Origin of the sequence: Streptomyces yokosukanensis (assembly GCF_001514035.1) — a bacterium.
GTDB classification, from domain to species: domain Bacteria; phylum Actinomycetota; class Actinomycetes; order Streptomycetales; family Streptomycetaceae; genus Streptomyces; species Streptomyces yokosukanensis.
This window is the reverse complement of the sequence record NZ_KQ948224.1, coordinates 65,546-175,455: the sequence shown is the minus strand read 5'-3', so window position 1 is coordinate 175,455 and position 109,910 is coordinate 65,546. Positions and strand designations below refer to the sequence as shown.

The window sequence follows — 109,910 nt, the reverse complement described above, 5'->3', positions numbered from 1 at the left end:
GGTCGGCTCGCTGCCGCACGCCCGCGGTTCATCGCCGGTCGGGCCGGCCCGCGCGTCGCGGACGCCGATTCCGCGCACGCGGTGCCGGTCTCACAGCCCCAGGCTGCCACCGTCTCCTGAAGGAATCAGCCATGTCGAACTTCACCCCGTACCTGGAGAGCAACCAGGCTTTCGCGGTCTCCGGCGCCCAGGCCGACGTCCCCGAGATCCCGTTCGTCCCCTTCAAGCAGCTGTACCTGATCACCTGCATCGACCCGCGCGTGGAGCCCGCGGCTGTGCTGGGCGTCCGGCTCGGCGAAGCGATCGTCGCGCGTAACGTCGGCGGCCGTGTGACGCCGGCGCTCATCAAGGACCTCGCCTGGATCGTGCACCTGCATGAGAACAAGACTCCTGACGTGGGCTGGTTCGAGATCGCCGTCATCCACCACACCGACTGCGGCTCGGGACTGCTCGCCGACGACGATCTGCGCGCCGGCTACGCCGCCCGCGGCGGCTGGGACGAACAGACCTCCCTGGAGATGGCCGTCCTGGAGCCGTCCAAGACGGTCCCGCTGGACATCGCCAAGCTCCGCTCGGCACCCGAGCTCGCGCCGGGCATCGGCGACATCAAGATCGGCGGCTACGTCTACGACCTCGGGACGGGGAAGATCACCACCGTCGTGCAGCCCGGCTGAGCGGGACGCGGTCGGCATCGACGGCCCAGCCGATCAGCCGCCTGCGGGCGGTCTTGCAGGGGGCGCCATCAGCCGCCGACCAGGCCGAAGGCCTCCTGGACCGAACAACTCAAACGAGTGCTTGACAAGGTCTCCAGGCGTCGGCATATTTCTAATCAAGCATTTGATTACTTTCGTGGAAGTTGGGCGTCCAACCGGACTTCACCTCCGCCGTCACGGAAGGCGCGCACCCTACTCGTCCCGCCCCTCACTCAGCAGCCCGCGGTGCGGACGGACACGCCCCACGGGCTGTCCGAGCCGGCGGTTTCCGGCGAACCCAACCCCACCTCGACTCGGAAGGACGGACGCATGGGCACCACACCCGCTCCGCTCATCGATGTCCACCGGTCCGACGACCGGTCGGAGACCAACCTGACATGGCTTCGCGGCAGGCATTCATTCTGGGTCGGCGGCAGGCCCTACGATCCGGGCAACACCCACCACGGCCTGCTGCTGGTCCACAACGAGGACACCATCCGACCGGGCACCGGCTTCGACACCCATCCCCACCAGGACATGGAGATCGTCACGTGGGTCCTGGAGGGAGCACTGGTACATCAGGATTCGGCCGGCAACTCCGGAGTCATCTATCCGGGACTTGCCCAGAGGATGAGCGCCGGCACCGGGATCCTGCACTCGGAGAAGAACGACTCCCGGCGTCTCGGCCGAGAGCGCCCCACGATCCCGGTGCGCCTGATCCAGATGTGGGTGGTGCCCGACGAGCCGGGCGTGACGCCTGGCTATGAACAGCTGGAAATCCACAACGACCTGTTGTCCGGCGGCCTGGTGACAGTCGCCTCCGGTATGACCCGGCACGGCGGCGAAGCCGCCATCCGCATCCAAAACCGCCACGCGGCACTGCACGCGGCCCGGCTGATGCCCGGTCGTCCGGTGGAGCTGCCCGCGGCTCCCTACCTGCACCTGTTCGTCACCTGCGGATCGGTCGAACTCGAAGGCACCGGCGCGCTGTCCGAGGGGGACGCGGTCCGCCTCACCTCGAGCGGCGGCCAGCGGATCAGTGCCTCCGCGCCCGCTGAAGTCCTCGTCTGGGAGATGCACGCGAATCTCGCGAACTGACCCCGCCAAGGCATGGCGGCGCCGGGCACCGGCCCCGCACGGACGCGGCAGGGCGCCGCGAGCCGCAGGCTGCGGGGTACCCAGCCCCGGTCAGCCAGGTCCCCGGCCGCGTGTCCTCGCGGGGAGTTCTGCGGCCGCCCACCAGGCCGGGGCGCATGCCAGAGTGGCGGCGACCAGATCGTCCTTGGTGGTGGACGGATCACTGAGCCAGGCCTTGATCGCTCCGGCGAAGCCGTGGGCGAGGAACTGGGCGATCACCCGGTGGTCGGCGTCGGGGATGTCGGCACTGGTGGCGCGGGTGAGGTGGTCGAGGGCGTAGCCGTCGAAATGGCGGATCAGCGCGTCGTAGACACCACGGTCCGCCGGGTCGTCGAGGGCGTGCCGGTAGACGCCTGCGAACCGTTCGACGTGGTCAGCGACCTCCGTGACGGCCAGCCGCAGCAGCTCCGGGCCCGGGCATCCCTCGGCGCGGCGCCGGTCCTCCAGCCGGTGTCCCGTCTCCAAGCCCGCGTGGAGGGCCGCGATGAGCGGATCGAGAGGGGTGCTGTAGCGGTTGCAGAAGGTCGCCCGCGTGACCCCGGCACGTTCGGCCAGCTCGGCGACGGTGATCCGGGAGACCGGTTGCCGCGAGGCGAGTTCCACGACGGCCCGTTGCCGGGCAGCGACCGTACAGGTGACGCGGGGATCGGCGCTCTCGCTCGCAGAGTCCACAGGGGACACCTCCGGCCCTCCGCCCGGTTGCAGACCGTCACGAACCAGTGCTCTTATGCATATGTCAGACAGTCCAAGGGAGTCGACATGTCCTCCCGGGTTGCTCTCGCACCGCCGACGTTTCCCACACAGGTCAGGCATCGGCCGTGGTCACCGCCCCGTGCGCACGGCGGGCCAGGGCGCGACCGCCGTGCCACCGGCGCCTCGCAGGTCTCCGGCCCCGCATCGGATCGATGGTCGGGGTGGAGGCGATCAGACGTCTGCCGTCCCGACGACGCCCGCCGCCTCATCCGACAGCAAGAAGGGCCGGTAGCAGCCATGTCTGAGCGAACCACCGTCCGCAGCGTGACCTACGACCTGCTGCGCACGCTCGAACTCACCACCGTCTTCGGCAACCCCGGCTCCACCGAGCAGCCGTTCCTCCAGGACTTCCCCGAAGACTTCACCTATGTCCTGGCACTGCAGGAGGCGTCCGTCATCGCGATGGCCGACTCCTTCGCCCAGGTCACCGGCCGCCCCGCTCTGGTCAACCTGCACTCGTCGGCCGGGATGGGCAACGCGGTGGGCAACCTGGTGGCGGCCTACCACGGAAACACGCCGCTGATCGTCACCTCCGGACAGCAGCACCGGGAGCTGGTGATCGGGGAACCCTATCTCGGCAACCGTGAGGCCACCGAGCTGCCGAAGCCCTGGGTGAAATGGTCCTACGAGCCGGCCCGCGCCGAGGACGTCCCCGAGGCCTTCATGCGCGCCTACGCGATGGCCCTGCAGCCGCCGGCCGGTCCGGTCTACCTCTCCGTCCCCATGGACGACTGGAAGCGGCCCCTGGCAGGCTTCACCCGAGTGCGCACGGTGAGCGACCGCGTGGCCCCCGACGAGGGACGGCTGCGCGCCTTCGCCGACCGCATCTCCGCCAGCAGCTGTCCCGCACTGGTCTTCGGGCCCGAGGTCGACCGCGCCGGCGGCTGGGACGGAGCCGTCGCCCTCGCGGAAGGCTGCGGGCGGCCGTCTACGGTGCCCCCCTGCTGGATCGCGCTTCCTTCCCCGAGGACCACCCCCTGTTCGGCGGCCCGCTGGGGATGTCGGTGAAAACCATCGGTGACCGGCTCACCGGCCACGACCTGGTGATCGTGATCGGCGGAGAGGTGTTCCGCTACTACCCCTACGTGCCCGGCCCCTACCTGCCGGACGGCACCGAACTCCTCCAGATCACGGGCAACCCCGACGTGGCCGCGTCCGCACGTGTGGGCGACAGCCTGCTGGGCGACACCAAGCTGGCCATCGACCTGCTCCTGGACATGGTCGAGGACGGCCGCACGCGGGCCGCTCCGGACCCGATGCCGCGGCCCCGCACGCTGCCGCCCACGCCGAACATGCCGCTCACCCCGCCCGAGGTCTACGCCACCCTGAACAAGGTCCGCCCGCCGGACGCGGTCATCGTCAACGAGTCGACCTCGACGATGGCGCAGCAGATCGAGTGGCTGCCGACCACCCGGTCGGGATCGTTCTTCGCCACGGCCAGCGGAGGCATCGGCTGGGGCACCCCGGCCGCCGTAGGCGTCGCGCTCGGCGACCGGGACCGGGGCGTGGAGCGGCCGGTGGTCGGTCTGATCGGCGACGGCTCCTTCCAGTACTCCGTGCAGGCCATCTACACGGCGGCCCAACACCGCCTCCCGATCGTGTATGTGGTCATGCGCAATCAGGAGTACTCGATCCTCAAATCCTTCGCGGTGCTGGAGGAGACACCGGGCGTCCCCGGCCTCGACCTGCCCGGACTCGACATCGCCTCCGTGGCCCGCGGCTTCGGATGCCGGGCCGTCGACGTGGAGACCGCGGAGGATCTGGAGCAGGAGTTCAAGACGGCGCTGACCGCCGGTACCACCACCGTCGTCGTCGTGTCCACACAGCCCCAGAGGGCCATGCTGTAGGGAGCGCACGGCGTGCGCCACACGGACCGGGGGCACATCGTCACCGGTGATGCCCGGAAACCGGGCAGGGCCCCCGCGCTCGTCACCGTCCCTGAGCGGAGCAGTCCGTCCCCGCCGTTTCGTGGTCGACTGCCGAGAGACGATAGAAAGGAGATATGAGTGGGGTACCGGGTCGATCCGGGCACGATCCACCTGATGTGACCGCGAGGGCTCGCCGGTCCGGTCCGCCGCGTCAGGCGGGAGAGGCGTGGCGGTCGGGTTCGCTGCTGAACGTGCACAGCCTCGCGGGCCAGGTCTTCCTGCTCCAGCTGGCGGTTGTGATGTTGCTCGTCGCCGCCGCCCTGGTGGCGCTCGTTGTGCAGGCTCAACGCGACGTCATGGCGGACGCCCGCCACCGGACACTCGCCGTGGCGCAGACGTTCGCGAACTCCCCGGGGATCGTGGCGGCGCTGAACAGCGCGGACCCGACCGCGGAGCTGCAGCCGCACGTCGAGGCGGCCCGCAAGGCCACAGGCGTCGACGCCGTCATCGTGTACGGGCTGAACGGGATCACCCTCGCCAACAGCGACCCGCGCCAGATCGGGAAACGTGTCATCGGGCCCTACGCGGCGGCGGCGAACGGCAAGCCGTTCACGAGTACGTTCAAGGGCTCGCTGGGGCTCTCCGTGGTCTCGGCGGTGCCCGTCAAGAATCCCGCTGGTTCGGTCATCGCCATCGTCTCCGTGCCCGTCACGGTCGAGAGGGTGCAGCACCGGGTGAACAGCCAGCTGCCGGTCCTCCTCGGCGGCGCCGCCTCGGCCCTGGTCCTCGCCGCGGGCGGATCGGCCCTGGTGGGCCGACGGCTGCGGCGGCAGACGCACGGCCTGGGGCCGACTGAGATGGCCCGGATGTACGAGCACCACGACGCGGTGCTGCACGCGGTGCGGGAAGGAGTGCTGATCGTCGGCGGTGACGGCCGACTGCTGCTGGCCAACGACGAGGCACGACGGCTTCTGGACCTGCCGGCGGACGCGGAGCGGCGGCACATCACCGATCTGGGGCTGGACGAGGGCCTCGCGGAGCTGCTGGCCTCCGACCGCGCCGCCACCGACGAGGTGTGCCTGGCGGCCGACCGGCTGCTCGCGGTCAGCAAGCGCCTCACCGCACCGCACGGACCGGCCGGCAGCGTGGTCACCCTCCGGGACACCACCGAGCTGCGGGTCCTGACCGGCCGGGCGGAGGTGGCGGGCGAACGGCTGCAGTCGCTCTACGACGCCGGACTGCGGATCGGTACCTCGCTCGACGTGAAGCACACGGCCGAGGAACTGGCCGAGGTGGCGGTGATCCGGTTCGCCGATATCGTGACCGTCGATCTGCTGGAACCGGTCCTGCGCGGCGAGGAGATCTCCGGTGCGCCCGACGGGATCGGCGAGTTGCGCAGCACCGCCGTCGCGGGTCTCGACGCGGGCCATCCCCTCCACCCCGTCCGCGAGCTGATCCGGCTCCTCCCGGCCCAGCCCGTGTCCACGGCGATGACCGAGGGCCGCCCGGTCCTGGTCGCGGACCTGAGTGCCTCGGACGTCCGGCCGCCCGAGCAGCCCGACAGTGCCCGGCGGATCCTCGACGACGGCATCCACTCCCTGCTCGTCGTGCCGCTGCGCGCCCGCGGTGTGGTGCTGGGCGTGGTGATCTTCTGGCGCGCGACGGGTTCCCCGTCGTTCGAGGACGAGGACATCTCCTTCGCCGAGGAACTGGCCGCCCGGGCAGCGGTGTGCATCGACAACGCCTGCCGCTACACCCGCGAACACGACATGGCCGTCACTCTGCAGCGCAGCCTGCTTCCCCGTGCGCTGCCCAGGCAGTCCGCCCTCGAGGTCGCCTACCGCTATCTGCCGGCCGAGGCCGGGGTGGGCGGGGACTGGTTCGACGTCATCCCGCTGTCCGGTACCCGGGTGGCGCTGGTCGTGGGCGACGTCGTCGGCCACGGTCTGCACGCCGCGGCGACGATGGGCCGGCTGCGCACCGCCGTGCACAATTTCGCCAGCCTGGACATGCCCGTGGAGGAGTTGCTGGGCCGGCTGGACGAGCTGGTGGCGCAGATCGACGCCGAGGAGGTCACCGCAGTGGAGCACGGGCAGGGGGTGGTCACGGGAGCGACCTGCCAGTACGCCGTCTACGACCCCACATCCGGGCAACTGGTCATCGCCACGGCCGGCCACCCGGGACCGGCGGTGGTCCAGCCCGACGGAACCGTCGACTTCCCCCAGCTGCCGGTCTCCCCGCCACTGGGCCTCGGAGCCGGACTGCCGGTCGAGACCACCGAGCTGACCGTGCCCGACGATTCCCGACTGGTGCTCTACACGGACGGGCTGATCGAGGACCGCACCCGGGACCTGGATGTCGGTCTGGAGGCCCTGCGCGACGCCCTGAGGGGGCCCGCCCGCACGCCGGAGGCCACCTGCGCGGCGGTGATGGAGGCCATGCTGTCCGACCGGCCCCGGGATGACATCGCGCTGCTGGTGGCCCGCACGCGCCGGCTCGGACCGGATCAGGTCGCCGAGTGGGAGGTGCCCCGCGACCCCGCGGCGGTGGCGCCCGTGCGCACCGCCTGCGCCCGTCGACTTGCGGAGTGGGGACTGGAGCGGGTCGGGTTCACCGCCGAACTCATCCTCAGCGAGCTGATCACCAACGCCATCCGCTACGGGGCCGAGCCCATCGCCGTACGGCTGCTGCGCACGGAGCCGATGGGCAGCCCCGACGCGGGCACCCTGATCCTCGAGGTCGCCGACGGCAGCAGCACCTCGCCGCACCTGCGCCGGGCGAAGCTGACCGACGAAGGCGGCCGTGGGCTCTTTCTGGTCGCCCGCTTCTCCGAACGCTGGGGAACCCGCTACACGGCCACCGGCAAGGTCATCTGGGCCGAACAGTCCCTGCGCAACGACGCCACGCCGGAGGCGGACGACCTCGGCGAACTCCTGCTCGACCAATGGGACGACACCGCGCTGTGAGGTGCGGCGGGTAGCCGCCGTCCCCCGGCCTCGACGCCGCGCTGACGTCGGTGACCTCGGGCTTTCCGTGCGGCATTCCGCCGTCGACGCGGCCGGGTACCCTGACCTCGATGACCCCTTTGTCGGTGCCGTGGAGCCGAGGAAGCCGGGAGGCGCAGCGCGAGGGCCCGCCGCTCGGGAGCCGGTGGCACTGCGGGCAGTCGGTCGAGGTGACCATCTCGTCCCCGTACGTCCGGGAGCAGCCGTGACTACAGCGAGTGCCCGAGCAGCGGCGGTCTTCGGCTGTTTCACTCTTGTGGCACTGGGCCTGAGCGCTTGTGAGAAGACACCGCCCGCCGGCCCCGCGAAGCCGTCGGCGGCCACGTCCGCCGAGAGCATGGGCGGCATGCACGCGCTGATCACCGCGGCGAAGCGAGAGGGCACGCTCAGAGCGATCGCGCTGCCGCGTGACTGGGCCAACTACGGCGCCCTGATGAACGGCTTCGAGAAGAAGTACGGGATCAAGGTCACGGTCGAGAACCCGCTGGGCCACAGCGAGGACGAGATCGACGCCCTCAGCAAGAGGGGGAACCGGCCGACAGCACCCGACGTGATCGACGTCGGCGACACGTTCGCACGAAAGGCGGCGGCGCAGAATCTTCTCGCGCCGTACAAAGTAGCCGCTTACGATTCGATCCCCGGCAATCAAAAGGACCCGGAGGCCCGCTGGTCCAACAACTACGGGGGCTACATCTCCATCGGCTGCGACGCCGGCCGGGTCAAACCCTGTCCGGAGACCTTTGCCGATCTGCTGAAACCCGGCCACAAGGGCGACGTCGCGCTCGAAGGCGATCCACCCCGTTCGGCCACCGCCTTCGCCAGTGTCTACGCGGCCGCGCTGGCGAACAACGGGTCGTTCGGCAATGTCCAGCCAGGTCTCGACTTCTTCGCCGAACTCGACAGGCGCGGCAACTTCAACCCTGTCCATTCCAACTGGACGACAGTCGCGAGCGGCCGGACCCCGATCAGCATCAACTGGGACTACATCAACCTCCAGTACGCCGACCAGCTTCGCGACAAGGGTGTGAACTGGCAGGTCGCGATCCCCTTCGACGGCAGCTTCGCCCAGTACTACGCGCTGGCCGTCAACAAGAACGCCCCGCACCCGGCGACCGCCCGCCTGTGGCAGGAGTACCTCTTCAGCCCGGAGGGCCAGAACCTCCGGCTGCGCGCCTATGCCCGCCCGGTACTCATGGACGCCATGAGGCAGGACGGCACTCTCGACAAGGCCGCCGCCGCACGGCTGCCGACGGTCGAGGGAACGCCGCACTTCCCGACGGACGCGCAGCTGGAGAAGGCGAGGCAGACGGTCGCCCAGGGCTGGGCGAAGGCCGTCCCCGACCGGCAGGGGTGATCCGCCCTCGCCCATCGGCTGTGCGGCGAACGGGCACCGGCAGGGACCCTCGGGCTGCGGAAGAAGTACGGAGACACCCGCTTGGCAGCCGCCCACGCAAGGGAAATATCGGACGTACGTTCGCTTTCCATGCCCGCCGGAGCGGCGCGGAACAGGTGCGACGCCGACGGGGCCGGCGAGTCGGTCCGGGGACGGGTGGCGGCCGACTCGGATCCGTCAGGGCGCTATGCCCTCATTACGTAGATATTGTGTGTGATGTGATCGAGTCAGGACGGCCACGGCTCCGTCGTCGCCACGGCCGGGGGATGCTTGTGCGGCTGTCGCCGGTCATCCTGACCGTCGTCATCGCCAGCCTGGCGTACTCCACTCCCCCGCAAATGGCCTTCAGCCGCCTCCTGCCCGCGGCTCCGGCCCTCGCCGCCTCCATGTGGCCGGTGCTCCCCACGGTTCTGCTGGGGACCGTCTGCCTCTTTCTGATGATCGGCCTCAGCATCGTGTTCCCCGGTCTGGGGACATGGTGGACGGCTGCCGGGATCATCGCGGTCACCGTGGCGGCCGCCTACGGCAGTCACGTACGGCTCCAGCGGGAGCGGACCCTCTTCCAGGTGCGGCTCGTCGCCGACGCGGCGCAACAGGTGGTGCTGAGTCCTCTGCCACGCCGCTTCGGGAGCGTCGAAATCGAGTCGCTGTATCTCGCGGCCGCGGCGGAGGCCCGCATCGGCGGGGACTTCTACGAGGTGGTCGACACGGGATACGGGGTCAGGCTGCTCATCGGTGACGTGCGGGGCAAAGGCCTGCCGGCCGTGGGGGCGGCCGCGGCGATCGTCAACGCCTTCCGGGAGGCGGCCTACGACGAGGCCGACATGGTCAGCGTCGCACGCCGACTGGACGCCAGCAGCACCCGCTACAACGCCGCCTTTCCCGTTGAGAGGACGATGGAGCGCTTCGCCACCGCCCTTCTCGTCGAGATCCCGCACGGGGGCGGGCGCATCGAGATCCTCAACTGCGGGCACCCCCCGCCGCTGCTGCTGAACCGCGGGGAACTCCGTGCCCTGGAGCCCACCACTCCCTCGCCCTTGCTCAACCTCGCGGAGCTGATCGGCGATCACTACAACGTCGACACCTTCGACTTCGCCGCCGGCGACCTGCTGCTTCTCTATACCGACGGGGTCGCCGAAGCCCGCGCCCGCGACGGCGAGTTCTTCCCGCTGGCGGCCTGGATGCGCCAACAGCCCCCGACACCGCCCCACGAGTTGCTCACCGCTCTTCACCGCGACCTCCTCCACTACAGCGGAGGACGCCTCGACGACGACATCGCCGCCCTCGCCGTGCGCCTGCGTGAACCCTCGGAGTAGGCCCGGCCCGGATCCCGGCCACGTGGCGCCTCTGCACACGGAATCTCCCTGACTTTCGGTCAGCCCGGCCGACGGGCGCGCGGAAGTCCGTGATAGAACCCGTGAGTTGGATGGCGACTCTGGTGCGCGGCCAGGCAAACGGCGACGGCGCAGAGCGGAGGTGTGCGTACATGACCGGCGCTGAGCGTTCGGCTCCCGCGGGACCTGATGGGCGTGTCGTCGGGCGGAGGCGGTTCCTCGGTTATGTGCTGGCGGCGCCGATCCTGGTCGCCGCCGCCGAGCTCGGTACGGCACCGCGGGCCGCAGCCGGTATCCCGTCACCGGAGCCCACGGCGCTGCTCGACCTCAACGACGTGATGACCGCGGCGGCGCTGCCGACCTCGGGTCTGATCACGGTCGAGGTCCACGCGGACGGCACTGTGTCGTTCGCGCTGCCGCGGGCCGAGGTCGGTCAGGGGATCACCACCTCGACGGCCGTGCTGATCGCCGAGGAACTGGACGTACCGTTGGAGCGGATACGCGTGTCCCTGGCCGACGCACGCCCGGAACTGCTGTTCAACCAGCTCACCGGCGCGTCGAACACGACCGTCTCCACGTACCACCCGATCCGGGTCGCCGCCGCGGTCGCCCGGGGCCGGCTGCTGCGGGCCGCCGCGATCGAACTCGGCGCGGCGGTCACCGATCTCACGCTGAAGGCCGGTGTCGTCACCGATCTCGTGGGTCGGAGCATCGGTATCGGCGCACTCGCCGAGAAGGCCGCGAGCATGACGACACAACAGGTCTCGGTGGAGCTCAAGCCGCGGGAGAAGTTCACCGTCATCGGCGCCCCGCACGGCCGGGTCGACGCGCTGGCGGCGGTCACCGGGCGCAAGAAGTTCGCGATGGACCTCGACGTGCCGGACGCCAGGCCGACCATGGTGTGCCGGCCGCCCACCATCAACGGCAAGGTCGGATCGGTGGCCAACGCGGACGAGGTCCGCGGCATGCCGGGCGTGACCGACGTCGCCGTGATCGCGACCGGGGTGGCGGTGCGGGCGCAGACCTTCGGCCAGTGCATCGACGCCGTGCGTGCCCTGCGCGTCGACTGGCGGCCCGGTACCGCGGAAGGCCAGTCGGACGAGTCCGTGCTGGCGCAGCTGAAGGCCGCCGAGCCTCCCCTGGGGCTTCCGCCGCTCACCCCGTACGTGGAGGAGAAGTTCACGTTCCACTTCCGCGGGAACAGCGCGCTGGAGCCCAACTGCGCGGTGGCCGACGTGCGCTCGGACCGCGCGGAGATCTGGGCGTCGCTGAAGTCACCGATCGTCGCGAAGGAGACCATCGCCGCCACGCTGGGACTTCCTCCGCAGGCGGTCACCGTGCACGTCACGGAAGGCGGCGGCTCCTTCGGCCGCAAGCTCTTCTTCGACGCCGCGCTGGAGGCGGCGGAGGCGTCCCAGAAGATGGGCAAGCCGGTCAAGCTCATGTGGCACCGCGCCGACGACTGCCGCCAGGGGCGAGCCCACCCCATGGCCACCTCACGCGTGCGCATCGACTACCTCGGCGGCACGGTGCTCGGCTACAAGCAGCGGCACACCAGTGTCGCCACCGACCTGAGCCACGGGCTCGGCGAGGTCTTCACCGCGCTGGCCGCGAAACTGCCGGTCGGTGACATCGGATTCTCCGAGACGTTCTTCCAGCTCTCCCAGTCGACGCCCTACGAGTTCGGTGTCAGCACCCGGCTCCTGAACGAGACCAACAAGGGCTTCAACACCGGCAGCATGCGCAACGTCTACTCCCCCGACGTCACCTGTGCCCGGGAACTCATGGTCGACCGGCTCGCGGCCACGATGGGCAAGGATCCCCGCCGGTTCCGGCACGACTTCCTGCACGAGGACCGCTCCCGTGCGGTGCTGGACAAGGTCGCCGAGGCCGGCGACTGGGGCCGGGCGATGCCGGCCGGCACCGCACAGGGCATCGCCTTCCACTCCGAGTACCACTCCGTCAGCGCCGCGCTGGTGGAGATCGACTGCCGGCCCGAGACCGTGAACCGTCCCATCCGCGACGGCGTGGCCGGGCCCCGCGTCACCAAGGCCGTCTTCGCCGTGGACGTCGGCCTCGCCGTCAACCCCCGCGGCCTGGAAGCGCAGATGATGGGCTGTGTCATGGACGGCATCGCCCAGGCCCTGACGTCCAGTCTGCACCTGCGCGACGGCTACTTCCTCGAGGCCAGCTGGGACAACTACTTCTACACCCGGCAATGGAACTCCCCGCCCGACCTGCGGATCATCGTCATGCCGACCACCACCGGGGAGCCCGGTGGCGCCGGTGAGCTGGGCGTCGCCGCGTCGATGGCCGCGGTCGCCTGCGCCTACGGCCGTGCCACCGGCACGATGCCCACCACGTTCCCGATCAACCACGGCACGCTCTCGTTCACGCCCAAACCGACCGTCCCGCCCGTACCGCAGTCACCGACCGACGGCCTGAACCACGCCTACTGACGTACGTCCGAGCAAGGAACTCCCGTGCCTGAACACACATTCCGCCTCAACGGCGAGCAGGTCACCGTCGATGTCGCCGACGACGTACGGCTGTTGTGGGTGCTGCGTGACGTGCTGGGCGTCACCGGCCCCAAGTACGGCTGCGGCATCAACGTCTGCAAGGCGTGCACCAGTCACCTCAACGGCAGGGCGGTCAACCCCTGTGCGATCCCCGTCAAGAACCTGAAGCCGAGCGACGAGGTCACCACGATCGAGGGCCTGGCGGCCACGGTGGGCGCAGACCTCCACCCCATGCAGCAGGCCTGGCTCGACGAGGACGTGGCCCAGTGCGGCTACTGCCAGCCGGGCCAGATCATGGCCGCCGTCGCGCTGGTCCGCAAGATCGCGGAGGAGAACCGCGAGATCACGGACACCGACCTCGACACGATCCGAAACGTCTGCCGCTGCGGCACGTACTTCCGCATCCGGGAGGCCATCAAGGCCGGCGCCGAGAAGATGTGAGGGCGGACATCCTCCCCTCCCCGCCCCGTTCGGGGAGCGGGAGGCCCGCGATCCCGATCGGACAGCCGAAACTGCGACGCCCTGTTCTTTGCGGTCGGATGGGGCGCGTTATGAGCCAATCGACGCGCCTGACACGGCGACCGGATGCGGCGGAGGCCGCATGGTTCACCGGTATATGACCGAGCGGACACACCGGTGCCCACTCCATGTCCACGGCCCGGTGGTTTCGCGGCGCAACGCTGCGAAAGGACGGCTCGGCATCAGTTTGCCGTCCGTACGGTGCGGGCTGGGGCACCGCCTGCGGCAGGCTCGTACACGGCCGCGAACGGCTGCATCGGCCCGCCCCGGGCGGCGACAGCCAGGATGTGTCGCATAGGTCCATCGACTCCCATCGGACCAGACCCCTGTCGGCCATTCGGGGTCCGGGCCACGGGCGACGAGAGCGCGTCGGGCCCTTGTTCCCGCCGCCGCGCGGTGATTAGGCTCCGGCACGCTTTCACGTGTCCCACACATTTTCCGCACACGGTGACCGGAATCTCCGGTTCATCAGCCGTTCCGGCATGCCCACTCCGGGGATCCCGCAAGGGGTCCGCCGGGCACCGAGGGAGGGGTGGAGCACATCAGCGGGTCTCGCTCACCGCGGCGCTCCGGCGGGGCGCCGAACACAGCCGGCACCGCGCCTCCCGCGACGGCCACCGGGGTCCCCGCGGCGGGCCGCCGTGACCTGGCCGTTCTCTGGGGGGTCAACTTCGTCGACGGGCTCGGCAGCCAGGCCTCCGGTCTCGTGTTCCCGCTCCTCCTCCTCGATCTGGGTCACAGCCGCGGGGCCACCGGCGCGTTCGCCAGTGCCGCCGCCCTCGCCGGGCTGGTGCTGAGCCCGCTCGTCGCTCTGCCCGCCGACCGAGGGCGCCGGCGCCCCCTCATGACCGGCGCGTCGGTGTCGGCTTCCCTGGCGATGGCGGGGCTGGCCGTCTGCTGCCTCGGGCATCCGCCCCTGTGGGTCCTGCTGGGCCTCGCCCTGACCGAGCGTCTGTGCGCGACGGCGTACGAGGCAGCGGCGCGTGGGGCCCTGTCCCGGCTGGCGGGCGCCGCCGATCTGCCACGGGCCGTGGCCGGTGTCCAGGCGGGTGATCAGGCCGCGTTGGTGCTGGGTCCGACGCTCGGCGGGGTCCTGTTCAGCCTGAGCCCTCTCCTGCCGTTCGCCGTGGACGCCCTCTCCTACGCGGCGGCGGCATGCGGGGTACGAGCCATACGTACCCCCCTTGACGACGACGCGCCTGCCGGCCGCCCCAGCCGACCGGACGCACACGACGCCCCCGACACACCTTCGGGCCCACCCGTCGGCGGAGCCGGGTCCGGCAGGGCCCGTACCGGCGCGCTGCGCGCCGGTGTTGCGACGGTGGTCCGCTCCCCCGTGCTGCGGCTGGTCCTGCTCTGGTCGTCCGCGGCCGGCGGAGCGGTAGCCCTCCTGTTCTACAACGCGCTGTTCGTCCTCGGCCCCGAGGCGGGCAGCACGGCCACCGGCGGGGTGCTCGCGGCCTCCGGTGCGGCGGGCCTGGCCGGTTCGCTGGTGGCGGCGCGCGCAGTGCGCCGGCTCGGTGCCCACCGGTCGCTGACCTTGGCGACCTGGCTGCTCCTTCCGCCATGTGCCGCGCTGTCCGTGGCCCATGGACCGTGGTTGTGGACGGTGTGCTTCTGCGGACTCTGCCTCGTGCTGCCCGTGGTCACCACCGTCCTGGGTGCGGCGACGGTGTGCGCGGTGCCCGCGGAGCTGCAGTCCCGGGCCGGTGCCGTCCTGGGGTCGGCGGGCGCCCTGGCCGCCGCCGGTGCGCCGGCAGGTGCGGCCCTCTTGATGACCTGGGGCGGCCCAGGGGCTCCCGCCGTGGTCTGCACCGCCGTTCTGGCTCTGCTGGCCGTACACACACAGCGCACGGCGCGTGCCGTACTGCGCCCCCTGACAGCCGCTCACGGCGACCAGGGCACCGGCACGGACAACGGCCCTGCCCCTGCTGGGAGTACACGATGACCAACGCCTATCGCGTGTACGTGACCACGCTGCCCGACGTGTGCCCTGCGGACCCCCGGCGCATGGTTTTCACGGCGGACTCCGAAGGCCGCTGCGAGGTGTTCACCTGGGACGCGGGAGCCCGGCGGGCCCGGCAGGTCACCGACAGCTCCGAGGGCACGGTGCACCGGGCGATCGACGCCGACGGGTACGTGTGGTGGTTCGAGGCGGACGCGGCCGAAAGCGGCCACTGGTGGTTCCAGCACTTCGACGGCGGCCCCCGGCTGCCGGGCCTGCCCGGAGCACCGGGCGGACAACCGCGGGGTCTGGCCGTGACCGCGGACGGGACCGTCGCCGCGGCCGTCGCCCGAGCCGACCGGACCGTGGTCGTGGTGGGCCGGCGCGGTCGGGCGCCGCGAGAGGTGCTGAGCACCCCGAAGCCGCTCCGGTTGGGCGGCATCACGCCGGACGGCACGCTCATCGCCCTGGCGTCCTCCGCCGACGACCCTGCCGCCGTGACGGTCGTGTCATGTGACGGCCGAACGGTGCTCACCCTTCCCGGTCGGCCCGCCGCACCCGGTGCCGACAGCGGCGCCGCCCAGGACCCGCCGGACCCGGCGGGCCCGACACCGGGCGGCACCAGGCTGTGGTGTCAGGGCTTCTCGCCCCGGTCCGGACGGCGCGAGTTGCTCCTGGTACGCGCCCTGGGGGACGGATACGTCCTCGAGACGTGGGCACCGGAGGAGGGCCTGCGCACCCATGACTGGTGCACCTTCGACTCGGAGATCAGCGCCCGCTGGTACCCGGAGACGCGCACGGTCCTGGTGCGTCAGGACCGGCGGAGCCGCTCTCTGCTGTACCGCGTGGATCTGGACTCGCGCCGGCGGGTCCTCGTACCCACACCCGCGGGCAGCGTGCTGGACGCCGCGCCCCGGGCCGCCGGAGCCGTCGACTACCTGTGGACCGACACCGCCCATGCGCCGGTTCTGCGCACCACGAACGGTGTCGGCCTGCCTCCGTGCGGTTCCGCGACCGTGGTGCCAGGGCGCCACACCGACCTGTGGACACGGTCGTACTCGGGGCGGGTGCACACCCTGCTGAGCCTGCCGGAGCGGCCGGGGTCGGAGCCCCCGCCCGCCGTCTTCCTGATCCACGGCGGACCTGCCGATCACGACCGAGACGCCTACGACGCAACGGTGCACTCACTGGTGGCCTCCGGTTACGCCGTCGCCCGCGTCAACTACCGCGGCTCCACCGGTTACGGGCCGCGCTGGCAACGGGAGTTCCCCGCCGGTGTCGGCCACACGCAGGTCGAGGACCTGGCCGCAGTCCGGGCCGACCTCGTCGCGCGGGGCCTCGTCGCGCAGGACGCGAGCGCCCTGTGGGGCGTGTCGTGGGGCGCCTATCTGGTCCTGCTGGCCCTGGGCAGCCGCCCCGGGCTGTGGCAGGCAGGCATCGCCGTCAAGCCGGTCGCCGACTGGGTCGCCGCCCACCGCGCCACCACCCCGGCCCTGCGCGCCCTGGACGTCCGGCTGTTCGGCGGCACCCCGGACGAGGTACCGGAACGGTACGCCGCCAGTTCGCCCCTCACCTGTGCGGCGGCGGTCACGGCACCGCTCCTCGTCGTCGGCGCGACCCGCGACGCCAAGTGCCCGCCCGGGCAGATCCGTACCTATCTCGCCGCGCTGGCCGCAGCGGACGTACCGCACGAGGCCATGTGGCTGGAGACGGGACACGACGGATACGACGGCGCGGCGCACGTCGCCGTCCTGCGTCGGTCCCTGCGCTTCCTGCGCGACCGGCTGCCCGCCCCGGCACCCGGCGCCCTCACACGTCCTCCCGCGCCGCCGGGAGGACCCCGGTCCCGCTGAGGCAACAGCGGGACCGGGCAGGCACAGCTCCATCCCACTCGCACAAGGAGGAACACCGTGCAGAAGGACATCATCCACAACGACCCGCTCGCGGGCGACGAGGAGAACCGCAAGCCGGGCATCGGCATCACCATCACCGTGCCGTTCCGCAACGCCGACGAGGGCGGCGACGAGGAGTGACCGACGGCCCGGCCGGCCCGCCGAACACGCGGGCCGGCCGGGCTCCCCGCCCTTCCACGTCCTCGCCCCGCAGCGCCACAAGGAGCCGACCGTGCGCGTTCTCCTGCTCAACATGCCCTGGTCGCCGATCGACCTGCCCTCCCTGGCCCTGGGCATCCTCAAACGCAGCGTCGAGGAGCACGTCGCGGGGGCGACGTGCGAAGTGCTGCACGCCAACCTGGACTTCACCGACTGGATCACCCGGCGCACCGAGTTCTCCGCCGAGGACTACGAGTACTACGCGCTCTCGTCCTACTTCCTCGGCTGCGGCGACTGGGTGTTCTCCAGTGCCCTGTACGACGATCCGGCCTGGAAGGAGGCCGAGTTCACCCGGGTGATGACCGGCAAGCTGCGCTCCAAGCGGATGCGCGTGACCCGTCAACTGCACGCTGTCGTACCGGAGTTCGTCGAGAACGTCGCCAGACGGGTGGTCGACCTGGCACCCGATGTCGTGGGATTGACGTCCACCTTCCAGCAGAACGCCGCCGCCCTGGCCGCTGCCCGGCACATCAAGCGGCTCGCCCCGCACATCGTGACGGTCATGGGCGGTGCCAACTGCGATGCCGAGCAGGGGGCAGCCGTCCACCGCAACTTCCCCTTCGTCGACTTCGTGATCCGCGGTGAGGGCGAGGCCGCCTTTCCCCGTCTGCTCGAAGCCCTGCGGGACGGGCCGGCGACCACTGCCCTCGCGGACATCCCCGGGCTGTGCCACCGCGCCGACGAGGCCTCCTCCGTGGCGAACCCGATGCCGACCGGTCCGCTGCCTCCGGCCGCCATCCTGCCGCCCGACTACAGCGGCTACTTCGAACGCCTCGCCGGTTCCGTGGCGCGCAACTGGGTGGAGCCGAAACTGGTCGTCGAGGGCGCCCGCGGCTGTTGGTGGGGGGAGAAGCACCACTGCACGTTCTGCGGGCTGAACGGCTCGTTCATGGAGTTCCGCAGCAAGAGCCCCGACACCTTCTACCGGGAGATCATGGACCTGGCGGAACGTCACCGCGTCCTGGACATGTACGTGGTCGACAACATCCTCGACATGCGTTACCTGTCCACCGTGCTGCCGCGGATCATCGACAGCGGATACGACCTGCGCATGCACATAGAGATCAAGGCGAACATGCGCCGCCCACAGCTGCAGATCCTCGCGGACGCCGGTCTGATCTACGTCCAGCCCGGTATCGAAAGCCTCAACAGCCGGGTGCTCGATCTCATGGACAAGGGCGTCAGCGGATGCCAGAACGTGCGGATGCTGCGGGACGCCGCCGAGACGGGACTGTCCGTCTCCTGGAACTACCTGCACGGCTTTCCCGGCGAGACCGCCGACGACTACGACCCCGTGATCCGCCAACTGCCCGCACTGGAGCACCTCAACCCGCCGGTCGACCTGTCCGCCCGGATCGCCATCGAGCGCTTCAGCCCGTATTTCAACCGGCCTGAACTGGGCTTCACGGGCCTGCGCCCCGAGGAGCACTATCTGTTCACCTACGATCTGCCCGAGAGGGAACTCCACGACCTGGCCTACGTCTTCCAAGCGCCCGAACGCGGCATCGGCGAGCCCACGGTGACCCGGCTGAACGAGGGCATCGCCGCGTGGAAGAAGAACCACACCGACGCCAGGCTCACCCACACCGACCTCGGTGACAGCATCACGCTGGTCAGCCGACGCCGCTCGTTCGACTGGCACACCCTGCGCCTGACCGATCCCTTCGCCGTCGCCGTCTTCCGTCTCCTGGACCAGCCGCACTCCCCCGCGGCGCTGCACCGCAAGGCGGCCGCCAAGGAGGCATCGGCCCACCACACCCTTCAGGATGTGCTGGCCCTGCTGGACGAATGGACCGCGCTGGGCGTCACGTTCACCGACGCCGGCCAGTACGTCCACATCGCGCCGGCCGCGGTCAACCAGGAGCTGCTGCGCCTGGACTACATGCGCCACGCGCACACCCGGCCCGAGCCCGCCTCCGCCTCCGCCGGTGAACCCGTCCCCGAGGGCCGGGCCGTACCGGCTCCCGCGCTGTCCTGACCCCCCGGCCCCGCGATCCGGCTCCGGCCACCGACAAGGAACCGACCATGCCCTTCAGCACCCCTCGTCCGACCGTCCTGGCCTGGCGTGATCATGACGTGCAGACCCGGGCGCTGCCCGGCATGTCCCTGGGCCGCATCCCGCTCACGTCCGATTCCGGTGACGCCCCGCGGCTGTGGGCCCTGGGCGTACGACGGGTCGAGCTCGACGCTCCGGTCGACCTCACCACGCCGGGACAAGCCGCCGCCAGATCGGCGATCGACCGGCTCTGCCTGGTCCGCGATCTGACGGCACGAGCCGTCCAGGTCGACTGGGACCTGCTTCTGCCGCCGGACCGGGCCGAGCATCTGTGGAAGGTGCTGTCGCATCTGCACCCTCCCCGGACCGTCACCGGCCTCGCCGACGCCGACACCGCCCTCCACGCCTGGCGCACCCGCCACTACCTGTGCAAACTGATCTGGCGTCAGGGGCCGGGCTTCCTGCAGATCCGCGACCGGCGCTGGGGCGATCTGCGCCGCTTCACGGCGGACGACCCGCGCTACCCCGCGGCCGTCGCCCGGCTCGACCGGGGCGCCCGCCCCGCCGACATCCCCCACGACATCCTCGACGAACTCACCACCGAACACCTCGTCCTGCGGACGGACGACGTCGTCTGGTGGCTGCCCTATCACGTGGCCCGTTGGCTGCAGGAGGCCATGGCCGTGTAGGCACCCGCCGAACGTCCACCGCGGCATCCCGGCGCTTCCGCACAGCCGCCGTACTACTCCTCGGCCGCTGCCCGGTGTTCCTCGTCCGGAGGCAGGCCCTCCGGGCGGCGGCCCGGTGGCTGCTGGGGCTCGGGGCGGGCCGACACAGCGGGCATCGGGCAGTCCGCCGGAGCGTCGGTGGTCACGGTCACCGGATCCCCGTGATGCAGCAGTGACAGCGGCTCGCCCTCCGTCAGGTGGTACCGCGCATGCGACGGACTGATGTCCACCGTCAGCCTGCGGCCCCGTACCAGCACCCTGAAGGTCACCCGGGACAGCGCCTCGGGCAAGCGCGGTGCGAACGACAACTGATCCGGCACACCCCCGTCGCCAAGGTACCGGCGCATGCCCCCGAACCCGCCGACCAGGGCGATCCAGGTACCCGCGAGCGAGGCGATGTGCAAACCGTCACGCGTGTTGTGCTCCAGATCGTCCAGATCCATCAACGCGGCCTCGCCCAGGTACGCGTAGGCCAGCCGCAGGTGCCCGGTCTCGGCGGCGAGTACCGCCTGGACGCACGCCGACAGGGAGGAGTCCCGGACGGTCAACGGCTCGTAGTAGGCGAAGTTGTTCGCCTTCTGCTCAGCGGAGAAGAGGTGCGGGCACTCCATCATCGCCATGACGAGATCGGCCTGCTTGATCACCTGCCTGCGATACAGATCGAAGTAGGGGTAGTGCAGCAGCAGGGGGTAGTTCTCGGGTGGGGTCGCCTCGAAGTCCCAGCGCTGGAAGGTCGTGAACCCGGCCGACTGTTCGTGTACGTCCAAAGACGCGTTGTGCGGCACCGCCATACGGGCCGCGGCGTCCCGCCACGCCGCCGCCTCCTCGTCGTCGACCCCGAGTTCCTCGGCCCGCTCCGGATGGCGCGTGGCCACATTCGCGGCGGCGAGCAGGTTCAGCCGGGCCATCAGGTTGGTGTACACGTTGTCGCGGGCGACGGCGCTGTACTCGTCGGGCCCGGTGACCCCGTCGATGTGGAAGACACCTTCCGCGTCATGATGTCCGAGGGAGCGCCACAGACGGGCGGTGTCCACGAGGAGGTCGAGCCCCTCACCGCGTTCGAAGTCCTCGTCCCCGGTCACCATGACGTATCGGAGGACGGCGGCGGCGATGTCGGCGTTGATGTGGAAGGCAGCCGTTCCGGCCGGCCAGTAGGCGGAGCACTCGGCGCCGTCGATCGTCCGCCAGGGGAACGTCGCACCCGACAGGCCGAGTTGGCGCGCGCGTTCACGCGCCGCGGGCAGGGTCCGGTGCCGCCATCTCAACTCCGACGCCACGGTCTCCGGTGCCGTGAACGTCAAGAGGGGCAGCACGTAGGACTCGGTGTCCCAGAAGGAGTGCCCGTCGTAACCGGTTCCGGTCAGGCCCTTCGCCGGAATCGCCCGGTTCTCGCCGCGGGCCGCCGCCTGCAGCACATGGAAGAGAGCGAATCGCACCGCCTGCTGGATCTGCGCGTCGCCCTCCACCTCGACGTCCGCGCCGTCCCAGAAGCGGTCCAGGTAGTCCCGCTGCGCCGCGACGAGCCCGTCCCAGCCGGTACTGACCGCCGCCGCCACCGCTCCGTCCACCTGATCGTGCACGGCCGGCAGCGAACGCTCCCCCGACCAGCCGTACGCCACGAACTTGACCAGTCGCAGCGGCTGTCCCGGCACGAGATCCGCGGTGACCGTCAGCCGACTGACGTCGGGCTCGCTCTGCGCCGTCCAGCTCGTGCTCGGCGGTCCCTCCACGAGATGGTCGGCTGCCGCCGCCACCCGCAGTGCGGTGCGCTCGGTGCAGTGCACGAGTCGCAGCCGGGTCTCCTGGGCGAAGTGCTCCTCGGGCACCAGTGGCGAGTCGGTCGCCGCGGCGACACGCGGGTCGCCCTCCAAGTGGGGCAGCTGTTCGTTGGCGACGAGTTCGGACTGTACGGCCACCGTGGCCGGCCCGTCGACCGGCTCCACCTCGTACACGATCGCGGCCACCGCTCGCTGGGTGAACGACACGAGCCGGTGTGAGGTGATCCGGACCGTGCGGCCGCCCGGAGAGGTCCACTGCGCGGTGCGGCTGAGCACACCGGAGCGGAAGTCCAGAACGCGTTCGTGTGCGAGCAGGCGACCGTAGCGCAGATCGCACGGATGGTCGTCGACCAGCAGCCGGATGACCTTGCCGTTGGTGACGTTGATCATCGTCTGGCCGGACTCGGGATATCCGTATCCCGCTTCCGCGTACGGCAGGGGATGCCGCTCGTAGACGCCGTTGAGATACGCGCCGGGCAGCCCGTGGGGTTCCCCCTCGTCGAGATTCCCGCGCCACCCGATGTGCCCGTTGGACAGGGCGAACACCGACTCGCTCTGGGCGAGGACGTCCAGGTTCAGCTCGGTCTCGCGCAGGCACCACGGCTCGACCGTGAAGCTCGGATGGGTGATCACGCCGACTCCAGGTGGGTGCCCGCGCGGCGCAGGCCGGCCTCCCGGGCCGCGTGGACGAAGCGGGCGGAGCCCTCGTACGGTTCCACCCCGTCCTCGCGGATCCGCCGCAGCACCGGCTCGCTCTTCCGCTCGCCGAGTCCGGTCACCGTCTCCGCATCCGCATCCGTCTCCGGCGGGTCCTCGGGCGATCCCTCGGGCAGGCGAATCCGGCGTGCCGCCGCATGTACTTTCGCGGTCTGAGTGAGCACTCCGTCGAGATCGAACAGGCAGACACGGACATGAGCAGGAAACCCCAGCATGCCGCCGAGGCTAGGAGCCGACCGCGGACCCCGGCGCCAGGTGACGGTCCGGCACGCCGCAAGGCACCCGCTCGGTCGAGGCCCGCGCAGCGCCGGGGGTGCCGCCCGGAGCCGGCCACCGCCGATGGGGCTCCAGGTGTGGGGCAAATCCGGCGGGCTGAGGTGGGGTCCACCCGGCGGGGCCGGCTCCCGTGGCTCGCGCCCTTCGGGAACCGGCCCGCCGTCGTCAGTGCCTGACGGGCCTCACTGGCCGAAGCCGTAGGCGAACAGGTGGTCGGAGCCCGTCGAGCCGGTCACGGGCAGGGTGATCGACGCCACCTGCTTGGATGCGTCGAGCGGGACCTTCGTGGCGAAGACGTAGGTCTTCACTCCGTCCCGGCCGCCGCTGCCGGTGTTCCGGTAGCCCGTCGTGACGGCCGTGGTGTCACCCGCGAGCGGCTTGCTCGAACCACCGTTGAGCGTCCAGTCCGAGAAGCCGACCGTCGCCTTCGCGGTGGTGCCGTCGGTGTAGGAGACGGTCACCGTGCCCGAGACCCCGCTGCCGTCGGTCGGTGCGTTGGTCGCCGTGCCCAGCAGGCCGAGCGACGCGCCCGACGTACCGGCGGGCATCGCGATGCTCTGGCCGGCCATTTCCAGGTTGTCCAGGTGACCGGACGTCACCGTCGGCCAGGTGTAGGAGATGCCGTCGACCGTCACAGGGGAGCCGCTCGTGACGCCGGCCGCCGACAGCGCGTTCTGCGAGAACGACCAGCCGCCGCCGTCGAAACCGCCCGAGAACTTCGTACCGTCGGGGTAGATGCCTTCGTTGGTGTTGTACGGCCACAGCTCGCCGGCCTTGGCCACGGCGACGCGGAGGGCCGCTCCGCTCAGTGCCGCCCCGGTGCCGTGGTCGCTCAGCGCGAAGGTGACCGGGAACGTCCCTTCGTCCGCACCCGCTGTCACGTGAAGTTTCACCTCGGCGCTCCCCGAGGCGGGCACCGTCACCGAGCCGGACGCGGCGTCGAGTGCCACGCCGGAGGGCGCTGTCGCCTTCCAGTCCACGGTGACGTCCTTGGTGCCGAGGTTGGTGAGGTCCAGGGTGCCGTCACCGGACCCGTTCGGCTGGAGCACCAGGCCGTCGCTGGAGGGGCCGGTCGCGGCCAGGACGCGGTCGCCGCCCGTGGTGTCCGACGGCGGCACCGCCGACGGACCGGACGCCCAGGACGTGTCGGGCTGGGTGCCGAGGGTGAAGTCGACCGTGCCCGCGCCCTTGAACTGCTGGTACGTCAGCCAGGAGGCGGTCCACTCCTTGCCCTTGACGTCGAGGGACTGCACGTACGGGGCATCCGGTGCGGCCTGCGGCGCGTCGATCCGCACCGCCTTCCCGCCCGCGAAGGTCACCTGGGCCACCGGGAACGCGGGGCTGCCGAGCGCCAGGGTGTCCGTCCCCGGGGTCTCGGGGTACATGCCCAGCTCGGACCAGACGTACCAGGAACTCATCGCGCCGAGGTCGTCGTTGCCGAACGAGCCGACCGGGGCGTTGAAGTACAGCTTCTGCTGGGCCGCGCGGACGGCCTCCTGGGTCTTCCACGGCTGGCCCGTGTAGTCGTACTCCCAAGGGATCTCCACGCTGGGCTCATTGCTGAGGTCGGCGTTGGTGTTGCCGGGACCGGTGATGTTGTCGAGCAGGGTGTCCAGGTACGACGAGTAGGCCTTGTCGCCGCCGCGCGCCTGGATGAGCTGCCGCAGGTTGAACGGCACCATCGGCGTGTACTGGGCCGACGTGCCCTCGACGAAGCCGTTGGAGGTGCCCGGGGTGAAACCGCCCGCGAACTGGCCGTCCCTGTTCTTCGCCTGCATGTAGCCGGTCTGCGGGTTGAAGACGTTCATCCAGTCCTGGGCGCGGGTGGCGAACTTCTGGTAGACAGCCGTCCTGCCCAGCGACTTCGCGAAGGCGGCGAGGGCGTAGTCGGCGGAGTCGTACTCCAGCTGTGTGGAGACGGGGCCGTAGAAGTTGCAGCAACCGAAGTCGTTCTCGTCCAGCGGGAGGTAGCCCTTGGTGTCCCGCACCGACTCGCCGGGGCGGTCGTTGTTCGGGGTGGTGGCCTCGTGCTGCAGCGCGGCGAGCGCCTTGTCCGTGTCGAAGCTCCGGGCACCGAAGGCGTACGCGTCGGCGATGATGCCGGCGGCCGGGTCACCGACCATGACGTAGCTCTCACCGTTGTTCGAGGCCCACTTGGGCAGCAGGCCCGTCTGGTCGTATCCGTTGAGCATCGAGGTGACGACGTCGCTGGTGACCTTGGGCTCGACCATGGCCATCAGCTGGGTCTGGGAGCGGTAGGTGTCCCAGCCCGAGTAGTTGGCGTACTGGGCCTGCTGCCCCTTGGCCAGCTTGTGGATCTGGTTGTCCATGCCCATGTACTGGCCGTTGTCGTCCGAGAAGACGTTCGGGTGCAGCAGCGCGTGGTACAGCGCGGTGTAGAACTGCACCTGCTGGTCCGAGGAGCCGCCGCCGATCTGGATCTTGTTCAGCACCCCGTTCCAGGCGTCGTGGTTCGCCTGCGCGACAGCGTCGAGGTTCCAGTTCCTGATCTCGTTGGCGAGGTTGTCCGCGGCATTGGCGTCACTGGTGTAGGAGATGCCGACCTTTGCTCTCACCGTCGGGGTGGAGGAGGTGTCGAACGTCAGATACATGCCGTTCGCACCCGTGGTGGGGGGCTCGGCGGACTTGTCGGCGGTGGTCTTGCCCGCGGCCGACGTCCGAGGCGCTGCGCCCCCGCTCGGGGCGGGTGACGGCGTGCCGGAGGACGTGCCGACGCTCCCGTGCACGGTCGGCGACGGGGCCGCGGGAACCGTGAAGTGCTTTTCCTTCAGCGGTTTTGACGGGTGTGCCTGCAGGTCCTGCCGGGCCTTGCCGGCTTTCAGCGATGTCGCGCTACGGTTGATGGTGCCGCCGACCCAAGTGCCGCTGGTGGTGAACGGCTGGTCGAACTTGATGTCGAAGTGCAGGGTGTACCGGTTGTTCGCGCCGCAGAAGTGACCGCTGTCGATCGAGCCGCTGATCTCCTTCTTGTTCACCACCTGGACGCGGGTGCCGTCCACCTGCGTGGCGCCGCCGCTGAGCTTGAACAGCAGGTTCGCCTGCCTGCCCGCCGGGAACGTGAAGGCGCCCAGCCCGGCACGTGTGGTGTCGGTCAGCTGGGTGGTGACGCCGTCCGCGTCGGTGACCTTGTAGCGCCCGACGCCGGTCTGCTCGTCGTCGTGGCTGAAGCCGACGGACGTGTCACCGAGGTTGCCCGACAGCGCGCCGGTCACCGGCAGAATGGGCAGGTCGCCCGCGACACCGCAGCCGGGTCCCGAGACGTGAGTGAGGCTGAAACCCGATATTTTGTTGTCGTTGTACTCGTAACCGCCGCCGGAGGGGCGGTCGGGGGTGGTGTCGGGACCCCACTGCACCATGCCGGCCGGCATGTCGGGGCCGGGGAAGGTGTCCACCGCCCCGGAGGTACCGATCAGGGGGTTGACGAGGGACGCGGGGTCACTTACCAACGCCGGTGCGGCGGCGGCGCTCGCGGCGCTCCCGCCCCCCATCGACGGGAGCGGGAGTGCCGCGATCCCCAGGACGGAGATCACGGCCAGGCGTTGACGAAGTCTCTTTCGGTTGCGTGGCGCAGTTGAACGTCGGGGTCGGACCATCGGTTGCCTCCGCAGCGGTTCGTGCTTCGCACAGTGCTGACGTGCCGAAGGACGGGGACGTCAGGGACGGGAACGTCAAGGACGGGGACCTCAGTGACAGGCAACGGTGCCGGTGGCCTCGGGCGGCCTGACAACGTTGCCATACACGAGTGTCGAGTGAAACGCGTGGGCTTGCGGCATGTCAACGAGGCCAACAGCACTTTCTGAGCGCGAAGTTCGCAGCCGGTGCGGTCGGCACCACGCAGCTGCGGCCGATCGGCGGTTCCCGGCCCCGTGGCGGATCCGGAACCAACTCCGAACGAACCTCGCGCCGACCGCTGCGGTCGAGGAGAACGGACCGACTCCCTCGACCGGACGAGCCGGAATGCGGGGTGAGTTGAGGGCCGCTCAGCGGGAGACTCCGTCCGCATCACCGCCGCGGGCGTACAACATCAGCAAACAGGCGAGCGAACGTCGGGGTCCGACTGTCGCAGCGGGGAACGATCAGTCAGTCCCACTCCCAGGTGATGCCCAGGACTCCCGGCCGTATCTGCTGCTCCACGAGGTGGACCGAACCGTGGGCGTTCAGTGTCAGATCGGCGACCGACTCGGGAGGGGCCGTCGCCGAGGGACGGGCGAAGCGGCGGCAGTGGACCGGCAGGGCGGCGCGGTCGAAGCCGACCTGGAGGACGTACTGGCCGCCGCCGTAGGTGAAGCCGCGAACGTACTCGTGGCTGGACGCGCCGGTTCCGTCCTCGAAGCGGTACCCCAGGACGGCGGTCTCCCCGGCTCTCAACTGGCCGTCGAAGAGCAGCTCGACGACGATCACCCCCGAAGCGCCGTGCCGTCGGATCCGCCCGACCCGGCAGTTGCCGAGACCGCGTACCCGTACCTGGTCCGTGTCGCAGCCCGGGTCGCCGTGATGGATGGCGAGATAGCGGTCGACGCCGTCGCGGTGGGCCCGTACGACGTGTTGCGAGTCGCGGGCGGTGAGTTCTCGACGGGCGCCGATGTGAACGTGCTCGTAGTGGATCACGGTGTGCAGCCCGCCGTCCGCGGGAGCCGCCAGACTCGACAGCAGCGATTCGAGCGCGGCGGCGGGTTCGAGAAGGGTGCGATACGTGCGGGCCGGGGGACGGTCGCTGGTGGCACGTGGGCCCAGGAGACGGGTGAGGGCGTGCGGGGGAAGCTTCAGGACCTCTTCGAGCGCGGTGACTGCACGAAGCGACTCGGGCCGCTCGGGCCGTCGCACACCGCGCTGCCAGTAGCTGAGGCTGGTCACACCGACACGTATGCCGCGCTGGGCGAGCCGATGCTGCACACGATGCAGAGCCAGCCCGCGTGCGGCGAGCGCGGCCCGCAGCGCGGCGGAGAACGGGCCGGTGCGCAGGGCATCGGCGAGTTCGGCCTCGGGGGTGGTGGGGCGGCGGGATGAGCCGAGGGCTGGGGCGGCGGGGCGTGGGGTGGCGCGGCGATCGGCGCTGTGTGCTGTCATTGGGCCCCTCCCCTCCCCCCACCCCCTCTGATCGCTTACCTGTGAACGTTCACTTCCCCGTCCCGGAACGAGGCGCCTCTTCCGCTGCCACTTGCTGGTACCTGCCGTGGCGTTCACAACCGTACGGGTGGAGTTCACTTTGCCGCCAGCCCTGTGGATAACTTCATTGACCGGGACCCGACAGAAGATCGATGCTGCTGTCGCAGCGTCCGGACGCGCTCCTCCACCCCCACCCTGACTGGGAGGAACGCCATGTCCATTCACACCCGGGGCCGTAGACGGCTGGCGTCAACGGTCCTCGCGGCCGTCGCCGTCCTGACGGCCGTCCTCGTGCCAACGGCAACCGCACACGCCGCTCCCCATTCCGCTCCTCGGTCCGCTGCCGCCGTCCACCCCGCCGATCCCGCCACCAAGCGCCTCAACATCACCATGCAGGCGCAGCAGAGCAGCAACTGGTGCTGGGCGGCGAGCGGCAACACCATCGCATCATGGTTCGGGCGCAACTACACCCAGAACCAGTTCTGCGACGCCGCGTTCAATCGGCCCCAGGGCAGCTCCTGCGGCAACTGGCAGGCAGCGCTGGACGATGTGCAGAACGCCCTCGACTGGATGGGCATCAACCCCGGTACGTACGTGAGCGGTTATCTGCGCTACGGCACCGTGCAGAAGGAGATCAACGCCGACCGCCCCGTCGAGACGCGCATCGAGTGGAACTCAGGGGGCGGGCACATGCACGTGCTGTACGGCTACGACACCTCCGACAACCAGGTCTACTGGGGTGACCCCTGGCCCTCCAACTACCGCTACAACTGGGGGGATTACGACTACTACGTGAACAACAACTCGTTCACGTGGACCCACTCGCTCTACGGGATCGGAGCGTGACCCCATGACCCCGATCCGCACGTCACCGTTCCGCACGTCACTGATCCGCACATCACCGGACCGGCACACAACCGCCGACCGCAATCCCGTCCACAATCCCCTCCGCAATCCCCGCCGCAAGAGCGCGGCGCTCGTGGTGCTCGCGGCCACCGCGGCTCTCGGCGCGCTCGTCCCGGCCACCGCCCACGCGGCGACCGCCGGCGACTTCCCCGCGCCCTTCACCGCCGCCGACACCGCTCAGGCACGTGAGGCGGCGTCAACCCCGGCCACCCTTCTCACTCTCTCGCGCTTCTTCGCCCGCGATGGCGCGATCGCGCAGAGCGCGGCACGGCCGCACCTGGTCGGGCCGTCGGCAACCGTCTACTTCCTCGACCCGGGGTTCGTCGCCGGACGCCCGGGCGCCCCTGTCGCCGACCCGCAGTTCGTCGCGAGCAAGGCAGTCTCCGCGGACCGCCAGGTCGCCTCGGTGTGGACCGTACGGACCGCGAAGGGGTGGAAGGTCGTCAACATCGCGACCGGCGGTGACGAGACCGACTACGTCAGCGCGGCGCACGGCCGCGGAACCGTCTTCCGGGAACCGCAGATCGACGCCTGGTACGTGGTGCGTGACAGCCGTGTTCTGCCGCTCGACCCCGACGCACGGCGCGCCGTGGGGAAGGGTGGCATGACTCTGGCCGCCTACCAGCGTTTGGTCCACGCGAAATACGGCGACAAGCTCCCGGGGTCCGTGTACGACCGGGCCGGCGAGGGTGGCGGTTACGGCGGTACGGCCGCTCCTCCGCACGCGTCGGCCGCGCCCTCGACGACCGATGCGCCCGACACGGCTATCACGGCGGGCGCCGCCGCCGCGGCCGCCGCCGCCTTGCTCGGCGCCGGCTTAGGCGTCCGCCACATGCGGCGGACGCACCGCACCAGCTGAGCCGCCTCCCCGGTCCAGCGCCCCCAGGCCCCGTGCCCCAGGCCCGACCGGTCTGGGGCACGAGGTCGTACGCGACTCGGCTGCCGTGGTCCTCCACTCCTGGAAAACGGTTCGATGGCTTCGCAGAGGCCTGGCACAGTGGCGCCTCATGGATGACTCCGAGCACGTGACCGCCGCGGACGTGCGGCTCATGCAGGGCTTGGCTCAGCGGGTCACTGCCGTCCGTCCCGACCTGGTGAACAGCGACGCGACGTACGGAGAGCTGGCCTGGAACTGGGGCAAGGGACATGCAAGCGACGGGGCGAGCTGGCTGCGTCGGCTGTGGTTCTCCGGTGACGATCTGGTCGCGTGGGGTTGGGCCCGTCTGCCACACCGGGTGAGGCGGAGCGACGGGTCGGTGAAGGACGTCACCAACGCCTATCTGACGTATCAGGTCCATCCCGACCACACGCTGCTGGTGGACGAGGTGATCGACTGGTACGACGGTGTGGCGGTCGGCATCGAGCGCACGGTGATGCCGGGAGCCACCGATGGGTTCGCCTTGGAGCGATGGGCGGCGCACGGCTATGCGACCGATCAGGCTTCGCTCGGCGACACCGGATCCTGGACTCAACTCAATGAACGGGACCTCCATGACGTGGAACGGCCGGTGCTGCCCGACGGATTCGGATTCCGCACCGCCGACGAGGCCGGGCCGCAGGCCGCGGTCCGGGCGCATGTGGACGCCTGGGCTCCGACCACATATACAGCCGAGGCCTACGAGGGCGTCCGGGGGACACCGCCGTACCGCGGCGATCTGCACGTCCTGGTGGAGGCGCCGGACGGAACGATGGCCGCGTCGACCATCATGTGGCTCGACGAGGCGAACAAGTCCGCCGAGTTCGAGCCGGTGGGAACGCATCCGGACTACCGGCGACTGGGGCTGGGCAGGGCGATGCTGTTGCACGGAATGCACCTGGCGCGTGCGGCCGGGGCCCGTCACATGACGGTCGCCTGCCTGGGTGCGTCTGGGCATCCCAAGGCGCGCGGTCTGTACTACAGCGTCGGGTTCCGGGAGTTCACGCGAGACGCGCCGCTCATCAAGACCGGACGCCAGGGAGGCTGACCAGCAGCCCGTACGGCTCACCGTGCGCGGGGGCTGTCGGGTGTGGTTCGGCGGCCATCGCGTGCAGCCGGGACTCCAGCGACCGCGCCTCGGCTTCGGTGAGCCAGAGGTGGCGCGGCACGGTGTGCGAGGCCTGTCCGGGCCGGCTCGGAAGCATCTCGCCGGGTGCGGCGTTGATCAGGAGCTCCGGGCCTGCCGCCGCGTCCTGGTGCCTCGTGAAGCCGTGGCTGACCAGCGCGAAGTACTGCACGGTGCCGCCGCGCGCCGGGCCCACGGCACCTACACCTACCGGCAACGCCTGTCACTCATGTCCTTGCTCGGCCGGACACCGGCGTCGGCGGAGTCTGTTCCAGATTCTGGGGGGCGTTGCCGGGACCATGGCCTCGGCAGAGCACTGCACATTCCCGGAACTGTGGCCTCCGCCACGGCGAACGTGATCCAATCCTGGTGAGATCACCGGGTGCTCGGTTTCCTCATCCGTCTTCTGCCCTTCTGGGTCCGCGAGCCCCTGCTCATCGCGATCGGATCCGTTCTCGGCGTACGCATCGCGTATCTCGCCGTCCGCGATCACGACCGGGTCGCGGCCGGTCTCGCTGTGGTGTTCCTCGTGTTCACCGCGGTCCGTGTCCATGTGGTGGTCCGAGCGCTGCGCGCACGCCGGAACCCGAGTCCGGCGGCGGCTTCCGCTGACAGGGCAGCGGTCGATGCCGCCACCTGGGCCCAGGCCCAAGCCCCAGGTCAAACCCAAGGTCAAGCCCACAGCCAAGGCCACGTCGGAGCCGTGCCGCGTCCCGCCCCGGAGACTCAGCAGACTCCGGAGAAGGAGCCCAACGCGTGGGGCCAGGCCGTCGCGGCCGTGGCTGTGTTCGGGGCGCTCGCGGGTGTGCTGTGGCTGGCCCCGCACATACTGCCGTCCGACGACAGCACGCCGCAGCCCGCCTCGTGTGCGGACGGGGAACACGACGCGCTGCCGAAGGCCTACGAGAAGACACCCCATGCGGTGACCGGTGACGAGCTGTGCAAGGCGCTCAACCGGCCTGACCTGGCCCAGCTCCTCGGAACGCCCGGAGAGACCGCGACCTCGGCCTCCGGTACCAGCAACACCTCTCCTCTGACCGATGGGAAAGTCGCCCAGCCTGAGGCCGAGGTCGCGTTCGACACATACACCGTGAACTTCTCGGCCACTTACAACCATCTGTCGACCGCCCAGTACGTGAAGCTGATGAAGATGGGGGGTGAGAAGGACGTCAAGACGCGTACGGTTCTCGGCCGACCCGCGGTCTTCTCCTCGGACCACACCATGAAGCTCGAGATCAGTCTCGGCAGCGGCGGATCCGGCGGACCGGTCGAACAAGGGCCCCTGGCCAGGACGTTGTCCGTGGCCCTGGACCAGAAGGACCGGGGCGGCTACTACGACATCACCGTGTGGAGCAAGTCCGGGGCCCTCCCGGACGACAGCGCTCTCGTCGACATCGCTGAGAAGGTTCTTCCGACGGTGCCCGGACGGGGTGCTCGATAGGACGCCTTGCCACCGGGCTCGGCCGAGCCGTTCGAGACCTGAGCCGGCCGTGCTCCGGATCGTCCCTGCGCACGAATCCGCTCCGTCATCGCGATCCCAGGAGCCGCGGTCGGCTCGTCTCGAAGGTCGACCGCGTGGGACGATGACGGGCATGTCAGGTCAGGTGTGGGTGTCCCTCATATCCATGGGTGGCGTCGCCCTCGGCGGCATGCTGTCCTACCTCGTCCAGCACCGGACTCAGCTCTCGGCGGAACGCGCTGAACGGCAACGGCAGCAGGTCGCCCTGTCGGAGGCTCGGCGAGCGGAACGGCTGACGCTGCTGGAGCGGTTCGTCGAGGTGGGGGCCGAAGCCGAACGTGCCGCGTTCAGCCGGCCTGCCGAGTGGGACGACACGCACGACTGGTACCTGACGACCCGGGACGTCATGAACCGACTGTGGGTCGCGGAGCGGCTCATCCGTATCCAGTTCCCCCTGCCCGTGCATGACGCCGCACGTGCGTACTTCCTCGACCTCAACCGGACCGTGTGGGAAAGCCTGCCCGACGGCGAGAGCGTGCGGGACTACCTGGAGGACAACCGGCTGGCGTTCCTCGACGCGGCTCGTGCGGTCATGGGGTAGCAACGGGGGCGACGTCCAGCAGGGACGGCAGCGGGATCGGCACGTCGTGGGCGGTCGTTGACGGCAGGCAGCACCCGGATCCCGTGCCTGCGCCGCGGCTACCGGTCAGACCCTGTCCAGGGGGCGGTGCGGTCCGCTGGGAAGCTCCGCTTCGATCGTGTGGCCGGGGCGCACCACGCCGCCTTCCTTCACGATGCTCATGATTCCGGCTCTGCGCACGATGTTCCCCGCCGCGTCGCGGCCGACGACCTGTTTCAGCAGCCCGTCCTGGAAGTGGTCGATCTGCAGACAGGGATTGCGCAGGCCGGTGACTTCCAGGACCACGGAGTCGCCGATACGCAGCAGTGTGCCGACGGGCAGGCCGAGCAGGCCGATGCCGCGCGTGGTGATGTTCTCGCCCAGTTCGCCGGGCGCCACCGTGAATCCCGCTTCGCCGACCTCGGTGAACAGTTCTTCATGGATGAGGTGGACCTGGCGCAGGTTCGGCTGGGTGGGATCCTGTGCGACACGCGAGCGGTGTTTGACCGTCACACCAGCGTGCACGTCCCCCTCCACGCCGAGCCCGGCGAGCAGTCTGATGGTGTCCCGGTTCGGTTTGGTGAACGAATACTCCCCGTTGCTGCTGACCGCCGTCACTGTCCCGCTGATCCCCCCGGAACCCTCTCCTCAGTACGATTGCCGGCCACGAGCCTAACTCTCGCTCCTCAAGGGCGCAGTAGCCACGCTTGTCCATCACCGGCTCACCACTCAGCTCGTCACGCACCAAAGCTCCTTGATTTCACAGCAGTTGATGGTCCAAGGCTATTCATGGCTGACAGCTCCGGTCTTTTCACGACGTTTCAGTCGCGGCGCGGTCGAGTTCGGTCCGCCAGTGCTGGTTGAGGTCTGCTCGTCCGCCACTGTCCGGCGGTGCGTACCGAGTTTTGAGACATACTTTACGAAACACACGCAACTGCAGCCCATGCCTTCGCTGTCCGACAGAAGGAGTCGGGCCCGTCAGGGCCGAAGAGCGAGAGAGCGGGGCAGGTCGTGGGACGGCGCAAGGGCGGAATAGGGATCGCACTCGTCATGGGTGCGGTGCTGGTGGGTGCGAGTGCCTGCGGCGGGGGCAGCAGTGACAAGGCGAGCGGGGACGACGCGAAGGCGTCGGGCAAGCCTAGTGCGGGCGCCTCCGCGTCACCGACGAAGCCCGCGGGCCCGCCGATGCTGCTCGACACGATCACCCCGCAGTCCGGAACCACGGTCGGCGTGGCCATGCCGATCTCGGTGGTCTTCACGAACCCGGTGGCGGCAAAGGCACGGGCGGCGGTGGAGAAGCACATGAAGGTGAGCGCCTCGCAGCCGGTGGCCGGTGCCTGGCACTGGTTCGGCGACAAGCGCGCCGACTGGCGACCGAAGGCGTACTGGCCCTCCGGTACGAAGGTGAAGATCGACGCCGACATGCAGGGCGTGTCCAACGGCAACGGACGCTACGGCGTGCGCGACTACACGCACACCTTCACCGTCGGCGACGACGTGCGCGCGGATGTGTCGGTGGTCGGCCACACCATGAAGGTGACCCGGAACGGCAAGGCGGTACGCACCCTGTCGATCAATGCCGGCAGCGCTCAGTACCCGACGTGGAACGGCACGATGGCTGTCATCGACAAGCAGGAGAAGGTCCACATGACCTCCTGCAGCGTCGGCATCAGCTGCCAGAAGGGCAGCCCCAACTACTACGACCTGACGCTGCCCTGGGACATCCACCTGACTCAGTCCGGCACGTACGTGCACTACTCGACCGGCGACCCCACTCCGGGCAGCGGCAGCGCCCGCGGCTCGCACGGCTGTGTCCACCTGTCGATGTCGGACGCCAAGTGGTTCTACGGCCAGGTCAAGCAGGGCGACCCCGTCACCATCACCGGCTCGCCCCGTGCCAAGGCTCCGGCCGACAACGGCTATGCCGACTTCAACCTGGGATGGGCTGAGTGGCTCACGGGCAGCGCGTCCGGGGAGGGGACGACCGCGACGCTGTGATGTGCTGCGGTGGCAGCGCCGGTCGGCATGCGATCATGCCGACCGGCGCTGCCGCCGTCGTAGTCCCCCGTCAGTCGGCCGACGTGATCACAACCGCGGTGCCTCGCGCACAAGCCCCGCCGTACAGCGTGATCCGACCCTGCTCACTGCACTACTGAGGCGTCGCCTGTTCGCGGAGGGCTTGGATGAACGCCGTGACGTGCGGGTGGTCGCGACGGCGGCCGATCGTGACGACGCCGATGTGCCGGGTCGGAGCCGGCGGCTCGACCGGGACGGCGTGCAGACCCGGCACCGCCGGGACGAGCGCGATGGAAGGGATGAGGGAGATTCCCATTCCCGCGGCGACGAGCGAGCGGGCGAAGAAGTAGTCGGTGGTGGTGCCGCGCACTTCCGGTTCGAAGCCTGCGCGCTCGGCGTAACGGCGCAGGTACGCCCCGGTCTTGAGGCATCCGAGCACCCAGGGCTCGGCTGCCAGTTCGGCGATGTCGAGCGATTCGCGGCCGGCGAGTCGATGCCCCTCCGGCATGACGACGTGCAAGGGATCTTCCAGGAGCGCGGTCCACTGCAGGCCGGAGCTCGGGCCCGGCCCGAGGGGCAGCGGGCCGTCGAAGTGGTAGGCGAGAGCGAGGTCGACAGCGCCTTGGCGGACGAGCGGCAGGGTGTCCTCGGGCTCGCCCTCCCTGACGTGGAGCAGGACGCTGGGATGGGTGGCCGTGAACCGAGGCAGAGTGCCGGGCAGCAGGTGCCGGCCGCCGCTGGTGAAGGTGGCGACGGTGAGCTGTACACGGCCCGTGCTGAGCCGCTCGACCTGCTGCTTCGCCTGTTCGAGTTCGGCTACGACGGACTCGGCGGCCCCGACCATGATCCGGCCGGCTTGCGTGAGGGTGGCCCCGCGCGTGCTGCGTGCCACGACCTGCGCACCCAGGCTGCGTTCCAGTACCGCTACGTGCTGGGAGACGGCGGACGGGGTGAGACGGAGAGCCGCGGCCGCCTTGCTGAAGCTGCCGTGGTCCGCCACCGCCCGCAGGACGCGGAGCCGCTGCACATCGATCAACAGTATTCCTTAACACGCTTCCAGTAAGCCGCCACTTCTGCTGATGACGATAGGTCTGCAGGGTAGGGGCATGCAAAGGATCTGCGTCATCGGCGGAAGCCGGTACTTCGGAAAGCTCCTGGTCGAGCGCCTGCGGGCCACCGGTCACCAGGTGACCGTGATCAACCGCGGCTCCACCCGGCCGCCCGCCGGTGTCGAGCACCTGGTCGCCGACCGCGACGACGAGGCGTCTCTCATCGCCGCGCTCGGCTCCCGCACCTTCGACGTGGTCGTCGATCAGGTCTGCTACACCCCCGTGCAAGCCGCGATCGCCGCTCGCGCGTTCGGCGGCCGCACCCGGCGCTATGTCATGACCTCCACGATCGAGGTCTACGACCCTGCGACCGCCGCGCTGCCGACTGCGCCGACGGGCACCCCGGTGCCGGAGGACGGCGTGGACCCGGCCACCTGGCTCGTGGCCATGGACCTGCCCTGGCACGACGAGGCATACCTGGAGGCGCACTACGCCGAGGGCAAGCGCCAGGCTGAGGCCGTCTTCACCCGGACCGGCGGCTTCGCGTTCGCCTCAGTGCGCAGCGCGCACGTACTCGGCGGCGGTGCACAGGAGTTCACCGGCCGGCTGGCGTACTACACCGAGCGCATCCGCCGGGGCGAAGAGATCCCTGTGCACGCGCAAGCGCTGCCGACGGTGTTCATCCACTACGAGGAGCTGGCGCGCCTGCTGCTGTGGGCGGCCACCGCTGCCGACTTCACCGGTGCGGTCAATGCCTGCTCCGACGGCCTGCTCGAGGTACGCGACCTTGCCGCGACGGTCGCCGCACAGGTCGGCCGAAAGCCCGTCTACCGGGTGGTCTCTGCCGGTGAGACGGCTTCGCCCTTCTCCTGTGACCGCCACTACGCCATGAGCAACACCCGTGCGAAGGAACTGGGTTTCACCTTTTCCCGCGCCGTCGACTGGCTTCCCGGGGCCGTCGCCGAAGCTCTCACCGCATCCGCCACCCCCACCACCTGAGGAACGCCGAACGCCATGCAGTACCGCACCATCGGGGACGTCACCGTCAGCGCCGTCGGCCTGGGTGCCATGCCGCTGTCCATCGAGCACCGCCCGGACGAGAGGCAGGCGATCGCCACCGTCCACGCCGCCCTCGACGCCGGCGTCACGCTCATCGACACCGCCGACAGCTACCACTGGCACGCCGACGAGGTGGGCCACAACGAGCTGCTGATCGCCCGCGCCCTGGGCTGTTGCGGCGGCGACACCTCCGGCGTCCTGATCGCCACCAAGGGCGGCCGTGGCCGGCCCGGCGACGGCAGCTGGACGGTCACCGGCGCCCCCGAACATCTCAAGCACGCCGCCGAAGCCTCCGCCGGGCGGCTGGGTGTCGACGCGATCGGCCTGTACCAGTTGCACAAGCCGGACCCGGCTGTGCCGTGGGCGGACTCCGTCGGCGCCCTGCGTGAACTCCTCGACGCCGGCACGATCCGCGCCGCCGGGATCTCCAACGTCACCACCGCCCAGATCCGCCAGGCGCACGCAATCCTCGGCGACGGACTCGTCTCCGTCCAGAACCAGTACTCGTTCGCCGTCCGCGACAGCGAGCCCCAGCTCCGGCTGAGCGCCGAGCTGGGCCTGGCGTTCCTCCCCTGGAGTCCCCTCGGCGGTATCTCCCGCAGCTCCCTCGACGGACCCTCGGGCCCGACCTCCATGGGCACCGCTTTCCACCGCATCGCGGCCGAGCGCGGCGTCAGCCCCCAGCAGATCGCGTTGGCCTGGCTGCTCACCCGCTCCCCAGCCGTGATCCCGGTGCCGGGGGCCAGTCGGCCGGCCTCCATCACCGACTCGGCCCAGGCCACGGAACTCGAGCTGAGCGAAGCAGAGCTGACGCGGCTCGACCACGAACTGCCGGGCTGAATCAGGTGCACCCTCGGATGTCCCAGGTTCACTCCCGAGTGCCGATGGTCTTCACTGATCGCAGGAAGAGAGCAACTCGACCTCACGGGGGTACACATGCACAGCAGGAAGCGCATCCTTGCAGCGAGCCTGGCCACCGCGGTCTCCGCAGTGGGCCTCACCGTCGCCGGTGTGGCGGTTCCGGCGCAGGCCGCCGGCCCGGGGACCGTCGACTGCGACGGCTGGGTGCACAACAACGATCCGGACGTGGGCATCGCGGGCTGCCAGAACAACACCGACCACACCGTCACGTTCCGCGCCGAGATCGTCTGCGGCTGGGCTCCGGACGTCTCCGGCAACTGGGTGACGCTGAACCCGGGGCAGTACAGCGAGTCCACCGGTTCCTGCGCGTTCTACAGCACGGGAGTTGGCAGCGTGGGCTGGACGATCCAGTGACGCACGGGGGTTAGCCGTCGCCGGACAGCACCAGACAGTGCGGCCGACATGAACGCCCCCACCGATCGCGCTGCGGACGGTGGGGGCGAAGGGTCATCCCAGCCCTGACATTGGGGGGTTATCCCCAGTGGGGGCGGGAGTGTGGCTGCGTATGATCGCGGTGAATGATCAACGCTTCAACTCGCCGCACCCGGGGGACTTTCATGCAACGCCCACAGAGGCGCACCTTTACTGCGACAGCTCTGGCCGCTCTCACAGCCAGTGGGCTGTCCGCGTGCTCAACCCTCAGCCAGAAGACCTTCGAGGACGACGCCAAGGTGCCTCAGAAAGTCACTTCGATCCGTCTGGACAACAGGGACGGAGGTGTGAAGGTGGACGCCTCGGCCGATGCCGCCACGATCTCCGTGCACCGCAAGGTCGACTACCACGGTGACAAGCCGAGTGGCACGTCCTTCCACGTCAGGGACGGCGTCCTGCTGCTCTCCGGCTGCGGCGACAACTGCGGCGTCGACTACGTCGTCACCGTGCCTGCCGGTCTTCCGGTGACGGGAGGCACGTCCAACGGTGGACTCGCGCTGACCGGTGTCGGGGCGGTCGACGTGCACACAAGCAATGGCGAGATCGCGGTGACCAACGCGACAGGCCCGGTGAAACTGCGCACGTCCAATGGAGACGTAGACGTCAAGGGCGTCAAGGGCGGCGGCATCGACACGCAGACATCGAACGGCGAGGTGACGGTGCGGACGGCCACTCCGCAGAACATCAAGGTCCGTACGACCAGCGGCAGTCTCACGGTCACGGCGCCACCGGCCAAGTACCAGATCACCGCGAACGACTCCAACGGCGACAAGAACGTGGCGTTCAAGAACGACCCGTCAGGCAGGTACCGCCTGGATCTGTCGACAAAGAACGGTGACTTGACTGTGAAGTCGGCAGACAAGTCCGTGACCGGATAGGTCTGCCTGGCCACTTCGAAATCGGCATGCTCCAGGGAGCCCGTCTCTCCGGGGCGCGCGGCCCTCCTGCCGATCGCACGGCAGGGGCAGGGCAGGAAGTCTGCCCAGCTGTTACCCCCGGGGATCTTCCGCTGTGCCCCGCGATCCGTGATCCTGGAGCGCGGATCTCGCCGTCGGAGCCGTCGGAACCATCGGAGAAGCCATGCGCGTTCAGCAACCCGGCCGGGATCGCCGTGAACCGGAGCGGTCGACGCGACGCTCCGCGTCCGCCGTCCCCGAACGCCCGGCTCAGATCTCGTCGGAGAGTGCAGGCCCCGTGCCCTTCCCCGGGGCGTTCTCTCCGCAGCGGCTCCTCTCACTGCAGCGAGCCGTCGGGAACCGGGCCGTTTCCGCGATGCTCGCCGAACGGCAGGGCCAGGACCAGGCGCACGCTCACGCTCACGCTCACGCGGGGGAGCATGCCCATCAGGAGCCGGTGCAGCGTGCCGCCGCGGGCGACGGCAGCCATGAGGAACCCGTACAGCGTGCCGCCGCGCATGCCGTGCTCCGCTCGCCGGGCCGCCCGCTGGAGGCACCGCTGCGCACCGAGATGGAGGCACGCCTCGGCGCCGACTTCTCCCGCGTACGTCTGCACACAGGCGCCGCCGCCCGGCGCTCGGCGCAGGAGCTGGGTGCGCGCGCGTACACATCGGGAGAGAACGTCGTCATCGGTTCGGGGGGCGCCGACAAGCACACCCTCGCCCACGAGTTGACGCATGTCATCCAGCAGCGGCAAGGCCCGGTCGCCGGCACCGACAGCGGTGACGGACTGCGTGTGAGCGATCCCTCCGACCGCTTCGAGCGGGCGGCCGAAGCGAACGCGAAGCGGGTCATGACGGCGCCGCTACCGTCCGCGCAGCGCAGAGGGGACGACGCGCACACGGACCCGGTCGGCCAGATGTCCCGTTCCCCTCGGGAGGCGGGCGCGGCCGGGACACATGCCGTGCAGCGCGCCGTCGGCTTCGAGTTCGAGGCGCAGTGGAACGTGCGCAGGATGGAGGCGGACTCCGAGGCGGTCCGCGCACAGCGGTCCCAGGGACGGCAGGAGCTGATCGATGCAAAGATCCTGCAGATCTTCCTGTCCCCGTACTCTCCGTACCACACACGGCTCACGACGCAGGAGCAGGCGCAGGTGGCCGGGGGCGCCGCTGCGGCGCTGCGGGCGCAGTGGTTCGACCAGGACGACCTGTTGACCTCGGCCGGTGCGCAACGTCTCCAGGACCTCGAGGTGACCGCCACCGAGCGGCAGAGCCTGATCGCGACTCTGATGGTCAGAGGGGAGGTGTCCGAGGAGCCCCTGGCGGGCGAGAACCTCGGCAAGGGACGCGTCGACGGACTCGTCGTGGCGGGCGACAAGTTCGATCTCACCGCGGATGCCAGTCCCACCGGCGGCTCCAATCTGGAGTGGATCACCGATCCGCTCACCTCGCTCGCGGACGTCGGGACGGTCATGGACAACGTGACCGCCATGGCCCGCTCCCTCGACGACCGCCGTGCAGATGAGTACATCCCCTCCGAGGAGGTGACCGCGGGCGGCGGGACGCCGCGGCCGAACCTGCGGATCTACCCGGACGGAAACGCGCTGAGCTTCGCTCCGCAGGCGACGCTCGGGGCGCGCCTGGAGCGGCTGCCGAAACTGATCGACTACCTCGGCAACCGCAAGCCGATGAGCGTGATGGAGCGGGTGCCCCTGCTGGGGTCGTCGCGGGTCAAGGGGCGCGGGCAGGCGTCCGCCGACCTGTCGGCGGGCGGTCTCGGTGAGCTCCCGGCGGCGCGGGCGGGCGCCGACACCGCGATCAGGGCATTGCTGCCCCAGCTGGGTTTCCGGGCGTCGAAGTCGGACACCAATGCGCTCACCGGCCTGGTCATGCACCTTGCCGCGTATCTGATCCAGGGGCAGAACCTCCAGCCGGGTGCCAACGCCAAGTCGATCGCGGGGGCCCTGATGGCCCGTACGGACTTCGCCCGCTCCTTCAGCCTGCTGCCGCAGAACCTGAAGGGGCACTTCCAGGCGAATCCCGAGACGTTCGTCGCGCTCGTGCTGCAGGCGGCGGACATGTCCGGCCGCGGCGACGAGCGGGTCTTCGGCAATCAGGTCGAGCGAGGTCTGGCCAACGACCGCACCCGGACCACCGTCGAACTGACCCGCGCCGCCTGGCTGGGCGCCCTGACGTCCGGCTCCGATCTGCTCAAGAACTGGGACCACTTGGCCCCGGCCGAGCGGACCATGCTGGACGACGAGCCCGGCACGCGAGCCGTCCACAAGTCCCTCGGCGCCCTCGGCGACCAGCAGAACCTCGTCGGCCCGCAGGGCGACCAGGAGGCGATCGTCGCCGAACTGCGCCGTATGAAGGACAACATACCGACGGCGAACCTCAAGCCGCTGGCCATGGCGGTCTTCACGCTCGTCGAACAGCTCAACGCCCAGCAGACGCTGCGCTACGAGAAGGGTCGGTGAGCCGGGGCGGCACGCGACGACGGCGCGCCGGCCCATCGGCGCAGGACGGCCTCGAGGCCGGTGACGGCGGCGACGTCGCTGGTGTCGGTGGTGTCGCAGGCCCAGGCGACCACTCCGTCGGGGCGAACCAGCACCCCCGTCGGTGCCGCACGGTCGTCGGTCACGGTGCTCACTCGCCCGGCCCAGGTCGCGGCGAGGCGGGCGAACGCGCCGTCCGGGGAGCGGTCGAGCAGCAGGAATCCGCCTCCGTGACCGTGGTCGACCAGGCGCGAGCCGTCACTCAGCCACAGGTCGGGGACGTAGCGCCCGACCCACGGGTGGTCGCCGGGAAGGTCGATGCGCTGGGTGACACCGGAGATCTTCTTGACCGCGTAGGTCGTGCCCGCCCGCGTGCTCAGCAGCTCGGCGACGACCTCCCGGAGCGCGGCCGACTTGGCGTCCCCGCGCATCACCCCGATCTGGGCCCGCGTCCAGTCCAGCACCCAGGCGCCCAGGGGACGGCGCTCGGCGTCGTAGGTGTCGAGCAGCCCTTCGGGTGCCCACCCGGTGACCACGGCACCGAGCTTCCAGCCGAGGTTCATCGCGTCGCCGACCCCGAGGTTGAGTCCCTGGCCGCCGAACGGCGAGTGCACGTGCGCGGCGTCACCCGCCAGCAGCACCCGTCCCGACCGGTAGGTCGCGGCCTGGCGGGCGTTGTCGGTCCAGCGGGTCGCGGCCCCGCGCAACGCGGTCAGTGTGACGTCGGTGCCCGAGATCCGGCGCAGACTGGTCTGCAGTTCCTCCAGGGTCACCGGGGCCATGGGGGTACCCCCGCGCAGGCGAGGCCGAGCGCGGGAGAGGCCGGCGGGATCGCCGTCGACGTCGAACTCCACGGTGACCACCCGCCCGGGTTGCGGTCCGTACCGGTACGCCCCGCGGGGCGACCAGGCCCATCCGTTCGCGAGCTTCTCGGGGTCGGCGATGTCGACGACCGCCAGGTGTCCGGTGAGTTCGGGGTCGGTGCCGGGGAAGTCGATGCCCGCGAGGCGGCGCACGGTGCTGCGTCCGCCGTCGCATCCGACCAGCCACCCGGTGCGTACCGTGCCGGCGGTGGTGCCGACGAGCACGCCGTCGCCGGTGTCCTCGAGCGCGGTGACCTCCACCCCGCGACGCAGCTGTACGCCGAGCCGCGCGGCATGGTCGGCCAGTAGCTCTTCCAGTTCTCGTTGCGGCACCATCCTCGCGCCGGCGGCCGCGGTGTGCGCGGCGAGGTCGTCATCGGCCCAGTCCACGAGATCGGCGTCGAGGATCATGCCTGCGAAATGCCCGGTGAACCGCGTCTCGGGCGCTCGTCGGCCGCCCCCGGGCGGTCGGTCGTCGGGTCTGCGGGCGAACGAGCCCACCCGCTCGAGCGTCTCTCGCTGCACCTGTTCGGCGGCGGGCAGCAGGCCGCGGCGGTCGAGTGCCTCGGCCGTCGGCATGTTGATCGAACCCGCCTTCATCGCCTCGCTCGGCTCGGCCAGCCGCTCGATCACCTGCACCGTCGCCCCGGAGAGCGCCAGTTCCGCGGCGAGCACGAGGCCCACGGGCCCGGCTCCGACCACGGTCACGTCCACATCCTGGTTCATGTTCATTGACACGAACAGCGTTCTATCTACGAACACTGTTCGTGTCAAGCTATGATGGTCGGGTGAACCCGAGAGAGCGACGCGCGGCACGCCACCAGCCGCCCAATCCCGAGGTCGGCGCGAGGCCACGGCGCCGCAAGGCCCCCATCACCGTGGAGCAGGTCGTCGACACCGCGCTGGGCGTCGTCGCCACAGAGGGTTACGAGGCGCTGACCATGCGCCGACTGGCGGGCGTGCTCGACACCGGACCCGCCTCGCTCTACGCCCACGTGGTCAACAAGGCCGACCTCGACGAACTGCTCATCGGGCGGCTGTGCGCCGAGCTCGTACTGCCCGAGCCCGACCCCGCGGCCTGGCGGGAGCAGATCCGCGGCGTGTGCGTCCAGATCCGCGACCAGTACCTGAAGTACCCCGGCATCTCCCGCGCCGCGCTCGCCATGGCCCCCACCGACCTCGAGACCCTGCGCGTCAGCGAAGGAATGCTGGCGATCCTGCTCGCGGGCGGTGTCGCCCCGCAGGCCGCCGCCTGGGCCATGGACGCCCTCCTGCTGTACGTGGCCGCCTACTGCCTGGAGGCGTCGATCGTGCGCCAACGATCGGCGCAGGAGGACGCGGTCTGGGTCCTGGACCGCGACGAACTTCTGCGCCGGTTCGCCGACCTGCCCCCCGAAGCCTTCCCCCACATCACCCGTCACGCCGCCGAGCTCACGGCCGGCGAGGGCCACGACCGTTTCGACTTCACCCTCGCCCTGATGATCGACGGCGCCTCACGCCACCGATAGGTCGTGCCGAGCACCTGACCTCACCATGCCGGGGACCGACCGCCGCAAGGAGGGGATGCTGGACGGCCTCCGGGAACGCCGGTCCCGCCCCGGCGGTCGTGCGGGCCGGCACCCTCGCCGTGGCCGCCCTCGCCGCCCGCTGCCCGGTGGTCGGGGAACGTCCGTCGCAGGCGTGGCGGAGCGTCAGGTCGGCAGGAGGCCTGCCCGGTTCGCCCGACAGGTCCAGCCCCCCGTCTCACAGCGCGGCGACGCAGCGGGCATGTGCCGCCAAGAGGGCCGGCATCGGCAGCAGCGGACCGTCCGGATCCTTGGCCGCGTCGTCCCAGCGGCGCAGTGCCACGGCGTCCGCGGCCAGCGGATGCGCCGCGAACCGCGCCGCCTCGCGCTCGTCCATCGCACCGCCCTGGACCTTCAGGGACGCGACCGACACCGGGCTGAGCAGGGCGTGGTACACCGGGTCCGTGGCGACCAGATACCGCTTGGCCGGCACATGCTGGGCGATGACCCACGCCGCCCGTTCGCCCACCCGGCGCCGGGCGAACGCGGCGCCCGCGAGTTCGTGCGGCAGGCCCGGGTGCTCGGCCCGCACCGGCCGGGCGCGGCCGATGTCGTGCAGTGCGGCGGCCACCACCAGCTCGTCATCCGCGCCCGCGTCCGCCGCCAGCCACGCCGTCTGCAGCGCATGGGTGCGCTGGTCGACGGCCTCGCCGCCGTACGGCAGACCCGCGAGGCCGTCGACGAGCGCGGTCAGTTCCTCGTCCGTGAGGGGGGTCGGCGCGCTCACGACCGCTCCGTTCCCCGGATGGCGTCCGCCAGTTGCTCCGCGAGTGCCGGTGTCGCGGCGACCACACCCGACCAGCGGCGGGTGAGGTCGGGGTCGATCTCCAGCGGGCGGCCGTGCACATCGATCACCGCGCCGCCGGCCGCGGGGACGGTGACCATCGCGGCGGCCAGGTCGACGATCCGGTGGGTGTCGGAGCCCGCGTCGGCGAACGCGTCCGTCGACCCCTCGGCCACCAGCACCGCCTCCAGGCAACTCGTCGACAGGATCCGGATCCTGGCCGCCCGGGTCGCCACCCGCCACCACGCGTCGGCGATGTGCTGCTGGGGGCGCAGGAGACTGACCGCCGCGCCGTTCAGCTCCGTACGGCCGCTCGTGCGGTACGGCGACGGCTGCCCCGCCACCGTGTGCCAGCAGCGCCCGGTGTCCAGCCAGCAGGTCAGCGCCTCGGCCGGCACGCCGTCCACCGCGATGACGCCCGTGAAGGCGGACAGCGGGACGCCCGAGGCGGCGTTCGCGGTGCCGTCCACCGGGTCGGTGACGAGGGTGACGGCGGAGCCGTTGTCGATGCTGCCCAGCTCCTCGCTGAGCAGGTTGATCCCGTGGGCGTCCACGACCTCGGCGATCGCGGTGTCCACCAGGATGTCCAGCCGCATCGTCGGCGTGCCGTCCGCGCCCACCTGGACCTTCTCGGCCAGCTGGGCCCGGTCGTACTTCTCGCGCGCGGCCCGGAAGGCGCGCACGGCGGCCCGGGTCGCGTCGGCCAGCGCCGGGTGGACGCCGGACGGAAGGTGCGGTTCCGGCACCGGCCAGGGGATGAGGCCGCTCATGCCGCGTCACCTCCGGTGCCGGCCCGCAGGACCGCAGCGACCACGGGCCAGGGCCGACCGGGCTCGGCCAGCACCAGGTCGGCGCGCAGCCCCGGCGCCAGCCGGCCGCGGTCCGTCAGCCCCGCCACGTCCGCGGCTCCGCCGGTGACCAGACCGACCGCATCGGGCAGCGGCGCGAGCCCCTCCTCGGCGAGCAGCAGGGCCGCGCCGAGGAGCCCCGACGGCAGGTAGTCGGAGGCGAGCGCGGTGACCAGGCCGCGGGCGACCAGCTCGCGGCCTGAGGCGTTGCCGTTGTGCGAGTGGCCGCGCAGGACGTTCGGCGCGCCCATCACGACGGGCATACTGTGCTCGCGTGCGGCTTTCGCGGCCGTCACCGTGGTGGGGAACTCCGCGACCGCACCGCCCCGTTCGCACAGTTCCTCGATCTCGTGCGGCGAGCTGGGGTCGTGGCCGAGCAGCCGGATCCGGCCCGCGCGGGCCTGCTCGCCGAGCCAGTCCAGGGCCTCCTCGCGGACGTCGAGCCGGCCGTCGCGGTCCACGATCAGCCGGTCGACGTAGGCGCGGGCCTCGTCCTCGGTGACCCCGCGGGTGCCGACGAGATACCGCTCGTAGTAGGCGCGGTCCGTGTACTGGCCCTGGCCCGGGGTGTGGTCCTCGTGCGACACCAGGACCGGGCCGCGGCCGGTGCCGCCGATGTCCGCCAGCCGTTGCCGGAGTCCGGCCAGGCCCTCCGGGCAGCGGACGTCCAGCCGGTGCAGGATCCGGTGGTCCACCAGGCCGTCGGCGCCGCGGCTCGCCACGGCCGCGCAGATGCGCCGTGCGTTGTCCAGCGTGCGGCGGACGCCGCGCCCGCCGCTCTCCTCGAACGCCGCGCCGTGGAACGCCGTCGTGACGCCGGCCGCGCGCAGCTTGCCCTCGAAGGACAACAGCGCGAACTCCATGGGCAGTTCGGCTCCGGGCCTCGGCAGCAGCTCCTTCTCCAGTCCGTCGCTGTGCACGTCCACGAGGCCGGGCAGGCACAGCAGCCCCTGCCCGTCGACGTCGGCCTCCAGACCGGCCGGGTGCGGTTCGACGGCGGCGATCCGGCCGTCGCGCACGGCGACGAGGGCGTCGTCCAGCACCCGGTTCGCAAGGACCGCCCGTACGTGCCCGAGCACGTAGTCCGAGGGCGGGACGCCCAGGGTCCAGCCCGGTGCCGGCGCCTGTCCCCCGCTGATCACTCCCGTGCTCATGCCACCGCCTCCAGCAGCTCCGCGGGCGCGCCCTGCCGAGCGATCCGGCCGTCGGCGACGAACACCACCCGGGACGCCAACTGCCGGATGGCGTCCATGTCGTGGAAGACGGCGAGGACGGCGACGCCCTGCCCCGCCAGCGAGTCGATCAGCGCCAGCGCGGCCTCCCGGTTGGCCGGGTCCAGCGCGGAGACCGGCTCGTCCAGGAGCAGCAGACGGGGCGGCTCCACCGTGCCCGCGGCGAGGTTCACGCGCTGGCGCTCACCGCCGGACAGGACGCCGCAGTCGACGTCCCAGAGCGTCTCGTCGAGGTTGAGCCGGTGCAGCGCGGCCGCCGCGGCCTCGCGCGCCTCGGCCCGGTCGAGCCCGCGCCGCCGGCCGGTCGCGGCGACCACTTCCAGCGGGCCGGTGCGCGGCGGGGCGGCGAGGAACTGCGAGACGTAGCCGAACTCCCGGCCGCGCAGCCGGGCCATCTCCCGGTCGCCCAGCGTGGTCAGCTCGACCGGTCCGGCCGCGGTGCGCAGTCGTACCGAACCGGAGTCCGGCAGGTAGGTGCGGTAGATGCAGCGCAGCAGCGAGGACTTGCCGGCGCCGCTCGGGCCCGCGAGGGCGACGTGCTCGCCGGTGTGCACATCGAGGTCGACGCCGTGCAGCGAGGGCACGATCCGGCCGTCGATGCTGTGCAGGGTGAAGGACTTGTGCAGGGCGCGTACCGAGAGGACGGCGTCCTGCGTCCGGGACGAGGGGTGGGTGGTGGTCACCGGGCTCACCTCCGTGCCGCGGCGACGAGCCGCTGGGTGTAGGGGTGGTGGGGATCGTGGAAGAGCTGGTCGGTCAGGCCCCGTTCGACGACCCGGCCCGTCTGCATGACGAGCGTGCGGTCGGTGAGGGCCTCGATCACGGAGAAGTCGTGGCTGACGACCACGGCGGCGACGTCCCGCTCGGCGAGCAGGCTGCGCAGCAGGTCGAGCACGCCGGCGGCGACGGAGGCGTCGAGACCGGTGGTGGGTTCGTCGAGCAGCAGCACGGGCGGCTCGGTGGCCAGTGCCTTGGCGATCTGCACGCGTTGCCGCATGCCGCCGGAGAAGGTGTGCACCGGGTCGTCCATGCGGGACAGCGGGACCTCGACCCGGTCCAGCAGTTCGCCCGCGCGGCGCCGGATGGCGTGGTAGCCGCGCCAGCCCGCCGCCGTGAGCCGCTCGGCGATGTTGCCGCCGGCGGAGACGCGCAGGTCCAGTCCGGCGGCCGGGTCCTGGTAGACCACGGCCATCGAGTCGATGCGCAGCCGTCGCCGTACGGCCGGGGGCAGCGCGAGCACCTCGGACGCGCCGCCGTCCACCGAGGCGAGGTGGACCCGGCCGGCCGTGGCCGGTTCGTCGCCGATGACGCAGCGCAGCACGGTGGACTTGCCGGAGCCCGACTCGCCGATGAGGCCCAGGGCCTCGCCCGGCGCGACGTCGAAGGAGACGTCCCAGGCGGCCACCACGGCGCCGGTGGACGGGCTGATGGCGGTGCCGTGCTCGGGGCCCGTGCCGGGTACGGCGGCCGCGCCGCCCGCGCCGTGCACCTTGCCGATGCCGTCGACGCGCAGGGCCCACTCGGGACCGCCGGCCGCCGGCCTGCGCACGGGCTCGGGAGCATCGTCGGCAGCGGCGGCACGCAGCGCGGGCGCGCCGCGGCGCCCCGCGCGGGCCGTGGGATCGGGCAGCAGCGCCAGCGGGGCGCGTTCCCGGTGGGCGGCGGTGTCGGCGTCCCCCGCCTGGACCCGGGCGCACCACTCGGTGTCGCTGCAGGCGAAGGCGCCTTCGGTACCGGCGTTGACGAGGTAGACGTCGTCGCTGCCGCAGAACTTGCAGCGCCCGCCCGGCTCGTGCTCGACCTCGAAGGGCACGTCGTCGAAGGTGAGGGGCCGGACCTCGGTGTGCGGGGGCACCGCGTAGATGCGCTTCTCACGGCCGGCGCCGAAGAGATTGAGGTGCTCGGCCTGGTGGAGCCGGGGCACGTCCCAGCGCGGGATGGGGCTCGTCGCCATCACATAGCGGCCGCCGACCAGCACCGGGTAGCCGGTGCTCGCCGTGATCATGCCGTTGCGGACGATGTCCTCGTAGAGGCTGACCCACATCGCGGAGTAGTCGCCCTCGGCGTGCATCCGCGCGCACTCGGCCACCGACTTCTGCACACCGCGCAGCGGTTCGGGCACCGGCACCTGGTAGACGAGCACGTGCCGGTCGTCCAGGGCCTCCTCGGGGACGCGGTGCCGGGTCTGTACGACCGTGGCCTCGCGGGTGTCGGCGGACTCGCCGCATCCGGTGGTCTGCGCGATCATGCGGCGCAGGTTGGTGGCGTTGACCCCGGCGTCGTCGCCCTGGTCGATCACCTTCACCGTGTCGTCGGTGCCGATCACGCCCAGGGTGACCTGCAGTCCGCCCGAGCCCCAGCCGCGCGCCACCGGCATCTCCCTGGAGCCGAAGGGGACTTGGTAGCCGGGCACGCACACCGCGGCGAGGCAGGCCCTGCGGATCTCGCGCTTGGCGTCCTCGTCGAGGAGCCCGGCGGCCGGGCCGCCCGCGTCCGCCGCGGCGACGAGCGCGCCGACGCGGGACGCCTGCGGAGACTGCGGGGTGTCGTACGTCGTGGTGTTCATCGGCAGTCCTTTCCGGCGGGCTCGGCGACACGTGCCGGCGGGTCCTCGCCCGCCTCGGCGGCCGCCCGCATCGCCTGCTTGCGCTCGACCATCGAGCGGAAGGTGACGTAGTGAGGGAGCTTCAGGTGCTCCAGGAAGCCGCCCGAGTCGAGGCCGTCGATGGTGAGCAGCAGCAGCTGTTCCAGGGGCCCGCTGCGCCCGAAGCGTCGGTTGGCGATGTCCAGGTTGGCCATGGCGATGGCCTTGCGTTCGTTGTGGCCGAAGCACAGGCCGTAGCCCACGTCGAAGCGCGTGCGGTCCTCGTCCGCGCCGTCCAGGTCCTCGACGGCCTCGGCCTCGGTGACCCGGAACTCGCCGACGGCCACGGGGTTTCCGGTGTGCGGGTGGCGTACGCGCAGCGGCAGGCGGCCGTGCCGCAGCTCGCCCAGGGTGATCTCGTGCACGTCGCCGTCAGGACCGAGGACCGAGCGGTACCACAGGGCCACCAGCGCCCCGGACTCGGCGCGGGCCATGGCGGCCAGGACGGCGGAGCGCTCGGCGGGCGGCCGGGCGGGCTTGCGGGTGATGTCGTACGGCTCCGGGTCGTCCGCCGTCCGCCCCTCGACGGCCAGGTCGTTCTTGCGCAGCAGGTCCAGGAACCGGCCCGGCCTGCGTTGCGCCTCGGTGCGCTCCGCGGGGCCGGCGGCTGCCCCGGGTGCGGCGGTCTCGGGCGGCGGCTGCGGCGGGCCCTCGGGCCGCTCCAGCAGCCGGCCGGTGTAGTCCGAGGTGCGGCCCAGCAATTGCGGGCCGTCGGGCTCGCGGAACGCCGGCACGATGCGGCGCAGTACGGTCATCTCGTCCGGGTCGACGGGCTCGCTCACCGCAAGCCTCGGGAGGGTGGAGCGCTGGGCGCGCAGCAGGTGCGAGGCCTCCAGGGTGTCGCCCTCGGCCTGCCGGAAGGCGGCGGCCGCGGTCGGCTCGTCGTAGAGGCCGGCCTCGCCCATCACCCGGTCGACGGCGAGCCGGAAACGGGCGGTGATTTGCTCGGTGGACGCCCATGGCGCGGGCGCGTGGTCACGCTTGCGGCGGACCAGATCCTCGGCGGCGAGGATCGCCTCCAGTCCTCCGCGTGCTCCCGAGTACCCCATCAGTTCTCCTCCTCGGACGCGACGGGGATCGCTCCCCCGGCATCGGCTTCGGCTTCGGCTTCGGCTTCGGCTTCGGCCACGACGGTGAGGGCGGTACTGCGCGGCAGGCCCATGACACGGCCGTCGGGTGTGATCAGCAGCAGATCGACCCCCGCGGGAAAGCCGCCGACGGCTTCGGCGCGTGCCTCGACGAAACCGTCCGGCACACCCCGCGGGGCGACGTCCCGTTCACCCGGCACGCCGGGCCCGGACAGCCGCCAGGCGTGCGGCCCGCCCTCCAGCGCGGCCACCGGCAGGCACAGCAGCGCGCCGTCCTCCGGCGCGTCGGCCGCGCCCCGGGCGAGCCGCAGGATCTCCTGCGGTGCGACAGGTCGTACGGCGGCGGCGAGCCGGGCCTTCTCCAACGGCGCGGCGGGGGCGTTGGCGGCCACGCCCACCACGTCCGACCAGCGCCGTGAACCGTCCTCCTCCAGGACGCAGACCCCGGTGCCGAGGTCGGCCAGTGCGAGGACCGGCAGCAGTGCCGACGGCACGACGCCGCCGGTGCCCGCGGGGAACCGGCTCACGGTGCCCGGTCGCGCCAGCGCGTCGAGCACGGCGCGGAAGACTCCGTGCGCCTGGGCGGGGTCCAGCTTGGCCGCCGTCACCCGCGTCGCGGTACCGGAGGCGTCCCCGGCGGGTGCCGGTGCCATCTCGACAGCGGTCACGTCAACTCCTCGAACTCGACGACGGTCGGGGCGAGTTCCGCCCACTCCCGGCTCTCCCGCAGCTCCCGGCGGCTCGCGACCCGCTCGCACAGCAGGTCGACGTCGGCGGCCAGCGGGCGGCCGGACTGCGCCTCGGCGTCCAGCACGGCGGCGGCCAGCACCGCCGCGCGGTCGTCACCGAGGCGCATGGCCCAGCCACGGTGGCCGGCGAACTCCACCTCGGCCCGGCAGGCCAGGACGTCACCGAGGAGAAACCGCTGCGCCAGGACCGGTTCGCGCACCTGAGCGGTCACACAGCCGACCTCGGGCCCCACCAGGAGCCGTACCTGAGCGCCGTCGGCGAGGCATGCGTCGGCCAGTTCCATCAGTTCGGCCCTCTGGGCCTCGGCCAGCAGGGCGCAGCGACGCTCCCTGCTCAACTCGTTTGTCACCACTACTCCCTATTTCTTACGGTATGTCTGCTTGGCTCAGCCCTTTTGCGATGCCGCCGGCCGGCCCGCTCACGCCCTCGTCACCGAGGGCCCGTTCGTCCAGTTCGACCACGACACGCAGGGCGTCGGCTCGGGTCCAGGTACGGCTGCACATCAGGACGTTGCCGGCCGCCTCGTCGCGGCTGACGCTCTCCACCAGCCACGCGGGCAGGCTGCTCTCCATGCGCAGGGCGCGCAGGACCTCCGCCGGCGGGACGTCGATGCTGACCCGGCACCAGGCCCGGGTCGGCCGCACCCGCACCATCTGGCGCAGCACCAGGTCGACGGAGTCGACGGCGTGCAGGGCCAGGTCCAGGTCGGGCACCTCCGCCACCGGGATCCACTCGTGGCTCCAGGAGGCGAGCAGGTCGTCGATGTAGAACTCGCGCACCACCTCGTGCACGGGCGAGCCGGCGGGCCGCTCGAACCGGTCCGCGAGATCGGCGGGCAGCGGGATCGTGCGCACCGACTTGACCAGGGCGCGCGGTGTGGCACCCGCCGCCGAGATCGTGGCGGACCACGACGGCGGGGCACTGCGCGAGATGACGTAGTCGATGCGCCGGTTGACGAACGTGCCCGCCCCCTGGGTCCGGCGGACGACGAACCTGCGCTCCAGTTCCTGCACCGCCGCCCGTGCGGCGGCCCGGCCCACGCCGAACCGTCGGGCGATCTCGGCCTCGCTGGCGACCCGTGTGCCACGGGGGCACTCGGCCAGCTCGGCGGACAGCTGCTCCGCGATCTCGAGATACCTGGTCGCACTCACACGACGAACTCTGCTCGGCCAACTCGTCCGGACAACCTGCTGCCGACCAACGAGCACGGCCGAGAACATGAACAGCCGTGACAGTTGTTTCACGATTCGAACCGGCCCTCGGCCTTGGAATCCATGGTGGAGAGCCCCGTACGCAACGACGTGCATGAAGGCGTGCGGGGGGGGCGGAGCGCCGTCAGCGGACGACGCGACGCAGCCACACCGCGAGCAGCTCCACGGCGAGCACGGTGGCGAACACCAGGACCAGCACAGTGGTGACGACCCCGAAGTCCAGCACCCGCGAGGCGTTGAGCAGATCGAACCCGATGCCGCCCGCCCCGACGATGCCCAGCAGTGTGGCGGAGCGGATGTTGACGTCGAGCTGGTAGAGGACATGCCCGACGAGCGCGGGCGCGGCCTGCGGCAGGGTCGCCGAGCAGAACACCTGCCAGCGCCCCGCACCGGTCGCCCGCAGCGCCGCCTCGACCCCCGGGTCGACCTCCTCCAGGGAGTCGGCGACGAGCTTGCCCAGCAGCCCGACCGCGCCGATGCCGAGCGCCAGCGCGCCGGCCACCGGGCCGAGGCCGGTGATCACCACGAAGACGATGGCGAGGACCAGCTCGGGGATGCCGCGGACCAGCACCACCACGACCCGGAAGACCGCGGCCGTCGCGGGCGAGGGCGCGACGTTGCGGGCGGCCAGCGCGCCGACGGGCAGGGCCAGCACGAGTCCGATCAGGGTCGCGGCGAAGGCGATCTCGACCGTGTCGAAGAGGTCGGACAGCAGGTCCGGCAGGATGCCGCCGGTCTTCGGCGGCCAGAACAGCCCGAGCGTACGGCCGATGTTGCCGAGCGCCCCGAAGAACTGCCCCGGTGCGAGACCGGCGCCCCACACGGAGGCGGCCAGCGCCAGCAGGGTCATGGCCGCGTAGGCGGTACGGCGCACGCGGCGGGCGTTCCACGGCGGGCTGACACGGGTGGCGGCGGCACGGGCAGCGGCGGCCGGAGCGGCGGCGATCGGCGCAGGGACCGTACGGACAAGGCCGGTCCTGCCCCCTGCCGTACGGGCTCCCCCGCCGCGGACACCCCTCGCCCGCCCGCCCGCTGCGGCGTTTCGCAGCAGGGCCCGCCGTATCGTCCCGGAGAGCAGTTCCACCAGCACGCACAGCAGCAGCACGATCAGCGCGAGTGCCATGCCGCGCCGGTAGTTCAGGGCGTTGAGGGCGCCGGCGATCTCGTAGCCGAGGCCGTTCACGCCGACGAAGCCCAGCAGCACCGAGATCCGCAGGTTGATGTCCAGCCGGTGGAGGGCGTTGGCCACCAGGGAGGGCAGCACCTGCGGCAGCACACCGGAGACCAGCTGCTGGAGGCGGCCCGCGCCGGTGGCGCGGACGGCGGTGCGCGGCCCCTCGTCGATCTGCTCGATCGCGTCGGCGTACATCTTGCCGACCATGCCGACCGAGTGAAGGCCCATGGCCAGCACGCCGGTCAGGGCGCCGAGACCGAAGACGCGGAAGAAGACGATCGCGAGCACCACGTCCGGTACGGCCCTCGCCAGCACGATGACGGCGCGCGCGGCGAACCGGGCGCTCGGGTGCGGGGTGGTGTTGCCGGCGGCCAGTACCGCCACCGGAACGCTGAGCAGCACCGACAGCAGCGTCGCGCACACCACGACGGCCATGGTCTGTCCGCACAGCCGCAGTACCTCGGCGACGGGCGGGAAGTCGAGCGGGACCATCCGCCGCGTGAAGTCCACCGCGTTCGAGGCACTGTCGACGAGGGTGGCGGCGTTGATGCGCAGGTCGGCGAAGGCCCAGCAGGCGAACCCGGCCAGCGCGGTCATGACGAGCACCGCGGCGACGCCGCCCGCTCGGGGCCTGGGCAGGGTCCGGGGAGCGGTGGCGGGGTCCGCCGGCGGGGGCGGGGAAGGCGGCGTGGGAGCCACCGCGGTCGCAACGGTCACGGGTTCACCCGGCCTTGGCCGTGAGGACCGCCGGGGTCGCGACTCCCAGCCGCGCGTAGACGGACATCACGTCGTCCCGTGTCAGAGCGGACACCGGGCTGTCCATCAGCACCCGTCCGGCGCGCAGGCCGATGATCCGGTGCCCCCAGGACAACGCCAGGTCGACCTGGTGCAGGCTGCACAACACGGTGAGCCCCTCTTCCTCGCCGATCTCCTTGATGAGCCGCATGATCTGCGCCGAGGACTCGGGGTCGAGGGAGGCCACGGGCTCGTCGGCGAGCAGGATCTGCGGCCGCTGCATCAGTGCGCGCGCCACGGCGACCCGCTGCTGCTGACCGCCGGAGAGGGTGTCCGCCCGCTGGAACGCCTGGCTCAGCAGGCCCACCCGGTCGAGGTGACGCAGCGCCTCGTGCCGCACCGTCCGCGGATAGCTCAGCAGCCCGAGGCGCGGGCCGCGCAGGCGGCCGAGCGCACCGGTGCACACGTTCTCCAGCACCGTGAGGCTGCCGACGAGGTGGAACTGCTGGAAGACGAAGCCGATACGGTGGCGCAGCCGGCGCAGTCCGGCCCCGCGGGCACGGCCCACATCGGTGCCGAGGACGGTGACCGTTCCGCTGGTGGCTCGCTGCAGCCCGTCGACATGGCGCAGCAGGGTCGACTTGCCGGAGCCGGAGAGCCCCAGCAGCACGACCATTTCCCCGGCCCGAACGCTCAGTGAGACATCGTCGAGGGCGAGCACCTCGGAATCGAATTGCTTGCTGACGCCGTCGAACCGCACAACGGTGTCGGGTGGATGCTCCGTGGCCATGGGTCGCTCCGCTTCTTCCGGTGAACTCAACTGCCGTCGGGACAACCGGAATTGCGGGACGGTGAACTCCGCAATCCCGGTTGTCCGAGAAATTCCGCGTCATCCGGCCACGCTGGTCAGGACTTCACGCACTGCTTGTCCTTGGTGACCGCGCAGACCTTGCGGACACCGTCGTAGTCGGCGTCGTCCACCTTTGCGAAACCCCAGTCGCCGGCGTCGTCGACCTCGCACTTCCCGCTGCCGGAGCAGAACCCGTGGGCCTTCAGATAGTCGGTATTGGCCTTGCTCTGGAAGGCGTCGGCGATCTTCTGCTTCAGGGCGGTGTCGAGGTCGTCACTGATCGCGACCGGGGAGCCGGGGATGATCTCGGACTTCCACACCGTGGTGATCTCGCCCTTCTTGAGCTGCCCCTTCTCGATCAGCTGCTTGTCGACCATGGTGTCGTAGGCGAATCCGGCGTCGCACTGGCCGCTCTTCACTGCGAGCACGGAGGCGTCGTGGCCGCCGGCCATCACCGAGGTGATGCCCTTGTCCACGTCCACCCCGGCATCCATCAGTCCTGCGTGCGGGTAGAGGTAGCCGGAGGTGGAGTTCGGGTCGACGAAGCAGACCTTCTTGCCCTTGAAGCCCTTGAGGTCCTTGATCGGCGAGCCCGTCCTGACGATGCCGTAGGAACGGTATCCGGGGGCCGCGCCCTTCGTCTCGACACCGGCTGCGACCGGGGTCGCCTGCACACCGGAGCTCTTCGCCTGGACATAGGAGAACGGCCCGTACGCGGCAATCTGGATCTTGCCCGAACGCTGTCCCTCGATGACGGCTGCGTAGTTCGTCGCCTTCTGGAAGACGATCTTCTTGCCGGTCTCCTTCTCCAGCAATTTGATCACGGCCCCGTAGGAGGCCTGAAGGTCCGTGGAGTTCTCGGCGGGAACGGCGGCCATGACGAGGCTACCTGCTCCCTTTCCGTCCGACGACGTGGCAGACTTCGAGGCGGCACTCGAACCGCAGCCTGCCAGAACAAGAACAGAGGCGGCACCAAGGGCGAATACGCCGAGATTGCGCCGGTTCACAGGAAACATCGTTTTCGCTTCTCCTCAAACGGCCCACGCGGGGCGCCGCCGATACGGCTTTTGAACGGCACCAAGGCTGAATCCAAGCCATGCCGGTGCAGAGAAGCGATGGTTACGTCCCGTCGAACGGGGCGGGTCTCTTACGGCTACCCGACCGGACGACTCGAGCCGTACGGTCCCGCGGCGCAACGCCACCTAATGCTGTACGGGCGGGCAGTAGCCGGTCCGCTCGCCGATGGTGTTGATCTCAGCGTTGGACCTCGCGTCACCCGCGTAGTCGATCTGGTTGGTGCAACTCACGCCAGGTTTCTTGGGGGTGCCCGACGGCTTGGCGTGCGGGGAGCCGTGGCTGGTCCTGGCGGTGGCGGTGGCGGGCCGCGCGGTGCCCGTGGAGGCGGACGAACTGGACGAGGGTGAGGGTGAGGCGCTGTCGCCGCCCTTGCCGCAGGCCGTGAGCGACAGGCCGACAGCCACAGCGGCAAGGGTGAGTGCCGAGATCCGCCGAACGCGCATGTTCTCTCCTCCGGCCGGGTTCCGCTCCTGGTGTGCGGACTCCTGACGGTTCAGACTGAACCACCGTCAGTCCCGTTGCGGGGCAAGGGGCGTCAGGACAGACCTGTGACATGGATGGCGTGTACACACTCACCGTGTCGCCGCACCCGACCGACAGCAGGACGGCATCGGCGACCTGCGCGGACCCCTCACGAGGGCTTGCCGGACAGCACCTCCACCTTGCCTGTGTCGAGTGAGTAGTACGCGCCGACCACCGCCAGGGAGCCCTTGCGTACCAGAGGGGCGAGGTCCGCGTTGGCGCGGAGTTCGGTGGCGGTCAGCTTGACCTGGGCTCGGGTCATCGTCTCGACGGGGTCGGCGCCGCCTTCCTTCACCGCCTGCTCGTACGCCGGCCGCAGAGCCTTGACAATCGCCTGCAGGTTGCCGGGCAGCGGTTTGCTGTCGTGCAGGGACTGGTACGCCGCCTTGATGGCGCCGCAGCGTTGATGCCCGAGGACGACGATGAGCGGGGTGGCACTCGTCATGGGGCCGTACTCGACGGAACCGGTGACCACCGGACCGACCGCCTGCCCGCCCGTGCGCATCACATAGAGGTCACCCAGTCCGGTGTCGAAGAGAAGTTCCGGCGGTACCCGGGAATCGATGCACGAGAGAACCGACCCGAAGGGCTCCTGCTCCTGAGCCACGAGCTGACGCCGGTCCGGGTCCCGGTCGGGGTGCTGAAGTCTTCCGCTCACCCAGCGTTCATTGCCGTCCATCAGTCTCGCGAACGCGGTGGCGGGCGTCGTCGGGCGCGGCGAGGGCGCAGGGCGGGTCGTCGACGTGGCGGTGGCGGCGCTCGTCGATGCGCATCCCGCGAGGGCGACCGTGGCGCCCGCCAGTGAGCCGACCAGCACAGCTCTACGGTCCGGACGCCTTGCTGTGTCCATGCCGTCAGGTCCCCTCTGCGTCGTACGAACCTGTGCCTGCCTGCAGATCAGGGCCATTCTTCCGTGAGGTGGGGCGGCACACGCGGCAGCCACAGGCAGGCGCGGACCGCGTTCCCTCCGATGGCGCACGGAAGCGGGCCCGGGCGGCAGCCGGTGCCCTCAACCGCCGGACGGAGTGAGGACGGTGCGGTGGAACGGCCCGCCATGCGCGGCGGCGTGCTCGACGGCGTCGTTGACGGCATCGAGGGGGAAGGTCCGCACTCGTTCGGCACCGAGATCGAGTGCACCCGACGCCAGGAGGCGGATCATGCCGGTGTTCGCCGAGCGGGGGTACATCCACTGCCCTCGCACGGTGACCGAGTTGCGCATGATCCACGGGTACGGGAGGGCGAGGTCCGCGCCGCCGAGCATGCCGACACCGCCCATGAGGACGACGCGGCCGTACTCCCGGACGGTCATGGCCGCCGTGCGCGCCGCCGAACTGGGCGCGGCGGGCGGGAGCAGGTCGATCACCATGTCGATGGGGCCCTCGGCGGCAGCGGACATCGCCGCGACGTCGGCAGCCTGGTCACCGGTCAGTTCGACCGGGCGCACGCGCGAGCCGAACCGGTCGGCGAGGAGGTCGAGGACGATGCGGTTGCGGCCCGGCGTGATCACCCGACCGGCTCCCATCGCGAGCGCCACGGCGACCGCGGCGCTGCCCAGATTTCCGGTGGCCCCGCTGACGAGCAGCGTCTCGCCGGCTTCGAGCCCGCCCGCCAGTAGTCCTCCGTAGGGGATGACGTACACGCCGAGCGCGGACCAGAGTGTCAGGTCTTGCTCCGCTTCTGCGGGCAGCGGGTGGACGTTCTCCGTGGGGGCCCGCATGAGTTCGGCGAACGACCCGTCGTGCAGGTGCCGGGCGAGCCTGGCGCCGCCCTCGCCGCGGGAGCTCCAGCCCTGCAGTGTGATGTCAGGGGTCAGGGTGTCGTCACGGGAGCGCACCGTCGGGTCGACCCACACCAGGTCGCCGATGCGCAGCCGGGTGGCGTCCGGGCCGACACCGACGACCCGGCCCACTCCGCCGGGGCCGGGGACGACGGGGGGTTCGAGCGGATAGTTCCGCCTGCCGCCGAAGACCTCATCGGCGTACGGGGGGACACAGGCCGCCAGGACCTCGACCACCGCCTCGCCGCCGCCCGCCAAGGGCTCGGGTACCTCCTGCACGGTGAGCGGGGCACCGAACTTGTTCAGGACTGCTGCTCGCATCTGCCTGCCTCCTCGATGGTTCGACTTGAGGCTAGGAGGGCGGAGGGCATGCGCCAAGCGACGATCTCGCATCTGTGGTATGCGTAGTGCGCATGGACTTCTCCAGTACCGCTCTACGGGTTCTGCGGCAGGTCGCCGAGTCGGGGAGCTTCACCGCGGCGGCCTCCCAGCTCGGCTACACCCAGTCGGCGGTCTCACGTCAGGCGGCGGCCCTGGAACGCAGCGCGGGCGCCGTCCTGTTCGAGCGCCGCTTCGACGGGGTGCACCTCACACCAGCCGGCCTGACCCTGCTGCGACATGCCCGCACCATCCTCGACTCCGTCGCGGAGGCCGAGCAGGAACTCACGGGCACCTCCTCACAGACGGAACAGGTACGGCTGGGGATGTTCCCCAGCGCCGGGGCGGTGATCCTGCCCCCTGTGCTCACACGGCTCGCGGCGGCCGGCCCGCACATCACGGTCACGACGCGCGAGGGCACCACACCCGCACTGATCCGGGCCCTGCGGGCGGGCTCGATCGACCTCGCCGTACTGACGTCCCGCCCGCCGCACCGGCCGTCGGACGGCGAGTCCCCCCGGCTGCACGTCGAAACGGTGGAGGACACCGAACTGCTCGTAGCGGCGCCGACCCTCGGCATGTTCGCCGGCCGCACGACGGTGCACGTCGACGAGCTGGTCGACGCCCCCTGGATCGCCACCCCGTCATCGAGCGCCGAACCCCTGCTCGGCGTCTGGCCCGGCCTGCCCGGACGGCCACGCATCGTCCACACCGCGAGCGACTGGCTGACGAAGCTGCACCTGGTAGCCGGCGGCTTCGGCGTGACGACCGTCCCGTCCCGCATGTCGGCGGTGCTGCCGCACGGCGTGAGCCTGCTGCGCGTGGACGGAGTACCCCCGGAGGTCCGCCGGATTCTCCTGGCGCGCCTTCCCGGCCGCCCTGCCCCCGGAATCTCGTCCGTCATCCGAGCGATCACCTCGGCCGCGTGATCCGATCCGTCGTCCGCGCCCGCAGACGCCCTACGAGTCAGGTCGGACGGGGCGCCACCGCGGGTGCCGCGCGCGGTGCCGGTGGGAGGGGAAAGTCGCTCAGGCCGTCGTGGCCAGTTCGACGAGGTGCCGGGCCGTGCCGGCGGGATCGATGATCTGATGGAGGTGTGCGCCGGGCAGATGCGCCACGCGCCATCCGCGTTCACGCGCCTCGGCGGCGAGGTCGTCGTAGGGAGGGCCGAACAGCAGGTAGGAACAGGGATGGTCGTCCCAAGCCTCGGGGACCGGGATGTGCTGCTCGTAGTAGGACAGCGGCAGGGTGGGCTGCTCCTCGACGACTGTCTGCCGCATCGCCGGATCGGAGAACATGGGTGCGACGTCTACCTCGTCCCACCAGTCGGTCCAGCGCGGCAGCCTGCCGTTCACAGCCATCGGGCGGAGGAACTCCAGCAACTCGGGTGCGGCGACAGGGGTCGGTCCGATGCGGGCCGGCAGTGCCGCATCCACGAAGATCGAGCTGGTCACCGGATGGTCGAGGCCCGTACGAATCGCCGGGAGAAACAAGCCTGCGTTGCTGTGTACCACCAACGTGACGGGGACGTCGGCCGGGACATGTCGCAGATCGGCGCGGACGGCGTCCACCACGCGGGGCCAGAAGGGCGGAGCACCGGCGCCTACGTGCAGCAGCGACGGCACCCGTACCTGGTGTCCCGCCGCCGTCAGATGTTCGGCCACAGGGTGCCAGGTCGAGGGGCCCACGGACGGACTGTGCACGAGAACGAAGATCGGTCGCATGTGGTGATCGTGCCGCCCATGTCGCGGGAGACGCGACCGTCTTGGCCGACAGCAGAAGAGCACATGGATCACGGGGCGCGGCGAACGCTTCTTCGAGTTCGGCCAAGGGCACCCGGTGACGACATAAACGTGTTCGAAATGCTGTGCGCCCCCCTCTAGAGTGAAGCCCGATGACGCTTCTGAATGTTCATGACTACGGGGGCGACGGCCCTCAACTGGTTCTCCTGCACGGTTACGGACGGTCGCTCACCGACTGGGACGCCTCGGCGGCCCAGCTCACCTCCGGGCACCGCGTCCTCGCCGTCGACCTTCCCGGACACGGCCGCTCTCCCGGCATCTCCCACTGGACGCTCCCCGACGTAGTACGGCACATCGCGGACACGCTCGACGCGCACGGTGTGCCGGAGGCCGTCGTGGTGGGTCATTCCCTCGGCGGAATGGTCGCGGTCGAGTACGCCCGCGCGAACCCCGAACGTGCCCGTGCGCGCGCCGCCGTGAATCTCGACGGCTTCTGGTGGGGGCGCGATCACCCCGGCGCTGAACGGGTGAGCAAGGGGCTGCTGGCGTCGGCCGGGACCATCGCGCCACCCGAGTACATCGAGGAGGAGATCACCACCTGCGCCCGGTTCGGGATTCCCGCCGACCGTGCGGAGGCCGCTGCCCGCGCGGCCGCACGCCCGTTGCCCGACGGCACGTGGCAGAGGCTGCCGGCACGGGCCGAGGCCCTGGAGATCCGTGACGAACTCGACAGGCTCGGCGCGCTCGGTGTCACCACCTGGCTGGAGAAGGTCGACCGCCCGTTGCTGGTGGTACAGGCCGGCCGACAGTTGCCGCCTGCGCCTGGCATGGAATGGTTCGCCGAGTTCAGCGCCCGGTTAGCGGCCAGGGTCTCCGACGAACTGGCCGCGCTCTCCCGCACCCGGCCGACGATCAGCGTCCACCGGATCGACGCCACCCACCCCATGAACATGGAGGCTCCGGAGGCGGTTGCGGCGCTGGTCGCCGGGTTCGTTCGAGGACTGCCCGACTGAGCTGCTGGGGCCCCGCCTACCGACGAGCGCGGGCCGTTCGTGCGACTCGAAGTTCTGTGAGGTAGCGCTTGGTGACCCGGCCGCCGTACCGCCTGTCGATGAGTCCGGCGATGCACTCCAGCAGTCCCTCCCTGGCTTTCGGCGACAGCGCCCGATGGCCGGAGTAGGTCCGCAGCACCGCCAGGTACTCCGCGGTGGTGTACGTCAGGTCCCATGCGTAACGCCGAAAGGCGACAGGGCCGAATCGGCCGCTTCGTGCGACCTCATGCGCGTGATCCGAGCTGTCGACGTCGTGCGCGGCTGGAAGCCGCAGCCCCGGAGGGGCGGACGGATCGAAACGCTCGTAGCAGTCCTGGACCTCGGCGAAGAAGCTTTCGGTGCCGCCCGCCACATGCTGCGTGGCCACCACCGCGAGTGCGCCACGGGGCCGCAGTGCGTCAGCGGCTTTCGCCATGCGCACCGCCGGGTCGATCCAGTGGAAGGCCGTCGCCGAGACGACCGCGTCGAACGGCTCCGCCGGGAGTGGCCAGGTCTCGAAATCCGCGGTCACGATCTCCACCGCCTCGAACCCTGCCAGGTTGCGCCGGGCAACGGCGGCCATGTTCGCGCCCAGTTCGACGGCGGTGATCCGGCAGCCGCGCTCGGCGAGCGGCAAGGTCGCCTTGCCCGTACCCGCCCCCACCTCAAGGACCCGAGGACCGGGGCCGATGCCGGCCGTCTCGATGAGGTCGTCGAACAGCTTTGGCGGATACCCGGGCCTGGCCCGGTCGTACAGCTCCGCGTCCTCGTCGAAGATCTGCCCCAGGTGGGCACGGTTCGCTTCGTCAGGCTTGTCGTCGCGCATGCTCCCGTATTGCATCACCTCGGTCCGCGTCTACCTCGACGACGTCGACAGGGCACGTGCGCGAACAGTGCGGCCCAGTTGCTCCGCATGCGCGCGGCCGGTGAAGCTCCGCCCCGGGTGGAGTGGCACAGTCACTGACTTCTCCCTGTGGTCGAAGGACATGGCACCAACGATGCCCGCCGTTCGTGCTCGGCGTGCCGCAGTCCAGCACCCTGATCGGGGCGGACGGTCTGGCCCCGGTCGGGGCAGCGGCGCACGCGGGAAGCCGTGACGGCTCATGACGCGGCTCGCGCCGACGGGCCTGACACGGCACGTCCCGTGATGATAGGAACGTCCATGCAGGGCAAGGGCGTTCGGACTGCCGAGGCGGGAGCGATCTGATGCACGCGCGGGGTACGACCGACCGGGGCAGGGCTACCACCGCCCCCGTGAAGCCGGCCAAACGGGCGGTGGCCGCGCCCACGGCACGGGCGGTCGCCGGTCACCATGGGCATCCGCACACCGCCGTCCAACTGGCGGCATTGCAGGGCTCGATAGGCAATGCCGCGGTGTCCGAGGCGGTACGGCGCGGCCTGACCGCCGTCCGGGACTCGACGGCCCTCGGCGGCTCACCGGCGCCGGCGGCCCCGGCCGTCCAGCTCGCCCCCGCGACGGACCAGACCGAGGACACGGACCAGCCCACCTTCACGTTCGACCCGAACATGGCCGCCAACCCGGTGCTGTACACGGACTTCGCCGAGCACTACTGGGTGGGCTCGGCGGGGAGCGAGCCCGAGGGCTACTACCAAATCGAGCAGCACTGCGCCTACCTGGCGGCGTACTGGCTGACGCACGGTCACAGCCCCAGTGGACTGCGGTTCCTGAACCTGCCGGACCAGGACCGGCTGGACGGATCCAACATGGTGCGCGAGTGGGCCTCGCAAGGCGGGCTTGCGGCGCAGACCCAGTACGCCGAGGCACGGCTCGGCGGCCATGTCGTGACCAAGGCTCAGCTGACCTCCGACGCCGCTTCGGGCGAGCTTCCCCCGGGCACTCTCATCTGGTTCGGCAGCGACACGCACGCCGAGGCAGCCGTGGCGACCGGCAAGAACCAGTTCCTCATGTACGACCCCAACACGGGCAAGGCAACCACACGCGACGGGAAGGGCTTCATCGCGTACATCGCGACGAAGAACGCCTTCGTGGTGAAGCTCGGGCAGGGCGCCGATCCAGAGACCTGCAAGTGCTGCGTCATCATGTGACGCACGCCCGGCGCGTACGCCGGGTGGGTGGCTGGGCACGGGGGATGCCCTCGTAGTCTCCCGCGGGCAGGCCTCGTCGGCTGTAGACCGCGACCACCACAGGCGTCCGGCCACGGGAGGCCCAAACCCTGTGGAGCCCACCTGCGTGGCGTGAAATGCTCTTGGGTGACTGCTGGCGGAAGAGAAAGTTGAAAAGGTGTACGTCCCTTCATCTGCACGACCTCTCGATGATGACGAGCGTGAGCTCGTGGAGCTGGCACGCCGCACCGTGGACGCGCACACCGACGCCGGGCCCGACGAAGACGGGATCCACACGGTGGGCGCCGCGGTCATGGCCGCCGACTACCGGATGTTCGCCGGCGTGAACCTCTACCACTACACCGGCGGGCCCTGCGCCGAACTCGTGGCTCTGGGAGCCGCGCGAGCCCAGGGTGCCCGCCAGATGCGCTGCGTCGTCGCCGTGGGAAACCACGGACGCGGGGTCATCGGCCCGTGCGGGCGCGATCGGCAGGTCTTTGTGGACTACTACCCCGCCATGCGCGTCATCGTGCCCACGCCCGCGGGGCTCAGGTCCGTCCTCGCCGCCGACCTGATGCCGTTGGCCCAGCGATGGACCCCGGAGGCGGGTACGCAAGGTCTCGACCCATCGCTCTACCAAGACCCCGAGACGGCCGGTCCCCCGATCATTCGGTTCAACGCCCGCTACCTCGACGTCGTCCGTTCCGGCGCCAAGACCAAGACCACCCGCCTCCGGGACCCTGCCCGGCTGGGGCCGGCCCGGCTGGTGTTCGAAAGCGACCCCGAAGTCGTCCTGTCGGCAGAGGTGACCGACATCAGGCACTGCCTGGTCAGCGACCTCACCGACCAGGACGCCCAAGCCGAGGGCCTGGCGACCGCAGCCGAACTCCAAGCAGTCCTCAAGGGCCACTACCCAGAGCTGGCGGGTACCGGCGAAGTCGACGTCATCACCTTCCAGCTCAACGACAAGACGGGCTCCGCTTGAGCCGCTGATGCGTCAATCCTTTCCGGTTCACCTCAAGGCGATCCGGTCGGCGATGAGGTGGTCCGCGAGTGCGGTCAGCTCGGCGGAGGCGCGTCCGAGTCGTGTCCTTGCGTGTGCGGTGAGGATGACCCGGCGATGCAGGGCGGGCTGTTGCTGTCGCCGGTCTCTGTCATGGTGGCCCATCGGTGCGCGAGGCGTCGGCCGGCCTGGACGAGTTCGCGTGGGCGAACGTCGGTGAGTTCGGCATCGAAGGTGGCCAGGATGCCGGCGATCCCAGCCCAGGACCAGGCACCGAGGGTGAGACGACAGTGGTCGGCATCGAGGTGTTCGACCACCGAGCCGCCTGGCGCCCAGCGGGCGACGACGCCGGCTGGCAGGTTGAGTCGGGCGCTGCCAGTGCATGTCCAGGCTGCGGGGGTGTCGCCGCGGTCGTGGCTGCGCATGACGAACTGGGCAAGATCCTCCCCGGGAAGCTCGCGCGCGGTGAAGCGGTGCGTTGTCGGGCGGAGGTGGAGCCGGTCGACGCGGCGCACCCGCCACTCGTGGTCTGCGAGGTCGTAGGCGACCAGGTACCACCGACCGGCCCAGACGACCAGGTGGTGCGGCTCGATGCGGTGGGCGGGCAGGAAGTCGTCGTCGCCGGGGTCCGGGCGTGAGCCGTCGATGCGCAGCGTTTCGGTGACGAGCACGTGGCGGTGGCGCACCGCGGCCCCCACGGCGGTGAGCACGGTCGAGTCGATGGGTGGTGCCGGGAACTCCCAGTAGTTCTGCAGCCTGGTCAGACGCAGGGATTCCATGGATGCCCGCAGCGGAGCGGGCATCACCTGTTCCAGGGCGGCCAGCGCCCTCGCCGCGTCGTCTCCCAGGCCGAATACCGTGCTGGGCGCAGTCTGCAGGGCCACCGCGACCGCGAGGGCCTGATCGTCGTCAAACAGCAGTGGCGGGAGGGTGTGTCCGGCACCGAGCCGGTAGCCGCCGTCGGGGCCGTGGAGGGTGGTGATCGGGTAGTCGAGCCGGCGCAAGGTCTCGATGTCGCGGCGGACGGTGCGCTCACTGACTCCGAGCCTGGTGGCCAGTTCATGCAGCGGCCACTGCCGGCGCGATCCGAGGAGGGACAACAACCGCAATGCCCGTCGCGAAGTGCTCGCCATCGCCCCATCATGGCCGGTCCTGGCCACTCGGTGTCCACTACTGGTGTCATCGTCGGTCCGCGAAGGCAACTGGCAGTGAAAGGGAACGATATGCGTGTCGTTGTGGTGGGTGGCGGAATCGGTGGGGTCGCGCTGGCGGCGGGGTTGCGTCGTCGGGGTTTCGAGGTGACGGCGTTCGACCGCGACACCGAGGTCGCGGCGACGGGCGGCTACCACATCACCCTGGACGAGCGGGCGCAGTCGGCGCTGCGGGAACTGGTGGCACCGGAGATCATGGAGCGTCTGCTGGCGTCGGCCTCGGCGCTGCGGCTGCGCGACCGCGATGCGTTCTGGGACCACCGAGGCCGGGTCCTCGGCCACGGTCCGGACCTCAGCAGTGATGCCGGCGTCGACATCGACCGCATCACCCTGCGCACGCTGCTGGCCGAGGCGGTCGGCGATGACCTGTTCCTGGGGCAGACCGTGTCCGGCGTCGGCCATGACGAAGACGGCAGACCGCAGGTCCGGTTCACCGATGCCGCACCCGTCACGGCTGATCTGGTGGTGGGCGCGGACGGCACCCACTCCCTCGTGGCCCGGCATCTGGCTGGAGGCCCGACCAACAGCCCGGCGGGCATCATCGGGTTCTCCGGCCGTACCTCCCGCGGAGACCTGAGCCCTCGTGAACAGCATCGGCTCGGACCACGATCGGGACTGGCCATAGGCCCCCGGGGTGCGGCGCTCTACGTCGGCTTCCTCGACCCGGTCGGCAACGCCGTGCTCGATGCACCCGAGCTGCGGATGTCCGTCACCACCGGACCCACCTACATCTGGGGCGGCATGTTCCCCGAATCCGCCGCCACCGACGCCCTGCGTGGTCTGCGTGACGGCGAGAATGCCGACGGTGCCCAGCTTCCAGACCTGACTGATGTCCGGTCTGCCCGGGTAGAGGGCGCGGCCGGTCAGCACGGATCCTCCTCGCACGGCGATGGTGACGGCGAAGGTGGCGAGCGTGGCGGTGGCTTGGTTTCCCAGCAACGCCGTACCGAAACGCCTCGTACAGGCTGCCCCGGCGAAGGAACGGTCTGGCGTCCCGCCGCCGTGCGCGGAGCCCCCGGTCGAGGCATGGGCCGAAGGGCCCCAGGTCAGGCCCTGATGGCCCGTGGTACCGGGCAGCGAGCGCGCCCAGGCTGGAGACACACCCCAGGAAGGGAGCCGGTGCGATGACCTCCGCCACCACCTTGACCTCGGCCCTTGAGCCCCAGCACCGCGAAAGGCTGATGCACCTCGCCCGCGAGGCCTCCTTCGAGGCCGGGACCCGCCTGTTCGAGGAGGGTCGGCGCGCCGATCGCTTCTGGATCGTGCGGACCGGCACCGTCTCCCTCGATCTGCACGTGCCCGGCCGCCGCCCCGCCGTGATCGAGACCCTCGGGCACGGCGAACTCGTCGGCTGGTCCTGGCACTTCCCGCCGCATCTCTGGCATCTCGGCGCCGAGGCGATGAGCCCGCTGCGGGCCTGGGAGTTCGACGCCGAGACGGTCCGGAAGATGTGCGCCGAGGACTCCGAGTTCGGCCGGGTGATCGCGGTCTGGGTCGGGCAAGTGGTCGCCCAGCGACTGCACGCTTCCCGGGTCCGCCTGCTCGATCTGTACGCCCCCTACGGCAGCGGAGTCCTGACATGACCGCCCGGTCCGGTGGGGAGGAGACCACGCGGAGCGGCCCGCACCGGGTCGGCGACGTGATGACACGTGCCGTCGTCGCCGTGGGCCGGAAGGCACCGTTCAAGGACTTGGTCGAACGGATGACGCAGTGGGAGGTCAGCGCGCTTCCCGTGCTGGAGGGCGACGGCCGGGTGATCGGGCTGGTGTCCGAGGCCGATCTGCTGCCCAAGGAGGAGTTCCGGGACAGCGATCCGGACCGGTTCACCCAGCTGCGCCGGCTGTCCGATCTCGCCAAGGCCGGCGCGGTGGCCGCCGATGAGCTGATGAGTACGCCGGCCGTCACAGTGCACTGCGACGCCACGCTCGCCGAGGCCGCCCGCGTCATGGCGTTGCGGCACGTCAAGCGGCTGCCCGTGGTGAACGCCGAGGGGGTGCTCGAAGGCATGGTCAGCAGAGGTGATCTGCTGAAGGTGTTCCTGCGCCCGGACAAGGACCTCGCCGACGAGATCCGCAGAGACGTCGTCGACGTACTGTTCCCTGCTCCGGTCGAGCCCGTGCACATCACGGTCGTCAAGGGGGTGGCGACGCTGACCGGACGGGTCCGGGACGCCGCACACATACCACTCGCCGTCCGGCTGGTGCGCGGCGTCGAGGGCGTGGTGGGCGTGGACTGCCGGCTCACCGCGGCCGACGGGGAGTGAACTCGCGGGCGGTCCGGTCCCCCGCCGCACCGCCCGTGTCGGCCCTACCCCTGCGGGGCGAGCGCCTATTTCGCGGGGAGCGGTACCTGCCACACCAGCACGGCGCCGCCGCTCCCAGGGGTGGTGATCTCCAGTCGGCCGCCGAGTTGTTCCGCCCGCTCGGCCATGTTGTGCAGGCCGCTGCGGCGGCCGTCGGGCGGGATGCCCACGCCGTTGTCCGACACTGTCAGGCGTACCTCTCGGCCGTCGGTCGCCAGCGCGACGTCCGCCCGGCCGGCGTGTGCGTGCCGGGCGATGTTGGTCAGAGCCTCCGAGAGCACGGCCACGACATGGTCGGCGATCTCGCGCGGCACATCGGTGTCGAGCAGGCCTTCCATGCGCACGCCGGGCGGGAAGCCCAGCACGCGCGCGGCCTCGCCGGCCACCTGGACGGCGCGTGCCCGCAGCCCGCTGCCGACGGCGTTGTCGCGGGTCCGCAGGCCGAAGATCGTCGAACGGATGATCTTGATGGTCTCGTCCAGGTCGTCCACGGCCCTCAGCACCCGCTCGGAGGCCTCGGGGTGCTCGACGAATCGGCCTGCGCTCTGCAGTGTCATCCCGGTGGCGAACAGCCGCTGGATGGCCAGATCGTGCAGATCACGGGCGATCCGGTCGCGGTCCTGGAGCACGGCGATCCGCTGGGCGTCCTGTCGGCGCTCGGTCAGCTCCATCGCGATCGCGGCCTGTGCGGCGTAGCCGAGCAGCAGCTCGGTCTCCTTGCCGGTGTAGATCGGCCGACCGCGCGGACGGGCCAGGAGCACCACGCCTCGCGTGCCGTCCTCGCCGGTGCCGATGGGGATGGCCACGGCGGGGCCGAGCCCTTGGAAGCGCGGCGGGTCGGCCGCGATCCGCTCGTCGTGGGTGACGTCGTCGCTGGTCACGGGGGCGGCGGCGGAGAATGCCAGCCCCATCAGGGTTCGGTCCAAAGGCAGCACCAGTCCCCTGTGCGCCTCCGCGTCGACGCCGACGGCGATCTCCACGCTGAGCGCCCCGCCGCCCTCCAGGGGCATCGCGACGGCGGCGAGGGCGGAGCCGGAGATCTCCCGGGCGCGTTCGGCGATGAGGCCCAGCGCTTCGGCGGGATCGCCGCGGGACATCAGGCTCTGGGTGATCTCCGCGTTCGCCCTCAGCAAGCGCTCGCGCAGCCTGGAGTCCTCGTACAGGCGGGCGTTGTCGATGGCGACGCCGGCGGCGACGGCGAGCGTGGACAGGACCGACTCGTCCTCCTCGTCGAACTCCAGGCCACCGCGCTTCTCGGTCAGGTACAGATTGCCGAAGACCTGGTCGCGGACCCGGATCGGGACGCCGAGGAAGCTGTTCATCGGCGGATGGTGAGCCGGGAAGCCGTACGAGGCCGGGTGCTGGGAGAGCTTTTCGAGCCGCAGGGGTTCCGGGTGGCGGATCAGCTCGCCGAGGATGCCGTGTCCCTCGGGCAGTGCGCCGATCGCGGCGATCTGCCGCTCGGTGACCCCTACGGTGTGGAAGCCCGACAGGGTCGTGCCGTCGGGGCCGATGACGCCCAGGGCCGCGTACTCGGCGTCCACCAAGGTCACGGCCGCTTCGACGATGGAGCGCAGGACGTGTTCCAGGTCCAGTTCCCGGCCGACGGCGAGGACCGCTCCGAGCAGGCCGTGCACACGGTCCCGGGTGCTGCGGACAGCGTCGATCCGGGCCTGCAGCTCTTCCAGCAGTTCGTCGAGTTTCAGCTGGGGCAGCAGGTCACGGGGCACTTCGGGAGTTCCCACCGTGCTCCTCCCGGTCCCTCGGCTCTCTCACCCGGCACGACGGGTCGCCTCCACCGTATCCCGCCCGGACGGGCCCGGGAATGCGGCCGAGCGGCAACCGGCCACCCGGCCGGAAGGGCCCCGGCGGACCCGCCCCGGCACGGGGCCGGTCGGCCCGGTCGGCCCGGTCGGGTGAGGCTCGCCGCCTGATGTCGCCTCAGGCCGTCGGCACGACCACTTCGTACCGCTCCCCGCCGAGCACGACCTTGAGCGCGCCTGTCTCTGCGGCCTTGGCGAAGACGTCGTACGCCTCTTCCAGTTGCTCCAGCGGGAAGGTGTGGGTGACCAGTTGTCCGGTGGGCAACCGGCCGGCGGCGGCCATCCGCAGCAGGGTCGGCGTGGAGTAGGTGTCCACCAGTCCGGTCGTGATGGTCACGTTCTTGATCCACAGCTCTTCGAGGTGCAGCGTGGCAGGCCTGCCGTGTACGCCGATGTTGGCCACATGCCCGCCGGGGCGGACCATGCGGGTGCACAGCTCGAAGCTCTCGGGGACGCCGACCGCCTCCATGACCACGTCCGCGCCGAGCCCGTCGGTCAGATCGGCGACCAGCTGGTCGGGAGCCTCCCGGGCGTCCGCGACCGCGTCGGCGCCGAGCCGGTGGGCCGCCTCCAGCCGGGCCGGGGCCAGATCCACGGCGATGATCCGCTCGGGCGAGAAGAGCCGGGCGGTGGCGATCGCGGCGAGCCCGATGGGACCGGCGCCGACGATGGCCACGGTGTCGCCGGGACGTACGCCCCCGTTGAGGACGCCCACCTCGTAGGAGGTCGGGAAGATGTCCGCGAGCAGCACGGCGTCCTCGCTGCGGACGGCGCCGGGCAGCAGGTGGACGGACAGGTCGGCGTAGGGGACGCGGACGTACTCGGCCTGGGTGCCGTCGATCAGACGGCCGAGGATCCACCCTCCGCCGCCCCGGCACTGACCGTAGCTGCGCTCCCGGCAGAAGCGGCACCGGCCGCACGAGGTGATGCAGGACATCAGGACCCGGTCGCCGGGCCGTACGGTGCGCACATCGCCGCCGACCTCGACGATCTCACCGACCGCCTCGTGGCCGAGCACCGTGCCGGGGTGCACCTCGGGCACATCGCCCTTGAGGATGTGCAGGTCCGTCCCGCAGATCGTCACGACGCCGACCTTCACGATCGCGTCGGTCGGCTCCTTGATGCCGGGGTCCGGGACGTCCTGCCAGGAGGCCTGTCCGGGACCATGGAAGACGAAGCCCTTCATGGCTTTCCTCACCCTCTTCCGTCGATGCGTCGTGGGTTCGGCGGTTTCCGGCGCAGGGCCGGAAACCGCCCCGCACGTTCAGCTTCGCCGGTGCGGGAACCGTTCGCTTGGGCCGTCCGGCTCTCGTGGCCGGGTCTGACACACTCACCGCGAACCCGCATCTCGACGTCGTACTGGATCCATGTCCGGTCGCCTGCGTCGACCGCGCCGGGCTGGGCGCCGTCCAGGTCCTGATGTGACGGTCGGGCGAGATCGGCGGGCACGCGGAGTGCCGGGCGCCGATTGGTGACACTGGGCCAAAGACGCTGGTACGGCGGCTGATTCGGTACTCGCCCGGGGGGGCGGCAGGTCTGGTGCGCGCACCCAATCATCCCCCCGAGGAGCACCGACTGATTTCCCCAGGCGGGACTGGGCCATATGAGTGACGATGGAGGTGTCCTGATCTGTCCGCGTTGTTCCACGAGAGGGGTGGGCAGCATGACGGTCCCCTCGGAATCCTCGGGCAGCGGCCCGCCGCCCGAAGCCCAGCCCCAGTCCTCCATGTCGGGGAGCGAAGCCCTGGGCGCCCTGGCGAACTTCGGTTGGCAGGCCCTGTTCACCATCGGTCTGGCATCGATAGCCCTGGGTGTGGTCATCCTGGCGTGGCCGGGTGAGACGCTGCGGGTAGTCGGCGTGCTCTTCGGTGCATTTCTGCTGGTCAGCGGGATCTTCCAGTTGGCCGCCGCCTTCGGTGCGCACGTACCCGGGCATCTGCGGGCACTGCACTTCATCACGGGCGCGCTGTGTGTGCTGCTCGGACTGGTCTGCTTCCGGGGCACCCTGGAATCGGTCCTGCTGCTCGCCCTCTGGATCGGCTTCGGCTGGCTGCTTCGCGGCATCATGATGACGACGGCCGCGGCGTCGTCCCCGGACATGCCGGCCCGGGGTTGGCTGCTGTTCCTGGGCATCATCACGCTGCTCGCAGGCATCGTGCTGATCGTCCTGCCGTTCGGCTCGATCGCCGCGCTCACTCTGGTGGCGGGCATCATGGCGATGGTCCTGGGAGTGGTCGAGGTGTTCCACGCGATACAGCTGCGTGTCGAAGCCGGTCGGCTGTCCGAGGGCACCGCACCGAAGCAACGGCGGTCCCTGTTCCACGCTCACCCCCACCCTCAGCACTGAGCGCCCGCTCACCTCCTCTCGCCCGCCCGGCTGTTCACGGCCGTTCGTGCGGGCGTGACTGTGTCGGCGTTGGCCGACCGCTTCCCGGGGAAGCGGTCGGCCATCTGCTCGCACGGGTGTTGTCGCTCCGTGCGCCCCCGGAGGGCCGAGTGGCCCATGGTCACCTCTTCTGCACCGGCCCAGGCTGGAAGGGGGCAGGAGCGACCCAGATCTCACGGAGGTCACCATGTACGGCACCCCGCACATCGTCAGCGATGTCATGACCCAGACGGTCGCCGCCGTCGGCCGGCGGGCCCCCTTCAAGGAGCTCGTGCAGCTCATGCAGGACTGGCAGGTCAGCGCCCTGCCGGTGATCGAGGGCGAAGGCCGGGTGGTCGGCGTGGTCTCGGAGGCCGACCTGCTGCCCAAGGAAGAGCTGAGGGACGACCCCGACGCGGCGTACCTTCAGCTGCGCAGAGCCGTGGACGTCGCGAAGGCCGGAGCGACGACCGCGGGCGATCTCATGACCTGCCCCGCCCTCACCGTCCGGGCCGACGCCACCGTCGCCGAGGCGGCGCGGTTCATGGCGCAGGGCGGAGTGAAGCGGCTGCCCGTCGTCGACGAGACCGGCCTGCTCCGGGGGGTCGTCAGCCGGGCGGACCTCCTCAAGGTCTTTCTGCGCGACGACGAGGACATCGCCCAGGAAGTCCGGCGCGAGATCGTGTCGTACCTCTTCCCCCTGTCCTCCGCGACCCTCCAGGTCGAGGTGGACGGCGGAGTCGTCACGTTGACGGGCCGTATCCGCGACAGGGCTCTGGTACCGGTGGCCGCGCGCCTGGTGCGCGCCGTGGAGGGCGTGGTGGACGTGCGGTTCGACCTCGTGCACGACGAGCATGGAGTGAGTGGGGCCGGTCGGCCCTAGTCCGTACGGCGTCCACAGGTCATGATCGTCCCCATGGACGGTCCGCAGTCTGTCCGTCGCCGGGGAACGAGGGGTCGCCATGACCGAGCCACGCACCTTCACCGAGCAGGATCCGATCCGTGTGTTCCTGCTGGACGACCATGAAGTCGTCCGGCGTGGACTGGCCGATCTGCTCGACGCCGAACCGGACATCCACGTGGTCGGCGACGCGGACACCGCCGAGCACGCGCTCACCCGGGGCCCCGCGCTGCGCCCGCATGTCGCTGTGCTCGACGTCCGCCTGCCCGACGGCGACGGCATCACCGTATGCCGCGAACTGCGCAGCAGGATGCCCGAGTTGGCCTGTCTGATGCTGACCTCCTTCGACGACGAGGAGGCCCTGCTGGACGCGATCATGGCTGGAGCCTCCGGTTACGTCCTGAAACAGATCAAGGGCTCCGATCTCGTCTCGGCGATCCGTACCGTCGCCGCGGGACAGTCGATGCTCGACCCCGCGACCACGGCGCGCCTGATGCACTCCCTGCGGGGTCCGGCCGCGCCTCCCTCGGTGCCGCCGGAGCTGGCGGGCCTGTCGCCCCGGGAACGGGACATCCTCGCTCTGATCGGCGAAGGCCTCACCAACCGGGAGATCGGCAAGGAGCTGTACCTGTCGGAGAAGACCGTCAAGAACCACATCTCGCGGATGCTGTCCAAACTGGGCGTCCAGCGCCGGGTCCAGGCGGCGGTCCTCGCCTCCCACGTGGAGCCGCAGGGCTCGATGGGCCACACGGCTCACTGAGTCGCGGGCGGGCCGGAGAAGGTGCAGCGGACGGAACCACGCCCGCTCCTGGCACTGGGCGGTGACGGACACGCCCACGCGCCGACGGCACGGTGCGGCACGTCATCGACGAAACGCTCGCCTTCCCGTACCCGCAGGGGAGAACCACCCTGCCGATGTGCCTGCCTGAGCACGGTCAGAGCCCTCCGGTGCGAAATCCACGGGCCATACGATCGAGATCCGAGCAGGATGGGTCCGTGAACCATGTGTTGTGCGGGCTCGCCGCAAATCCGTCGCTGCCCTCCGAGCTGGTCGACCGGCTGATCGCGCTCGGGGACGCCGACGTCTGCTGGGAGCTTGCCGCTCGTGCGGACCTCGGTCGAGCGCAGGTGGCTGCGCTGGCCGCGTGCGGAGAGGAGATCGCCGTACGACTGGCGCGCGAGGGCCGGCTGTCCGCCGCGGACGTCGATCCCCTGACACAGCCGTACGCCGCGCTCGCTCTGCTCGACGAGGGGGTCTGCCGACCGGAGTGGGCGCGTCTCCTCGCAGGCCGTCCGATCACCGAGTACCGGGAGAAGCTGGCCGCCTGCCCCGCCCTGCCGCCGGATGTGACGGAGACGCTCGCCGCCGACCCGGACGTGCGCGTGGTCGCGGAACTCGCGCTGTGGACCACGCCGGAGACGGCCGCCCGGCTCGCGAGACATCCGCATGCCGAGGTCCGCCGCGCGGTGGCGGCGAACGAGGCGACTCCACCGGCCGTACTGGCGATGCTGCTCAACGGCGAGGGGATTGCTCCGGCGCGGCGGTGCCTGGTCTGCGACCGCGAACCGACACCGTTCGTGCACAACCCCAACTGCCCACGGCCCGACTGCGATCTGCCCCGCGGCGCCGCCTGCGACGGCTCCCACCAGTCCACCGTGTTCGAGACGCGGCACGTGGCTCTGCTCAACCCCGCCACGCCGATCGACGCCGCCGTCCAACTCGCCGACCACGCCTCGATGCTGCTGCGGTGCGCACTGGCGGCCCGGCCCGACCTGCCGCCGTCGACCGCCGCACGACTCGCCGGGGATCCGCTTCCCGCAGTCCGCGCCGAGCTGGCCGGAAATCCCGCGATCGACGGTGCCCTGATGCGTGCGTTGGCCTCCGACCAGGGCCACGACGTGCAGCGCGCGCTGGCGCACAACCCGAAGGTGCCGCTCGACGTGCTCACCCGTCTGACGGGCGTCACCAAGATCGGCCCGACGCTGCTGCCACGGATCGCCGCCGCCTCTGCGGCTGAGGTCGCGGACCTCGCACAGTCGCCGTATCCGACCGTGCGCATGCTCGTGGCGCACCGAGGCACATTGCCGGCCCAGGTCCGCGACGCGCTGGCCGCCGACCCCGACGCCAAGGTCGTCAAGTCCGTCGCGCCGCACCCGGGCCTTTCCGAAGCACAGCTGCGTGACATGGTCGCCCGGCACGGGGTCCGGGTCGTGGCCAAGGTGGCGGCCAACCCGGACGCGTCCCCCGTTCTGCTGGCGGAACTGACCCGGCACGAACCACCGGTGCAGAAAGTCTTCCGCGAGGTCGCCCGGCACCGCAACGCCACGGCCCCGGCTCTGCTCGCCTGCCTCGCGGACGCACGAGCAAGGCCCGTGGCCGCCGCTCACCCGGCCCTGCCTCCGTCGGCCGTCACCGGACTGCTCACCGACGACGACTGGCGAGTGGTGGAGGCAGCCGCCGGCAACCCGTCGCTACCGCCCGCCGTGATGGCCGAGTTGACGCCCTGACAGGTCGCCGTCCCGATCGGGCTGCCCGGTCACGGCCGGTGTCACAGGGTGGCCGGCGTACCGATGCCGTGGAGCAGGGTGCTGACGACGCGGGTGGCGAGGGCGTCCACGGTGCCGTCGGTGTCCGGCGCCTCGGCCGCCGCCTCGTGGATGAGGGCGTAGGAGACGCGCCGCGCCCATTCCAGATCGGTGTCAGGCCGTAGGAGTCCGGTGTCGCAGAGGCGGGTGAACAGCCGCTCGCACTGGGCCAGTACGTCGGCGTGCTCGCGCGCGACGGCGGGCGGGGCGGTGTCCGGCCGGGCGGCTTGGACGGCATCGTGAAACCGCCGGGTCGCCCATGCCGCCAGCGCGGCGATCAGGGCCTCCCGTGAGGCGAACCGCCGGTGCACGGTGGTCCGGGCGACCCTGCGGCCTCCGCGATCTGTTCCATCGACGCTGCCGGATTCGCGGACTGCGGCAGAGCCCCACCGGCTACGGCGCCGAACTGGCCGCGTCCATGGGCGTCCCGCACACCGACCTCCTGGCCGGACTCCCGGCGGCGGGCATGCTCATCGACCGGCTCATCGACCCGGACGAGGTCGCGGCGCTCGTCACCTACCTCGCCTCACCGCTCGCCGCCGCGACCACCGAAGCCGACCACATCATCGACGGCGGAGCGGTGAAGACCGCCTAGCCGCACGGCCCCGGGGGGAGGAGGGAGGAGGGAATCGGCCGACTCACCCGAGCGGCCCGGTCATCCCTTCGGGGGGTTTGACGCGGCAATGGCCGTCGCTCACAGACATGCCGAGCGAGCATCGGCTGCGTCGTGGCTTCGAGAAGGGGACGAGAAGGGGAGATGCCGTGAGGTCACCGCGTGCGCGACTGGCACTGGTCGTCGCCGGGCTGCTGACGGCCCTGGTGGCCGGGGCACCGGGCTCCGGTGCGTCGACCAGGGTCGCAGACCCCGCGCTTCGGGCCGGCGTGGGCCCGTTTCGGGTCAGGAACCAGGGCACGGGGCGGTGCATCGGCTTCCCTGCGGGAGACGACCGTACGCGTACGTGGGACTGCACGACGGAGGCGTACCAGCTCTGGGATCTGGTCGCGGACGGACTGGGCCGGTACCAGATGGTGAACAGGAGAGACGGTCGCTGCCTTGCGGGCTGGGCGCAGGGGCCGGAGCGCTGGGCCACTTGGCTGAGCACATGCGACCGCACTTTCCGCGACGTGGACCAACTCTGGTACGTCTATCCGGCCAGCTCCGCCGATCCGGCCCCGATCGCCAATCTCTACGGGCGAGTCCTGGAACCCGACCGCGGTCGGGGCGGAGCCAACGAAGCGCCGGCCGTCATCTACGACAACCAGGGACTGCCCGATCAGCAGTGGACACTGAAGTACGTCATGTGACGTCGTGACGGTGGGTCAAGGGCGGGTCAGGCTCCGACCGTGCCGTCCACGCCCTCGCGGAGGAAGTCCGCGTGGCCGTTGTGGCGGCCGTACTCCAGGATCATGTGGAGCATCACCATCCGCAGGGACACGTCCTCGCCCCAGCGCGGCTGGTGTCCGGCGAGGTCCAGGGACTCGGCCTCACGCTCGATGCGGCGCGAGTGCTCGACCTCGGCCTGCCACACCGAGAACGCCTCCTCGGCCCGCGCGCCCGTGGTGTCGTACGCCGCCTGGAAGTCGAACTCCTTCTCCGACCAGAGCATCGGGGCCGCGTTGTCGTCGAACACCCTGCGGAACCAGGCGCGTTCGGCCTCCGCCAGGTGGCGGACCAGGGCCAGCAGGGAGAGCGTCGACGGCGGGCTCGACCGCTCCTTGAGCTGCTCCTCCGTCAGACCCTCGCACTTCATCGCCAGGGTCGCCCGGTGGAACTCCAGGAAGGCCCGCAACGTCTCGCGCTCGGTGCCGAAGTGAGGCGGGCCAATGCGTTCGACGGTCACGGCGGGTTCCTCTCAGAGGCGAGCTGGGGCGTCGAACATACCCCGTCCCTCCGGTCCCGGGGGACGAGGGTGTGGTGGAGTGAGCGCCATGACCGACATCGAGACGATCACGGTGCCCGGCCATCTGCGGGGGTACCCCGGGGTGGCGTTCGGCGGATACGTAGCGGGGGTGCTCGCGAGCCGGGTGGCGGCCAAGGCCGTGCGGGTGGACTTCCGGCGGCCGACCCCGGTGGAGGTACCGGTGGGGCTCGCCGAGACCGCGGACGGCGGGGCCGTACTGACCGGCGCGGACGGGGTGCTCGCGGTGGCCACGCCCGACGAGCTGGACCTCGAAGCCCCCGAACCGCCCTCCTGGGACGAGGCGTCGGCGGCCGCCGAGGCGTACCGCGCGGCTCCGCCGCAGGGAAGCGTGGACTGCTTCGGGTGCGGCCTGGACCGCACACCCGACACCGGGCTGCGCCAGCACTGCGGGGTCGTGCCAGGACGGGACCTGGTGGCCGCCGCGTGGACGGCCGGGCCCGCGCTCGCGGACACCGAGGGGATGCTGCGGGCGGAGTTCGTGTGGGGTGCGCTCGACTGCCCCGGGAACGCGGCAGGGCGGCTGCGGGGAGGGCTGACGCAGGGCGCGGTGACCGCCTCGCTCACGGCTCGCCTGATCCGACCGGTGCCGGTTTCCTCACGGCTGGTGTCGTACGCGTGGGTCCTCGCGGAGGAAGGGCGCAAGCACCGGGTGGGTGTTGCCCTGGCCACGGCGGACGGCGACCCTTGCGCGATCGCCTCGGCGCTGTGGGTGGACCTCCGATAGCACCTGCGGCGTTGGCCGCAGGCCGCCGAAATCGGCCTCTGCGGCCCAAGGGAGGGCATGTCCTGGCCGATGAACGGCAGTTCACGGTGACAAGTGCCGCGACAGTCCGCTGAGGGAGGAGACCGGCCGGGTGTCCGCACCGGCCGGGCGAGCGTTGAGGAGCGAGCCCCGGCCCGCCCGCTCCCGCCGGGCACGAACTCATTCGGGCAGCGCGGCCTGGCTGGTGGGAAGTGGGATGCGCACCGCCGGAACGCCCGGCGGCTTGCCCCCTCCTCAGTCCTCTCCGCGCACCGCTGCGAGGCACTGGTCGTAGAGGTCCGCCAGGTCGAGTCGTCCGTCGTGTCCGGCCCAGAGTTCGGTCGCCGTGTCGACGCAGGCGAAGGCCGTCGCGACGATCGCCTTGGCGCGCGGGTCGGGGGAGGACGGGTCGGTGGTGGTGCCCAGGCGGGCCTGGATGACGGGGACGAGTTCGGTCTGCCAGCGCAGTCGCTTCTCGATGTAGCGGGCGTGCAGCGAGGGCGTGGCGAAAATGAGGCGGGACAGCTCCAGCACCCGCTCCGGGGTGTGGTTGGCGGTCAGGATGACCTCGAATCCGGCGCGCAGGGCGTCCCAGGCGGAGACCTCGGCCGGCTGCTGCTCGACGGTCCGCCTGAGCAGCTCGCCCAGCGCCTCCTGGTCTCCACAGACCAGGTCCTCCTTGGTGCCGAAGTACCGGAAGAGGGAGCGCTGCGAGATCCCCGCTTCCCGAGCGATCTGAGCGATCGTCGTCTGCTCATAGCCCTGCTCCGCGAACAGGCGAACCGCGGTGTCCAGGATCGCCTGAACGGCGACCTGCCGCGAACGGTCCCACAAGGTCGTCATGAACATCAGACTACCCCTCTAGACAGCAGCCGCCCACTTGGCATTAACTGCCAGAAAGGCAGTAGCTGAAAGAAGGGCAACCATGACCGCCGTCGACTACCGCGGACAGACCACACTGATCACCGGCGCCAGCGCGGGCCTGGGCGCCGAGTTCGCTCGCCAGCTCGCCGCACGAGGCTCCGATCTGGTGCTGGTCGCCCGCCGCAAGGAACGCCTGGAGGCGCTGGCCGCCGAGCTGCGCGCACAGCACCGCATCCAGGTCGACGTGGTGGAGATGGACCTGGCCACGGGTGATCCCGGGCAGGCGCTGGCCACGCACACGGAGCGACTCGGTCTGCACGTCACCAGCGTGATCAACAACGCCGGATTCGCCTCCTTCGGCCCCTTCCACCAGGCGGATCCGGTACGGCTGCGTCAGGAGATCGCCGTCGACGTCACCGCGGTGGCCGACATCAGCCGGGCCTTCGTCGAGCAGCTGCGCACGGCGGGGCGCGGGGTGCTGGTCAACGTGGCGAGCATGGCCGCCTACCAGCCCAACCCGCGCATGGCCCTCTACGGGGCGACGAAGGCGTTCGTACTGAGCCTCACCGAGGCGTTGTGGGAGGAGTCGCGCGGTACCGGGTTGAGGGTGCTGGCCCTGTCGCCCGGCGCCACCCGCACCGAGTTCTTCGACGTCGTGGGAACCGACCGGGCCGCCGGAGGCACCAGGCTCGCCTCTCCCGTCGAGGTCGTAGGCACCGCGCTGGACGCCCTGGACCGCAGGAACCCGCCGCCCAGCGTCATCGTGGGACGCATGAACCGGGTGATGGCCTCCCTCGCGCGCCGCCTGGCCACTCGGCGGCAGGTCATCCGGGCCATCGGCCGACTCACCGCCAAGGAGGCATGACGGGGGGGCGGACGGCGGGTCGGGCTTCGCCGGCTCGCGCGGCCGGCGCCGACGGCAGCAGACGCTGAAGTGCCGCCCGTCCGCCCGGCGGTCGGCTCGCCCGGTGGGGTCAGCCGCGGGTGACGTTCTCGGTGAGCAGGCGGAGCAGGTGCTTGGCGATGGCGTCCTGCTCGGGGGTGAGACCCATGGCCTCGCCGATGGCCAGGGGGACGGTGCGGGCCTTCTCGCGGAGATCCGCACCGGCCCGGGTGAGGCGTACGGCGACGGAGCGTTCGTCGTCGGCGCGTCGCTCGCGGTGGATCAGGCCTCCGGCTTCCAGGCGCTTGAGCAGAGGCGAGAGCGTGCTGGATTCCAGCTGGAGCGCGGTGCCCAGCTCGCGGACGGAGACCGAGCCCTCCTCCCACAGCACCAGCATGACCAGGTACTGCGGATAGGTCAGTCCCAGCTCTTGCAGCAGCGGCCGGTAGCGCGTGGTGACCGACCGCGAGGCGGCATAGAGGGCGAAGCAGAGCTGGTCCTGCAGCAGGAGCGAGCCCTGTTCTCCGGCGTGGTGCGCTTCCTGGTCCATGACTCCGGCCCTGACATCGAGTGATCGCGAGGCTCCACCTTACCATTCCGGGTCCCCACGACTACATAATCTCCGATTTAGTTGTGCACGACTTAATCGCACAGTATCTTTCTTCTCGTACCCGCCGGTCGGCCGTCCTGACCGCCGGCACGACCCACGAGGAGCGCCCCATGTCCGAGACCGCCACCCGCCCGGTGCTGGAGCCGGCCGCCGCCGCCTTCGCCGAGGCCACCGCGAACCCGCCGTACCTCTTCGACCTCGGTCCGGCCGAGGGCCGCAAGGCCGTCGACGAGGTGCAGTCGGGCGCGATCGCCAAGCCGGAGGTCGCCGAGGAATGGGTGACCGTCCAGGGCGGCCCCACCGGATCGGTCCGGGCCCGCATCGTCCGGCCGGCCGGCGCCGAGGGCACACTGCCGGTGATCGTCTACATCCACGGTGCCGGCTGGGTCTTCGGCAATGCCCACACCCACGACCGGCTGGTGCGCGAACTGGCCGTCGGCGCCCGAGCGGCCGTCGTCTTCCCCGAGTACGACCTCTCCCCCGAGGCCCGCTACCCGGTCGCCATCGAGCAGAACTACGCCGTCGCCCAATGGGTCGTCCGCGAGGGCGCGGCCAACGGCCTGGACGCCACCCGGATCGCGGTGGCCGGCGACTCCGTCGGCGGAAACATGTCCGCCGCGCTGACCCTGATGGCCAAGGAGCGCGGGGACGTCCCGCTGGTGCAGCAGGTGCTGTTCTACCCGGTGACCGACGCCGCCTTCGACACCGATTCCTACCACCAGTTCGCGGAGGGCTACTTCCTGCGCCGCGACGCCATGCACTGGTTCTGGGATCAGTACACCACCGACGAGAGCGAGCGCGGCCGGATCACCGCCTCGCCGCTGCGCGCCACCGTCGACCAACTGCGCGACCTGCCCCCGGCCCTGGTCATCACCGCGGAGGCCGACGTGCTGCGCGACGAGGGCGAGGCCTACGCCGACAAGCTCCGTCAGGCCGGTGTCCCGGTCACCGCCGTGCGCTACCAGGGCGTCATCCACGACTTCGTCATGCTCAACGCCCTGCGCGAGACCCACGCCGCGGAAGCCGCGATCAGCCAGGCCGTGGCCACCCTGCGGACGGCTCTCGGTACCGCGTAGCGCGGCTCCTCCAGTCTGCGGTCCGGGCGGTGCGGCCGCCCGGACCGCGGCATCTCCGGCTCACCGAGCCGGACTTGCTCCGGTGCTCCCCCTGCACCCGGCGGCGTCCGCGGTCCCGCCACTTCGGACTCGGCCAGGGCAACGCGGGGCCTCGTTCGGGTGATTGAAGATCGGCGGGGTTGTCGCAGGGCGGTACCGTCCGCACCCTGAAATGGACGAATGCCCGCGCACCGGAGGTTTCGCAGTGGCCGCACGATCAGCCGTCCTCAACGCCGCGTTCGCCTCGATTCTGGCGTTCGGCGCCGCCGGGACTGCCATGGCAGCCGGCCACGAAGCCTCGAACGGCTCGGAGGTGATCCTTTCCCGTGGTGGGGCGTACCACCACTGCGGAGGATCCATCATCAGTGAGGAATGGGTGCTGTGCGCAGCGCACTACGCCCAGGGATCCGTCGGCGACTACCGGCTCGTCGCCGGGAATCACCGCACCGGACGGCACGAAGGGAACGAGCGGCGCCGCTGAACCACCCGGGAAGGCGGTACGGGAGGGCCCGGCCATTCTCCGGGCCGTCGGCCGCGCGATGGTTCCGAGGTGTGGGGTCCGCGCTCCGCCGCCAAGATGGAGGAGTGGCACGGGAAAGCGGCCGATCGGTCCCGCGGGGGCCGGCGAGGCCGGGATTCAGCTCCACCAGCCGGTTCCGGGTCGGGTTCTGGGGCCGGGGACCGGCGACACCGTCGTGACCGGGGCGCCCGCACCTGCCGCCGAGCCTGCCGTACGCCCCGGCCGGAGTTCTGCGGCACCGCTGCTGGCGGTGTGCACGGGGTACTTCATGGTGATCCTCGACGTGACGATCATCAACGTCGCCGTGCCCGTGGTGGGCCGGGACCTGTCGGCCTCGCTCACCGGCGTGCAGTGGATCACGGACGGTTACACCCTGGTCCTCGCCGGATTCCTGATGACCGGCGGCGCGCTCGGCGACCGGCTGGGCAACCGGCTCGTCTTCTGCTGCGGCGTGGTGGTGTTCACACTGGCCTCGGCCGCGTGCGCGTTCGCCCCCACCGCTTCGGCTCTGGTGGCGGCCCGGCTGGTGGAGGGGCTCGGTGCGGCGCTGATCGTGCCCGGTTCGCTCGCCCTGATCCAGCAGTCCTTTCCGGCGCCCGCCGCCCGCTCGTGGGCCTTCGGCCTGTGGGGCTCGATGGCGGGCGTCGCCGCCTCCGTCGGACCGTTGCTCGGCGGGCTTCTGGTCACCACCGTGGGCTGGCGGTGGGTGTTCCTCATCAACCTGCCCGTCGGGACGGCATGTCTGCTGCTCACGCTGCGGCATGTGGACACCTCCCCGCGGCGCGCCGACCGCGCCCTGGACTGGCCGGCACAGTGCGCGGTGGTCGTGTCGGTGGCCCTGCTCACTGCCGCGCTCAACGAGGCGGGCCGCCGCAGCTGGTCCGATCCCGCCGTCCTTGCCGGGCTGGCGCTGGCGGTCGTAGCGGCAGCCGCGTTCGTCGTGCGCGAGCGGTGGGCACGCTCACCCGCCCTGCCCCTGAGCGTGCTGCGCTCCAGGACGATGAGTGGCGGAGCCGCCATCGGGCTGCTGTTCAACTTCGGCTTCTACGGGATGGTGTTCACCGCCAGCCTGTACTTCCAGCACCAACGCGGCTTCAGCGCCCTGGCGACAGGTGCGGCGCTGTTCCCCGCGGTGGCGACGACCATGTTCGCGTCCGTCCTGTCCGGACGGCTGTCCCGCCGTACCGGGGACCGCCCGCTGGTCGTCTCGGGGATGCTGCTGGCGGCGCTGGGGCTGGCCGGGTGGGCGGCGGCTGGGGCCGATGCCGCCTACGCGGCGTTGGTGGCTCCGATGATGGCGGCGGGTTTCGGCACCTCGTTCGCCCTCACCGGGTCGACCGCGACCGTGATGGCGGCGGCACCCCCGGAGTACTCGGGTGCCGCTTCCGCCTTGTTCAACACCACCCGCCAGATCGGCAGCGCGACCGGCGTGGCCCTGGGCGGCAGCCTTCTCGCCACGGGCAGCGACTACGGCACCGGCCTGCGCATCGCCATGGCCGTGGGGGCCCTCGCCTACCTGACCGCAGCGGGCCTCGCCCTGAGATGCGTGCCGGCGAAGCCCGACCCGTAGGGGGAACGGGCACGACACGGGGACATGCCGAGCGTTCCTCGCGGGGCGGGACCGGCACGCGGGTACTCCTGGGCACGAGGGCGCCCATCAGCCGTGCAGGAACGTCCGGACCTGCTGCGAGACGGTGTGATCGGTGAGCAGGTCGTTGTGGGCCAGGCAGCCCGCCGCGTGATTGTCGGCCCCGTTCAGGAGCACGCTGCTGTCCGGGTTGACGACCTCGTCGCAGTTCGACCACCAGGTGCCGTAGCGGACCTCGCCGGGCGTCTCGTCGCCCTGGGCCAGCTGGGTCTGCACGTACGACCCGGGCGTCATGTCCCTGCACGCCTGGGACCACAGTGCGCAGGCCCAGGCGGTGCTGGTCCCGTGGTTGGGGCCGCCCAGCGAGACCCAGTGGTCCACGGTCGCGGTGCCGCCGCCGTACTTGACGTACCAACGGGTGACGAGACTGCCGAAGGAGTGGGCCACGATGTCGACCTTCTGGGCACCGGTCTGCGCCCGGACCTGATCGACGTACGCGCCGAAGCGGCCGGAGAGGGTCTCGTTCACGGACTGGCTGGTGTCGTAGCCCCAGGCGAACACGTCCTTCTCGCTGTACCCGGACGCGAGCAGGTCGGCTCGGAACGAACCCCACACTCCGGGGTCCGCGTTGTAACCGTGAACGAGGATGACCGGTGTGACCTCGGGGTCCGTGTCCTTGTCCTGCACGGCCGCTGACACGGGTGCCGCCGAGCAGAGCAGTACGGCGACGGCACAGAAGAGAACTCGCGCACGGGCGAACGGGCGTAGCACAGGGCCTCCTGGCGTCTCGTCAGCTGGAGCGATGCAGCGTGGCCACACGATGAGGGTCGACGGCGAAAAGTACACCAATTCCAAGTGACTTGACACTCCGTCAGACAGCCCGCCTTTCCTCGTCGCAGCCGTCGGCGCGGCGCCGGGCCGGCGCGGCTCGCGCCGCCCCGGCCACCTTTGACGCACTTTGTGCGACACTCGACACGTGATCATCGAACATGCGTACGCACACGTGGCCTCGTACGAACAGGACGAGTGGCCGTGGTCCGTACCTTGTGTACGCGGGTTGCTGGAGGACGGGCTGCGGTTCACAGCGCCGGTGACCTTTCTCGTCGGTGAGAACGGCTCGGGCAAGTCCACTCTGGTCGAGGCCCTCGCCGAGGGCTTCGGCCTGGACTCCTGGGGCGGCTCCCACGACTGGCGCTACGCCAGCCACCGGCCCAAATCGGTGCTGGGTGAGCACATCCGCTTCGACGCGGCGCCACGCGGCCGGCGCATGCTGGGCAGCTGGTCCGCCCGCAAGGGCTTCTTCCTGCGCGCCGAGACGGCGCTGGGCGCCCTGGACCGGGAAGGGTTCGCACCGGATTCGGTCAGTCACGGGGAAGGCTTTCTCGCCGCGTTCCGGGGCAAGTTCCTCCAGCCGGGGCTGTACGTGATGGACGAGCCCGAAGCCGCTCTGTCCTTCTCCTCCTGCCTGGAGCTGCTCGGCCATGTCGACCAGCTGGTGAAGAACGGCGGGCAGGTCATCTGCGCCACCCACTCTCCCCTGCTGACCGCCCTGCCCGGTGCGGACATCATCGAGGTCGGCGCGCACGGCATGCGCCGGGTGGTCTGGCGCGAACTCGCCCTGGTCGACCATTGGCGCCGCTATCTCGCCGACCCGCAGTCCTATCTGCGACACGTCCTCGACTGAGCGTCCCTGCCCGTCGACCTCGGCAACGGCGTGACGCTCGACCGCTACGAGACGAGGGGCGAGCCGGTCGAGTCGTAGCGCTCCGCCTTTCTCGTGCCCGACGCGGAGTTCGACACCATGGCCGCCCGCCGGGAGGCGGTCGCGGCGCCTACTTCGACGCCCCGGACGGCACCGGCTGCTGTCACCACGGCACGGGACGGTCCTCGTAGTTGAGGAATTTCAGGCCCGGTTCGCCGCTGTGGCGGTCGATCGTGTCCCGCACGCCCGGGACGGATTGGTCCACGGTCCGCACGGCGCCCGGTCCGCCGAGTTCGGTGCGGACATGGCCGGGGCAGATGAGCAGCAGGGTGTGCGCGGCATCGGCGTACCGGGCGGCGTAGCTGCGCATCAGCTGGTTCAGCGCGGACTTGCTGGCCCGGTAGACGTCCTGGCCTCCCTCGGTGTTGAAGCCGACGCTCCCCTGGCGGGATGACATCACGCCGATGGTCCCGGTCGGCGCGACCAGCGAGCGGAACGATTCGACCACGCGCATCGGGCTGAGCGCGTTCGTGACCATGACCTCGACGAACATGTCCGTCGGGACGTCGCCGATCGGAATGTCCCCCCGCGTGATGGCGGCGTTGACGAAGAGCAGGTCCAGCGTGCGCTTCGCCAGGCGGTCGCGCAGTGCGGCGACCTGCTCCTGCTCCGTCATGTCCAGCGACTCGACCGTGACTCGGCCGCCGGACGTCTCGGCCAGGTCGTGGAGGCCGGTGCGTCGATCGCCCCGGACGGTGCCGATGACGTCCCAGCCGTGGTGCGCGTACTCGGTGGCGAGGCCGAGCCCGAGGCCGCGGGACGCCCCGACGACGAGTGCGGTCCTGGCGTTCATGCCTGCACCGCCGGCTTGAGGACTTCCTCGCACCATGTGCGGAAGGTCGTCGGGCTTGCGGCGTCCGGGGTGCGCCGCACACCGTCATCGAGGCCGTCTTCCTTGGAGCGCATCATGTCGATGTACCCGTCCACCAGCGCGTCCCCGAAGCCGCGTCCGGAGAGTGCGGCACGGAGGTCGTCGAGGGACTGGCGCTCGTAGCGGATCGGGCGGCCCAGCACGTCGGACATGATGCGGGCCATGTCGCCGACTGAAAGGTCCTCGGGGCCCAGCACGGCTACCTCGTCCGTCCCCGTCCACGAGCGGTCGAGCAGCAGGGCGGCGGCCGCCGCGGCGATGTCCCGGGTGGCGGCCAGGGGTGCTCTGCGGTCCGTCGCGAAGGTGTAGGTGAACATGCCGTCGTCGCGGATCGAAGCCACCTGCCGCAGCAGATTGTCCATGAAGGTGGGGTTCGCGAGAGCCCGGTAGGCCACACCCGTGCTCGCGATCAGGTCGTCCATGGCCAGCGACGCCGTGACCAGCCCGGCGCGGTCGGCGACGGGAGTACCACGGCCGAGCGCGGAGACGCCGACGACGTGTCCGACCCCATGGGTCGTGAGCGCCTTCGCGGCCGGCCGAGTGAACCCCGCGTAGGCGGCGTCCAGGCTCGGCGTCCGCGGGGGCGCCGGCGGGGCCAGCCAGAAGACGGCGTCCGCGTCGGCGAAGGCCCGGTCGACGGTCTCGACGTCGCCGTGCGAGCCGGTGACGACGTCGACGCGGGCGCGGGCGGCGTCGGGGAGCTTCTCCGGGTCGCGCACGATGACGCGCAGTTCCTCGCCGTGCGCGGGTGCCTCGTCGAGCAGGATGTCCAGGAGCCGGCCGCCGATCTGGCCGGTGGGAGCGGTGATGACGATCATGTTTCGAGTCTCGAGGCGGTCAGCTGCGGCGTCCAATACCCTTCCCGGCAGATAGATACCCTGTGGGCATGGATCTCGATCTCCGCAAGCTTCGCTACTTCGCCGCGGTGGCCGAGCACCGGCACTTCGGCCGAGCGGCGGAGCAGCTCTACATCGCCCAGCCCGTTCTCAGTCGCCAGATCAAGTCTTTCGAGCAGGAGTTGCAGTGCACTCTGCTCGTGCGGACCACCCGCAGCGTGGAGCTGACGGCCGCCGGGAAGCAGCTCTACGAGGAGGCGCAGGGGATCCTCGCGGCCGTCGCCGCGGCGGTGCGGCGCGTGCACGACGTGGACCGGCGCGTCCAACGGCTCGTCGTCGCCTTCTCCCCCGGCCTGCATGTCTCGGACGCGATCCGGGCGTTCACGTCGCGCCACCCCGATGTCGAGACAGACGTCGTCCCCGCGCGCTGGTGGGAGCAGGACGCACCGCTCCGCGACGGCCGGGCCCAGGTCGGGTACCTGCGGCGGCCGTTCGACGAAGCGGGGCTGCACATCATCCCCATCGGCCACGAGCCCAGGGTCGCCTGCATGCCCGCCGAGCACCCGCTGGCGTGCCGTGGGCAGCTCACCTCCGCCGACCTCGACGGCGAGCGGATGCTCGACGCACCGACCCGACGGACGTCCTCCCTCGAAGAGAAGTTTGAACTCATCGCCTCCGGTCACGGCATCGCGCTCGTCCCGCTGAGCGTCGCGCAGTCCTACGCCCGGCCCGACCTGGCCCGTCTCCCCGTCACGGACGCCCCCGGAATCGACACGTGCCTGGCCGTCCTCGCGGACCGACGCGAGAAGCTGCTGCGCGACTTCCTGGAGATCGCCACCGCGACGCTGCGGCCCGCGTGAAGGGGGCAGCGGGAGGGGCCACGGTCGACGCGGCCAGCCGGCCGAGCCGCCGACCGCCGACCGCCGACCGCCGGATGCCGACCGACCAGCCCTCAGGTCAGGGCCCGATTAACGATGAGACCCTCGCCTTCGGCAGGATGGGTGCATGACCGAGATCCGCACACCCCGCCTCCTCCTCCGTAGCTGGCACGACGACGACCTCCTGCCGATGGCGGAGATCAACGCGGACCCACGGGTCATGCACTGGATCGACGACGGCTCGGTGCGCGACCTGGACCACACGGCCGAGGACATCGAGCGGTGGGAGGAGGAGTGGGACGAGGAGGGCTTCGGACTCTTCGCCGTCGAGCTGCTGGCCTCGGGCGAGCTGATCGGCTTCACGGGACTGTCCGTGCCCGAGTTCCTGCCGGAGGTGATGCCCGCCGTGGCGATCAGCTGGCGGATCGGCTCACAGTTCTGGGGCCAGGGATACGCGTCCGAAGCCGCCCACGCCACACTGGAGTTCGGGCTCCAGGACCGCGGCCTGGACCGCGTCATCAGCATCAACCGGGTGGGGGACAACGCTTCCGAGAACGTCATCCGCAAGCTCGGCATGGTGCCCGAGCGGGACACGGCACACCCGGTGTACGGCTACCCGCTGCGCGTTCACGCCATCGATCTCACCGAGTTCCAGGCGTGAACCGGCCGGCCGTCGATCATCGCAGGACAGCCGGCCACGCCACGGCCCCTACGTCCCCGAGCACAGCGGCGTGCTGAGCCCCTCACCATTGACCGCCGGCTCGCACCGGCACCGCGAACGGTCGTCGTCGCGATCGCGTTGCGTCAGTGGCACGTCGGACGGCTCTTGGGGTGCTTCACCATCAGGTCCACGTGTTCCGTCGCGGTGGCGTGCGCGCGCATGACGGTCACCGTGACCCGTCCGCTGTTCATCTTGAAATCAGGAAGATTGCACATCACCGACAGGGCGGTCTCGCGGTCTGCGCCGATCACATGGTTCTCGCCGCCGATCGCCACGGTGGCGACGAGGGGAACGAGCCTGGGCCGGGCGGAGAAGGCCGTGTCGGCGGGGGACGCGGTGCAGACCGTCACGACGAACCGCCGCAGCAATCGCCTTGTCGTGGGCGGCTGTTGTGGCCTGCGGCGACGCTGTGCGGGTCGACGCGGACGGCGTGGGCGGCACGGGTGCCTTTGCACGGGGTGAGTGGCCACCACTGGTATACACGCCGCCGCCGAGAGAAGAACGGCGCCGGTCAGAGCGGACGCAAGAAGCCTGTTCATGATCCCCCGTTGCCCCGGACAACGCCCTCGGCGCATCGCTGCTCGGCCGGTCCTGGGCATGGCGAACAGGCGACGCGCATCCGCCGGGGCGCACACCCGGACTAGAACGTTCCGGTTTTGAACTGTTTCAATTCACCAGCGGCGATGGTCGCTTCTATCGGATTCTTTCGCATGTTCCCGCTGCCAACTCCATAGACAGCTGCCACATCCCCCACTAGCTTCATCGGCCGACCGAGCTGAATCGATACAAACCAAGCTGCCGAAGGGATACGGCATGAGCGACGGGGTCGACGGCACGACGGGCAAGGGCGTACGGCGCAGAACCGTTCTGGCCACCGCACTGGGTTCGGTGCCGGTGGTCGCGGCGGGAGGCGTCGGCGGGGCCGGTACGGCGCGGGCGGCCGTACCGACCGCCGGAGGCACGGGGGTGGAAGGGCTGACGGTCGAACACCGCACGAACCCGCTGGGCGTGGACGCCGACGCGCCACGCTTCGGCTGGCGCATGGTCTCCTCGGCCCGCGGCCGCCGGCAGAGCGCCTACCGACTGCTGGTGGCCACCACGGCCCAGCGACTGCACGACAGCCGGGCCGATGTGTGGGACAGCGGCCGCGTCGCCACCGCGGACTCGGTCGCCGTACGGTACGCGGGCCGCGCCCTGCGCCCCTCGACCCGGTACTTCTGGACGGTCCTGGTCTGGGACGAGGACGGCCGGGCCGTGTCCGACGCCCCCGTGGCCTTCTTCGAGACCGGTCTGCTCAGCAGGGACGGCGAGGACGGCTGGGACGGCGCCCGCTGGATCACCATGGCCGGAAAGAAGCCGAACTCCCCCGGCGCCCCGCTGCTGCGTCGCGAGACGGGGCTTCGGGGTCGGGTGCGCACGGCCCGGCTGTACGTCTCGGCGCTCGGCGTGTACGAGGCGTACGTCAACGGCCGTCGCGTCGCCGTACCGCACGACGGCTCCACCGGCGGTCTCACCGAGGAACTGCTCACCCCGGGGTGGACGAACTACGACACCACCGTCGGCTACTTCACCTACGACGTCACCGAACTGCTCGCCGGCGACACCGAGGTCACACTCGCCGCCGTACTCGGCAACGGCTGGTACAACGGCCGTGTCTCCGACGGCAGCGTCTACTACGCGCAGGACGGCAACCCGCTCGCCCTGAAGGCCAAGCTGTCGCTGCGCTACGCCGACGGCTCGTCGCAGAGCCTGGTCACCGCCACGGGCTCCGGATGGAAGGCCACGGACACCGGGCCCTACCGCGCCGACGACATCTACGACGGCCAGACCTACGACGCCCGCGAGGAGCTGCCCGGCTGGACGGCGAACGGCTACGACACCTCCGCCTGGGCGGAGGTCATCGAGCACCCCTACGCCGCCCGCTTCCCCGATGCCGAACTCGTCGCCCACCCCGGCGAGAGCGCCCGGCTGACGCCCGAGTGGGACCGCAGAGCGCGGTCCGTCACCGTCTGCACCGGTGTCGCGGGCCAGGACGGCAGCCCCAACGGCAAGGGTCATGTCGTCGTCGACACCTCGCGCACGGTCACCGATCCCGCGAAGGCCGCCACCGCGCACGTGACGCTCGCCGAGGGCGACACGGCGGTGTACGACCTGGGGCAGAACATGGTCGGCGTACCCCGCTACACCCTGCGCGGCCCCGCCGGCACCCAGGTCACCCTCCGCTTCGGCGAGATGCTCAACGACGCGAGCAACGGCGCCGACGGTCCCGAAGGCTCCGTCTACCGCGCCAACCTGCGCGGCGCACAGGCCACCAGCACCTACATCCTCAAGGGCGACCCGCGGGGCGAGACCCACCAGGACTCGTTCACCTTCTACGGCTTCCGGTACGCCTCCGTCACCGTGACCGGCGGCCCCGTCACCGTCACCGGCCTCACGGGCAAGGTCGCGACCTCGGCTCTCCGCCGAGTCGGGTCGATCACGACCGACGACGCCGCAGTCAACCAGCTGATCAGCAACGTCCATTGGGGCCAGCGCGGCAACTACCTGTGGATACCGACCGACTGCCCGCAGCGCGACGAACGCCTCGGCTGGACCGGCGACACCCAGCTGTTCTCCAACACCGGCCTGTACAACGTCGACGCCGTCGCCTTCCTGAGCCACTTCGAGGACATCCTCATCGACTCGCAGCGGACCTATGGCGCGGACCGCGCCCAGTTCACCCATGTCGCGCCGGGCAACCGGTACAACTCGCCTGTGCCCGCCAGCGGTTGGGCGGACTGCGGCGTCGTCGTCCCCTGGACGGTGTGGCAGATGTCCGGCGACACCACCGTCGTGGAGCGCAGTTGGGCGGCGATGACGACGTACATGGACTGGATCCACCGGCGCACCGGAGACAGCTGTGCCGGGCAGGGCGCGGTCTACGGCGACTGGCTCGCCTTCCAGCAGACCAGCGCCCAGCTCATGAGCGACGCCTACTACGGCTACAGCGCACGGCTCATGGCGGACATGGCCGCAGCCACCGGGCGCTCCGCCGAGGCCCGCGCCTACCAGGACCTCTTCTCGCGCATCAGGCGGGCCTTCATCACCAAGTACCTGAGCACAGAGGGCGGCCGGCTCACCGTGCGCTCCAGCCTCGGCGACGCCTCGTCCGTGGCACCGGGCGGTACCACCAAGACCGAGGACGACTCCCAGACCGCACTGCTGTGGGTGCTCAAGCTCGGCTTCTACGACACCGAGGCCCAGCGCCGCCAACTGGTCGCGCTGCTCAGCGACAACATCGGCAACGACGCCGCCTACAAGGCGGCCCATCCCGACAGCACACGCGTGCGGTACGCCGAGAACACCCTCGCCGTCGGCTTCCTGGGCGTCAACGTGCTCGCCCCCGTCCTCACCGACGAGGGCCGCGCCGACCTGGCCTACCGACTGCTCCACCAGAACGCCATGCCGTCCTGGCTGTACTCCGTCGACAACGGCGCCACCACGGTCTGGGAGCGCTGGAACTCCTACTCCCGGCAGGACGGCTTCGGCCCGGTCGAGATGAACTCCTTCAACCACTACTCCTACGGCGCGATCATGGAGTGGATGTACGAGAGCATGGCCGGGATCGCCAAGGACCCGGCCCATCCGGGTTTCCGCCACTTCTTCCTCCGGCCGCACCTCGACCCGACCGGGAGGATCAGCCATGTCTCCGGCTCACATCTGTCGCCCTACGGCCGGATCGTCAGCGAGTGGCGGGCCGAGGGCCGGGTCCTCACCTATCGGGCGACTGTCCCCGCGAACAGCACGGCGACCCTGTCCCTGCCCGCCTCCGCCCCCACCACCGTGCGCGAAGGCAGGACTCCCCTGTCCCGCGTCCCGGGCGTCCAGTACCTGGGCTTCGCCGACGGCACCGCCTCGTACCGACTGCCCTCAGGGCACTACGAGTTGACGGCGTCGCTCGTCCGACGCAGCCGCCGAGGGCGCGTTTGACGTTTCGTTCACCTGGATCTCACCGTGCCGTTCACCGGCGCCCGGCAAGAATCGGAGGCCATGAACACTCCTGACTCTGTTGTCCGTTCAGGTCCCAGCAGACGAGCGTTGCTGGCGGGTGCGTCGGGAGCCGGGCTGGCCGGTGCCGTGGGACTGGCGGGTGCGACGCCCGCCGCGGCGAGCCCGGTGTTGTGGCAGAAGCCGGGTGCGCTCGGGGCACCGCGGGTCGCGGGGCTGCATCTGCAGTTCGGCTCCGACGCCTCCCGCGAGGTCGTCATCTCCTGGCACTCCACCGCGTCCGTGTCCCGGCCCCGCGTCCTGCTCGGCACCCCGGCCGGCGGCCTCGGCCGTACCGTCGCCGCGCAGACCACGACGTACCGCGACGCCAAGTCGGGCACCGAGGTCCAGGTGCACCACGCCCGGGTTCGCGGTCTCAGGGCGGACACCGACTACGTCTACGCCGCCGTGCACGACGGCGCGCAGGCCGAGTTCGGCACCGTACGCACCGCCCCGCGCGGCCGGTCGCCGTTCACCTTCACGAGCTTCGGCGACCAGGGCACACCGACCCTCGGTCAGAAGAACGCCGCCGGCATCTACGTCAACGACAACCTCGGCTCCCCGGCCGCCGGCGACACCACCGCGGGCGTCGAACGGATCGCCCCGCTCTTCCACCTGGTCAACGGCGACCTCTGCTACGCCAACCTCGCCACGAACCGGGTGCGCACCTGGTCCGACTGGTTCGAGAACAACTCCCGTTCGGCCCGCCACCGCCCCTGGATGCCGGCCGCCGGAAACCACGAGAACGAACTCGGCAACGGCCCCATCGGCTACGGCGCCTACCAGACCTACTTCAGCCTGCCCGACGCCGGAGCGGACACCGAACTCCAGGGCCTGTGGTACGCGTTCACCGCGGGATCGGTACGCGTGATCAGTCTCAACAACGACGATGTGGCCCTCCAGGACGGCGGCAACAGCTATGTCCACGGCTACTCCGGCGGCGCCCAGAAGCGCTGGCTGGAAACCGAACTCGCCGCCGCCCGCGCGCACCCGGACATCGACTGGATCGTCGTGTGCATGCACCAGGTGGTGATCTCCACCGCCGACAAGTTCAACGGCGCCGATCTCGGCGTCCGCGAGGAGTGGGTGCCACTGTTCGACCGCTACGGCGTCGACCTGGTCGTCTGCGGCCACGAACACCACTACGAGCGCTCACATCCCGTCCGAGGCCAGCAGGCCAACGACACCCGCACCCCGGTCCCGGCCGCCACCGACACCCACACCGTCGACACCACGCAAGGCACCGTCCACATGGTCATCGGCGGAGGCGGCACCTCCGCCCCCTCCAACCAGCTCCTCTTCCCCACCCCGCAGTGCCGGGTCATCACCAAGGTCGGCCCCGCCGACCCCGCGACCGGCAAACGCCCGCCGGTCTACGTCATCGAGGACGCACCCTGGTCCGCGGTCCGTGACGCCGAACACCCCTACGGCTTCGCCGCCTTCGACGTCGACCCCGGCCGGCCCGGCGGCACCACCTCCATCCACGTCACCTACTACGCCGTCGACGGCCCCTACGGCGACCTCACCGCCATCGACCGCTTCACCCTCACCCGCCCCCGCGGTCACCGCTGAGGCCGGACCGCCCCGGCGCACAGCACGCGGCGCCGGGGCGGTGCCGGGCACCCGAGCGCCGGGCCGCTCGCCCGACGGCCATTCGGCGGACACCGCCGCCCGTCGCCCATGCGCACGGCGCAGGCACCCCGACACTGAGGGAGCGCCGAAGCCCGACGGCCGGCAGGTGCGGGCACCGCTACGCGAGGGGCACGATGGGAATCATCACGCAGGACATGCGCAGGATCGTCGACAGCGCGAAGCTCGCGTTCGTGGCGACGGTCTGCGAGGACGGCTCCCCGAACCTGTCCCCGAAGGGCTCGCTGCTCGTCTACGACGACGATCACCTCGTCTTCATGAACATGGCCTCCCCCACGACGGTGGCGAACCTCAGGCGGGATCCCCGTCTGGAGGTGAACGTGATCGACTTCCTCCTGCGGCGTGGCTTCCGGTTCAAGGGGACCGCCGAACTCCGTGGCGAGGGCGACCCCGTGTACGCCTGGGCCCGTCAGTGGGTGCTGGACACACACGGCTCCGCCTATCCGTGCCACGAAGCGGTACTGATCCGAGTGGAACGGGCACTGCCGGTGGATTCACCCGCCTACGCCTTCGGCCACTGGAACGAAGCCGACCTCAAGCACGCCTGGGCCGACATCTACGGCGTGACCCACGAGTGAGGACGCCGGGCGGCCCTGCCCCGGCGGTCACCGGGACGGCACACGGGGACCGGGTTCGCCTCGGTCACCCGGCCGCGGTGCGGAGCAGCAGGCCCCTGATCGACAGCGTGCCGCCGCACTGCGCGACCTGCGTAGCGGTCGCCGCGGCGAAGGTGATCGTGCGGGCAGGGGTGACCGGGTGCGCGAGCCAGTCGGGTACGGCGTCGGGGGTGAGGGTGACGGCGCGGTCGGGCGGGAGCGGGCCGCCGCCGAGGCCCACGACCGTCCCGGACAGCCGACGGACGTAGAGGGTCACCGTGCCTGCGGCGCCCCGGCCCTTGAGGGTGGCCGTCGTCGCGGGACCGGCCCGAAGGCGCATCGCGGCACGGCCGCGGCCCGCGGTGACGTCGAGGTCGACCGCGTTCAGTGATCGTACGGTGAACTTCAGTGCCCGCACCGTCCCGGCCGCGGTGCGCACCCTGACCACCCCGTCGAACCTGGCGCCGCGGAGGGCGAGTCGGTCGGCGCGCAGCACCCAGGGGGCGCCGGCGGGGCGGACCGGTGGTGCGTCCAGCGGTGCGTCGGAGGGCGCTGCGGAGGCGCTCGGGGTCGCTCGCGCGGTGCTCTCCGCCGGTTTCGGGACGTGCGTGGCCGTGGGCCCCGGGGCGGAGTGGGCCGGCGAAGGACTGGCCGGATCCGAGGCCGTGCTCGTGGGCGTCGGCATGCCGCTCGTCGGTGTCGGGGTGATGTCCTCGGGTGTCGGCGAGGCGTACGCCGTTGCCGTGGGGTCGGCCGCCGCACCGGAGCCGGTCGGCGTGCCGACTGCCCACGGTGCGGCGAGGTGCAGTGCCAGGGGCACACAGGCCACGGCCAGCGCGCAGGCAAGGGGCCGGGGCACACGGCCGAGCGCGGAACCGGGCGCTCTCGTACGGTCCGGGTGACGGCGCTCGGGCTCGTGCGCGCGGGAGTGCGCGGTCCGGCCGGAGCGGTTGTCAGGTGCCACCACCGCCCTCTCCCGCCGTAGCCGCCGTGGTCGTGCGGTCGTTCGCCGGCGTCGACGGCTCTTCGGCCGCGGGCGGCATCCAGGCGCAGGCCAGGGAGCCACCGAGCAGGCCGGACACGACACCGAGGAAGAGGCCGCCGAAGTTCGCGACGGGGAAGGAGATCAGGGAGAGCAGGAGGGTGGCGCACCCGGCGAACACACGGAAGTGGGGGCGGTACCAGAGGGTGGCGCCCAGAGCCAGGAGCAGAATTCCGATCGCCAGGGATCCGACGCCGGATGTGGTCGACAGGGCGAGCGGAACCCCGCCCAGGTCGATGTTCGCGTAGGGCCAGTAGAGGATGGGCAGACCGGCGGTGCACGTGAACAGCCCGGCCCAGAAGGGGCGTTCGCCACGCCAGGTTCGCAAGCCGCGCCGGAAGTCGAGCGCCATCGTGAGGAGTTCACGTCGTCTGCCGAAGGGGTTGGTGGTCACGCGTCCTGTCCTGATCAGTGATGCTGCGGTCCCGTGCGGAGGAGGCGAGCCCCGGGGCGTGCGGCCCCGTACCGGGCCACCCGGGTCAGAAGCATGCGTGGTTGCCCGGCTGGACCTGCTCGCGCAGGCCTGGAACGTTGAACGTGCCGGCGGAGATCGCCACCGCGGTCACCTTCACGTCGGTCAGGGTGGCCGACACCGCCTGCTGGCCGACGCCGTTCGGATCGAAGAACTTCGAGTCCCTGTCTCCGGGCCTGACCTTGCCCTTGGTGATGGCGCCCTGGGCGACACCGATGTCGAGGCCGGTGAAATCGACGTTTCCGGCGGTCTCGGTCGTCGTGTCGAAGAACATGTCCGTCGCCTCGGCCGGCCGCTTCTCGCCACCGGTGAGGCGCAGCGTCTGCGTGCCCAGGAAGGGGACGTCGACCTGCACCGACTGGCAGAACCCGCGGACCGAGGCGTGCCGGGCGCCGGTGACCAGGACGGGTACGAGTTGATGTCTCCTGGTCACGTCGACCATGCCGTAGACGCTGATGCCACGGGCGGTCAGCGAGTCGGCGCTGACCTGGAATCTCTGGCCCGAGATGAAGAACGAGGCGGCGAGCACTCCCTGCGCCATGGCGATACCGACCGCGGCACAGGCCGCGACGCTGGGCACCAGGACCAGCGCGAAACGCCTCCAGCGGGTTCTCCCGGCGCGGTGCGGCATCCCGTCTCCTTCGGTCGTGAGGTGCACCCGCCAGGGCCAGACAACGCGGAAGATGCCCTATTTGTCCGGTGCTGGATCCTAGGCTTCGGGGCGCGGCAACCGACCGCGCGCCAGGTCCGCCATTCGGGTGATGCAACGTGTGCTGGGCCCATCAGGTGACGGCACAACGGGGCCCGGTCGGCACGGCGGCGGCTGCCCGCCGCCCGTGATCCAGCGTTGAAGCGGACCCTGCCGCGGGTCGCCCTCGGCGAGGGGCGGGTACCGGCGGGTCAGCGTCTCGCGGTGTCCGGTTCGTAGGCGGCGAGCGCCCAGATGACGAACACGTCGATGGCCATCATGATCACGGACCACAGCGGCGAGTACGGCAGGAACAGGAACTGGGCCAGCAGACTCAGCGAGGCCAGCGCGATGCCGACCACGCGGGCCCATGCGGCGCCGGAGAGGATGCCCCAGCCGGCGAAGGCCGCGATGACGCCGAGGACCAGCAGGATCCAGCCCCAGCCGGTGAGATTGATCTTGTACACGTAGTGGTCGATACGGGCGTAGACGTCGTCCGCGGCGATCGCCGAGATGCCCTGGAAGATGGCCAGGATGCCGTTGAGCAGCATCAGCACGCCGGCGAAGGTGGCGCCGCCGGTGGCCCACGGGCTGTTCCGGGTGGGCGGCGGGCTGTAGCCGCCGGAGGGCGCTGCGGAGTGGGGCTGCGTCGTCATGGTGACACTCCGTTCTCGCGTTCTCGTGCGGCAGACGGTGTCGGGGGACGTCCGCCTGACTGTTTCGACCCTGCGGCCGGACAGGTGAACCGGCCACAGGCGTTACGCCGCCCGGGTGATGGACGGCGGGCGAGGGGACGGGGGGGCGGGGTACGACGGTCGCCGCACTCCCGGCGTCCGTGGGCTCCCGGGGGGTCAGGCGGGAGCCTGGGCCGAGGACCGTTCACCGGCGGCCGACGGTGGTGTCGCCGCCAGGAACTCCAGAGCGGCCAGCGCGAACAGCAGGCACAGGGCGATGCCCACCACCACCCAGCCGGTGGGGTACGACCACAGCAGGTAGACCAGCAGCGACACGGCCACCAGGATCCAGGTGATCCAGGTGCGGTGGCGGCGTGCGAAGGGACCGACCGGCCCGGTGCGCAGACCGGCGCGGTCGGCGGTGGCGCGGACCGCGCCGATCCCGGAGGTCCACAGCCGCCGAACCAGCCCGGCGTACCGGCCGGGGCCGGTGAGCCAGGCGCCCAGGGCGATGACGACGCCGAGCGCCACGACCATCCGTACGGTGGTCTGGAGGAAGTGGGTCAGCGTGTCGTACACGGCGGCGGCCGCGTCCTGGGAGACGTCTGCGGGCAGCCGGTCGAGGTAGATCACGCGGAACACGCGCAGCCCGACGCCGAGAATCCCGGTGGCGACGGCAGCGCCGAGACAGCCCGCGACCAGGGCCCGGCGCCGCCGCACCGAGAGCAGTACACCGACGGCGATCAGTACGACGGCCAGCACCGGCAGCCAGTTCCCGGCGAGTTGCAGCAGCCGTACGTAGGTCCTGACCTTGCCCACCTGATCGGATGTGGCGAGGGTGAAGTCCGTGTGCACGGCGGGGATGTGCGCGGCGACGGACATCCCGGCGTCGACGAGACGCTGCTTGACCCGGTCCACGAGGGGGCCGAGGTCGAGGGTGACGGTGTCGTTCTTCAGCTGCACCGCGCCGCCGCCGCTGCCGGTGAGGGCCTTGTCGAGGGAGCTGTGGATCCGGCGGTTGGCGTCGGTCCAGACGGTCTTGAAGGCGTGCGACGCGGCGACCTCCCGCGCCTTGTCGTGGACGAAGCTGCGTACGGCGCCTTCGACGGCGTCACCCAGCCTGCCGCCCAGCGCCTTCTGCAGAAGGGGCCGGTCCTGCGGTGCCGCGTCCGCGAGCAGGGCGGGCAGATCGAGGTGGGACATGAGCGCGTCGGTGGCCCGGTCGGCGACGGCGTCCTGCACGGCGGGGTCGGAGGCGAGCGGGGCGACCGTGGCCACATAGCGGTCGGTGTCGCCCACCTGGTCGGCCGCCCATGCGGCGACGACCGAGAGCGGAGCGAGGACGCATCCGATGACGATGAGCACGGCGGCGACGAAGGACTTGACGTGGTGCCGGGGCGGCCGGGTCCGTTCGCTCTCCAGGGCGCCCACCCGGGCCCGCAGTGCCTGCAGTTCGGACCGTTCCGCGTCACCGTCCGCATGCGAGCTGCCGTCCGCCACCCGTCCTCCTCCTCGCTTCCCCCGCTGCCTGCCAGCCGACCCGCAACGGAGCGGACGCGCGAGCAGGCGCGGGCCATTCGGGTCACCGGCACGGACGATCGCCCGACAGCCACGCCCGGTCCCCCTGCCGATTGCCGAAGGCACGGACCCACGGACACCGGTGACCGCTGCGCGCCCGATCGGTGCAGCCCCGCTCGCGTCCCGCGCGGTGGACGGCATTGACTGTCGTACGACGGGACGGCACGCGGTCGGGAGTCGGTATGTCGTGGACGGCGCGGCTGCGGCGTCTGCGTGCCGAGGCCGAACGGCGTCTCCCGGTCCTCACCGAGGTGACGAGCCGCCTGCTGTCCGCGAACCTGCTGGATGCCGCGACCCGGCTGGCCGCCCAGGCGTTCCTGGCCTGCGTACCGCTGCTGTTCGCCCTCGCGGCGTTCACCCCGCAGAGCGTGCGCGACCAACTCGGCGCCTCGTTGCGCGCCCTGTTCGGCCTGACCGGCCCTGCCGACCAGCAGGTGCAACAGGTCCTCAGCGCGTCCACCGACTCCGCCCTGCGGGAGACCAGCGGGATCGTCGGCGTGCTGATCACCCTGCTCTCCGCGACCAGTTTCAGCCGCGCCATGGCTCGGGTCTGCGAGCGTGCCTGGCGACTGCCGAGGGCCGGCACCCGGATCGCCGCATGGCGCTGGGTGGTCTGGCTGCTCACGCTGCTGCTGGTCGTCCTCCTGCAAGGCCCGGTACGGAACGGTTTCGGCGCCGGGCTCTGGCTCGGCACACCCCTCGTCTTCGTGGTGAGCACCGGTGTCTGGCTGTGGACACAGCACCTGCTGCTGGCCGCCCGCGTGCCCTGGCCGCCACTCCTGCCGGGCGCGCTGCTGGCCTCGGCGGCCACCACCACCCTCAGTCTGACCGCCCGCCTGTACATGCCCGGTGCCCTCAACCGGTCCCTGGCGGAGTACGGCTCCCTCGGCCTGGTCCTCGCCCTGCTCTCGTGGCTGATCGTCCTGTGCGCCGCCGTCACCTTCGCGGTGACCATCGGGGCGGTGCTGGCCCAGCAGCCGCCTTTGAGCCGGTACCTGCCGGCGGAACGCGAGCCGTAGGGCGGGCCTGTTCCCGACCGTTCCGGAGTTCCTGGTGGGTCGTGTCCACGTCATCATCGGCGATCACCCTGTGTGAGCGGAGGGCGTCGCGTGTGCGGTTGTCGTCCGTCGTGCGGCACGGGATGCTGAGGGAGCACGAAGGGAAGCGGCGTCATGGATCGTTTTCCGAATGCGGCCAATGTCGAATTCCACAGTCCTTTGGACCTCTCCAAGGCCGCGGTGGCGGTACTGGACGCCGAGGGCCGGGTTTCCGGGTGGGGATCCTCGGCTCAGCGCCTCCTCGGACATTCGCCCGAGGACGTGCTCGGACAGTCCGCCACCCGGCTGCTTGCGTCCCCCGGGCAACGGCTGTCCGCCCTCTGCAAGGCGCACAAGCCCCGCAGCACGGTCCTGGACCTCCGCTGCCGGGACGGACATACGCTGCGGGCGGCCGTGACGTTCAGCCCGCTCGCGCACCAGGGCGTCGCCGCGACGGTCGTGGTCGCGGCGGAGCTGGCGCAGCTGCGCAGCTGGGAGGCGCAGCTGGCGATGCTGCAGGGGCTCACGACCGAGTCCTCCGTGGGCCTGACGATCTTCGACACCGACATGCGCGTGGTGTGGGGCAACGTCTCCACCGATCTGGAACTCGGGGGGATCGCCCAGTACGTCGGCCGACCGGCCGCGGATCTCTTTCCTGAAGGCGAATTCATCTCCCGTCATCACCCCCCGGACGAAGACCAGATCATGGAGCACGTCCTGACGACGGGGGAACCGATCATGGGCATGCACTATCGCGGGCGGGCCCCCGCCGACCCGGTGCGCGAGCACGTCTGGTCCTGCTCGTACCACCGGCTGGTGGACGCCCGGGGCGAACCGCTGGGGCTGTTCGAGGAGTCCCTGGACATCACCGACCGCTACCGCGCACAGGAACGGCTGTCACTGCTCGTACGGGCGGGAAAGCGCATCGGTGCCTCGCTGGACGTGCGTCGTACCGCGGCGGAGCTGGCCGACGTGGCGGTACCCCAGCTGGCCGACGAGGTGCTGGTCGACCTGCCGCCGGCGGTCATCGAGGGGCGGCAGCCGCCGACGGGCTCGGCACCGGGGCACAGTCTGCTGCGGATGCACGGCCGGACCCCGGAAGAGTTCCGGACCAGTCCCGTCTCCTATTCGGCATCGTCACCGCAGGCTCTGAGCCTGGCCACCGGCCGCCCCGTCGTCGACGCCGCCCCGCCCGAGACGCCGGGCGGGACGAGATCGGCCCCCTCGCACTCCTCCCTCTTCGTCCCGCTGCTCACCCGCGATGCGGTCCTGGGCCTGGCCACCTTCCGGCGCAGCAACAACCCCGACCCCTTCGGGCCCGAGGAGCAGACGCTCGCCGTGGAACTGGCCGAGCGTGCCGCCGTCGGCATCGACAACGCCCGCCGCTACACCAGCCAGCATGCGGCAGCCCTGGTACTGCAGCGGAGCCTGCTGCCACAGCGCCTGCCCGAGCAGAGCGCGGTCGACGTGGCGTACCGCTACCTGCCCGCCGACAGCCGCGTGGGCGTGGGCGGTGACTGGTTCGACTTGATCCCGCTGTCCGGTGCCCGAGTGGGCCTGACCGTCGGCGACGTGGTCGGCCGCGGCGTACACGCGGCCGCGACCATGGGCCGGCTGCGCGCGACCGTACGGACCCTGGCCCTGCTGGATCTGGATCCGGCCGAACTCCTCACCCGGCTGGACGGCCTGGTCGCGCAGGACTCGGAATCCTACGCGGACGACGGGCTGAGCGACGAGGCGCTCGGGGTGACCTGCCTGTACGCGATCTACGACCCGGTCAACGGCCGATGTGTCTGGGCGAGCGCGGGTCATCCCCCACCGATCGTGGCCGACGCGAGCGGCTCGGTGGCCCTGTCCGCCCTGGCGCCGGGACCGCCCCTGGGGCTGGGCGGCCTGCCGTACGAGAACGTCGAGCTGATCCTGTCCAGCGGCAGCGTCGTCGCGTTCTTCACCGACGGCGTCGTGGAGGACCGGCGTACCGACATCGACAGCGGAATCGACCGACTCGCCCATGTGCTCACGTGGCAACGGTGCCCGTTGGAGGAGCTGTGCGACCGGGCGCTGTCGTCACTGCCGCCCGGACCACAGGCGGACGACGCCACGCTGCTGCTCGTCCGCACCCGGCGGCTCGGCGCCGACCGTGTGGCGGACCTGGAGCTGCCGCCCGACCCGGCCATGGTGGCTCAGGCCCGCACCGTCACCGAGCGCCAGTTGGAGGCCTGGGACCTGTCCGAACTGTCCTTCACCGCCGCACTCGTGGTGAGCGAGCTGGTCACCAACAGCATCCGGTACACCACCGGGCCCGTCACGCTGAGGCTGATCAGGGACCGCTGTCTGCTGTGCGAGGTCTCCGACAACGCGCACACCGCACCGCACCTGCGGCGAGCGCGTCGGGACGACGAGGGGGGCCGCGGCCTGTTCCTCGTCGCCCAGATGTCCCAGCGTTGGGGTACGCGCTACACCTCGTCCGGCAAGACCATCTGGGCCGAACTGGTCATCCCTCAGAGGCCTTAGACGCTCGCCGATGGCCATGTCCGGTCGGCCGGGATCAGTCGGCCGGGATCAGTCGCCTGGGATCGGGCGCCCGGGGTCGGGCGGCCGGGGTCAGTCGACGGGCTTGCCGGGCTGGTCGTGCGTGGAGCAGTGGATGCCACCGCCGCCGGAGGCGATCGTGTCGATCGCGACCTGCACGACATCGCGCTTGGGGAAGTGCTCCTGCAGAATGCCGCGTGCGCGGTCGTCAGCCTTCCTGTCACCGAAACGGGGCATGAAGACCGAGTCGTTGGCGACGTAGAAGTTCGCGTAGCTCGACACGAAGTCGTCGCCCTCCCCCGTGATCTTGTCCAGGTCGGGCTGCGGAAGGTCGACGATCTCGAAGCGCCGGCCCCGGGCGTCCGTCGCCCCGCTCAGCACGGAACGGGCCTGATCGGAGGCGCGCGACCAGGAGTCGGCGGGCGTGCCGGGCTGCGCCTTGTCGAGGAGGACCACGCCCGGGGCGACGAACCGTACGAGGCTGTCGACGTGTGCGTCGGTGATGTCCTGACCTCGCACGCCCTTCAGCCACACCACCTTCTGGATGCCCAGGGTCTGCTTGAGTTCCGCCTCGATCCGGTCACGGCTCTTGCCGGGGTTGCGGTTGTCGTTGACGACCGAGCTCTCCGTGACGAGAAGCGTGCCTTCTCCGTCGGTCTCGAAGGCGCCGCCCTCGGCGACCAGGGGAGCCTTGGTCCGGCGGACGCCGTACTTCTGCAGCAAGGTGCTGCCGACGCGGGCGTCGTCGGTGTGCTGCTGCTTGTTGCCCCAGCCGTTGAAGTTGAAGTCGACGCCCATGACGCGGCCCTCGTCATGGACGAACACCGGGACGGTGTCCCGGGCCCAGAGGTCGTCGACAGTGAGGGGGATGACCTCGACCTGGGAGCCGCACGCCTTCTGCGCGGCCTTCTGCTGGTCGGGCCTGGCCATCAGGACCACGTACTCGTACCCGGCGACGGCTCGGGCGACCCGGGCGATGTCCTGCCGGACGTAGGGCAGGTCCTCGCCCCACACCGACTCCAGCGCGGGCCACGACATGAAGGTGCGGGCGTGGCTCTCCCACTCGGCGCCGAACCGGCGCCCGCCGGCCGTGGCGGTGTCCGTGCCGGTACCGGACCCACCTGTCCGCGTCATGTCGTCCGGTCCGCACGCCGTCGCGCCGAGGGCGAGGCCACCGATTCCGGCGATGGCGTGCAGGACACTGCGCCGAGAGGGGGGAAGGGGGGACACGGTGTGCTCCGATCGTGGGACAACAACGCTATCCGGCGGCGCTGGAACAAGCGCGTCAAGGCGCACTGCGCGAATTCCCGGGGCCGGGGCTCGCCCGGCCGGGAGGTTTGGTTCGGGATGCCGATGTCGCCATGACCGCGACGGTGGGGGCGCCCGCCGTGCCCCCACTGTGGCACTGACTGGATTTTCAGTCAAATCACCGCCTCGCCCTCCCACCCCAGGTGCGCGATCTCCACGGCGATCGCCTCGCGCATGCGGGAGCGGGCCTGATCCAGCTGCAGGACACCGCTCAGCCAGCGACTGCTGAGGCCTTCCAGCAGCGAGGTCAGCCGCTCCGCGGACGCGACGAGGGTCGATTCCGGTGCGGTCGGCAGCACACGACCGAGGAGGTCCGCCACCTCACGGGTCCAGATCAGGCTCGCGAGTGCGAGTTCGTCCCGCAGCGTCGGGTCGAACACGGCACTCGCGCGCAGCTCTCCCCACGCGGTGCTGTTCTCCCGGACCTCCGGTACGTCCTGCAACTCCAGCAGCAACGACCGCTCCAGCCCCTCCCGAGGGCTGTCGCCTTCCGCGCCTTCGGCGTCCCCGGCGGTGTAGCGCTCGGCCCGGTCGCTGATGAAGACCAGAGTGCGGCGGAGAAGGCCGGCGCGATCGCCGAAGTGGTAGTAGACCAGAGCTTTCGAGATCCCCGCCTCGGCTGCCAGCTCCTCCACCCGCAGCCCTCGCACTCCCCTGCGGGCGATGACTCTGGCCGCCGCTTCGAGGATGACTGTTCTGCGGTCGCTCACTCTGTCTCCCTGCACTTGCGCCTGTCGGTGTGACTCCGGGCGACCACTGTGCCACATTGACTGAAAATTTAGTTAGATGCACCATCGTCATCGCGCCGGCTCCGTGGCCTGCGCTCCGCACCGCCGAAAGAGTCACCACATGTCCGTTCAGCCTCCCCGGACGTCTCCCTCGCACGAGGCACTGTCCGCAGACGACCCGCACGAGATCGGCGGATACCGCGTCCACGCCCGGCTGGGCTCGGGCGGGATGGGCGTGGTCTATCTCGCCTACACCCGTGGTGGGCGGCCCATAGCCCTGAAGGCGGTGCGGGAGGACTTCGCCGCGGATCCCGCGTTCCGCAGGAGGTTCGCCGACGAGGTCGCAAGCGCACGGCGCATCCACGGGCTGTTCACCGCGCAGGTGATCGACTCAGGGGTCGACGACCCGGTTCCGTGGCTCGCCACGGCCTATGTGCCAGGCCCCTCCCTCGCCCAGGTGGTCGAGCGCCACGGCCCACTACCGGTGCGCACGGTGCTGCTGCTCGTGGCCGGCATCGCCGAGGCGCTGCAGGCCATTCACCGGGCAGGCGTCGTCCACCGGGACCTCAAGCCGGCGAACGTGCTGATCGCCGAGGACGGTCCTCGGGTCATCGACTTCGGCATCGCCCGCGCAGCCGACGCGGCGAGCCTCACCGGCACCGGCCTGCGGATCGGCACGGCCGCGTACATGGCGCCCGAGCAGGCCATGGGACGTCCGGTGAGCGCCGCGACCGATGTCTTCGCGCTCGGTGCCCTGGCGGCCCACGTGGCCGGCGGTGTGCCTCCCTTCGGGCAGGGCCCGGAGTCCGCCGCGCTGTACCGGGTGGTCCACGAACCGGCCGACCTCTCCCGGGTGCCGCGGGACCTGCACGACCTGCTGGGGCGCTGCCTCGACAAGGACGCCAGGGCACGGCCCTCCTCGGACGAAGTCATCGCGGCGGCGCACGCCCATCCGGCCGTCGGCCCTTCCCTGGAGTTCACCGACGGCTGGCTCCCGGCCGCCGTCCGGAACGAGATCAGGGGGCGGGGTCGGCAGCAGGCGGACCTCCACGCCCAGCCCACGCTCTCTGCCGCCGCCGACGCGGGTGAGCACACGGATCCTCCGGCGCCCGGAGGCCGCCGCAGCGGTGAACGCCGCCGTCGCCGCGGGGCGACAGCCGCGGTCGTCGCCGTCGCCGCGGTACTGGCGGCCGGAGCCGCGCTCCACTACGCCGGCCCCCTGAAGAAGTTCGAGAAGCGCGCCTTCGGCACGGACAAGGGGGCCCGGCCCTCGCACACGCCGTCGGCGTCCTCCTCGCCCTCCTCACCGGCCTCCGGCGTCTACGTGCCCGGCTACGCCGACGCCGAACTGACCGCCCCCGACTCCGGTTACGAGTTCGATCTCAAGGCCGGGAAGGTGGTCCCCGCCGAGACCTCGACGTGGTTCCTGGCGCGCGACGGGAACGGGTTCGCGGTGCCCGGGGACAGCGACGCCTTCATCGCATCCGGGTATGCCCTGAGCCCGGCGGACTGCGTACGGGGCATCGAGACGGAGCCGGTCGCGTCCCTCGCACTCGAGGATCTCGCGGACGAGCGCCCGTTCTGTGTCCGCAGCCCCGACCAGAAGCAGCTCGTCGTCGCCCGGCTGATCGAGGCCGAACCGGACGACGGGGCGGTCACGGTGGCCCTGAGCCGCTACGACAGGAGGGGCTGAGAAACCGGATAGGGTTCATGGTCATGGCGTCTCGCACAACACAGATCCTCGAAGCGGCGGCACGGGTGATCGCCCGGCGCGGAGTCCGCGGGCTCCGCGTGGAGGAACTGGCTGCCGAGGCCGGTGTGTCCACGGGTCTGATCTACTACCACTTCAAGGACCGCACCGGAGTTCTGCGCCACACGCTGGAGTTCATCAACGACCGGGCGGAGCGCTACACCACGGCCCGCGACCCCGACGCGGAACCGCTCGGGCCGCGCGAAGAACTCGAACAGATCCTCCTGCTGGAACTGCAGGACACCCAGGAGGTACGGGAGAACAGCTCGGCATGGGGCGAGCTGCGGGCGAGTGCCGTGTTCGATCCGGTACTGCGCGAGGATCTCGCCAGGGCGACACTGGTGTGGGTGCAGGAGGTCGCCGCCCTGCTGGGGCAGGTGCAGCCGATGGCACCCGCGTCCGCCCTGGCCTCCGCCGCCGAGCGGCTCACCGCTCTTCTGGAGGGGCTGAGCATGCGCTGGCTCAGCGGCGGCATCCAGGTCGATCACGCCAGGGCCCTGATGCAGGGCGCCGTCGAGGCCGAACTCGCAGGCCTGAAGCCGCGGTAGCGCGGCCGGCGGCGCAGCGCCTCGGACTCGCGCATCGACCCGACCGACGTCGCCCCTTGGCGCCTGTAACTCCATCCCAAGTATTGACTGAATTTTCAGGCAGTGCCACAGTGGCTTCACTTCAGGGCCACAGGGGCCCGATCTGCGCGGCCATCGTGCCGCTCGAACTGCCTGCCGTACCAGAGGTCCATTGCGGCTCCCGCTGACATCCCGGTCCCCGGCGGGGATCGGAGCCGGCGCCGTACTCGAAGAGGCCCCGCGCCCGGCACATTCGTTCCGTCAGTTCCGCCTCCGGAGGAAGACCTTGTTCTCACCCCCCGCCAGCTGGCTCACCGCCGTCGTCCGGATCGTCCGTCAGGGGCAGTCGTGCCGCTGACACCCACCGAACGCGACCGGCTGCTGCTGTTCACCGCCGCGGAACTCGCTCGCACCCGGCACACGCGCGGTCTGCGCCTCAACGTCCCGGAAGCGACCGCACTGATCGCGGACACGGTCTGCGAGGCGGCCCGAGACGGTCTGCGCCTGGCCGCGGCTCTTGAACGAGGACGCTCCGTCCTGGGACCCGACGATGTGCTGCCGGGCGTCACGGACGTGGTCACCGAGATCCAGGTCGAGGCCGTGTTCGAGGACGGCACTCGGCTTGCCGTGATCACCGACCCGTTCGGCCCTCCGGAGCCGCATCCGAGCGACGCTGCCCCTGGAGGCGTGATCCCGGGCTCCGAAGTGATCGCGGCACCGGAGCCGGCCGTCCGGCTGACCGTCCGCAACACGGCATCCGTGCCGATCAGCGTGACCTCGCACTTCCACTTCTTCGAGGCGAACCCACGCCTGGAGTTCGACCGGGCGGCCGCCTACGGAATGCGGCTCGCCGCCCCGGCGGGCTCCTCGACACGGTTCGACGCCGGTCGCACGGCCGAGGCCGGACTCGTGGCCATGGGCGGAGCGCGCGTCGCGGTCGGCTTCGCCGGACTCGTCGACGGGCCACTCGACGCCCCCGGCGCCAAGGAAGCCGCCTTGCTCAAGGCGGCGGCCTGCGGCTATCTCGGCGCCGTCGACGCCCTCACCAGCACGGAAAGCAGCACGGAAGGCAGCACGCCATGAGCAGGCCGACCCGGCACATCGACCACCGCACGCCCGGCGAGGGGCACATCGACCCGCACGAGTACGCGGCGGTCCACGGCCCCCGTGCCGGTGACCGGATCCGCCTCGGCGACTCCGGGCTCGTCGTCCGGGTCCAGTCCGACGCACAGCGCCCCGGTGACGAGTTCCTGGCCGGGTTCGGCAAGACCGCCCGCGACGGACTGCACCTGAAGGCGGCGGCCGTCCGCGACACCTGCGACGTGGTCATCAGCAATGTCGTGGTGATCGACCCGGTGCAGGGCATCCGCAAGGTCTCCATCGGCATCCGCGAAGGCCGCATCCACGCCATCGGCCGCGCCGGCAACCCGGACACCCTCGACGGTGTGGACGTCGTCGTGGGCACCGGCACGACCATCGTCTCAGGAGAGGGGCTGATCGCCACCGCCGGGGCCGTCGACACCCATGTGCACCTGCTGTCGCCGCGCATCATGGAGGCGTCGCTGGCGAGCGGGGTCACGACCGTCATCGGGCAGGAGATCGGACCGAGT

At 70.9% G+C, this 109,910-nt stretch carries 100 protein-coding genes and 2 pseudogenes; 58 read left to right on the top strand and 44 right to left on the bottom strand.

All coding sequences use genetic code 11. The features are described 5' to 3' along the window. Positions 1–131: 131 nt before the first annotated feature. Positions 132–674 (top strand): carbonic anhydrase, encoded by a 543-nt coding sequence (locus AQI95_RS35865; RefSeq protein ID WP_067134048.1) that lies wholly within the window; start codon positions 132–134, stop codon positions 672–674. Between the two features lie 264 nt (positions 675–938). Further along, positions 939–1,790 (top strand): pirin family protein, encoded by an 852-nt coding sequence (locus AQI95_RS35860; protein ID WP_244188956.1) that lies wholly within the window; start codon positions 939–941, stop codon positions 1,788–1,790. 90 nt (positions 1,791–1,880) lie between these two features. Here AQI95_RS35860 and AQI95_RS35855 read toward each other — a convergent pair whose 3' ends face one another. Then, positions 1,881–2,501: a TetR/AcrR family transcriptional regulator gene (locus AQI95_RS35855; RefSeq protein WP_244188955.1), complete on the bottom strand. Its 621-nt coding sequence runs from the start codon at positions 2,499–2,501 to the stop codon at positions 1,881–1,883. Positions 2,502–2,819: 318 nt separating this feature from the next. Between AQI95_RS35855 and AQI95_RS48475 the strand changes: the two genes are divergently transcribed. The 13 genes from AQI95_RS48475 to AQI95_RS35805 all read left to right on the top strand — a co-directional run bounded on the left by AQI95_RS48475 (position 2,820) and on the right by AQI95_RS35805 (position 19,961). Then, positions 2,820–3,590 (top strand): thiamine pyrophosphate-binding protein, encoded by a 771-nt coding sequence (locus AQI95_RS48475; protein ID WP_208614348.1) that lies wholly within the window; start codon positions 2,820–2,822, stop codon positions 3,588–3,590. Next, positions 3,587–4,429 carry a thiamine pyrophosphate-dependent enzyme gene (locus AQI95_RS48470; protein ID WP_208614347.1) on the top strand — a complete coding sequence of 281 codons (843 nt, stop codon included), beginning with the start codon at positions 3,587–3,589 and terminating at the stop codon, positions 4,427–4,429. Before AQI95_RS48475 ends, AQI95_RS48470 begins: the two co-directional genes overlap by 4 nt. Before the next feature lie 155 nt (positions 4,430–4,584). Continuing rightward, the gene (locus AQI95_RS35845; protein ID WP_079071744.1) at positions 4,585–7,416 is read left to right on the top strand and encodes a SpoIIE family protein phosphatase; all 2,832 of its coding nucleotides are present in this window, start codon (positions 4,585–4,587) and stop codon (positions 7,414–7,416) included. A 110-nt stretch (positions 7,417–7,526) separates the two neighbouring features. After that, positions 7,527–7,664, top strand: a complete 138-nt coding sequence (locus AQI95_RS47555) for a hypothetical protein (protein ID WP_159056640.1) — start codon at positions 7,527–7,529, stop codon at positions 7,662–7,664. Further along, the gene (locus tag AQI95_RS35840; protein WP_067134036.1) at positions 7,661–8,809 is read left to right on the top strand and encodes an ABC transporter substrate-binding protein; all 1,149 of its coding nucleotides are present in this window, start codon (positions 7,661–7,663) and stop codon (positions 8,807–8,809) included. The genes AQI95_RS47555 and AQI95_RS35840 overlap by 4 nt, the downstream gene beginning before the upstream one ends. Positions 8,810–9,114: 305 nt before the next feature. After that, positions 9,115–10,164 carry a PP2C family protein-serine/threonine phosphatase gene (locus AQI95_RS35835; protein ID WP_067134033.1) on the top strand — a complete coding sequence of 350 codons (1,050 nt, stop codon included), beginning with the start codon at positions 9,115–9,117 and terminating at the stop codon, positions 10,162–10,164. 170 nt (positions 10,165–10,334) lie between these two features. Then, on the top strand, positions 10,335–12,641 hold the full coding sequence (locus AQI95_RS35830; protein ID WP_067134028.1) for a molybdopterin cofactor-binding domain-containing protein: 2,307 nt from the start codon (positions 10,335–10,337) through the stop codon (positions 12,639–12,641). Between the two features lie 24 nt (positions 12,642–12,665). Next, complete coding sequence (locus AQI95_RS35825) at positions 12,666–13,142, top strand: (2Fe-2S)-binding protein (RefSeq protein ID WP_067134025.1); 477 nt, start codon at positions 12,666–12,668, stop codon at positions 13,140–13,142. A 610-nt stretch (positions 13,143–13,752) separates the two neighbouring features. After that, positions 13,753–15,168: an MFS transporter gene (locus tag AQI95_RS35820; protein ID WP_079071743.1), complete on the top strand. Its 1,416-nt coding sequence runs from the start codon at positions 13,753–13,755 to the stop codon at positions 15,166–15,168. Continuing rightward, a complete protein-coding gene (locus tag AQI95_RS35815; protein WP_067134021.1) occupies positions 15,165–17,018 on the top strand; it encodes a S9 family peptidase in 1,854 nt (617 codons plus the stop codon). The genes AQI95_RS35820 and AQI95_RS35815 overlap by 4 nt, the downstream gene beginning before the upstream one ends. A gap of 57 nt (positions 17,019–17,075) precedes the next feature. Continuing rightward, positions 17,076–17,198, top strand: coding sequence for a hypothetical protein (locus AQI95_RS49945; RefSeq protein WP_256257095.1), 123 nt, complete (start codon positions 17,076–17,078; stop codon positions 17,196–17,198). Positions 17,199–17,289: 91 nt separating this feature from the next. Continuing rightward, positions 17,290–19,254, top strand: a complete 1,965-nt coding sequence (locus AQI95_RS35810) for a RiPP maturation radical SAM C-methyltransferase (protein WP_067134018.1) — start codon at positions 17,290–17,292, stop codon at positions 19,252–19,254. Positions 19,255–19,301: 47 nt separating this feature from the next. Beyond that, positions 19,302–19,961, top strand: coding sequence for a DUF5825 family protein (locus AQI95_RS35805; protein WP_067134005.1), 660 nt, complete (start codon positions 19,302–19,304; stop codon positions 19,959–19,961). Between the two features lie 53 nt (positions 19,962–20,014). Here AQI95_RS35805 and AQI95_RS35800 read toward each other — a convergent pair whose 3' ends face one another. From AQI95_RS35800 to AQI95_RS35790, 4 genes are all read right to left on the bottom strand, one after another. Continuing rightward, the gene (locus tag AQI95_RS35800) at positions 20,015–22,411 is read right to left on the bottom strand and encodes a glycoside hydrolase family 65 protein (protein ID WP_067134002.1); all 2,397 of its coding nucleotides are present in this window, start codon (positions 22,409–22,411) and stop codon (positions 20,015–20,017) included. Further along, a complete protein-coding gene (locus AQI95_RS45485) occupies positions 22,408–22,710 on the bottom strand; it encodes an HAD family hydrolase (protein ID WP_208614346.1) in 303 nt (100 codons plus the stop codon). Before AQI95_RS45485 ends, AQI95_RS35800 begins: the two co-directional genes overlap by 4 nt. A gap of 243 nt (positions 22,711–22,953) precedes the next feature. After that, positions 22,954–26,322: a lectin gene (locus AQI95_RS35795; RefSeq protein WP_244188953.1), complete on the bottom strand. Its 3,369-nt coding sequence runs from the start codon at positions 26,320–26,322 to the stop codon at positions 22,954–22,956. 550 nt (positions 26,323–26,872) lie between these two features. Then, positions 26,873–27,859, bottom strand: a complete 987-nt coding sequence (locus tag AQI95_RS35790; RefSeq protein ID WP_244188952.1) for a hypothetical protein — start codon at positions 27,857–27,859, stop codon at positions 26,873–26,875. A gap of 252 nt (positions 27,860–28,111) precedes the next feature. Between AQI95_RS35790 and AQI95_RS35785 the strand changes: the two genes are divergently transcribed. The 3 genes from AQI95_RS35785 (at position 28,112) to AQI95_RS35775 (ending at position 30,768) form a co-directional block, all read left to right on the top strand. After that, on the top strand, positions 28,112–28,744 hold the full coding sequence (locus AQI95_RS35785; RefSeq protein ID WP_067133996.1) for a papain-like cysteine protease family protein: 633 nt from the start codon (positions 28,112–28,114) through the stop codon (positions 28,742–28,744). Positions 28,745–28,748: 4 nt separating this feature from the next. After that, on the top strand, positions 28,749–29,663 hold the full coding sequence (locus AQI95_RS35780; RefSeq protein ID WP_244188951.1) for a hypothetical protein: 915 nt from the start codon (positions 28,749–28,751) through the stop codon (positions 29,661–29,663). 148 nt (positions 29,664–29,811) lie between these two features. Further along, positions 29,812–30,768, top strand: a complete 957-nt coding sequence (locus AQI95_RS35775; RefSeq protein WP_067133993.1) for a GNAT family N-acetyltransferase — start codon at positions 29,812–29,814, stop codon at positions 30,766–30,768. Here AQI95_RS35775 and AQI95_RS35770 read toward each other — a convergent pair. Then, positions 30,743–31,042 (bottom strand): hypothetical protein, encoded by a 300-nt coding sequence (locus AQI95_RS35770; protein ID WP_067133990.1) that lies wholly within the window; start codon positions 31,040–31,042, stop codon positions 30,743–30,745. The genes AQI95_RS35775 and AQI95_RS35770 overlap by 26 nt on opposite strands. 186 nt (positions 31,043–31,228) lie before the next feature. Here AQI95_RS35770 and AQI95_RS35765 point away from each other — a divergent pair, with 186 nt between their 5' ends. Together AQI95_RS35765 and AQI95_RS35760 are read left to right on the top strand one after the other, a co-directional pair. Beyond that, positions 31,229–32,287, top strand: a complete 1,059-nt coding sequence (locus AQI95_RS35765) for a DUF6215 domain-containing protein (protein ID WP_067133987.1) — start codon at positions 31,229–31,231, stop codon at positions 32,285–32,287. 142 nt (positions 32,288–32,429) lie between these two features. Continuing rightward, positions 32,430–32,906, top strand: a complete 477-nt coding sequence (locus tag AQI95_RS35760; protein ID WP_079071742.1) for a hypothetical protein — start codon at positions 32,430–32,432, stop codon at positions 32,904–32,906. Between the two features lie 105 nt (positions 32,907–33,011). Here AQI95_RS35760 and AQI95_RS35755 read toward each other — a convergent pair whose 3' ends face one another. Then, positions 33,012–33,542: an MOSC domain-containing protein gene (locus AQI95_RS35755; RefSeq protein WP_067133981.1), complete on the bottom strand. Its 531-nt coding sequence runs from the start codon at positions 33,540–33,542 to the stop codon at positions 33,012–33,014. A gap of 393 nt (positions 33,543–33,935) precedes the next feature. Between AQI95_RS35755 and AQI95_RS35750 the strand changes: the two genes are divergently transcribed. Next, on the top strand, positions 33,936–34,922 hold the full coding sequence (locus AQI95_RS35750; protein WP_244188950.1) for a L,D-transpeptidase: 987 nt from the start codon (positions 33,936–33,938) through the stop codon (positions 34,920–34,922). A gap of 151 nt (positions 34,923–35,073) precedes the next feature. On the opposite strand, the gene AQI95_RS35745 is transcribed toward AQI95_RS35750, so the two are convergent. Then, entirely contained in the window at positions 35,074–35,976 is a 903-nt protein-coding gene (locus AQI95_RS35745) for a LysR family transcriptional regulator (protein WP_067133975.1), read from the bottom strand. 70 nt (positions 35,977–36,046) lie between these two features. Here AQI95_RS35745 and AQI95_RS35740 point away from each other — a divergent pair, with 70 nt between their 5' ends. From AQI95_RS35740 to AQI95_RS48465, 5 genes are all read left to right on the top strand, one after another. Continuing rightward, a complete protein-coding gene (locus tag AQI95_RS35740; RefSeq protein ID WP_067133972.1) occupies positions 36,047–36,988 on the top strand; it encodes an NAD-dependent epimerase/dehydratase family protein in 942 nt (313 codons plus the stop codon). 15 nt (positions 36,989–37,003) lie between these two features. Further along, positions 37,004–37,888: an aldo/keto reductase gene (locus AQI95_RS35735; protein ID WP_067133969.1), complete on the top strand. Its 885-nt coding sequence runs from the start codon at positions 37,004–37,006 to the stop codon at positions 37,886–37,888. A 96-nt stretch (positions 37,889–37,984) separates the two neighbouring features. After that, entirely contained in the window at positions 37,985–38,323 is a 339-nt protein-coding gene (locus AQI95_RS35730) for a hypothetical protein (protein WP_067133966.1), read from the top strand. Between the two features lie 317 nt (positions 38,324–38,640). Next, positions 38,641–39,279, top strand: coding sequence for a DUF4097 family beta strand repeat-containing protein (locus AQI95_RS35725; RefSeq protein WP_244188949.1), 639 nt, complete (start codon positions 38,641–38,643; stop codon positions 39,277–39,279). 475 nt (positions 39,280–39,754) lie between these two features. Beyond that, the gene (locus AQI95_RS48465) at positions 39,755–41,776 is read left to right on the top strand and encodes an eCIS core domain-containing protein (protein WP_244188948.1); all 2,022 of its coding nucleotides are present in this window, start codon (positions 39,755–39,757) and stop codon (positions 41,774–41,776) included. Here the strand turns inward: AQI95_RS48465 and AQI95_RS35715 are convergent. Beyond that, a complete protein-coding gene (locus tag AQI95_RS35715) occupies positions 41,758–43,389 on the bottom strand; it encodes an FAD-dependent oxidoreductase (protein ID WP_067133963.1) in 1,632 nt (543 codons plus the stop codon). The genes AQI95_RS48465 and AQI95_RS35715 overlap by 19 nt on opposite strands. A gap of 56 nt (positions 43,390–43,445) precedes the next feature. On the opposite strand from AQI95_RS35715, the gene AQI95_RS35710 reads away from it, so the two are divergent. Further along, the gene (locus AQI95_RS35710) at positions 43,446–44,165 is read left to right on the top strand and encodes a TetR/AcrR family transcriptional regulator C-terminal domain-containing protein (protein WP_067133960.1); all 720 of its coding nucleotides are present in this window, start codon (positions 43,446–43,448) and stop codon (positions 44,163–44,165) included. Between the two features lie 235 nt (positions 44,166–44,400). Here AQI95_RS35710 and AQI95_RS35705 read toward each other — a convergent pair whose 3' ends face one another. The 15 genes from AQI95_RS35705 to AQI95_RS35635 form a co-directional block, all read right to left on the bottom strand. Continuing rightward, positions 44,401–44,949, bottom strand: coding sequence for an HD domain-containing protein (locus tag AQI95_RS35705; protein WP_067133957.1), 549 nt, complete (start codon positions 44,947–44,949; stop codon positions 44,401–44,403). Beyond that, a complete protein-coding gene (locus AQI95_RS35700) occupies positions 44,946–45,776 on the bottom strand; it encodes an inositol monophosphatase family protein (protein WP_067133954.1) in 831 nt (276 codons plus the stop codon). Before AQI95_RS35700 ends, AQI95_RS35705 begins: the two co-directional genes overlap by 4 nt. After that, positions 45,773–47,008, bottom strand: coding sequence for an alpha-D-ribose 1-methylphosphonate 5-triphosphate diphosphatase (locus tag AQI95_RS35695; RefSeq protein ID WP_067133951.1), 1,236 nt, complete (start codon positions 47,006–47,008; stop codon positions 45,773–45,775). Before AQI95_RS35695 ends, AQI95_RS35700 begins: the two co-directional genes overlap by 4 nt. Beyond that, positions 47,005–47,769, bottom strand: coding sequence for an ATP-binding cassette domain-containing protein (locus tag AQI95_RS35690; protein ID WP_067133948.1), 765 nt, complete (start codon positions 47,767–47,769; stop codon positions 47,005–47,007). The genes AQI95_RS35695 and AQI95_RS35690 overlap by 4 nt, the downstream gene beginning before the upstream one ends. Positions 47,770–47,774: 5 nt before the next feature. Beyond that, positions 47,775–49,652: an alpha-D-ribose 1-methylphosphonate 5-phosphate C-P-lyase PhnJ gene (locus AQI95_RS35685; RefSeq protein ID WP_067133945.1), complete on the bottom strand. Its 1,878-nt coding sequence runs from the start codon at positions 49,650–49,652 to the stop codon at positions 47,775–47,777. Continuing rightward, the gene (locus tag AQI95_RS35680; RefSeq protein WP_067133942.1) at positions 49,649–50,779 is read right to left on the bottom strand and encodes a carbon-phosphorus lyase complex subunit PhnI; all 1,131 of its coding nucleotides are present in this window, start codon (positions 50,777–50,779) and stop codon (positions 49,649–49,651) included. Before AQI95_RS35680 ends, AQI95_RS35685 begins: the two co-directional genes overlap by 4 nt. After that, positions 50,779–51,486 (bottom strand): phosphonate C-P lyase system protein PhnH, encoded by a 708-nt coding sequence (phnH, locus tag AQI95_RS35675; RefSeq protein WP_067133939.1) that lies wholly within the window; start codon positions 51,484–51,486, stop codon positions 50,779–50,781. Before phnH ends, AQI95_RS35680 begins: the two co-directional genes overlap by 1 nt. Then, positions 51,483–51,917, bottom strand: coding sequence for a phosphonate C-P lyase system protein PhnG (locus tag AQI95_RS35670; protein ID WP_067133936.1), 435 nt, complete (start codon positions 51,915–51,917; stop codon positions 51,483–51,485). Before AQI95_RS35670 ends, phnH begins: the two co-directional genes overlap by 4 nt. A 16-nt stretch (positions 51,918–51,933) precedes the next feature. After that, positions 51,934–52,719: a GntR family transcriptional regulator gene (locus AQI95_RS35665; protein ID WP_067133933.1), complete on the bottom strand. Its 786-nt coding sequence runs from the start codon at positions 52,717–52,719 to the stop codon at positions 51,934–51,936. A gap of 184 nt (positions 52,720–52,903) precedes the next feature. Continuing rightward, the gene (phnE, locus tag AQI95_RS49940; RefSeq protein WP_279617041.1) at positions 52,904–54,670 is read right to left on the bottom strand and encodes a phosphonate ABC transporter, permease protein PhnE; all 1,767 of its coding nucleotides are present in this window, start codon (positions 54,668–54,670) and stop codon (positions 52,904–52,906) included. 4 nt (positions 54,671–54,674) lie between these two features. Beyond that, positions 54,675–55,478 (bottom strand): phosphonate ABC transporter ATP-binding protein, encoded by an 804-nt coding sequence (phnC, locus tag AQI95_RS35655; RefSeq protein WP_067133930.1) that lies wholly within the window; start codon positions 55,476–55,478, stop codon positions 54,675–54,677. A gap of 116 nt (positions 55,479–55,594) precedes the next feature. Beyond that, positions 55,595–56,554, bottom strand: a complete 960-nt coding sequence (locus AQI95_RS35650; protein WP_067133927.1) for a phosphate/phosphite/phosphonate ABC transporter substrate-binding protein — start codon at positions 56,552–56,554, stop codon at positions 55,595–55,597. 186 nt (positions 56,555–56,740) lie between these two features. After that, positions 56,741–57,058 (bottom strand): hypothetical protein, encoded by a 318-nt coding sequence (locus tag AQI95_RS35645; protein ID WP_067133924.1) that lies wholly within the window; start codon positions 57,056–57,058, stop codon positions 56,741–56,743. A 188-nt stretch (positions 57,059–57,246) separates the two neighbouring features. After that, positions 57,247–57,987 carry a carbonic anhydrase gene (locus AQI95_RS35640; protein WP_208614345.1) on the bottom strand — a complete coding sequence of 247 codons (741 nt, stop codon included), beginning with the start codon at positions 57,985–57,987 and terminating at the stop codon, positions 57,247–57,249. 159 nt (positions 57,988–58,146) lie between these two features. Beyond that, complete coding sequence (locus tag AQI95_RS35635; protein ID WP_067133921.1) at positions 58,147–59,235, bottom strand: alcohol dehydrogenase catalytic domain-containing protein; 1,089 nt, start codon at positions 59,233–59,235, stop codon at positions 58,147–58,149. A gap of 92 nt (positions 59,236–59,327) precedes the next feature. Between AQI95_RS35635 and AQI95_RS35630 the strand changes: the two genes are divergently transcribed. Further along, entirely contained in the window at positions 59,328–60,221 is an 894-nt protein-coding gene (locus tag AQI95_RS35630; protein WP_067133918.1) for a LysR family transcriptional regulator, read from the top strand. Positions 60,222–60,320: 99 nt separating this feature from the next. On the opposite strand, the gene AQI95_RS35625 is transcribed toward AQI95_RS35630, so the two are convergent. Continuing rightward, on the bottom strand, positions 60,321–61,016 hold the full coding sequence (locus tag AQI95_RS35625; protein ID WP_067133915.1) for an alpha/beta fold hydrolase: 696 nt from the start codon (positions 61,014–61,016) through the stop codon (positions 60,321–60,323). Positions 61,017–61,186: 170 nt separating this feature from the next. Here AQI95_RS35625 and AQI95_RS35620 point away from each other — a divergent pair, with 170 nt between their 5' ends. Beyond that, the gene (locus AQI95_RS35620) at positions 61,187–62,047 is read left to right on the top strand and encodes an alpha/beta hydrolase (protein WP_067133912.1); all 861 of its coding nucleotides are present in this window, start codon (positions 61,187–61,189) and stop codon (positions 62,045–62,047) included. A gap of 16 nt (positions 62,048–62,063) precedes the next feature. Here AQI95_RS35620 and AQI95_RS35615 read toward each other — a convergent pair whose 3' ends face one another. After that, positions 62,064–62,891, bottom strand: coding sequence for a class I SAM-dependent methyltransferase (locus AQI95_RS35615; RefSeq protein WP_208614344.1), 828 nt, complete (start codon positions 62,889–62,891; stop codon positions 62,064–62,066). A gap of 428 nt (positions 62,892–63,319) precedes the next feature. Between AQI95_RS35615 and AQI95_RS35610 the strand changes: the two genes are divergently transcribed. Both AQI95_RS35610 and AQI95_RS35605 read left to right on the top strand, forming a co-directional pair. Then, positions 63,320–64,132, top strand: a complete 813-nt coding sequence (locus tag AQI95_RS35610; protein ID WP_159056639.1) for a hypothetical protein — start codon at positions 63,320–63,322, stop codon at positions 64,130–64,132. 247 nt (positions 64,133–64,379) lie between these two features. Continuing rightward, complete coding sequence (locus tag AQI95_RS35605) at positions 64,380–65,135, top strand: ASCH domain-containing protein (RefSeq protein ID WP_067133903.1); 756 nt, start codon at positions 64,380–64,382, stop codon at positions 65,133–65,135. A 74-nt stretch (positions 65,136–65,209) separates the two neighbouring features. On the opposite strand, the gene AQI95_RS35600 is transcribed toward AQI95_RS35605, so the two are convergent. After that, a complete protein-coding gene (locus AQI95_RS35600; protein WP_079071737.1) occupies positions 65,210–66,286 on the bottom strand; it encodes a helix-turn-helix transcriptional regulator in 1,077 nt (358 codons plus the stop codon). Positions 66,287–66,295: 9 nt separating this feature from the next. On the opposite strand from AQI95_RS35600, the gene AQI95_RS48460 reads away from it, so the two are divergent. Genes AQI95_RS48460 through AQI95_RS35585 form a run of 3 tightly spaced genes read left to right on the top strand, consistent with a single transcriptional unit; the run spans position 66,296 to position 68,627 of the window. Further along, positions 66,296–67,492 (top strand): FAD-dependent oxidoreductase, encoded by a 1,197-nt coding sequence (locus tag AQI95_RS48460; protein ID WP_208614343.1) that lies wholly within the window; start codon positions 66,296–66,298, stop codon positions 67,490–67,492. Next, positions 67,489–67,947 carry a cyclic nucleotide-binding domain-containing protein gene (locus AQI95_RS35590; protein WP_067133901.1) on the top strand — a complete coding sequence of 153 codons (459 nt, stop codon included), beginning with the start codon at positions 67,489–67,491 and terminating at the stop codon, positions 67,945–67,947. Before AQI95_RS48460 ends, AQI95_RS35590 begins: the two co-directional genes overlap by 4 nt. Beyond that, a complete protein-coding gene (locus AQI95_RS35585) occupies positions 67,944–68,627 on the top strand; it encodes a CBS domain-containing protein (RefSeq protein ID WP_067133899.1) in 684 nt (227 codons plus the stop codon). The genes AQI95_RS35590 and AQI95_RS35585 overlap by 4 nt, the downstream gene beginning before the upstream one ends. 65 nt (positions 68,628–68,692) lie before the next feature. Here the strand turns inward: AQI95_RS35585 and AQI95_RS35580 are convergent, their stop codons facing one another. Then, entirely contained in the window at positions 68,693–70,411 is a 1,719-nt protein-coding gene (locus AQI95_RS35580; protein ID WP_067133897.1) for a GAF domain-containing sensor histidine kinase, read from the bottom strand. Positions 70,412–70,607: 196 nt separating this feature from the next. Continuing rightward, entirely contained in the window at positions 70,608–71,675 is a 1,068-nt protein-coding gene (locus AQI95_RS35575) for a zinc-dependent alcohol dehydrogenase family protein (protein ID WP_067133895.1), read from the bottom strand. Positions 71,676–72,152: 477 nt separating this feature from the next. Here AQI95_RS35575 and AQI95_RS35570 point away from each other — a divergent pair, with 477 nt between their 5' ends. The 4 genes from AQI95_RS35570 to AQI95_RS35555 all read left to right on the top strand — a co-directional run bounded on the left by AQI95_RS35570 (position 72,153) and on the right by AQI95_RS35555 (position 76,263). Beyond that, positions 72,153–72,836 (top strand): HdeD family acid-resistance protein, encoded by a 684-nt coding sequence (locus AQI95_RS35570; protein ID WP_067133893.1) that lies wholly within the window; start codon positions 72,153–72,155, stop codon positions 72,834–72,836. 226 nt (positions 72,837–73,062) lie between these two features. Further along, on the top strand, positions 73,063–73,737 hold the full coding sequence (locus AQI95_RS35565; protein ID WP_067133890.1) for a CBS domain-containing protein: 675 nt from the start codon (positions 73,063–73,065) through the stop codon (positions 73,735–73,737). A 79-nt stretch (positions 73,738–73,816) separates the two neighbouring features. Continuing rightward, complete coding sequence (locus tag AQI95_RS35560; protein ID WP_067133887.1) at positions 73,817–74,515, top strand: response regulator; 699 nt, start codon at positions 73,817–73,819, stop codon at positions 74,513–74,515. Positions 74,516–74,751: 236 nt separating this feature from the next. Next, positions 74,752–76,263 (top strand): hypothetical protein, encoded by a 1,512-nt coding sequence (locus tag AQI95_RS35555; protein ID WP_067133884.1) that lies wholly within the window; start codon positions 74,752–74,754, stop codon positions 76,261–76,263. A gap of 41 nt (positions 76,264–76,304) precedes the next feature. Here the strand turns inward: AQI95_RS35555 and AQI95_RS35550 are convergent, their stop codons facing one another. Further along, complete coding sequence (locus AQI95_RS35550) at positions 76,305–76,652, bottom strand: hypothetical protein (protein WP_067133881.1); 348 nt, start codon at positions 76,650–76,652, stop codon at positions 76,305–76,307. A gap of 107 nt (positions 76,653–76,759) precedes the next feature. On the opposite strand from AQI95_RS35550, the gene AQI95_RS45475 reads away from it, so the two are divergent. Then, the gene (locus tag AQI95_RS45475) at positions 76,760–76,936 is read left to right on the top strand and encodes a hypothetical protein (protein WP_244188947.1); all 177 of its coding nucleotides are present in this window, start codon (positions 76,760–76,762) and stop codon (positions 76,934–76,936) included. Between the two features lie 167 nt (positions 76,937–77,103). Beyond that, on the top strand, positions 77,104–77,646 hold the full coding sequence (locus AQI95_RS35545; RefSeq protein ID WP_067133878.1) for an RICIN domain-containing protein: 543 nt from the start codon (positions 77,104–77,106) through the stop codon (positions 77,644–77,646). A gap of 26 nt (positions 77,647–77,672) precedes the next feature. Here AQI95_RS35545 and AQI95_RS35540 read toward each other — a convergent pair whose 3' ends face one another. Then, positions 77,673–78,182 carry a DinB family protein gene (locus AQI95_RS35540; protein WP_067133875.1) on the bottom strand — a complete coding sequence of 170 codons (510 nt, stop codon included), beginning with the start codon at positions 78,180–78,182 and terminating at the stop codon, positions 77,673–77,675. Positions 78,183–78,270: 88 nt separating this feature from the next. Here AQI95_RS35540 and AQI95_RS46750 point away from each other — a divergent pair, with 88 nt between their 5' ends. Further along, positions 78,271–78,987 carry a PaaI family thioesterase gene (locus AQI95_RS46750; RefSeq protein ID WP_067133872.1) on the top strand — a complete coding sequence of 239 codons (717 nt, stop codon included), beginning with the start codon at positions 78,271–78,273 and terminating at the stop codon, positions 78,985–78,987. 273 nt (positions 78,988–79,260) lie between these two features. Here AQI95_RS46750 and AQI95_RS35530 read toward each other — a convergent pair whose 3' ends face one another. Further along, complete coding sequence (locus tag AQI95_RS35530) at positions 79,261–79,848, bottom strand: TetR/AcrR family transcriptional regulator (RefSeq protein WP_067134092.1); 588 nt, start codon at positions 79,846–79,848, stop codon at positions 79,261–79,263. An 82-nt stretch (positions 79,849–79,930) separates the two neighbouring features. Here AQI95_RS35530 and AQI95_RS35525 point away from each other — a divergent pair, with 82 nt between their 5' ends. Beyond that, complete coding sequence (locus AQI95_RS35525; RefSeq protein ID WP_067133869.1) at positions 79,931–80,734, top strand: SDR family NAD(P)-dependent oxidoreductase; 804 nt, start codon at positions 79,931–79,933, stop codon at positions 80,732–80,734. 109 nt (positions 80,735–80,843) lie between these two features. On the opposite strand, the gene AQI95_RS35520 is transcribed toward AQI95_RS35525, so the two are convergent. Beyond that, positions 80,844–81,302: a MarR family winged helix-turn-helix transcriptional regulator gene (locus AQI95_RS35520; RefSeq protein WP_067133866.1), complete on the bottom strand. Its 459-nt coding sequence runs from the start codon at positions 81,300–81,302 to the stop codon at positions 80,844–80,846. A 170-nt stretch (positions 81,303–81,472) separates the two neighbouring features. On the opposite strand from AQI95_RS35520, the gene AQI95_RS35515 reads away from it, so the two are divergent. The 3 genes from AQI95_RS35515 (at position 81,473) to AQI95_RS35505 (ending at position 84,567) form a co-directional block, all read left to right on the top strand. Next, positions 81,473–82,438: an alpha/beta hydrolase gene (locus tag AQI95_RS35515; RefSeq protein ID WP_067133863.1), complete on the top strand. Its 966-nt coding sequence runs from the start codon at positions 81,473–81,475 to the stop codon at positions 82,436–82,438. A gap of 244 nt (positions 82,439–82,682) precedes the next feature. After that, complete coding sequence (locus AQI95_RS35510; protein WP_067133860.1) at positions 82,683–82,958, top strand: trypsin-like serine protease; 276 nt, start codon at positions 82,683–82,685, stop codon at positions 82,956–82,958. Between the two features lie 214 nt (positions 82,959–83,172). After that, on the top strand, positions 83,173–84,567 hold the full coding sequence (locus AQI95_RS35505; RefSeq protein WP_279617040.1) for an MFS transporter: 1,395 nt from the start codon (positions 83,173–83,175) through the stop codon (positions 84,565–84,567). Between the two features lie 87 nt (positions 84,568–84,654). On the opposite strand, the gene AQI95_RS35500 is transcribed toward AQI95_RS35505, so the two are convergent. Continuing rightward, positions 84,655–85,284: an esterase/lipase family protein gene (locus AQI95_RS35500; RefSeq protein ID WP_425264944.1), complete on the bottom strand. Its 630-nt coding sequence runs from the start codon at positions 85,282–85,284 to the stop codon at positions 84,655–84,657. 277 nt (positions 85,285–85,561) lie between these two features. On the opposite strand from AQI95_RS35500, the gene AQI95_RS35495 reads away from it, so the two are divergent. Together AQI95_RS35495 and AQI95_RS50430 are read left to right on the top strand one after the other, a co-directional pair. Next, positions 85,562–86,269 (top strand): AAA family ATPase, encoded by a 708-nt coding sequence (locus AQI95_RS35495; RefSeq protein ID WP_067133854.1) that lies wholly within the window; start codon positions 85,562–85,564, stop codon positions 86,267–86,269. Positions 86,270–86,275: 6 nt separating this feature from the next. Continuing rightward, positions 86,276–86,410: pseudogene (locus AQI95_RS50430) on the top strand (VOC family protein); the annotation flags it as partial. A 40-nt stretch (positions 86,411–86,450) separates the two neighbouring features. Here the strand turns inward: AQI95_RS50430 and AQI95_RS35490 are convergent. Both AQI95_RS35490 and AQI95_RS35485 read right to left on the bottom strand, forming a co-directional pair. After that, the gene (locus tag AQI95_RS35490) at positions 86,451–87,140 is read right to left on the bottom strand and encodes an SDR family oxidoreductase (RefSeq protein ID WP_067133851.1); all 690 of its coding nucleotides are present in this window, start codon (positions 87,138–87,140) and stop codon (positions 86,451–86,453) included. Next, complete coding sequence (locus AQI95_RS35485; RefSeq protein WP_067133848.1) at positions 87,137–88,036, bottom strand: NAD(P)H-binding protein; 900 nt, start codon at positions 88,034–88,036, stop codon at positions 87,137–87,139. The genes AQI95_RS35490 and AQI95_RS35485 overlap by 4 nt, the downstream gene beginning before the upstream one ends. Positions 88,037–88,104: 68 nt before the next feature. Between AQI95_RS35485 and AQI95_RS35480 the strand changes: the two genes are divergently transcribed. After that, on the top strand, positions 88,105–88,914 hold the full coding sequence (locus AQI95_RS35480) for a LysR family transcriptional regulator (protein WP_067133845.1): 810 nt from the start codon (positions 88,105–88,107) through the stop codon (positions 88,912–88,914). A 145-nt stretch (positions 88,915–89,059) separates the two neighbouring features. Next, on the top strand, positions 89,060–89,593 hold the full coding sequence (locus AQI95_RS35475; RefSeq protein WP_067133842.1) for a GNAT family N-acetyltransferase: 534 nt from the start codon (positions 89,060–89,062) through the stop codon (positions 89,591–89,593). A gap of 143 nt (positions 89,594–89,736) precedes the next feature. Here the strand turns inward: AQI95_RS35475 and AQI95_RS35470 are convergent, their stop codons facing one another. Beyond that, the gene (locus AQI95_RS35470) at positions 89,737–90,003 is read right to left on the bottom strand and encodes a hypothetical protein (protein WP_159056637.1); all 267 of its coding nucleotides are present in this window, start codon (positions 90,001–90,003) and stop codon (positions 89,737–89,739) included. Between the two features lie 463 nt (positions 90,004–90,466). Between AQI95_RS35470 and AQI95_RS35465 the strand changes: the two genes are divergently transcribed. From AQI95_RS35465 to AQI95_RS35455, 3 genes are all read left to right on the top strand, one after another. Further along, positions 90,467–93,622 carry an alpha-L-rhamnosidase gene (locus AQI95_RS35465; protein ID WP_067133836.1) on the top strand — a complete coding sequence of 1,052 codons (3,156 nt, stop codon included), beginning with the start codon at positions 90,467–90,469 and terminating at the stop codon, positions 93,620–93,622. A 60-nt stretch (positions 93,623–93,682) separates the two neighbouring features. Then, a complete protein-coding gene (locus AQI95_RS35460) occupies positions 93,683–95,251 on the top strand; it encodes a purple acid phosphatase family protein (protein WP_067134086.1) in 1,569 nt (522 codons plus the stop codon). A gap of 194 nt (positions 95,252–95,445) precedes the next feature. Continuing rightward, positions 95,446–95,907 (top strand): pyridoxamine 5'-phosphate oxidase family protein, encoded by a 462-nt coding sequence (locus tag AQI95_RS35455; RefSeq protein WP_067133833.1) that lies wholly within the window; start codon positions 95,446–95,448, stop codon positions 95,905–95,907. A gap of 64 nt (positions 95,908–95,971) precedes the next feature. On the opposite strand, the gene AQI95_RS35450 is transcribed toward AQI95_RS35455, so the two are convergent. The 5 genes from AQI95_RS35450 to AQI95_RS35430 form a co-directional block, all read right to left on the bottom strand. Beyond that, complete coding sequence (locus AQI95_RS35450) at positions 95,972–96,889, bottom strand: hypothetical protein (protein ID WP_159056636.1); 918 nt, start codon at positions 96,887–96,889, stop codon at positions 95,972–95,974. Continuing rightward, on the bottom strand, positions 96,879–97,361 hold the full coding sequence (locus AQI95_RS35445) for a DUF6114 domain-containing protein (RefSeq protein WP_067133827.1): 483 nt from the start codon (positions 97,359–97,361) through the stop codon (positions 96,879–96,881). Before AQI95_RS35445 ends, AQI95_RS35450 begins: the two co-directional genes overlap by 11 nt. An 85-nt stretch (positions 97,362–97,446) precedes the next feature. Next, positions 97,447–98,070, bottom strand: coding sequence for a DUF6230 family protein (locus AQI95_RS35440; protein WP_067133824.1), 624 nt, complete (start codon positions 98,068–98,070; stop codon positions 97,447–97,449). A gap of 269 nt (positions 98,071–98,339) precedes the next feature. Further along, positions 98,340–98,783, bottom strand: a complete 444-nt coding sequence (locus AQI95_RS35435; protein WP_067133821.1) for a DUF7144 family membrane protein — start codon at positions 98,781–98,783, stop codon at positions 98,340–98,342. Positions 98,784–98,978: 195 nt separating this feature from the next. After that, the gene (locus tag AQI95_RS35430) at positions 98,979–100,301 is read right to left on the bottom strand and encodes a hypothetical protein (RefSeq protein ID WP_067133818.1); all 1,323 of its coding nucleotides are present in this window, start codon (positions 100,299–100,301) and stop codon (positions 98,979–98,981) included. A 260-nt stretch (positions 100,302–100,561) separates the two neighbouring features. Between AQI95_RS35430 and AQI95_RS35425 the strand changes: the two genes are divergently transcribed. Continuing rightward, on the top strand, positions 100,562–101,398 hold the full coding sequence (locus tag AQI95_RS35425) for a YhjD/YihY/BrkB family envelope integrity protein (RefSeq protein WP_067133815.1): 837 nt from the start codon (positions 100,562–100,564) through the stop codon (positions 101,396–101,398). Positions 101,399–101,551: 153 nt separating this feature from the next. Continuing rightward, the gene (locus tag AQI95_RS35420; protein WP_067133812.1) at positions 101,552–103,930 is read left to right on the top strand and encodes a SpoIIE family protein phosphatase; all 2,379 of its coding nucleotides are present in this window, start codon (positions 101,552–101,554) and stop codon (positions 103,928–103,930) included. 90 nt (positions 103,931–104,020) lie between these two features. Here AQI95_RS35420 and AQI95_RS35415 read toward each other — a convergent pair whose 3' ends face one another. Together AQI95_RS35415 and AQI95_RS35410 are read right to left on the bottom strand one after the other, a co-directional pair. Then, positions 104,021–105,178, bottom strand: a complete 1,158-nt coding sequence (locus AQI95_RS35415; protein ID WP_067133809.1) for an agmatine deiminase family protein — start codon at positions 105,176–105,178, stop codon at positions 104,021–104,023. 191 nt (positions 105,179–105,369) lie between these two features. After that, positions 105,370–105,966, bottom strand: a complete 597-nt coding sequence (locus tag AQI95_RS35410; protein ID WP_208614342.1) for a TetR/AcrR family transcriptional regulator — start codon at positions 105,964–105,966, stop codon at positions 105,370–105,372. A gap of 139 nt (positions 105,967–106,105) precedes the next feature. On the opposite strand from AQI95_RS35410, the gene AQI95_RS35405 reads away from it, so the two are divergent. The 4 genes and pseudogenes from AQI95_RS35405 to AQI95_RS35390 form a co-directional block, all read left to right on the top strand. Continuing rightward, complete coding sequence (locus AQI95_RS35405) at positions 106,106–107,677, top strand: serine/threonine-protein kinase (protein ID WP_067133802.1); 1,572 nt, start codon at positions 106,106–106,108, stop codon at positions 107,675–107,677. A 23-nt stretch (positions 107,678–107,700) separates the two neighbouring features. Continuing rightward, complete coding sequence (locus tag AQI95_RS35400; RefSeq protein WP_067134084.1) at positions 107,701–108,282, top strand: TetR/AcrR family transcriptional regulator; 582 nt, start codon at positions 107,701–107,703, stop codon at positions 108,280–108,282. 366 nt (positions 108,283–108,648) lie between these two features. Further along, positions 108,649–109,383 carry an urease subunit gamma gene (gene ureA, locus AQI95_RS35395; RefSeq protein ID WP_067133799.1) on the top strand — a complete coding sequence of 245 codons (735 nt, stop codon included), beginning with the start codon at positions 108,649–108,651 and terminating at the stop codon, positions 109,381–109,383. Then, a pseudogene (locus tag AQI95_RS35390) lies at positions 109,380–109,910 on the top strand (urease subunit alpha); the annotation flags it as partial. The gene ureA and the pseudogene AQI95_RS35390, both read left to right, overlap by 4 nt.

What these genes read in the sequence shown, in the direction of transcription:
- AQI95_RS35865 (WP_067134048.1), top strand. Translation starts at nt 132, where the DNA reads ATGTCGAACTTCACCCCGTACCTGGAGAGCAACCAGGCTTTCGCGGTC.
- AQI95_RS48475 (WP_208614348.1), top strand. Translation starts at nt 2,820, where the DNA reads ATGTCTGAGCGAACCACCGTCCGCAGCGTGACCTACGACCTGCTGCGC.
- AQI95_RS35845 (WP_079071744.1), top strand. Translation starts at nt 4,585, where the DNA reads ATGAGTGGGGTACCGGGTCGATCCGGGCACGATCCACCTGATGTGACC.
- AQI95_RS47555 (WP_159056640.1), top strand. Translation starts at nt 7,527, where the DNA reads ATGACCCCTTTGTCGGTGCCGTGGAGCCGAGGAAGCCGGGAGGCGCAG.
- AQI95_RS35835 (WP_067134033.1), top strand. Translation starts at nt 9,115, where the DNA reads ATGCTTGTGCGGCTGTCGCCGGTCATCCTGACCGTCGTCATCGCCAGC.
- AQI95_RS35830 (WP_067134028.1), top strand. Translation starts at nt 10,335, where the DNA reads ATGACCGGCGCTGAGCGTTCGGCTCCCGCGGGACCTGATGGGCGTGTC.
- AQI95_RS35815 (WP_067134021.1), top strand. Translation starts at nt 15,165, where the DNA reads ATGACCAACGCCTATCGCGTGTACGTGACCACGCTGCCCGACGTGTGC.
- AQI95_RS35805 (WP_067134005.1), top strand. Translation starts at nt 19,302, where the DNA reads ATGCCCTTCAGCACCCCTCGTCCGACCGTCCTGGCCTGGCGTGATCAT.
- AQI95_RS45485 (WP_208614346.1), bottom strand. Translation starts at nt 22,710, where the DNA reads ATGCTGGGGTTTCCTGCTCATGTCCGTGTCTGCCTGTTCGATCTCGAC.
- AQI95_RS35790 (WP_244188952.1), bottom strand. Translation starts at nt 27,859, where the DNA reads ATGACAGCACACAGCGCCGATCGCCGCGCCACCCCACGCCCCGCCGCC.
- AQI95_RS35785 (WP_067133996.1), top strand. Translation starts at nt 28,112, where the DNA reads ATGTCCATTCACACCCGGGGCCGTAGACGGCTGGCGTCAACGGTCCTC.
- AQI95_RS35780 (WP_244188951.1), top strand. Translation starts at nt 28,749, where the DNA reads ATGACCCCGATCCGCACGTCACCGTTCCGCACGTCACTGATCCGCACA.
- AQI95_RS35775 (WP_067133993.1), top strand. Translation starts at nt 29,812, where the DNA reads ATGGATGACTCCGAGCACGTGACCGCCGCGGACGTGCGGCTCATGCAG.
- AQI95_RS35760 (WP_079071742.1), top strand. Translation starts at nt 32,430, where the DNA reads ATGACGGGCATGTCAGGTCAGGTGTGGGTGTCCCTCATATCCATGGGT.
- AQI95_RS35740 (WP_067133972.1), top strand. Translation starts at nt 36,047, where the DNA reads ATGCAAAGGATCTGCGTCATCGGCGGAAGCCGGTACTTCGGAAAGCTC.
- AQI95_RS35735 (WP_067133969.1), top strand. Translation starts at nt 37,004, where the DNA reads ATGCAGTACCGCACCATCGGGGACGTCACCGTCAGCGCCGTCGGCCTG.
- AQI95_RS35730 (WP_067133966.1), top strand. Translation starts at nt 37,985, where the DNA reads ATGCACAGCAGGAAGCGCATCCTTGCAGCGAGCCTGGCCACCGCGGTC.
- AQI95_RS35715 (WP_067133963.1), bottom strand. Translation starts at nt 43,389, where the DNA reads ATGAACATGAACCAGGATGTGGACGTGACCGTGGTCGGAGCCGGGCCC.
- AQI95_RS35700 (WP_067133954.1), bottom strand. Translation starts at nt 45,776, where the DNA reads ATGAGCGGCCTCATCCCCTGGCCGGTGCCGGAACCGCACCTTCCGTCC.
- AQI95_RS35695 (WP_067133951.1), bottom strand. Translation starts at nt 47,008, where the DNA reads ATGAGCACGGGAGTGATCAGCGGGGGACAGGCGCCGGCACCGGGCTGG.
- AQI95_RS35685 (WP_067133945.1), bottom strand. Translation starts at nt 49,652, where the DNA reads ATGAACACCACGACGTACGACACCCCGCAGTCTCCGCAGGCGTCCCGC.
- AQI95_RS35680 (WP_067133942.1), bottom strand. Translation starts at nt 50,779, where the DNA reads ATGGGGTACTCGGGAGCACGCGGAGGACTGGAGGCGATCCTCGCCGCC.
- phnC (WP_067133930.1), bottom strand. Translation starts at nt 55,478, where the DNA reads ATGGCCACGGAGCATCCACCCGACACCGTTGTGCGGTTCGACGGCGTC.
- AQI95_RS35650 (WP_067133927.1), bottom strand. Translation starts at nt 56,554, where the DNA reads ATGTTTCCTGTGAACCGGCGCAATCTCGGCGTATTCGCCCTTGGTGCC.
- AQI95_RS35645 (WP_067133924.1), bottom strand. Translation starts at nt 57,058, where the DNA reads ATGCGCGTTCGGCGGATCTCGGCACTCACCCTTGCCGCTGTGGCTGTC.
- AQI95_RS35640 (WP_208614345.1), bottom strand. Translation starts at nt 57,987, where the DNA reads ATGGACACAGCAAGGCGTCCGGACCGTAGAGCTGTGCTGGTCGGCTCA.
- AQI95_RS35635 (WP_067133921.1), bottom strand. Translation starts at nt 59,235, where the DNA reads ATGCGAGCAGCAGTCCTGAACAAGTTCGGTGCCCCGCTCACCGTGCAG.
- AQI95_RS35630 (WP_067133918.1), top strand. Translation starts at nt 59,328, where the DNA reads ATGGACTTCTCCAGTACCGCTCTACGGGTTCTGCGGCAGGTCGCCGAG.
- AQI95_RS35625 (WP_067133915.1), bottom strand. Translation starts at nt 61,016, where the DNA reads ATGCGACCGATCTTCGTTCTCGTGCACAGTCCGTCCGTGGGCCCCTCG.
- AQI95_RS35620 (WP_067133912.1), top strand. Translation starts at nt 61,187, where the DNA reads ATGACGCTTCTGAATGTTCATGACTACGGGGGCGACGGCCCTCAACTG.
- AQI95_RS35615 (WP_208614344.1), bottom strand. Translation starts at nt 62,891, where the DNA reads ATGCGCGACGACAAGCCTGACGAAGCGAACCGTGCCCACCTGGGGCAG.
- AQI95_RS35600 (WP_079071737.1), bottom strand. Translation starts at nt 66,286, where the DNA reads ATGGCGAGCACTTCGCGACGGGCATTGCGGTTGTTGTCCCTCCTCGGA.
- AQI95_RS48460 (WP_208614343.1), top strand. Translation starts at nt 66,296, where the DNA reads ATGGCCGGTCCTGGCCACTCGGTGTCCACTACTGGTGTCATCGTCGGT.
- AQI95_RS35590 (WP_067133901.1), top strand. Translation starts at nt 67,489, where the DNA reads ATGACCTCCGCCACCACCTTGACCTCGGCCCTTGAGCCCCAGCACCGC.
- AQI95_RS35585 (WP_067133899.1), top strand. Translation starts at nt 67,944, where the DNA reads ATGACCGCCCGGTCCGGTGGGGAGGAGACCACGCGGAGCGGCCCGCAC.
- AQI95_RS35575 (WP_067133895.1), bottom strand. Translation starts at nt 71,675, where the DNA reads ATGAAGGGCTTCGTCTTCCATGGTCCCGGACAGGCCTCCTGGCAGGAC.
- AQI95_RS35570 (WP_067133893.1), top strand. Translation starts at nt 72,153, where the DNA reads ATGACGGTCCCCTCGGAATCCTCGGGCAGCGGCCCGCCGCCCGAAGCC.
- AQI95_RS35565 (WP_067133890.1), top strand. Translation starts at nt 73,063, where the DNA reads ATGTACGGCACCCCGCACATCGTCAGCGATGTCATGACCCAGACGGTC.
- AQI95_RS35560 (WP_067133887.1), top strand. Translation starts at nt 73,817, where the DNA reads ATGACCGAGCCACGCACCTTCACCGAGCAGGATCCGATCCGTGTGTTC.
- AQI95_RS45475 (WP_244188947.1), top strand. Translation starts at nt 76,760, where the DNA reads ATGGGCGTCCCGCACACCGACCTCCTGGCCGGACTCCCGGCGGCGGGC.
- AQI95_RS46750 (WP_067133872.1), top strand. Translation starts at nt 78,271, where the DNA reads ATGACCGACATCGAGACGATCACGGTGCCCGGCCATCTGCGGGGGTAC.
- AQI95_RS35530 (WP_067134092.1), bottom strand. Translation starts at nt 79,848, where the DNA reads ATGACGACCTTGTGGGACCGTTCGCGGCAGGTCGCCGTTCAGGCGATC.
- AQI95_RS35525 (WP_067133869.1), top strand. Translation starts at nt 79,931, where the DNA reads ATGACCGCCGTCGACTACCGCGGACAGACCACACTGATCACCGGCGCC.
- AQI95_RS35520 (WP_067133866.1), bottom strand. Translation starts at nt 81,302, where the DNA reads ATGGACCAGGAAGCGCACCACGCCGGAGAACAGGGCTCGCTCCTGCTG.
- AQI95_RS35515 (WP_067133863.1), top strand. Translation starts at nt 81,473, where the DNA reads ATGTCCGAGACCGCCACCCGCCCGGTGCTGGAGCCGGCCGCCGCCGCC.
- AQI95_RS35490 (WP_067133851.1), bottom strand. Translation starts at nt 87,140, where the DNA reads ATGAACGCCAGGACCGCACTCGTCGTCGGGGCGTCCCGCGGCCTCGGG.
- AQI95_RS35485 (WP_067133848.1), bottom strand. Translation starts at nt 88,036, where the DNA reads ATGATCGTCATCACCGCTCCCACCGGCCAGATCGGCGGCCGGCTCCTG.
- AQI95_RS35480 (WP_067133845.1), top strand. Translation starts at nt 88,105, where the DNA reads ATGGATCTCGATCTCCGCAAGCTTCGCTACTTCGCCGCGGTGGCCGAG.
- AQI95_RS35475 (WP_067133842.1), top strand. Translation starts at nt 89,060, where the DNA reads ATGACCGAGATCCGCACACCCCGCCTCCTCCTCCGTAGCTGGCACGAC.
- AQI95_RS35465 (WP_067133836.1), top strand. Translation starts at nt 90,467, where the DNA reads ATGAGCGACGGGGTCGACGGCACGACGGGCAAGGGCGTACGGCGCAGA.
- AQI95_RS35460 (WP_067134086.1), top strand. Translation starts at nt 93,683, where the DNA reads ATGAACACTCCTGACTCTGTTGTCCGTTCAGGTCCCAGCAGACGAGCG.
- AQI95_RS35455 (WP_067133833.1), top strand. Translation starts at nt 95,446, where the DNA reads ATGGGAATCATCACGCAGGACATGCGCAGGATCGTCGACAGCGCGAAG.
- AQI95_RS35440 (WP_067133824.1), bottom strand. Translation starts at nt 98,070, where the DNA reads ATGCCGCACCGCGCCGGGAGAACCCGCTGGAGGCGTTTCGCGCTGGTC.
- AQI95_RS35435 (WP_067133821.1), bottom strand. Translation starts at nt 98,783, where the DNA reads ATGACGACGCAGCCCCACTCCGCAGCGCCCTCCGGCGGCTACAGCCCG.
- AQI95_RS35425 (WP_067133815.1), top strand. Translation starts at nt 100,562, where the DNA reads ATGTCGTGGACGGCGCGGCTGCGGCGTCTGCGTGCCGAGGCCGAACGG.
- AQI95_RS35420 (WP_067133812.1), top strand. Translation starts at nt 101,552, where the DNA reads ATGGATCGTTTTCCGAATGCGGCCAATGTCGAATTCCACAGTCCTTTG.
- AQI95_RS35405 (WP_067133802.1), top strand. Translation starts at nt 106,106, where the DNA reads ATGTCCGTTCAGCCTCCCCGGACGTCTCCCTCGCACGAGGCACTGTCC.
- AQI95_RS35400 (WP_067134084.1), top strand. Translation starts at nt 107,701, where the DNA reads ATGGCGTCTCGCACAACACAGATCCTCGAAGCGGCGGCACGGGTGATC.